This window comes from Undibacterium sp. Tian12W, from assembly GCF_049339405.1.
Taxonomy (GTDB): domain Bacteria; phylum Pseudomonadota; class Gammaproteobacteria; order Burkholderiales; family Burkholderiaceae_D; genus Undibacterium.
This window is the reverse complement of the sequence record NZ_JBMPPK010000015.1, coordinates 1-115,343: the sequence shown is the minus strand read 5'-3', so window position 1 is coordinate 115,343 and position 115,343 is coordinate 1. Positions and strand designations below refer to the sequence as shown.

100 protein-coding genes and 1 riboswitch (1 of these 101 running past the window's edge) are annotated in these 115,343 nt (G+C 51.4%); of the genes, 49 read left to right on the top strand and 51 right to left on the bottom strand.

Annotation, left to right across the window (positions count from 1 at the left end; all coding sequences use genetic code 11):
* Positions 1-64: the final stretch of a LysR family transcriptional regulator gene (locus ACO0LI_RS19560; protein ID WP_423034652.1), read on the top strand. 803 nt of this gene lie to the left of the window's left edge; only the last 64 of its 867 coding nucleotides appear in the window; its start codon lies beyond the left edge, outside the window; it ends in the stop codon at positions 62-64.
* A 6-nt stretch (positions 65-70) separates the two neighbouring features.
* On the opposite strand, the gene ACO0LI_RS19555 is transcribed toward ACO0LI_RS19560, so the two are convergent.
* Together ACO0LI_RS19555 and ACO0LI_RS19550 are read right to left on the bottom strand one after the other, a co-directional pair.
* Positions 71-460, bottom strand: coding sequence for a nuclear transport factor 2 family protein (locus tag ACO0LI_RS19555; protein WP_423034650.1), 390 nt, complete (start codon positions 458-460; stop codon positions 71-73).
* An 84-nt stretch (positions 461-544) separates the two neighbouring features.
* Complete coding sequence (locus ACO0LI_RS19550; protein ID WP_423034648.1) at positions 545-1,408, bottom strand: MBL fold metallo-hydrolase; 864 nt, start codon at positions 1,406-1,408, stop codon at positions 545-547.
* A gap of 134 nt (positions 1,409-1,542) precedes the next feature.
* Here ACO0LI_RS19550 and ACO0LI_RS19545 point away from each other — a divergent pair, with 134 nt between their 5' ends.
* The gene (locus ACO0LI_RS19545) at positions 1,543-2,445 is read left to right on the top strand and encodes a LysR family transcriptional regulator (RefSeq protein ID WP_423034646.1); all 903 of its coding nucleotides are present in this window, start codon (positions 1,543-1,545) and stop codon (positions 2,443-2,445) included.
* A gap of 90 nt (positions 2,446-2,535) precedes the next feature.
* Here the strand turns inward: ACO0LI_RS19545 and ACO0LI_RS19540 are convergent, their stop codons facing one another.
* Positions 2,536-3,717, bottom strand: a complete 1,182-nt coding sequence (locus ACO0LI_RS19540) for an agmatine deiminase family protein (protein WP_423034644.1) — start codon at positions 3,715-3,717, stop codon at positions 2,536-2,538.
* 162 nt (positions 3,718-3,879) lie between these two features.
* On the opposite strand from ACO0LI_RS19540, the gene ACO0LI_RS19535 reads away from it, so the two are divergent.
* The gene (locus ACO0LI_RS19535; protein WP_423034642.1) at positions 3,880-4,767 is read left to right on the top strand and encodes a LysR family transcriptional regulator; all 888 of its coding nucleotides are present in this window, start codon (positions 3,880-3,882) and stop codon (positions 4,765-4,767) included.
* A gap of 36 nt (positions 4,768-4,803) precedes the next feature.
* Here the strand turns inward: ACO0LI_RS19535 and ACO0LI_RS19530 are convergent, their stop codons facing one another.
* The 3 genes from ACO0LI_RS19530 to ACO0LI_RS19520 form a co-directional block, all read right to left on the bottom strand.
* Positions 4,804-5,508, bottom strand: coding sequence for a glutamine amidotransferase (locus ACO0LI_RS19530; RefSeq protein ID WP_423034640.1), 705 nt, complete (start codon positions 5,506-5,508; stop codon positions 4,804-4,806).
* Between the two features lie 332 nt (positions 5,509-5,840).
* Positions 5,841-6,053, bottom strand: coding sequence for a tautomerase family protein (locus ACO0LI_RS19525; protein ID WP_423034638.1), 213 nt, complete (start codon positions 6,051-6,053; stop codon positions 5,841-5,843).
* A gap of 21 nt (positions 6,054-6,074) precedes the next feature.
* Positions 6,075-6,815 carry an SDR family oxidoreductase gene (locus tag ACO0LI_RS19520; RefSeq protein ID WP_423034636.1) on the bottom strand — a complete coding sequence of 247 codons (741 nt, stop codon included), beginning with the start codon at positions 6,813-6,815 and terminating at the stop codon, positions 6,075-6,077.
* A gap of 121 nt (positions 6,816-6,936) precedes the next feature.
* Here ACO0LI_RS19520 and ACO0LI_RS19515 point away from each other — a divergent pair, with 121 nt between their 5' ends.
* Positions 6,937-7,863 (top strand): LysR family transcriptional regulator, encoded by a 927-nt coding sequence (locus tag ACO0LI_RS19515; RefSeq protein WP_423034634.1) that lies wholly within the window; start codon positions 6,937-6,939, stop codon positions 7,861-7,863.
* Positions 7,864-8,321: 458 nt separating this feature from the next.
* On the opposite strand, the gene ACO0LI_RS19510 is transcribed toward ACO0LI_RS19515, so the two are convergent.
* Positions 8,322-8,675 (bottom strand): DUF1428 domain-containing protein, encoded by a 354-nt coding sequence (locus ACO0LI_RS19510; RefSeq protein ID WP_422952232.1) that lies wholly within the window; start codon positions 8,673-8,675, stop codon positions 8,322-8,324.
* A 540-nt stretch (positions 8,676-9,215) separates the two neighbouring features.
* Here ACO0LI_RS19510 and ACO0LI_RS19505 point away from each other — a divergent pair.
* The 3 genes from ACO0LI_RS19505 to ACO0LI_RS19495 all read left to right on the top strand — a co-directional run bounded on the left by ACO0LI_RS19505 (position 9,216) and on the right by ACO0LI_RS19495 (position 11,719).
* Entirely contained in the window at positions 9,216-9,977 is a 762-nt protein-coding gene (locus ACO0LI_RS19505) for a creatininase family protein (protein WP_423034632.1), read from the top strand.
* A 257-nt stretch (positions 9,978-10,234) separates the two neighbouring features.
* Positions 10,235-10,705: a cache domain-containing protein gene (locus ACO0LI_RS19500; protein ID WP_423034630.1), complete on the top strand. Its 471-nt coding sequence runs from the start codon at positions 10,235-10,237 to the stop codon at positions 10,703-10,705.
* Positions 10,706-10,969: 264 nt separating this feature from the next.
* The gene (locus tag ACO0LI_RS19495) at positions 10,970-11,719 is read left to right on the top strand and encodes a tetratricopeptide repeat protein (RefSeq protein ID WP_423034628.1); all 750 of its coding nucleotides are present in this window, start codon (positions 10,970-10,972) and stop codon (positions 11,717-11,719) included.
* 274 nt (positions 11,720-11,993) lie between these two features.
* Here ACO0LI_RS19495 and ACO0LI_RS19490 read toward each other — a convergent pair whose 3' ends face one another.
* The 3 genes from ACO0LI_RS19490 to ACO0LI_RS19480 form a co-directional block, all read right to left on the bottom strand.
* Complete coding sequence (locus tag ACO0LI_RS19490) at positions 11,994-13,940, bottom strand: reverse transcriptase family protein (protein WP_423034626.1); 1,947 nt, start codon at positions 13,938-13,940, stop codon at positions 11,994-11,996.
* A 384-nt stretch (positions 13,941-14,324) separates the two neighbouring features.
* The gene (locus ACO0LI_RS19485) at positions 14,325-15,980 is read right to left on the bottom strand and encodes an SWIM zinc finger family protein (protein WP_423034624.1); all 1,656 of its coding nucleotides are present in this window, start codon (positions 15,978-15,980) and stop codon (positions 14,325-14,327) included.
* Positions 15,977-19,303 (bottom strand): hypothetical protein, encoded by a 3,327-nt coding sequence (locus ACO0LI_RS19480; protein WP_423034622.1) that lies wholly within the window; start codon positions 19,301-19,303, stop codon positions 15,977-15,979. The genes ACO0LI_RS19485 and ACO0LI_RS19480 overlap by 4 nt, the downstream gene beginning before the upstream one ends.
* Before the next feature lie 217 nt (positions 19,304-19,520).
* On the opposite strand from ACO0LI_RS19480, the gene ACO0LI_RS19475 reads away from it, so the two are divergent.
* Both ACO0LI_RS19475 and ACO0LI_RS19470 read left to right on the top strand, forming a co-directional pair.
* Entirely contained in the window at positions 19,521-19,718 is a 198-nt protein-coding gene (locus tag ACO0LI_RS19475) for a hypothetical protein (protein ID WP_162039663.1), read from the top strand.
* A gap of 14 nt (positions 19,719-19,732) precedes the next feature.
* Positions 19,733-20,839, top strand: coding sequence for a patatin-like phospholipase family protein (locus tag ACO0LI_RS19470; protein WP_422952223.1), 1,107 nt, complete (start codon positions 19,733-19,735; stop codon positions 20,837-20,839).
* A 108-nt stretch (positions 20,840-20,947) separates the two neighbouring features.
* Here the strand turns inward: ACO0LI_RS19470 and ACO0LI_RS19465 are convergent, their stop codons facing one another.
* The 4 genes from ACO0LI_RS19465 to ACO0LI_RS19450 form a co-directional block, all read right to left on the bottom strand.
* Positions 20,948-21,874: a pseudouridine-5'-phosphate glycosidase gene (locus ACO0LI_RS19465; RefSeq protein WP_162039659.1), complete on the bottom strand. Its 927-nt coding sequence runs from the start codon at positions 21,872-21,874 to the stop codon at positions 20,948-20,950.
* A gap of 48 nt (positions 21,875-21,922) precedes the next feature.
* A complete protein-coding gene (locus ACO0LI_RS19460) occupies positions 21,923-23,014 on the bottom strand; it encodes a carbohydrate kinase (protein WP_423034620.1) in 1,092 nt (363 codons plus the stop codon).
* 67 nt (positions 23,015-23,081) lie between these two features.
* Positions 23,082-25,856, bottom strand: coding sequence for a tetratricopeptide repeat protein (locus ACO0LI_RS19455; RefSeq protein WP_423034618.1), 2,775 nt, complete (start codon positions 25,854-25,856; stop codon positions 23,082-23,084).
* Positions 25,856-27,088 (bottom strand): ATP-binding protein, encoded by a 1,233-nt coding sequence (locus ACO0LI_RS19450; RefSeq protein WP_423034616.1) that lies wholly within the window; start codon positions 27,086-27,088, stop codon positions 25,856-25,858. The genes ACO0LI_RS19455 and ACO0LI_RS19450 overlap by 1 nt, the downstream gene beginning before the upstream one ends.
* Positions 27,089-27,468: 380 nt before the next feature.
* Here ACO0LI_RS19450 and ACO0LI_RS19445 point away from each other — a divergent pair, with 380 nt between their 5' ends.
* The 5 genes from ACO0LI_RS19445 (at position 27,469) to ACO0LI_RS19425 (ending at position 34,005) form a co-directional block, all read left to right on the top strand.
* Complete coding sequence (locus ACO0LI_RS19445) at positions 27,469-29,355, top strand: hypothetical protein (protein WP_423034614.1); 1,887 nt, start codon at positions 27,469-27,471, stop codon at positions 29,353-29,355.
* Positions 29,356-29,670: 315 nt separating this feature from the next.
* The gene (locus ACO0LI_RS19440) at positions 29,671-29,967 is read left to right on the top strand and encodes a collagen-like protein (protein WP_422952220.1); all 297 of its coding nucleotides are present in this window, start codon (positions 29,671-29,673) and stop codon (positions 29,965-29,967) included.
* Positions 29,968-30,067: 100 nt separating this feature from the next.
* Entirely contained in the window at positions 30,068-30,259 is a 192-nt protein-coding gene (locus ACO0LI_RS19435; RefSeq protein WP_422952219.1) for a Thivi_2564 family membrane protein, read from the top strand.
* Positions 30,260-30,587: 328 nt separating this feature from the next.
* Positions 30,588-32,672 (top strand): hypothetical protein, encoded by a 2,085-nt coding sequence (locus tag ACO0LI_RS19430; protein ID WP_423034612.1) that lies wholly within the window; start codon positions 30,588-30,590, stop codon positions 32,670-32,672.
* A 52-nt stretch (positions 32,673-32,724) separates the two neighbouring features.
* Positions 32,725-34,005, top strand: coding sequence for a hypothetical protein (locus ACO0LI_RS19425; RefSeq protein ID WP_423034610.1), 1,281 nt, complete (start codon positions 32,725-32,727; stop codon positions 34,003-34,005).
* A 29-nt stretch (positions 34,006-34,034) separates the two neighbouring features.
* Here ACO0LI_RS19425 and ACO0LI_RS19420 read toward each other — a convergent pair whose 3' ends face one another.
* Positions 34,035-34,262 (bottom strand): hypothetical protein, encoded by a 228-nt coding sequence (locus ACO0LI_RS19420; RefSeq protein WP_423034608.1) that lies wholly within the window; start codon positions 34,260-34,262, stop codon positions 34,035-34,037.
* 254 nt (positions 34,263-34,516) lie between these two features.
* Between ACO0LI_RS19420 and ACO0LI_RS19415 the strand changes: the two genes are divergently transcribed.
* The 3 genes from ACO0LI_RS19415 to rbsK all read left to right on the top strand — a co-directional run bounded on the left by ACO0LI_RS19415 (position 34,517) and on the right by rbsK (position 36,280).
* Positions 34,517-34,894 carry a hypothetical protein gene (locus ACO0LI_RS19415; RefSeq protein ID WP_423034606.1) on the top strand — a complete coding sequence of 126 codons (378 nt, stop codon included), beginning with the start codon at positions 34,517-34,519 and terminating at the stop codon, positions 34,892-34,894.
* Between the two features lie 191 nt (positions 34,895-35,085).
* On the top strand, positions 35,086-35,220 hold the full coding sequence (locus ACO0LI_RS19410; RefSeq protein WP_422952214.1) for a hypothetical protein: 135 nt from the start codon (positions 35,086-35,088) through the stop codon (positions 35,218-35,220).
* A 130-nt stretch (positions 35,221-35,350) separates the two neighbouring features.
* Positions 35,351-36,280: a ribokinase gene (gene rbsK / locus ACO0LI_RS19405; RefSeq protein WP_423034604.1), complete on the top strand. Its 930-nt coding sequence runs from the start codon at positions 35,351-35,353 to the stop codon at positions 36,278-36,280.
* Positions 36,281-36,316: 36 nt separating this feature from the next.
* Here rbsK and ACO0LI_RS19400 read toward each other — a convergent pair whose 3' ends face one another.
* Positions 36,317-36,571 (bottom strand): hypothetical protein, encoded by a 255-nt coding sequence (locus tag ACO0LI_RS19400; RefSeq protein ID WP_423034602.1) that lies wholly within the window; start codon positions 36,569-36,571, stop codon positions 36,317-36,319.
* On the opposite strand from ACO0LI_RS19400, the gene ACO0LI_RS19395 reads away from it, so the two are divergent.
* The 6 genes from ACO0LI_RS19395 to ACO0LI_RS19370 all read left to right on the top strand — a co-directional run bounded on the left by ACO0LI_RS19395 (position 36,570) and on the right by ACO0LI_RS19370 (position 43,661).
* A complete protein-coding gene (locus ACO0LI_RS19395) occupies positions 36,570-37,574 on the top strand; it encodes a BMP family lipoprotein (protein WP_423034600.1) in 1,005 nt (334 codons plus the stop codon). The two genes, ACO0LI_RS19400 and ACO0LI_RS19395, sit on opposite strands and share 2 nt — an antisense overlap.
* 146 nt (positions 37,575-37,720) lie before the next feature.
* Positions 37,721-39,250, top strand: a complete 1,530-nt coding sequence (locus tag ACO0LI_RS19390) for an ABC transporter ATP-binding protein (RefSeq protein WP_422952211.1) — start codon at positions 37,721-37,723, stop codon at positions 39,248-39,250.
* Between the two features lie 123 nt (positions 39,251-39,373).
* Complete coding sequence (locus ACO0LI_RS19385) at positions 39,374-40,456, top strand: ABC transporter permease (RefSeq protein WP_422952210.1); 1,083 nt, start codon at positions 39,374-39,376, stop codon at positions 40,454-40,456.
* Complete coding sequence (locus tag ACO0LI_RS19380; protein ID WP_422976335.1) at positions 40,453-41,424, top strand: ABC transporter permease; 972 nt, start codon at positions 40,453-40,455, stop codon at positions 41,422-41,424. Before ACO0LI_RS19385 ends, ACO0LI_RS19380 begins: the two co-directional genes overlap by 4 nt.
* Before the next feature lie 385 nt (positions 41,425-41,809).
* Positions 41,810-42,808 carry a nucleoside hydrolase gene (locus tag ACO0LI_RS19375; protein WP_423034598.1) on the top strand — a complete coding sequence of 333 codons (999 nt, stop codon included), beginning with the start codon at positions 41,810-41,812 and terminating at the stop codon, positions 42,806-42,808.
* Between the two features lie 10 nt (positions 42,809-42,818).
* Positions 42,819-43,661 carry an isopenicillin N synthase family dioxygenase gene (locus ACO0LI_RS19370; protein WP_422952207.1) on the top strand — a complete coding sequence of 281 codons (843 nt, stop codon included), beginning with the start codon at positions 42,819-42,821 and terminating at the stop codon, positions 43,659-43,661.
* 68 nt (positions 43,662-43,729) lie between these two features.
* On the opposite strand, the gene ACO0LI_RS19365 is transcribed toward ACO0LI_RS19370, so the two are convergent.
* The 3 genes from ACO0LI_RS19365 to ACO0LI_RS19355 all read right to left on the bottom strand — a co-directional run bounded on the left by ACO0LI_RS19365 (position 43,730) and on the right by ACO0LI_RS19355 (position 45,602).
* On the bottom strand, positions 43,730-44,167 hold the full coding sequence (locus ACO0LI_RS19365; RefSeq protein WP_423034596.1) for a hypothetical protein: 438 nt from the start codon (positions 44,165-44,167) through the stop codon (positions 43,730-43,732).
* Positions 44,164-44,601: a hypothetical protein gene (locus ACO0LI_RS19360; RefSeq protein ID WP_423034594.1), complete on the bottom strand. Its 438-nt coding sequence runs from the start codon at positions 44,599-44,601 to the stop codon at positions 44,164-44,166. Before ACO0LI_RS19360 ends, ACO0LI_RS19365 begins: the two co-directional genes overlap by 4 nt.
* A 104-nt stretch (positions 44,602-44,705) precedes the next feature.
* The gene (locus ACO0LI_RS19355; RefSeq protein ID WP_423034592.1) at positions 44,706-45,602 is read right to left on the bottom strand and encodes a LysR family transcriptional regulator; all 897 of its coding nucleotides are present in this window, start codon (positions 45,600-45,602) and stop codon (positions 44,706-44,708) included.
* A 91-nt stretch (positions 45,603-45,693) separates the two neighbouring features.
* Here ACO0LI_RS19355 and ACO0LI_RS19350 point away from each other — a divergent pair, with 91 nt between their 5' ends.
* Complete coding sequence (locus ACO0LI_RS19350; protein WP_423034590.1) at positions 45,694-46,686, top strand: MBL fold metallo-hydrolase; 993 nt, start codon at positions 45,694-45,696, stop codon at positions 46,684-46,686.
* 249 nt (positions 46,687-46,935) lie between these two features.
* Here the strand turns inward: ACO0LI_RS19350 and ACO0LI_RS19345 are convergent, their stop codons facing one another.
* Both ACO0LI_RS19345 and ACO0LI_RS19340 read right to left on the bottom strand, forming a co-directional pair.
* Entirely contained in the window at positions 46,936-47,577 is a 642-nt protein-coding gene (locus tag ACO0LI_RS19345; RefSeq protein ID WP_423034588.1) for a DUF5610 domain-containing protein, read from the bottom strand.
* Between the two features lie 139 nt (positions 47,578-47,716).
* Positions 47,717-49,198 (bottom strand): diguanylate cyclase, encoded by a 1,482-nt coding sequence (locus ACO0LI_RS19340; RefSeq protein ID WP_423034586.1) that lies wholly within the window; start codon positions 49,196-49,198, stop codon positions 47,717-47,719.
* A gap of 42 nt (positions 49,199-49,240) precedes the next feature.
* Here ACO0LI_RS19340 and cdd point away from each other — a divergent pair, with 42 nt between their 5' ends.
* The 4 genes from cdd (at position 49,241) to creD (ending at position 53,550) form a co-directional block, all read left to right on the top strand.
* Positions 49,241-49,642 carry a cytidine deaminase gene (gene cdd, locus ACO0LI_RS19335; RefSeq protein WP_110257702.1) on the top strand — a complete coding sequence of 134 codons (402 nt, stop codon included), beginning with the start codon at positions 49,241-49,243 and terminating at the stop codon, positions 49,640-49,642.
* A 61-nt stretch (positions 49,643-49,703) separates the two neighbouring features.
* Positions 49,704-50,426, top strand: coding sequence for a two-component system response regulator CreB (creB, locus tag ACO0LI_RS19330; RefSeq protein ID WP_423034584.1), 723 nt, complete (start codon positions 49,704-49,706; stop codon positions 50,424-50,426).
* Positions 50,423-51,862 (top strand): two-component system sensor histidine kinase CreC, encoded by a 1,440-nt coding sequence (creC, locus tag ACO0LI_RS19325; protein ID WP_423034582.1) that lies wholly within the window; start codon positions 50,423-50,425, stop codon positions 51,860-51,862. The genes creB and creC overlap by 4 nt, the downstream gene beginning before the upstream one ends.
* Before the next feature lie 260 nt (positions 51,863-52,122).
* The gene (creD, locus tag ACO0LI_RS19320; protein ID WP_423034580.1) at positions 52,123-53,550 is read left to right on the top strand and encodes a cell envelope integrity protein CreD; all 1,428 of its coding nucleotides are present in this window, start codon (positions 52,123-52,125) and stop codon (positions 53,548-53,550) included.
* 113 nt (positions 53,551-53,663) lie between these two features.
* Here creD and ACO0LI_RS19315 read toward each other — a convergent pair whose 3' ends face one another.
* From ACO0LI_RS19315 to ACO0LI_RS19305, 3 genes are all read right to left on the bottom strand, one after another.
* Positions 53,664-54,131, bottom strand: coding sequence for a hypothetical protein (locus ACO0LI_RS19315; protein ID WP_422976317.1), 468 nt, complete (start codon positions 54,129-54,131; stop codon positions 53,664-53,666).
* Positions 54,132-54,277: 146 nt separating this feature from the next.
* On the bottom strand, positions 54,278-54,820 hold the full coding sequence (locus ACO0LI_RS19310; RefSeq protein ID WP_423034578.1) for a cysteine hydrolase family protein: 543 nt from the start codon (positions 54,818-54,820) through the stop codon (positions 54,278-54,280).
* 266 nt (positions 54,821-55,086) lie between these two features.
* Positions 55,087-55,647, bottom strand: a complete 561-nt coding sequence (locus tag ACO0LI_RS19305) for an HD domain-containing protein (protein ID WP_423034576.1) — start codon at positions 55,645-55,647, stop codon at positions 55,087-55,089.
* 637 nt (positions 55,648-56,284) lie between these two features.
* Between ACO0LI_RS19305 and ACO0LI_RS19300 the strand changes: the two genes are divergently transcribed.
* Together ACO0LI_RS19300 and ACO0LI_RS19295 are read left to right on the top strand one after the other, a co-directional pair.
* A complete protein-coding gene (locus ACO0LI_RS19300; protein WP_422952198.1) occupies positions 56,285-56,971 on the top strand; it encodes a tetratricopeptide repeat protein in 687 nt (228 codons plus the stop codon).
* A 373-nt stretch (positions 56,972-57,344) separates the two neighbouring features.
* Positions 57,345-58,031 (top strand): tetratricopeptide repeat protein, encoded by a 687-nt coding sequence (locus tag ACO0LI_RS19295; RefSeq protein WP_422952197.1) that lies wholly within the window; start codon positions 57,345-57,347, stop codon positions 58,029-58,031.
* A gap of 31 nt (positions 58,032-58,062) precedes the next feature.
* Here the strand turns inward: ACO0LI_RS19295 and ACO0LI_RS19290 are convergent, their stop codons facing one another.
* From ACO0LI_RS19290 to ACO0LI_RS19235, 12 genes are all read right to left on the bottom strand, one after another.
* Positions 58,063-59,208, bottom strand: coding sequence for a YbdK family carboxylate-amine ligase (locus ACO0LI_RS19290; RefSeq protein ID WP_422952196.1), 1,146 nt, complete (start codon positions 59,206-59,208; stop codon positions 58,063-58,065).
* Between the two features lies 1 nt (position 59,209).
* Positions 59,210-60,406, bottom strand: coding sequence for a cation:proton antiporter (locus ACO0LI_RS19285; RefSeq protein ID WP_423034574.1), 1,197 nt, complete (start codon positions 60,404-60,406; stop codon positions 59,210-59,212).
* Between the two features lie 39 nt (positions 60,407-60,445).
* Positions 60,446-61,534, bottom strand: coding sequence for a gamma-glutamyl-gamma-aminobutyrate hydrolase family protein (locus tag ACO0LI_RS19280; protein WP_423034572.1), 1,089 nt, complete (start codon positions 61,532-61,534; stop codon positions 60,446-60,448).
* Positions 61,535-61,824: 290 nt separating this feature from the next.
* On the bottom strand, positions 61,825-63,072 hold the full coding sequence (locus ACO0LI_RS19275; protein WP_423034742.1) for a putative Na+/H+ antiporter: 1,248 nt from the start codon (positions 63,070-63,072) through the stop codon (positions 61,825-61,827).
* Between the two features lie 177 nt (positions 63,073-63,249).
* Positions 63,250-63,660, bottom strand: coding sequence for a hypothetical protein (locus tag ACO0LI_RS19270; protein ID WP_423034570.1), 411 nt, complete (start codon positions 63,658-63,660; stop codon positions 63,250-63,252).
* A gap of 105 nt (positions 63,661-63,765) precedes the next feature.
* A complete protein-coding gene (locus ACO0LI_RS19265) occupies positions 63,766-65,883 on the bottom strand; it encodes a peptidase domain-containing ABC transporter (protein WP_423034568.1) in 2,118 nt (705 codons plus the stop codon).
* Positions 65,884-66,167: 284 nt separating this feature from the next.
* Complete coding sequence (locus ACO0LI_RS19260; protein ID WP_423034566.1) at positions 66,168-67,562, bottom strand: M16 family metallopeptidase; 1,395 nt, start codon at positions 67,560-67,562, stop codon at positions 66,168-66,170.
* 83 nt (positions 67,563-67,645) lie between these two features.
* Complete coding sequence (locus ACO0LI_RS19255; RefSeq protein WP_422952190.1) at positions 67,646-67,816, bottom strand: hypothetical protein; 171 nt, start codon at positions 67,814-67,816, stop codon at positions 67,646-67,648.
* A gap of 160 nt (positions 67,817-67,976) precedes the next feature.
* Positions 67,977-69,305 carry an HlyD family secretion protein gene (locus tag ACO0LI_RS19250; RefSeq protein ID WP_423034564.1) on the bottom strand — a complete coding sequence of 443 codons (1,329 nt, stop codon included), beginning with the start codon at positions 69,303-69,305 and terminating at the stop codon, positions 67,977-67,979.
* A 365-nt stretch (positions 69,306-69,670) separates the two neighbouring features.
* A complete protein-coding gene (locus ACO0LI_RS19245) occupies positions 69,671-70,165 on the bottom strand; it encodes a hypothetical protein (protein ID WP_423034562.1) in 495 nt (164 codons plus the stop codon).
* 101 nt (positions 70,166-70,266) lie between these two features.
* On the bottom strand, positions 70,267-71,679 hold the full coding sequence (locus ACO0LI_RS19240; protein WP_423034560.1) for a hypothetical protein: 1,413 nt from the start codon (positions 71,677-71,679) through the stop codon (positions 70,267-70,269).
* A gap of 2 nt (positions 71,680-71,681) precedes the next feature.
* Positions 71,682-72,986, bottom strand: coding sequence for an SPFH domain-containing protein (locus ACO0LI_RS19235; protein WP_423034558.1), 1,305 nt, complete (start codon positions 72,984-72,986; stop codon positions 71,682-71,684).
* Positions 72,987-73,243: 257 nt separating this feature from the next.
* Between ACO0LI_RS19235 and ACO0LI_RS19230 the strand changes: the two genes are divergently transcribed.
* The 3 genes from ACO0LI_RS19230 to ACO0LI_RS19220 all read left to right on the top strand — a co-directional run bounded on the left by ACO0LI_RS19230 (position 73,244) and on the right by ACO0LI_RS19220 (position 78,535).
* Positions 73,244-73,981, top strand: a complete 738-nt coding sequence (locus tag ACO0LI_RS19230) for a response regulator transcription factor (protein ID WP_423034556.1) — start codon at positions 73,244-73,246, stop codon at positions 73,979-73,981.
* A gap of 1 nt (position 73,982) precedes the next feature.
* A complete protein-coding gene (locus ACO0LI_RS19225; RefSeq protein WP_423034554.1) occupies positions 73,983-76,061 on the top strand; it encodes a sensor histidine kinase in 2,079 nt (692 codons plus the stop codon).
* Between the two features lie 362 nt (positions 76,062-76,423).
* Entirely contained in the window at positions 76,424-78,535 is a 2,112-nt protein-coding gene (locus ACO0LI_RS19220; RefSeq protein ID WP_423034552.1) for a prolyl oligopeptidase family serine peptidase, read from the top strand.
* A 99-nt stretch (positions 78,536-78,634) separates the two neighbouring features.
* Here the strand turns inward: ACO0LI_RS19220 and ACO0LI_RS19215 are convergent, their stop codons facing one another.
* Both ACO0LI_RS19215 and ACO0LI_RS19210 read right to left on the bottom strand, forming a co-directional pair.
* Positions 78,635-79,477 carry an amino acid ABC transporter substrate-binding protein gene (locus tag ACO0LI_RS19215; protein ID WP_423034550.1) on the bottom strand — a complete coding sequence of 281 codons (843 nt, stop codon included), beginning with the start codon at positions 79,475-79,477 and terminating at the stop codon, positions 78,635-78,637.
* Positions 79,478-79,896: 419 nt separating this feature from the next.
* Entirely contained in the window at positions 79,897-80,784 is an 888-nt protein-coding gene (locus ACO0LI_RS19210) for an amino acid ABC transporter substrate-binding protein (protein WP_423034548.1), read from the bottom strand.
* A 528-nt stretch (positions 80,785-81,312) separates the two neighbouring features.
* Here ACO0LI_RS19210 and ACO0LI_RS19205 point away from each other — a divergent pair.
* The 4 genes from ACO0LI_RS19205 to ACO0LI_RS19190 all read left to right on the top strand — a co-directional run bounded on the left by ACO0LI_RS19205 (position 81,313) and on the right by ACO0LI_RS19190 (position 87,920).
* Positions 81,313-83,064, top strand: coding sequence for an ABC transporter ATP-binding protein (locus tag ACO0LI_RS19205; protein WP_423034546.1), 1,752 nt, complete (start codon positions 81,313-81,315; stop codon positions 83,062-83,064).
* The gene (locus ACO0LI_RS19200) at positions 83,012-84,820 is read left to right on the top strand and encodes an ABC transporter ATP-binding protein (RefSeq protein ID WP_423034740.1); all 1,809 of its coding nucleotides are present in this window, start codon (positions 83,012-83,014) and stop codon (positions 84,818-84,820) included. The genes ACO0LI_RS19205 and ACO0LI_RS19200 overlap by 53 nt, the downstream gene beginning before the upstream one ends.
* Before the next feature lie 8 nt (positions 84,821-84,828).
* Positions 84,829-87,087, top strand: a complete 2,259-nt coding sequence (locus ACO0LI_RS19195) for a penicillin-binding protein 1A (protein ID WP_423034544.1) — start codon at positions 84,829-84,831, stop codon at positions 87,085-87,087.
* A gap of 329 nt (positions 87,088-87,416) precedes the next feature.
* Positions 87,417-87,920 (top strand): hypothetical protein, encoded by a 504-nt coding sequence (locus tag ACO0LI_RS19190; RefSeq protein ID WP_422948880.1) that lies wholly within the window; start codon positions 87,417-87,419, stop codon positions 87,918-87,920.
* A gap of 45 nt (positions 87,921-87,965) precedes the next feature.
* Here ACO0LI_RS19190 and metC read toward each other — a convergent pair whose 3' ends face one another.
* Positions 87,966-89,327, bottom strand: coding sequence for a cystathionine beta-lyase (gene metC / locus ACO0LI_RS19185; RefSeq protein WP_423034542.1), 1,362 nt, complete (start codon positions 89,325-89,327; stop codon positions 87,966-87,968).
* Between the two features lie 44 nt (positions 89,328-89,371).
* On the opposite strand from metC, the gene ACO0LI_RS19180 reads away from it, so the two are divergent.
* Positions 89,372-89,851 (top strand): Lrp/AsnC family transcriptional regulator, encoded by a 480-nt coding sequence (locus tag ACO0LI_RS19180; RefSeq protein WP_422948882.1) that lies wholly within the window; start codon positions 89,372-89,374, stop codon positions 89,849-89,851.
* A gap of 101 nt (positions 89,852-89,952) precedes the next feature.
* Here the strand turns inward: ACO0LI_RS19180 and ACO0LI_RS19175 are convergent, their stop codons facing one another.
* Positions 89,953-90,735, bottom strand: coding sequence for an MBL fold metallo-hydrolase (locus tag ACO0LI_RS19175; protein WP_423034540.1), 783 nt, complete (start codon positions 90,733-90,735; stop codon positions 89,953-89,955).
* A gap of 202 nt (positions 90,736-90,937) precedes the next feature.
* On the opposite strand from ACO0LI_RS19175, the gene ACO0LI_RS19170 reads away from it, so the two are divergent.
* Positions 90,938-91,840: an AEC family transporter gene (locus ACO0LI_RS19170; RefSeq protein ID WP_422948884.1), complete on the top strand. Its 903-nt coding sequence runs from the start codon at positions 90,938-90,940 to the stop codon at positions 91,838-91,840.
* On the opposite strand, the gene ACO0LI_RS19165 is transcribed toward ACO0LI_RS19170, so the two are convergent.
* The 7 genes from ACO0LI_RS19165 to ACO0LI_RS19135 form a co-directional block, all read right to left on the bottom strand.
* Positions 91,837-92,289 carry a DUF3592 domain-containing protein gene (locus tag ACO0LI_RS19165; protein ID WP_422948885.1) on the bottom strand — a complete coding sequence of 151 codons (453 nt, stop codon included), beginning with the start codon at positions 92,287-92,289 and terminating at the stop codon, positions 91,837-91,839. The genes ACO0LI_RS19170 and ACO0LI_RS19165 overlap by 4 nt on opposite strands.
* A 77-nt stretch (positions 92,290-92,366) precedes the next feature.
* The gene (gene metF, locus ACO0LI_RS19160) at positions 92,367-93,194 is read right to left on the bottom strand and encodes a methylenetetrahydrofolate reductase [NAD(P)H] (protein WP_423034538.1); all 828 of its coding nucleotides are present in this window, start codon (positions 93,192-93,194) and stop codon (positions 92,367-92,369) included.
* The gene (locus ACO0LI_RS19155; RefSeq protein ID WP_162039606.1) at positions 93,181-93,540 is read right to left on the bottom strand and encodes a phage holin family protein; all 360 of its coding nucleotides are present in this window, start codon (positions 93,538-93,540) and stop codon (positions 93,181-93,183) included. Before ACO0LI_RS19155 ends, metF begins: the two co-directional genes overlap by 14 nt.
* 131 nt (positions 93,541-93,671) lie before the next feature.
* A complete protein-coding gene (gene ahcY / locus ACO0LI_RS19150; RefSeq protein ID WP_423034536.1) occupies positions 93,672-95,099 on the bottom strand; it encodes an adenosylhomocysteinase in 1,428 nt (475 codons plus the stop codon).
* Between the two features lie 25 nt (positions 95,100-95,124).
* A riboswitch (S-adenosyl-L-homocysteine riboswitch) is annotated at positions 95,125-95,199 on the bottom strand.
* A gap of 102 nt (positions 95,200-95,301) precedes the next feature.
* The gene (locus tag ACO0LI_RS19145; RefSeq protein ID WP_422948888.1) at positions 95,302-95,760 is read right to left on the bottom strand and encodes a GNAT family N-acetyltransferase; all 459 of its coding nucleotides are present in this window, start codon (positions 95,758-95,760) and stop codon (positions 95,302-95,304) included.
* 23 nt (positions 95,761-95,783) lie between these two features.
* Complete coding sequence (locus ACO0LI_RS19140; protein WP_423034534.1) at positions 95,784-96,326, bottom strand: adenine phosphoribosyltransferase; 543 nt, start codon at positions 96,324-96,326, stop codon at positions 95,784-95,786.
* Positions 96,327-96,358: 32 nt separating this feature from the next.
* Positions 96,359-98,341 carry a monovalent cation:proton antiporter-2 (CPA2) family protein gene (locus ACO0LI_RS19135; RefSeq protein WP_423034532.1) on the bottom strand — a complete coding sequence of 661 codons (1,983 nt, stop codon included), beginning with the start codon at positions 98,339-98,341 and terminating at the stop codon, positions 96,359-96,361.
* Between the two features lie 113 nt (positions 98,342-98,454).
* Between ACO0LI_RS19135 and ACO0LI_RS19130 the strand changes: the two genes are divergently transcribed.
* From ACO0LI_RS19130 to ACO0LI_RS19090, 9 genes are all read left to right on the top strand, one after another.
* Entirely contained in the window at positions 98,455-99,495 is a 1,041-nt protein-coding gene (locus tag ACO0LI_RS19130) for a KpsF/GutQ family sugar-phosphate isomerase (RefSeq protein ID WP_423034530.1), read from the top strand.
* Positions 99,495-100,028 carry a KdsC family phosphatase gene (locus ACO0LI_RS19125; protein WP_423034528.1) on the top strand — a complete coding sequence of 178 codons (534 nt, stop codon included), beginning with the start codon at positions 99,495-99,497 and terminating at the stop codon, positions 100,026-100,028. The genes ACO0LI_RS19130 and ACO0LI_RS19125 overlap by 1 nt, the downstream gene beginning before the upstream one ends.
* The gene (gene lptC / locus ACO0LI_RS19120) at positions 100,025-100,669 is read left to right on the top strand and encodes an LPS export ABC transporter periplasmic protein LptC (RefSeq protein ID WP_422948893.1); all 645 of its coding nucleotides are present in this window, start codon (positions 100,025-100,027) and stop codon (positions 100,667-100,669) included. The genes ACO0LI_RS19125 and lptC overlap by 4 nt, the downstream gene beginning before the upstream one ends.
* 20 nt (positions 100,670-100,689) lie before the next feature.
* Complete coding sequence (locus ACO0LI_RS19115) at positions 100,690-101,253, top strand: LptA/OstA family protein (protein WP_162057449.1); 564 nt, start codon at positions 100,690-100,692, stop codon at positions 101,251-101,253.
* A gap of 1 nt (position 101,254) precedes the next feature.
* Positions 101,255-102,010: an LPS export ABC transporter ATP-binding protein gene (lptB, locus tag ACO0LI_RS19110; protein WP_162039597.1), complete on the top strand. Its 756-nt coding sequence runs from the start codon at positions 101,255-101,257 to the stop codon at positions 102,008-102,010.
* 11 nt (positions 102,011-102,021) lie between these two features.
* A complete protein-coding gene (locus ACO0LI_RS19105; RefSeq protein WP_423034526.1) occupies positions 102,022-103,512 on the top strand; it encodes an RNA polymerase factor sigma-54 in 1,491 nt (496 codons plus the stop codon).
* Positions 103,513-103,619: 107 nt separating this feature from the next.
* Positions 103,620-103,967 carry a ribosome hibernation-promoting factor, HPF/YfiA family gene (hpf, locus tag ACO0LI_RS19100; RefSeq protein WP_422948895.1) on the top strand — a complete coding sequence of 116 codons (348 nt, stop codon included), beginning with the start codon at positions 103,620-103,622 and terminating at the stop codon, positions 103,965-103,967.
* 428 nt (positions 103,968-104,395) lie between these two features.
* Positions 104,396-108,016 (top strand): SIR2 family protein, encoded by a 3,621-nt coding sequence (locus tag ACO0LI_RS19095; RefSeq protein ID WP_423034524.1) that lies wholly within the window; start codon positions 104,396-104,398, stop codon positions 108,014-108,016.
* Positions 108,017-108,270: 254 nt separating this feature from the next.
* Positions 108,271-109,365, top strand: coding sequence for an enoyl-CoA hydratase/isomerase family protein (locus ACO0LI_RS19090; RefSeq protein WP_423034522.1), 1,095 nt, complete (start codon positions 108,271-108,273; stop codon positions 109,363-109,365).
* Between the two features lie 533 nt (positions 109,366-109,898).
* Here the strand turns inward: ACO0LI_RS19090 and ACO0LI_RS19085 are convergent.
* From ACO0LI_RS19085 to ACO0LI_RS19070, 4 genes are all read right to left on the bottom strand, one after another.
* The gene (locus tag ACO0LI_RS19085) at positions 109,899-110,627 is read right to left on the bottom strand and encodes an ABC transporter ATP-binding protein (protein ID WP_423009006.1); all 729 of its coding nucleotides are present in this window, start codon (positions 110,625-110,627) and stop codon (positions 109,899-109,901) included.
* Positions 110,628-110,637: 10 nt separating this feature from the next.
* Complete coding sequence (locus tag ACO0LI_RS19080; RefSeq protein ID WP_423034520.1) at positions 110,638-112,587, bottom strand: ABC transporter permease subunit; 1,950 nt, start codon at positions 112,585-112,587, stop codon at positions 110,638-110,640.
* A 9-nt stretch (positions 112,588-112,596) separates the two neighbouring features.
* Positions 112,597-113,487, bottom strand: a complete 891-nt coding sequence (locus ACO0LI_RS19075; RefSeq protein ID WP_110256242.1) for a branched-chain amino acid ABC transporter permease — start codon at positions 113,485-113,487, stop codon at positions 112,597-112,599.
* A gap of 155 nt (positions 113,488-113,642) precedes the next feature.
* Positions 113,643-114,800 carry an ABC transporter substrate-binding protein gene (locus ACO0LI_RS19070; protein ID WP_423034518.1) on the bottom strand — a complete coding sequence of 386 codons (1,158 nt, stop codon included), beginning with the start codon at positions 114,798-114,800 and terminating at the stop codon, positions 113,643-113,645.
* Positions 114,801-115,013: 213 nt separating this feature from the next.
* On the opposite strand from ACO0LI_RS19070, the gene ACO0LI_RS19065 reads away from it, so the two are divergent.
* Positions 115,014-115,328, top strand: coding sequence for a hypothetical protein (locus ACO0LI_RS19065; RefSeq protein ID WP_423034516.1), 315 nt, complete (start codon positions 115,014-115,016; stop codon positions 115,326-115,328).
* The last annotated feature ends 15 nt before the right edge of the window (positions 115,329-115,343 follow it).

The following is a 115,343-nucleotide window of genomic DNA, read 5'->3' as shown; positions in this document are numbered from 1 at the left end:
GCCTGCGGCGGAGTGTCTGGCGAATGAGATTATGCAGGGGTTGAGTGAGCGGCGTGGGGTGTAGCGCGACCTAGGTCATTGCAACAATAACGCTGTAGCTATCAACAAACTGCTCAAAACGGAAGATCTTGTCGTCCTTCAATTGCCATAGATGGGCGACTCTAGCTGTGAAATATTTTTGGCTCGTCTTATGCGTACCGCTATAAGTGCCATAAGCCACGACCTTGTCGTCGCTGGCGACGTAATCTTCTACGGTGAATTTGTAGTCTAGCCATTCTGTGGCGAGACGGTAGAAGACATTCTTTTGTATGTCGGCGAAGCCAATATAAGTACCGGCATAGGGGAAACCTTTCGCCTCGGTCCAGCTGGCGTCTGTCGCCAGATAGCGCTGGAGGTTCTTGCCGTTTTCTTCCGAGGTCTTACCTTCGTATGTGCTTTTGATGATATCGAGGTTGCTCATATTTTTTACGCTCCGCAGGTAGCAACATGGCAAACCATCGTTCGCCATGTTTGGTAACGTTCTAGTGAATTAACTGAACCAGACTCACCACTTCATCTCACCCTTATTCACCTTGGCACCAATATCCAGAGACAAACCTGGTGGCGCATCAGGATAGGCCTTTTTCATCGCGTCAATCAGCTCGGCACCTGTTTTGGTCGCCGCTGCATTCTTCTCAAACGACAGCAGATAGGCCTTGGTATAAGTGATGGCGCTGATGTCAATAGCGGTGCCAGATTTCATGTGGCCGGGCACGACGATTTTAGGTTGCAGGGCTGCCATTTCATCGAGTTGTGCGACCCAGGCGGCACGTTCTGCCGTGGTTTGGGTGTCTGCTGTCCATACATGCAAATTACCGAACACGCCTATGTTGCCGACGATGGCTTTGATGGAAGGTATCCAGAAGTAAGGGCGGTGTGCCAGCAAACCCTGGTTGCCGCGCAGCTCGACCACTTGGCCATCGACGGTCAGGCTATTGCCGCTCAGGGCTTTTGGCAGGATGGGTGTACGTGGTGCATTGGCACCCATTTTTGGGCCCCAGAAGGCGACTTTGCCTGCGACTTTGGCTGTCAGTTTTTCCAGCACGGCGGGTGTGGCGACAACATCGGCTTGCGGGAAGATTTCCTTGAGGGTTTCTACACCGAAGTAATAATCAGGATCAGCCTGGCTGACCAGGATGGTTTTCAGTTGCTTGCCGCTGTCGAGCACATTGGCTGCGATGCGCAAGGCATCTGCTCGGGTGAAACCGGCATCGATGACCATGGCTTCTTTTTCACCAAAGACCAGGGTGGAATTGACATTAAAGCTATTGCCGTCAGCGTTATAGACTTTGACTTGCAAGGGTGTAGCTGCCTCGGCAGAGGCGAAAGTGACAGCGAGGGTAGTGGCCAGGATGGTAGTGCGCAGCATGGTGGGCTCCAGATTTTAAGGGGTTTTGAATCTGTATTGATTCAGTGTTTGTAGTTTAATTTCATTTATTAGCCAGATAAACGAGCTAAAATGCACATAACTGTTTCAATATTCGAGCAAATGGCAGATATATCATGGACAGACTGACAGCAATGCGGGTGTTTTGTGAGGTGGCTAGCAGTGGCAGCTTTAGTGCCACGGCAGACAAGCTGGACATGTCGCGCGCCATGGTGACGCGTTATGTGAGTGAGCTGGAAAGCTGGCTGAATGCCCGCCTGCTGCAAAGAACCACACGCAGCGTGACGCTGACGGATGCGGGTGAACAATGCCTGCGCCGCAGCCAGCAAATGCTGGCGCTGATGGAGAATATAGAAGAAGAAACCCGCAGCGATGATGCAGAATTGCGCGGGCAATTGCGCCTGACTTGCAGTACCTCGTTTGCCTTTGGTCATCTGGCGCGTGTCATCAGCAAGTTCCTCGCGCAACATCCCTTGCTGAAAATAGACCTGCATGTCGGTGATGGCACAGTCAACCTGGTTGAGGCGCGCATAGACCTGGCGATACGCATCAGCAGCGAGCCTGACCCTTTGTTGATCGCGCGGCCACTGGCTATATGTGACTCTGTGCTGGTCGCCTCGCCTTCTTATGTGCAGCAGGCGGGTGTACCACAACACCCGCAGGATTTGCCTGCCCATCGCTGTTTAAGCCATGCCAATTATGGCCGCAACACCTGGCGCTTTGTGCGTGGGAATGTGCATGAAGATGAGAGCGTGCAGGTCGATATCGCCAGCCATTTCAGTGCCAATGATGCGACGGTATTGTTGCAGGCAGTGCTGGCTGGTGCGGGCATTACCCTGCTGCCGACTTATTTGATTGATGATCATCTGGACAAGGGTGCTCTGCAAATCATCTTGCCGGAATGGACGGCACCGCCCATGACTATCTATGCCCTCTTCCCTTCACGCCGTCACTTGTCGCCCGCGGTGCGGGCCTTGCTGGATTTTCTGGTGGAAGAATTTGCCAGCCAGCCCTGGTGATTTGATTGCCTGTAGGAGCGGCTTCAGCCGCGAATCGTCAATGTTGCAAATGCCCATTTCGCGGCTAAAGCCGCTCCTACGGCCACCAGATCATGCCAGCGGTTCTTGCTGCGTCGTGCAATGTATGCCACCACCACCTGCGGCAATCGGGTCTATATTCAACTGCACGATGCGTCTGCCCGGATACAGGTCGGCCAGTTGTTTTTTTGCGTAGCTGTCCGCTTCTGCATCACCAAATTCTGGCAGGATGACGGCACCATTGCAGACATAAAAATTGATATAGCCTGCTGCAAAATTCTTGTTTTCAAATTCCGACCGCACTGACCTTGGCACAGGGATAGGAAAAACCTGCAAGGCCTGGCCCTGTGCATCACGGCTATTGCGCAAAATGTCGAGGTGGCGTTTGGTGACCTGGTATTCTGGCGATGAAGTATCATCATCGAGATTGGCCACCACCACACCGGGCCGCACAAAGCGCGCATAAAAATCGGTGTGGCCATCGGTGATATCCGCCCCGGCGACGCCCGGCAGCCAGATGACTTTTTTGATGCCGAGTACGCGCACGAGTTCTTTTTCACATGCTGCTTTTGTCACACCGGGATTACGGTTGGCATTGAGCACGCAACTCTCGGTGATGATGGCCGTGCCTTTGCCATCGACTTCTATGCCGCCACCTTCCAGCGTAAGGCTGCTTTGGATGAAGCTGCTGGAAGTCTGCCTGGCCATGGCTGCGGCCACCTGGCGATCCTGCGCATAAGCCTGCTTCTTGCCCCAGCCATTGAAATTGAAACCCACCCCGGCTTTGCTGCGGTTGCTGCCCAGTACAAATACGGCGCCAGTATCGCGCAACCACAGGTCATCGATTTCTTGCACGATGAGTTTGATGCGCGGGTCACACTTTTGTTTTGCCAGGGCCAGGTCTTGCTGGCGCACCAGCATGTTCACAGGTTCAAAGGCGACAATCGCATTAGCGATGCCTGCCAGGCTGTCACGCACAGGATTAAGCAGGCGACGGCCCCAGATCGCTTCTGAGGCGCCAAAGGCCATCCAGGTTGCTGCGTGTGGCTCTGCTTCATCCGGCATGCGCCAGGTTTCAGCCGCTTGGCTTGGTGCGCTATTGTTGCCACCTGCCAGGTTCGGTGGCTGACTTGCTGGCGGACTGGCAACTTCTGAACTGGCATCGCCACCACAGGCATACAGCAGGCCGGGAGCAAGCACGATGGCTGTGCTGTGCAAGGTTTTGCTCAAAAAGTTTCTGCGTTTGGTATTCATCATTTTCTCAGGCTTGTTCATGTGGGTGTTTCAATACCGCTCCATATATAAACAACAAGATATTTGAGCGGTGTGGGTATGAACAGGATTGTGCTTGAATTTAAATATGAGAAAAAGCGATATTATTTGCCTTTATTAATCAAATTTTCTCATATCTTATTCATGCCAAAAAAGAAACTTCCTTCCCTGACTTTATTGTCTGGTTTTGAGGCCGCCGCCCGGCATGGCAATTTTTCCAGAGCGGCGGATGAATTACACCTTAGCCAATCGGCTATCAGCCATCAAGTACAACAACTGGAAGAGCAACTGAAACAACCGCTGTTCCGCCGTGTAGGCCGTGGGGTGGAACTGAATGTGGCCGGAGAAACCCTGCTAAGCAGCGTACAGCGTGCGATGACGGTGTTACAGGCGGGACTGGGGCAGATTGCCACTTATCTGGACCCTGGCCTGGTAGTAGTAAACTGCCCTGAACATATCGCGCATGGCTGGTTGCAAGCCCGGCTTGCCAGACTCCAGGAGCGCTTGCCTGACTTATGCATGATGTTATCCACCGATATGACGGCGCGCTTTGTCGATGAAGTGGATGTCGATATCAGTATCAGTGACCGGCCCTTGCTGCAGGAAGGCCTGACTGAGCTGCCGTGGCTGCAGGATAGCTGGGTGGTGCTTGCCAGCAAATCGCTGGCCGGGCACATCAATGCACTGCCCGCCAGCGAGCATCACTTGCATGCGGGTTTGCTCTGTCTGGAGCAGAGTCTGACAGATGAAACAACTGCATCGCTATTTTTGCAGGAGCTGGCGCATTTCCGCAAACTGGCATTGTTTGATGATGTGCGTCTCTTGCTCGATGCCGTACAACGGGGGCGTGGTATCGCCTGCCTGCCGCGCCTGCTGGCAGAAGAAAGCTTGCAGAATAGCAGCTTGTGCATGCTGGATGGCTATCAACAAATCGCGGGGCAGACCTGGTACTTGTCTGGCATGGTCACAGAGCCCAGGACCGACATCGTCAAACAAGTGTTCGACTGGCTGCAGGCTGAAGCAAAAAAATAACTCAGATATGGATGCAGAGGCAGAAATAATCCTGCATCACACCCCACACACACTCAACCATTCAGTAAAAAACAAACGCGCCTGATGTGCGAGGTCCAGCGTATTGCTGGCCGCCTGCTGGCGCGTCTGTGGTATCGATAATTTCTCATGTGCCATTTCATAGGCATTGCCTACAAACCAGGCCTCCAAACCTGCGGCAGTCACTTCTGGATGACACTGAAATGCCAGTCCATGCTTGCCCCAGCCATATGCCTGGTTGTGGCAAGCCTCGCTCGACGCCAGCAATTGCGCACCCTGCGGCAAATCGAAGGTATCGCCATGCCAGTGGAACATATTGCAATGCCGTGCATCAAAATGCCGCACTGGCGTGTCCTTGCCTTCGTTTGTCACCTTCAGCGGAAACCAGCCTATCTCTTTGGCAGCCGCCGGATAAACGCTGGCACCCAGCGCCCGCGCCATGATTTGCGCGCCCAGGCAAATACCCAGTGTGGGCAAATCTGCATGCAGGCGCTGCTGCAAGAAATATACCTCTCGCAACAAGAAGGGATAATTGTCATCTTCGTAGGCCCCGATAGGGCCGCCCAGCACGATGCACACATCGGCCGCCAACGGGTCTAGCGCAGCCCAGCCCTGGGTACAGGCGTTAACTTCCTGAATGTTGAAATCCTGCTCTTTCAGCAGGGCAAGAAAACTGCCTGCATCTTCAAAAGCGACGTGGTGGATGATCAGGGCGGTTTTCATCGGGGCTCCTCAATATGGCTTTGCTTGCATGGTCCAGAGTGTGTTGCAACTTGCACTGTGGACATTAGCACGGACAAGTCAACGCGAGTCCAATAAACAATATAGTCTTGAATTTGCGAAATTCAAAACGCGCCGTGTCATATTGATGAGGTTGATGAGTGGAAATTTGTAGGTTGGGCCGGGCCTTGCTAGCATTGTAGGTTGGGCCGGGCCTCGCAAGGCTACGGTTTACCAGCCCAACACTGGGCGTTTAAATGACGTATACGTTGGTTGAGGCCCAGTGTTGGGCTGGTAAACCGCAGCCCAACCTACGCATTTAACCCGCCCAAGGTTCACTTCCCCTTCATCCCCATCTTCTCCAGCGTCAGGGTCTCGTCCGCTCTGCCCCAGCCACCGTCGGCAACCTCCTCCACCAACACCATGGTATAAGGCCGCACGCCTTCACCGAAATATTCGACAAACATGGCGGTGGTGCGGTGGATGATTTCTTCTTTGCGGACAGCATCGACGATGCCTTCAGGGAATTTGAAATTGGCAAATGGCATGATTATTTCCTTTTAAATAAATTAGGCGAAGCCGCCGTTGACACGTAACACTTGTGAATTGACCCACACACCATCAGGGCCAGCCAGGAAGGCAACCGCTGATGCAATTTCTGCTGGCGTGCCTATGCGCTCCATAGGATTCATCCTGGCGATGTTGCTGACCTGTTCTTCCGTTTTGCCGTGAAAAAACATCTCAGTGCCTACCGGCCCTGGGGCAATCGCATTGACGGTGATATCGCGTCCACGCAACTCATTGGCCAGCACATGTACCAGGCCTTCTACCCCTGCCTTGCTGGCGATGTAGGGGCCATAGGCAGGAAAGGATTTGGCAATCACGCTGGTCGATAGTGCGATGATGCGTCCGCCCTTTTCTACATGCTGCGCCGCCTGTGCCAGCACCAGAAAAGTGCCACGCAGATTGATGGCGATGAGCTTGTCAAAGGCATCAATATTGCTGGTGTTGATGGTGGTCATCGTCATGCTGCCAGCACTGTTGACGACCACATCGATGCGACCAAACACTTCTTTGGCGGTGGTAAACAATTGCGCCACATCCTCAGGCTTGCTGACATCACCCTGCACGGCGATAGCCTTACCCCCTGCCGCCTGTATGGCGCTGACAGTTTCCTGCGCCTTGCTCACATTGCCTGCGTAATTGACGACGACGGCAAAACCATCTGCCGCCAGGCGCAGGGAGATGGCCTGTCCTATGCCGCGTGAACCACCGGTGACGATGGCGGTTTTTGTTATTTCATTGTTCATGTTTTTTCCTTAATCCAGATTGCACAGACTGATGCGTCTGTCTGGTTCACACTTTAAGCATTCAACCCAGCAAGATAAATACTGATAAACTCAGAACATAATTCAACACAGCTCAACAATCATGGACAAACTGGATACCTTGCAGCTATTCACCCGCATCGTTGAAACTGGCAGCTTCAGCCGGGCGGCGGATATGCTGGACATCCCCAGAGCCAGCGCGACCCATGCCATCAAGCAACTGGAAACTCGTCTGGGCACCCGCCTGCTCGAGCGCACCACGCGCCAGGTGCGTACCACGCTGGATGGCCAGGCCTTTTACGAACGTTGTGTGCATATCATCAGTGAACTCGATGATGCCGAGGCATCAATGCGCCATGTGGCCGCCAATCCGCGTGGAGTCTTGCGGGTGGATATGCATGGCACCCATGCGACGCAAGTGGTGCTGCCACGGATACATGAATTTCGTGACCGTTATCCCGGCATAGACCTGGTGATCAGCAGTGGTGACCGTCTGGTCGATCTGGTGCGTGAAGGTGTCGATTGCGTAGTACGCGGCGGCAACCCGCGTGATTCAACTCTGGTAGCGCGCCGCCTGGCGCTGATGCCGCAAGTACTATGCGCCAGCCCTGCATATCTGGCGAAATTTGGCACACCACATCACCCGGATGATTTGATGTTGCACCAGGCAGTCAGGTTTTTTTCCAGCACGACCGCGATAGACTATCCCATCGTGCTCAATATCGACGGCGAAGTGAAGGAATTTGACGTCGGCGGCTGGATGACAGTCAATGATGCTGAGAACTACGTGACCTGCGCCCTTGCTGGCTGCGGCCTGATACAGCTGCCGCGCTTCCACATCGCCGACGCCTTGCGCGATGGCCGCCTGGTAGAAGTGCTGGCAGACTGGCAAAGCCCGCCCCTACCGGTTACTGCGCTTTACCCCTACCGCCGCCAGCTATCGCCACGCGTGCGGGTGTTTGTGGATTGGCTGGTGGGTTTGTATGAGGAGAAGTTTGGGGTCTTGGCGCTTGAAGGCAAGATGGGGTGAGGATGATAAGAGGACGAGTATTTTTTTGGAGTGCTGACAGTTATCGATTCTCGTAGGTTGGGCTACGGGGTATCAGCCCAACACTGGGCATTTAAAGACGTATACGTTGGTTCAGTTTGAGTGTTGGGCTGGTAAATCGTAGCCCAACCTACGACGCTACGCTTCACCAGCCTAGCGAGGCTCGGCCCAACACTGACCGTTTGAATGACGTATACATTTTTTAAGGCCGAGTGTTGGGCTGATGAAGCGTAGCCCAACCTACGCCACTGAAGGATAGCTTTGGTAATTACTTGCTTATTGATGTGTAGTCTCGTAGGTTAGGCTACGAGGTATCAGCCCAACACTGAGCGTTTAAATAACGCATACGTTTTTTGAGGCCGAGTGTTGGGCTGATGAAGCGTAGCCCAACCTACGCCCCCTACGCCCGACAATTTTCTCATCCGGCATCCGTCAACAAATCACAACTCCACCATCACCTCAAAACCACCATAAATCATGCGCTTGCCGTCGCAAGGCATGGGATTGGCTTCCTGGCTCAGGCGTGGGTCTTGCATGGCTTTTTCCCATCCGGTATTGCGTGCTTCTTTTGATGGCCAGGTCATCCATGAAAACACCACAGTTTCATCTTCCTTGCATTGCACGGCCAGGGGGAAAGAAGTCAGCTTGCCGGGTGGCACATCATCGCCCCAGCATTCGACGATGCTGAGCACGCCGTATTCCTTGAACACTGGTGAAGTTTTTTCCGAATACAGGCGATAGGCTTCACGGTTGGCATTGGGCACTGCGAGTACAAATCCATCAACGTAGCTCATGCTGAAACTCCTGGTCTGGCAAAGATAATGAAGGATGAAGCTGATGGATTTTTGAACGATCCAAAGCATCAAAAAAAGCAACCGTATTTGTCGCTGTGCTTGAATTCTAGTGCAAAGATTTGGTCTGATGTTAAGTATTTTTTGTCATCAGGCTGTGCGCATGCCCTGTTTGATTTTTCTTGAACATGCCTCAATTTCATCCAGGATTAGTTCTGGATATAAATCGATTTAATCCAGGATTGATTTTGAATGTACATCAATTTAATCCAGTTCTAGCCTCAGTCTAGTCTGAGGCTAGTTCAGGGTTCAACCCTATACTAGCCCGGCTGATTCCTGATTCCCTTAACTTGATTCCCTTAACCTGATTCCTGATTCCCTCTCCCCTTCATCCATCGCAATCCATGCGATGACGTGTGAGATAAAAAAATTTGGCGATTTTCAAAATTTGCGGCAAGATGATGGCTGCGAATTTTGTCGTCCGTACCAGCCCACAGCGGACGAATCAGCTGCATCTGCCAACCCCGATTTGAAAGTAACCCCATGCGTCTCGCCTACTCCACCTGGCCCGAAATCACGGCTTTTTTGAACACGTCCAAAACCGTCATCATCCCCATAGGCTCGAATGAGCAACACGGCCCGATGGGTTTGCTGGGTACGGACTGGATGTGCCCGGAGATCATCGCCACCGCTGCTGAAAAAGTCGCGCAAGGCAGTGAAGCGCTGATGCTGGCACCGACTTTCAACATCGGCATGGCGCAGCATCACCTGGGTTTTGCCGGGACGATTTCGCTGCGCCCTTCAACCTTCATGGCGGCGATTGAAGACTGGGTCTTGTCGCTGGCACGCCATGGCTTTGACCACATATATTTTTTGAACGGCCACGGTGGCAATATCGCCACCATAGAGGCGGCTTTTTCGCAAATTTATTCGCATTATTCGTACAATAACAAGACCTGCCCGCTGACGCTGCGGTTGAAAAACTGGTGGGATTTGCCTGGCGTTGCAAGCTTGTGCCATGGGATGTTCCCGGTCGGCCATGGTTCGCATGCCACACCGTCAGAAATCGCGGTCACCTATGCGGCTTATCCCGATCAGGTGCGCGAGGTAGAACTGACACCAAAAATCCCGCCGACTGGCCCCATCCTTGATGCCCTCGATTACCGAGCCCGTTTCCCGGATGGCCGCATCGGTGCCGACTCCAGCCTGGCGACGATAGAACTGGGGCAGCAGATCATCGATACTGCGGTAGCTGGCTTGTTGAGTGATATCAAGCTGTTTAGTGCTGAACAAAAACCTGCATGATAGTCACTGACAGCCACTGAGCCACTGATAGCCATTGATAACCGCCGATAGCCGTCACATTGATTCACAAAGCTGCTGAAAAAATCATCAACATTTCCACATGGAAATCTGGTATTGTTTTCCTGGTAGCCCGATGCTGAAAGAAAAAGTGCGGTCTTTGCATTGCAAAACCTGCCTGCAAAGCCTACTCTGGATTCGCCGTTGTTCGTTACGGTCAGGCATTTGGCCACGCCATAAAAACACATACCGGAGACATCATGAGACAATTTTTCAAAAGCATCCTTGTCGCTTTATCCCTGTCATTGCTTGCCCAGAGTAGCGCATTTGCCGCCGAACATGCGACGGCGCAAGAAGCAATCGACATGATCAAAAAGGTCGTCACGTACTACAAAGCGAATGGCCCTGAAAAAACCTATGCCGCGGTAAATGACCCCAAAGGGCAGTTCATTTACAAGGATTTGTATGTGTTTGCCGGAACCGTCAAACCAGGTGGCGTCACCCTCGCCCATGGCGGCAACCCAAAATTGCTAGGCAAACCCCTGGGCGAATTGCGTGATGGCGATGGTGTTTTCTTCGTCAAAAAAATCAATGAAGTAGCGGCCAGCAAAGAAGGCAAGGGCTGGGTAGATTACAAATGGCCAAATCCCGTAACCAAGGCGCTGGAGCAAAAAAGTACTTATGTAGAACGGGTAGATGAGATTTATTTTGCCTGCGGCATCTATAAATAAATTTGACCCGAACTTACTCAAACCAGGCTGTATTTCTTGCCAAATCTCTATGCTGACTGGCCGTGATCGTTTGAACACGGCCACCAGCAATCAAGCTCCCCTCTTTCGTCTGATGGTAAAATGATAGCTAGCAGCCTTGCTATGCTATTTTTTAGGCTTTTTAGACTATTTTTATCCCCCTGTTGCATCCTGATTTGCACACATTAGCTGGATACTTCCAGATGTACAGGATGCATTTGCCCTCTATTTTTACCACTTATTTTTATGCCATATATCGGAGCAGGTTTTCATTTTCTCATCGCCATATTTTTTGCTGTGCACGCAATGCGCAACAAACGCGAAATGTACTGGCTGATGATTTTATTCATGTTCCCCTTGCTGGGTAGCGCGGTGTATTTCTTTGCAGTATTCTTGCCAGAATCACGCCTGGAGCGCGGCATGCGCAAGACAGTGATTGCCGCCGCCAAAAGCCTTAACCCTGGCCGTGAACTGCGCGAAGCACAGCAGGCCTTTGACCTGGTACCAACAGCACAAAACCAGATGCGTCTGGCAAATGCCTATCTGGATGCAGGTGATACTGCCAAGGCAGTGCAACAATATGATATCTGCCTGCAAGGGCCTTTTGCCAGCGACGCGGTCATTCGCATGAATGCCGCTGAAGCAAAGATCTTGCATGGCCAGGCTGATGAAGCCATCACCTTGCTACTGGCAGTAAGCAAAGACCAGCCAAATCACAGGCCAGAACAACAAGCCCTGTTGCTTGGCAGAGCCTATGTAGCAGCCAGCCGCCAGCAAGAGGCAGGCACCACCTTTGCCGATGCTGTATCCCGTTTTGGCAGCATGGAGACTCGCGTTGAATATGCAATCTGGGCATTGCAGGCCGGTGAGCAAGGCATCGCCGATGCACAATACGCAGAAATCCAGCAAAACATGCGGCACTGGAATAGCGATACCAAAGCCATGAACCGCGATTTGGTCAAGCGCCTCAACAGCGCTTTTGCTGGTCGCAAGTGATGGGTCTATGTTGGGTGCGCACCGCTTTGCAAATGATGATGCCGTCCATCGAAGACAGTGCCCGCAACACACCCAACATAGCAGCAAATTCATGGACGTAGGGCGCATTGTAATGCGCCGTATGTAAGCGCCGAGCACGGCAATGATTTCTTCCTACGGAATGCGGCATTCCCATGCGGCGCATTGCAATGCGCCCTACATCACGGAAATTGCCTGTTCTATTAATGATGACCAGGCAGCTGAACACAACGCACCATATCTGACGGCTGCTTACTCAACCCAAAAAAACCACACTCAAAGCCAGCATCACCATAACCCACACCAGACTGCTACGGCGGGTGATCAGGCCGAGAGAAATTAGCGCGATGCCAAATGTCAGCGGATAAAGGCTGTGCAGACTGGCTGAAAATATAGCGCACAAAAGAACCTGAAAGACGCGGCCTAGCGTGCCATAGAGGCGCTTGTTGAGTTTGTTTTTTTCTGCTGCAGTATAGTTTTCCGGGTTTACAGCGCTGGCAGCATTAGTAGCCTGGTTGCCATTATTTTTTGCACCATCAAATTGCCCGGCTTTGGGTGCTGCCGCAGCTTTCTTTTCTTCTTTCGCAGCTTGTTTTACAGCCTTCTTCTCTTCCGCCACTTGCTGTGCAGTTTGCTCCAGCACGGGTGCGGCGGCTTCCTGTACTTGCCACCAATCCTGGCCGTTTGCTCTTTGCGGTGTCTTGCCGCTGGCGACTTGTTGCCGTAATGTTGGCCTTGTCACGCGTGTCGTTGACTGCGTTGTTGCATATTGCGCTCGCAATGCCTTGATGCGTTGCAGCCATGGTTTGCCTTTTGCCGGGTTGACCATGCAGACATAGCGGGCATAGCCTTCCAATGCCCCTAACACATCGGTATTGCCATTCCAGTGATAACCAGCCGGACCATTTTTTTCTACCTGATGCAGCGTGGCGCGGAAGCGGTGCAGAGTCTTGGCATCTATCGTCGGGCTATGATTGACGACGATGCCGGTGACCTCCTGCTTCTGGCTATGACGCATGATGTGCTGTTTGTCAGGATGCAGGGTAAAGCCTTCATCAGCGATGATCTGTTTGACGCGCCACAGAAGTTTGCCAACAGGTGGGCGTTCTTTTTGCTTGCTAGAAAACGTCAGGTCATCGGCATAACGGGTGTATACAAAACCCAGCTTGGTCGCTGCGGCATGCAGGCGCTTGTCCAAGGTATGGCACAAGATATTCGTGATCATCGGGCTCGATGGCGCGCCTTGTGGCAGACTGCGCTTTTTGCCAGCGACAAAATATTTTTGCGTATCAACACGTACTTCTTCCGTCGCCTGTTCAGTACACAGTAAACCCAGCAAGGTGGCGATCTGATCGCCATAACCCAGGGATTTGAACACGCCTTTGACGCGTGGATATTCTATGCTGGGGAAGAAATCCTTCAAATCCAGATTGATGACCACGGCCTGTCCTACATGCGGCAGGGCATTGCTGAGTATGGAATGCTGCGGCAAGAAACCATGCGCCGCCGGATGGCATGGCACTTTGGCGAGGATATGATCCAGCACCCAATACTGGCAACGCTTGAGACGTGGCATGGGGGCAGAAATAAAGCGCTGACCGCCGGTCTTTTTGGGGATGGCGAAACGCTGATAGTGGCTGACCTGACTGACCTTGCGCTGGAAGCTCATGAAGCGCAATTCGGCCAGCGGTATGCCTATGGCCGTTGCCAGGTCCAGGGATTTTTGCAGTGCTGGCAATTGATAGCGCGCCAGCTTGTCGGCATTGGTGCTGGTGTAATTCAAGCCTGTGGAAACACCCTCACCCAGATAGCCAATATCGCTCTTGCGTTTTTCTTGCCAGGCCAGTGCCTTGGCATGCCGCAATTGCGCATGTTTCTGTTTGGTCAGTTCGCGCTTTTCTTTTGCTGCTGCCATGCGTTGCTTGCGCATGTCGCGCAGGGCTGCCTTGGGGTCTTGCACGCGGCGCAACTGGGCCGTCAAGTCATTTAATTCTTTACTGAGTACAGCTTCGCGCGTGATGAGTTCGTCAGTCACCGATGGCTTGCCACTATCGGCAGGCCAGAAGCCAAGGCGGCGCATCTCTTGCAAGACCACGGCATCTTTGGTGGTCGTGCGCAGGTGGGCATACAATTCATCGCGTGTCATCTGTGACAGGGGTTTGTCAGATGCGTTTTGTACAGATGCTTGCTGTTGTTGTGTCATGACGCTGGTCTCTGTTTTCTTTTTGGCGCGCTGACATCAGCATCAGCATGCAACAAAAAGAATTCACGTTTTCCAAATAAAACAAAAACGGTGAGCCAGACAAAAGAAGGGAAAGCGGCAGGAAGCTCATCGAAGAGCCTTCAGACTGAGAGGCTCCACTCGACGCCGGAAACGACTACCGGCGTAATGGGGTTCACGGAATCCACATCGTCATTGCGCCGGTAGTCGTTTCCGGCACAGTGAAGAGAAACTCAGTGATGCATAGCTAAGCAAAATACATGGATGGCGATACACCATCCGGATTGCAAGAGCCTTCCTGCCAAAATCTATTCTAATGTCCGGCTCACCTCCTGTAAATAACTACGATGTAAAAACTTGTAATGCTCACTTCGAATTCGCGACCTGCCTGATCGCCAGCATGTGTTCACAAGGCCCACGGAACATGCGGTTGCGCACGTAGTAATCGCAACTGCAATTGCCTTCGACCAGTCTGTCATCGTTGTCCAGCCTGATCATGGTCTTGCTGAGTTTCTTGGTGTTCGTGATACTCGCGCTGACGCTGGCCTTCCATTCAATACCGCCAGCGGCAACGCGGGCAGACTGCAAATCAAGCAAGAGGTTTTTATGCACGAGTTGTGCGGCCAGCGCTTCACGTTCACTGGCAAAGCGCAGGCTGGCCACATTGATGGGTTCGCGCACCAGATCACGCCAGCGGGCTACCTGATCCACCGCGTCATACACGACGCGGCCTGCCTGCATGAGGCCGGTCAGCGCTGATGCCACCAGTTTGCTGTCGAGCTGCAATTGCTGCGACAGGCTGGCAGTGCTGGCTGACCATTGCGACGACAAGGCATTCGCCACAGCTTGCACTGTCGTGTCATCGACATCAAGACGCGGTGCCAGCAAATCAAATTGCCCGGCGCGTGACCAGTCATTGGCTGTCCAGCCGGACAAACCCATGGTGTAATCCATGTCAGGCAGATGGGCGATCCAGAAGCTAGGCAAGCCTGTGCCCATGAGCATGACGCTGAACTTGTCGGCAACGGCGATCAGCCTCTCCAGCGTCAGCAAGCGGCGGCGACCCCATATCCTGACCTCTGCCGCCTCTTTGCCGGTGAAGACAGAACGCTGGCATATCAGCTTGATGCCCCAAGGTTCAAACAACATGGTGATGGGCTGGCCTGGCTCAAGGATGAAGCGTATCGAACGCGGCCCTACCCGCTCAGTCTTGCGGCGCAGGATGTGGCAGATGCTGTGCACGTCCATGGGGTGCAAATCCAGTTTGTGGGCGGGCATGGACATGGCGGTGCTGACTTGCAAAAAACCGCGCATCCAGCTGTCTGGCAAATCGATCTTGGCTTCGTGGTATTGCTCGTCATGGCCGGTTTGCACCTGGAAGCCGTCTGCCTGAATTTCAAAACGGGTTTCTTTGTAGGCGCGTATCTTTTGAAATTCATCATACAGCGCTGAAGAATAATCAATATTTGTAGTACCACAGGAAAATTCACCCAGATGTTTGAAGACACTGTGGCGGCAACTCAGGCTGACATAAGTTGATTCATCACGGCTGAAGCATTCAAAGAAAACTTTGTCAGGGTGCACCGTGATGACAGGGTCAAGCACGATCCACATGTCCCGGTTTTCTTTGTACAGATAATCAAAGTATTCACGCTGCGCCTTGTAGAAAGGCTGCATGAGGCCATACTTTTGATTTTGCACCTTGGTCAGCTCTGCACGCAAGGGCGTTATTTTCTCGCGTAACTCTTTTTCCTGCGCCATGAAATCTGCCAGCAGGCTGGGCTCATTTTCTGCCAGCCAGGCAAAGTAAGCTGTCCTGTCCTTGGGCTGGGTGCGCAGGTCAGACACCACCACATCATGCATGGCACTGATGGCTTCGCGGTAAGCCAGCGCCAGCGTGGGTTGCAGGGTGGCGGCAAAATATGTGGGCGTGCGCAAAGTGTCAGGTGCGAACTGCATGCTGGTGGCAGTGGCGCTGTCATTCACCTGGCTATTGCCAAAATAGCGGTATTCAAACTTCATACAGACTCCGCAGAAATGGTGACTGCATCCTTGTGCAATCGTGGGGCAATGAGCTGCATGGGCCAATCGGCTGCATCAGCCAGCGCCGGATACGCAGCCTGCAATTGCGTCAATCCCAGGATGTATTGCGCCTTGTCCTGTATCGCCACGGTCAATACCTGACGCGTGAAAATCTGTGCGACAAATTGTGCATGCGCTTCAGACAGCAAACCCTGATCCTGCAGGAAACGGATCACGCGGTTTTTAACCGTGCGGGCTTTGTTCACATGTGACAAGACGCTGAGAAAGTAAGGACGCAGTTGCTGAAGGTGTTGTAGTGCCAATTGCTGATCAAATTGCTGATCAACATACGCTTGCACACTTTGCTCCAGCCACTGGCTGACAAATAATTGCATGTTGGCCGATGGATGCTGGGCAAGGCTCAATACATATTCGGCCGCGTCCTCCATCCTGAAATGGCGGGTGATCAATTGCCTGCCCAGTCTTTGTATGGCAGCCTGCTGATGGTCGCACAAGGCCAGCAACTGACTCAGCGACCATTCGTCAGCACTGATATTGCGGGCAAAATAATCTGCTGCAAAAGAACGGGTTTCTGGCCAGCGGGTATCGAGTATGCGCAGGGCATCGTTGAGGCTGGCGCGTACTTCAGGCACATGCTGGTTGAAGTAATGTTGCGCACGTAGCCGCACTTGCAAGACAGCGTGCTTGCCCAGCAAAGCCCATTGCAGGATGGTGAGGCTGGCGGCTAATGTACCTCTAGCCTGTATCAATAACATGGCACCCAGTTCCTGTGCGCCCTTGCTGCGGGCCTGCAACAGACGCCATTGCATATCCTCAGGCTGGTCCATTATTGCTGTCAGCAAAGGGCCGCTGCACCAGTGGATGATGTCGGCATGCACGCTCTCTTCACCATCAGTATTATCGCTACGGAAAATCACATCGATAAAGTGTGCCAGCAGTTTCCCAGAAAAAGTCACATCAGTAGCGAGCTGGGTAATCACCGGTGTCATGGCCGCCCGCACACGCGCATCCAGCGCTGTTGCGAGAGTCGCGACCAGATCAGGCTGCTGGCGTAATACATCGGCGGGCAAAGCCGCAAATAAACGGCTACCCAGGCTTTGCCTGCCAGGGTCTGTATCCTGCAATAAGTCACGCAATGTCAGTGGTGAGACATGGGCGATGCCTGCCGGGTGGGCCAGCAAGATATCTGTCGCCAGTGCCTGCTGCCAGAAGTTCGTTGACTGCAGCAGATCGCACCAGACGGCAATATCCTGGTCTGGCAATTGTGCGACTTGTTCTACCAGTACATTCTGGATCAGCCATTGCAGGTCATCTCGCAAAGTGTCGATCTGGTTTGCCGCCATGGTGGTTTGCCTTGCCCAGATGGACAAGCGACTCAAGATTATTTGCCTTGTCGTAGCAGTCGTAGCATGCGCCAGCAAACGGCAAGTTTCGCGTACGCCTTGCGACGGGCTGGTAATCATCGCCACGATCAGGCCAGCGTCTTGCGCATACAGCTCTGGTGTCTTGCGGATAAAAACCAGTGCAAAATCTGCGGCAGGCTGATAATCCGTTGCCAGCAAAATCATCAACCAGTTGAGGTCTGGCGTTTGCTGTGCAAAGCGTTGTTTGACGATGGCAAAAGCAAATTCTTTGGTCGGCAGATAGGCGCTTTGCAGCAAGCCCTGCAATTGCTCCAAGCTTAGCTGCTCGCAATAAGCCTGATTGTCCACCAGGGCGCGTGCAGCAAAGACGTGCACGCCATGGCACAGACTGTGTTGCATCAGGTAGAGCAATTTTTCTGGTGCGGCATCCCACAGTTTTGGGAAAGCTTCCTGCCGTTTCGTGCGCGGCGGATAATCGAGATTATCTGTCGTCGCGGGTATCCACCATTTGAGTGCGGTACGGCTGGTCTTGACCTCACTGTCATGCTGGTGCACAAGCTGGTTGAATACCATCCAGCTGGCATAGGGGGACAAAAAACGCAGTTCTGTCGTGTAAGAACGGCTTTGGTAATTCCAGTTAACCAGTCTTTGTATATGTGCCTTGTCTGCATGCACATCGTCGCAGGCCAGCAATACTCCTGTCGCCATGCTGGAGAAATCCGCACTTTCCAGCTCACCCAGACGGCGCAGTGTACGCCAGGTGCGGCGGCGCAGGTAATCGCGGGTCAGGCTGGAATACGCGACTCTGGTTTGCGGTTTTTTGACTTCATCGGCATAGCTGACATAACGTCTTTCCAGATACACGTAGCTGGTATTGGAACTGAGCAAAAACAGCGGCCAGGCTTTTTCAAAGCGCTGGTGCAGGATGCCGAACAGTTCGGCATCTGCACGTAACTCTGCACTCTTGTACAAATGGCGGAAGGCGCGAAACACCAGCAAATTCACCGGCAGGTTGCGCAACTGCTGCAACAGCAAAGGTCGCGCCAGTGAAGAAATGTCTGCCTGGTCTATCATGTCCAGTTGTTCAAGCCAGTCGTCATGACGCCATGCGCCCCATGACTTGGCAGACAGCAGGGCGAGTAATACCTCATCCATCCCTTTTTCCAAATCCGCGGCCTGCTGCGCTTTTTGCCAGGCGGCTTGCAAATCAGTGGGCCATTGCGCGATCAAGCCACGCGCATATTGCTGCGCCTCTTCGGATGTTGCCAATGCCAGCCAGGCTTGCCGCGCCATGTGTTTGACATGCGCCTCTTTGGAACGCTGGCTCAGCTCATGCATGGCCTGCCTGGCACCAATATCACCGCAACGGCCTATGGCATAGGCGATGCAGTAATCGAGCATGGCATCGGCGCTGCCCAATAACTCTACCAGGCGTGGTACGGCGGCAGGCAGGCGGCGTTCACCTATGCGCCAAACTGTGCGGGTACGCTCTGCCCTTGACAGGCCAGACCATGCACGTGGCGGCAGGCGGTCAAGCAGAATTTTTTCTTGTCCGGATACAGAGGATGGCTTGCTGATTTTTTGCACCAGGGTTTGCGACGAGTGGCCCCATTGCATGGCATCAGACTTGACTTGGTCCTGAGCTGCTGGCGTAACTGGAGCGGCTGGAATAGCTGGAGGTGCAGATGTATCTACGAAACCCTGTTCGAGCTTGCTGGCCAAAACTTGGTCATACAAAACTTCTGCCTGACTCAGGGTGACAGGGAAAGGCGTTCTGGTGCTTTCCTGCCATTCGGCATCGGGATGGCCTTCACGCACATTGACCAAATATAAGGGGACAGCCCCTTCGTTCTGCGGTGCCAGTGACAACTCGATTTCGCAATGCCGCTCTGTGGGCTGCATGCGTACCAGCTTCACCAATTTAATCACGCCTTGCATAAGCATGCTCCGGAAAGTGTCGCAAGCCGGAACAGTAATGTCAGTATTCCGGCATCATAAAGCGAAGCATTATGACATCGATTATTTTGTCAGCAATACATACTTACGTTTAGCTACAAAGATGATTTCCTCGCTATTACACTGTGAAATATGCATACAAAATGCACATGTTAGAATGCCTGCATCAATATCACAATAACATTTCCCCGGGGAACTTATGCACTATCGTCTGATCAGCCGTAATGAACAAAATGAAGTCGTCAAATCTACAGAAGCGGGCGATGATTTCATGGCCGCCGTCAGCCAGGGCGCACATCTGCGTCATGAACTCAATGCCGCATATCAAGTCGATCTGATCTCGGTCACCCATGATGGTGAAGAGCACAAGCTGGCACAACTCGGCGGTTTCGCCTGAAGAAGCAGGCATCCATGGCCAACCAGGATACCGTATTGATTTTGCAGGGCGGCGGCGCCCTGGGTGCCTATCAGGCGGGTGTTTATCAGCAATTGCATGAGGCAGAAACCCCGCTGGACTGGATTATAGGCACCTCTATCGGTGCCATCAACACTGCGCTGATCGCGGGCAACCCGCCAGAGACGCGCATTGCGCAAATGCGGGCATTCTGGGATAGCCTGGCACCTGATGCGATCAGCCGCAACAGTTTTTGGCCTAGCTTTTCGCCATGGATGAACCTCACTAATAATCTCAATACCCTGACTGCAATTACGCAAGGTGTGAATGGGTTTTTCAAACCACGCATTGGTGCTGCCTGGGACATCAACGCCAAGGTGCCGATAGAAGAAGCAGGGTTTTACGATACATCGCCCCTCAAAGCCACACTGGAAAAATATGTGGACTTTGACTATCTCAATGACGGCCCTATACGTGTCAGCATTTGCGCCGTGGATATCGACAGTGGCCAGGGTGTGGTGTTTGACAGCAAGCGCGGACGCATAGATGTTGAACACATCATGGCCAGCGGCGCATTGCCACCCGGCTTCGCACCAGTAAAGATAGGTAACCGCGCATATTGGGATGGTGGGGTATATTCCAACACACCGCTCGATGTCTTTCTGGATGAAGAAAGGAAAGCAGATGCGCTGTGCTTCATGATTGATCTATGGGACCCGTCAGAAACGCGTCCACAGTCGATCGCCGGCGCGATGACGCGCTATAAAAGCATACAGTATGCAAGCCGCTCGGCAGAGCAGTTGCTGATCTACCAGCGCATGCAAGACATGCAGCGCGCGATACGCACGCTGACCGAACACCTGCCCGCAGCAGTACGAAAGAAAGAAGAGTTGAAACCGCTGATGGAGATGGGTTGCGACCACACGATTAATGTCGTCCACCTCATCATGAAGGCGCTGCCGGACGACAATTATTTCAAGGATGTCGATTTCAGCATGGCGACCATGGAAGCCCGCTGGGCCGCCGGCATCCACGACTGCAAACGCGCCTTGCGCCACAAGTCATGGCAAAAACCCTTGCCACCGCATGCAGGGCTGGTGATTCATGAATTGCCGCAGGAGTGAGCTGCATGATAGCTGCGGGATGATGGACAGGGTGCGCTGTGCGCACCTTTGAATAACAGCAATAGTATTTTTCAGAGAGCGGGTGCGCACGGCGCACCCTACAAAATTTTACACTGTGCGCTTGCGCAAATGATGCAGAGCCAGTGCCAATTGCGTACCGACGACAGCATTGTTTTTGACCAGCGCGATATTGGTTTCCAGGCTACGGCCTTCCGTCATTTGTTTGATGCGGTTCAGCAAGAAAGGTGTGATGGCCTTGCCCGTGATGTCCATCTCGTCTGCCAGTTGCAGTGCTTTTTGCGTGATGGATTCTATCTCTTCCTTGGGCATGGCTGATTCTACCGGCACCGGGTTGGCGATGACGATGCCGCCGTTTAATCCCAGTGTCCATTTGGCGTGGATAAATTCTGCCTGTTGCTCTGCCGTGTCAAGCTGGAAATCTGCCTTGTAGCCGCTGTCGGCGGTAAAGAAAGCCGGGAAGGCTGGCTGGCCTACGCTGACGACTGGCACGCCATGGGTCTCGAGATATTCCAGCGTCAGGCCTATGTCGAGTATGGATTTGGCACCAGCACAAACCACGGCAACCGAGGTGCGGGCCAGCTCTTGCAAATCAGCAGAAATATCGAAGCTGGTTTCAGCACCGCGATGTACGCCACCTATGCCGCCGGTGACAAACACTTCTATGCCTGCCAGGGCGGCGCAGATCATGGTGGCGGCCACTGTCGTTGCACCGAGTTTGTTATTGGTCAGTGCATAAGCCAGGTCACGGCGACTGACTTTCATGGCGTCTGGCGAATTGCCCAGCAACTCCAGTTCTTCGTCATTCAAGCCTATGTGGATTTTACCATTCATGATGGCGATGGTGGCAGGTACGGCGCCGCCATCACGGATGATTTGCTCCAGTTCACGCGCAGTCTGCACATTTTGTGGATAAGGCATGCCATGTGAAATGATGGTGGATTCGAGTGCCACCACAGGCTTGGCCGCCAGACGGGCAGCGCGGACTTCGTCGGATAAGACCAGATAAGATTGCATGATGTTTCCTTTTTTTGGAATACGGGCATAGTCCGTATGATTCAGATACTAAGCTTCTTCAAAAATCGTCGGGCTGATCGTCGCTGCCACTGTCGCATCGCTTTCCAGCGTCAGCTTTGCCAGCTTCAAGCCATATTCACAGGCCAGGCGCAGATCATCTTGCTGGCGACACAAAGACCAGGCTACGCCAGCGGCAAAGGCATCGCCCGCACCTGTGGCATCGCGCACGCTGGCTGGTGGCGCAGGCATGTGCTGCATACCGTTACCATTGGTAAAAGTCACGCCTGCCACACCCTTGGTGACGATGATGTCCTGCACACCCCGTTGCTGTAATTGTTTGCAGGCTGCTTCAAGTTCCGCCTGGTTTTGTATGCCATGTCCAACAGCGGCTGCGAGTTCACCCTGGTTCAATAATAACAGGCGCAAGCCAAGCAAATCCTGCGGCAGGCGCGCCATCTTCGGTTCAGACACAGCAACCGCCATTAGCGGCATGGCTTGCTGATGCGCGTCTTGCAATAACAAGCCTATGCTATCTGTCGGTAAATTCAAGTCGATGATGGTGAAGGCAGCATGGCCCCGCTGGGTCTGGCGGCTATGCAGATAATCTGGCGTCAGGGCATCGCAGCATTCCATATGCGCCAATGCCAGCACCATGTCGCCCTCATCATTGAGCAAGGCGGTATAGCTGCCGCTGTGCATGCCAGCCGCTTGCAGACAGGCTTTGACATCAATGCCAACGGATTGCGCATGGTCAAGCATGCTGCGCCCGGCAGCATCGTCACCCACCGCGCACAACAGACGTGTGGGCATGCCCAGGCGTGCCAGGTTCTCGGCAATATTGCGGGCAACACCACCAAAGGCTTCATGCTGGCTGACCGGGTTGGAAGTTCCCATCTGCACCGGCCCCAAAGTGCGCAATTTGCGATCGATATTCGCCCCGCCTATGCATACGATAGGACGCTGATCAGGCAAAACATAGGCCCGGCCAAGCAGACGCTTGTCACGTATCAGCGCGGCAATATGCCCGGCCACGGCTGAGCGCGACAAGCCTGACTGATCTGCCAGCTCTTGCTGCGAGATAAAAGGCTGGGCAGCGATGAGCTGGTAAAGCTGTTCTTTTTTCGAGGATGGGGTGATCATAAACAAATGTACGCCACTAAAAACAATTGTTTAAAATGGTAAACATTTGTTTTTTATTCGTCAATGTCTATTTCTTCGCAACTGCATCATCCTCTTTTACCTTATCCGCCTTTTTTATCCGCTTCTTTCTCGGTTTACCAATCAGTCTCTCGTACATATGCATGGTCGCACCCTGCAACTCGGGTTCGATTTCAGTCAGCATATCCGCACGATTTTCGACGGCTGCCTCAAAGGCAAGCATTAATGGGCGAGCATGCTTTTCATAAGCCAGATTGCGCATCGCAGTTAATACCATTATTGCGGATTTTGAATCACTCAATAATTTTCCGAGGAAACCTTCGATAAATTGCTCGCTGACCAAAGCAACTACAATATCCGGCGAATTTATGAGTAGGCGTTCAAGTGCATCGTGCAATGCAACTGGATTTACCAATTCAATAGCTTTTTTTGCTAATTGTGAACAAATCTCAATAAGAAGGTAATTTTGTCGAATCAACAGATCATCTCTCATATCTGGCGGTAAAGTTGATTCAGGCAACAGGCACTGAGTAAATGCTTCATAAGCTTCATCTATTCGATTTAATTCACGAAGCACGCTAGCTAAAAACACCCATCCCATCCAATCATGAGGTTCAATATCTACTACTTTCCGAAATATCAGTTCTGCCTCCGCATAACGCTTAGGATTCTTAAAAACCAACAAACCCATTGCTATCATTGCCGAAATATTTTTAGGGTCTAAATCTATTGCTTTTCGATAGCTATCCTCAGCCTCGGTGTACTGATCAAAGTGATTAGACTGTAATTTGCCAAGGCTAAGCCATACTCGTGAATTACGAGGTTCAATTTGAGCCGACTTCCGTAGCGCCTCCATTGCCTCATCATAGCGTTGCATATTGTCGGCAAGCAGATCGCCAAGTTGATTCCAAGCTGAAGCATAATCGGGAGCAATCTCAATTGCTTTTCTATATGCAGCTTCCGCTTTATCATAGCGGAGAAATTTTTGCGCGTATAAGCGACCAAGCTTTTTCCAAGCCAGCGAATTTTTCGAATCTAGCTCAATTGCTTTGCAAAGACTTATTTCGGCCTCTTCATGATGAGTAGTAACATCCGCCAAAATACCACCTAAAATAGTCCAAGAAATTGCCAAATTTTGATCAAGTTCGACTGCCCTTCGGCTCGCAGCCTCTGCCTCATCATATCTATTTGATGATTTAACTAAACTCATAGCATACAACAGCCACCCAATAGGGTCGCTTGAATCAAGTTGAGTTAATTTCCTACAGGCATTCTCCTCTGCTATCCAATCGTCCTTTGAAACAGCAAGATCAACTTGAGCAAGAAGTTCGTCGATCATTTCCTCTTTAGTCTTCTCATAGGCCTCAATCCGACCTTTGTTGACAATTTCCTCATTGCTTCCTAAATATTCATTTATATCTTCGCCTTTCTCCCGGGCGTGCTGACGCAATCGATCAACACCATAAGCCTCGATCTCTTGTTTTTGTATATCGGAGGTTAACCTCGTACCCGCCACAGCAAACGCATACTTCGCTTCAGACAAAGCACTCGCCCCACAATCCTCCCTTAACTTAGCTTGCAATTCTTCAATGTCATACATAGCCTCAAAAAATTTTGCCAGCGAAATGACGTTCTGACGTATGCGGCGGGTAGCTCGCATTTGCAACCAGAGCCGGAACAATTGCTCCGCGATGCGATACTGGGTACGGCCATGGGCAGATGATTTCTCCACCAAGCCTTCCGCTTCCAATATACTGAATTGTGCTGAAATACTGCTGGTTGGTAAGTCTGTGAAATTGCCTATCTCTGCTGCGGTGTGTCCAAATTGCAAACCAAGGTCCGCGTCACGTACAGCCAATGCATGCATGACGACTTGCGCCTGCTCAGACAAATCTTCTATGCGGGCTTTGTAATAGGGTGTAGTGATATCCATCAATCGCTCAAAGTCTTCAACAGCACGACTGCTAGGACCGCTACGCAACAATTCAAAAATAAGGCTAAGCGCACGTGGGTTACCGCCTGTCAGTTCGAAGAGTGCTTGTATTCGGGCGGGATGTGTATGCAAACGCTCCTTCACTTCTGGCAAGTTTTGAGTTTCCGCCAGATGCTCGAGTACTCCACGTACCTCGTCCAGGCTTAATTTACCAAGGCGTTTGGGTAAAAAGAAATCATAGAAAGCTTTATCGTAACCAGTAAATGCCTCTGATAGACGAACAGAGCCACCTATGACGATAGGTGAATGGATGGTAGAGAGTGCTTCGCGTAACTTCCAATAAGCTGGTGAGTGTGGGTCTTTTAATTTGCGGCCAGACTTATCTATACGCTCAAACACCATGTCAAGGTTGTCAACCAACAACACTGGTCTGCGCTGCAAATGAATGCATGTTTCCTGTAGAAGCTTGAATGCGGCATCTGTCGAAGCACTCATCTTCTTAGCTTCGCAACGGTTTTTTTCAATAGCCTGTATTAACGCATCGGCTTCTTTGTCTTGCTTAAGATAAGCTAACTCGTCCACCAAGGCATCACAGGCAGCTAACCAGAAATCGGAGAGATTTTTTACCTGATATAACTCTTCAGGAAATGACAAGGCGATCAAATGCTCACTTAAATCTGCGTCTCGACGTATCGCAATGGCAATACGTTTGAGTAAAGTCGTTTTACCTGCACCACGAACACCAACCAGCAGATAGTGTTGAACATTACCAACCAGAGGTGCATGCGCCAATTCAGCGCGCAGAAAGCTGAAGTCATTTTGGCGTGCTACAAAGTTGGCAAGCAAGGCATCATCGCTGAGCCAATCGGGATTATAGTGATGTGTGCTCATTATAGAGTCCCCCGCCTTACCCACCAGCGACGCAATGGTTCCAGGCGAAAGCGATAACGCCTGTTACCTGAGCTTTCATCTGGCCACCAATAAGCGTCCCTTTGCAAGATATCCCTCAAGTTGATGAATATCTCTGTATGCCTTTCGGAGACATCATTCGGTAAGCGAAGTGCCAGCACTTCAAGCAGGATTTCAGGACGCACACCAGCAGGATCTGTCGCAGCCTTACTTAATAGCGCCAATGCGTGTGCAGCTTGCGTATCATCCAACTGTTGTTTCAGCCTCTGCTCCCAGTGATGGAAGTCATTATCTGCCCCCGGCTGTACCATGTCATTGACAGATTCTTCGATCAGATCTGCGAGATCTGCTTCAGCATTCTCGCGTCGCCGCTGGCGTAAATGATGAAATGCTTTTTGCAAATAATATGGCTGCGCCCACTGCACGGCTTTGACGATTACTTCTGCTATTTCATCATCCAATTGCATTTCATATTTTGCAGACAGTTTGAGTAGCATGGCGATAGCCACTTCGTCAGTGTAGGCCGCCAGATTTTGATGACTCAAGCTATTGATGGTGTCGGCCATTCCATGCTGCTGCACCAAAGTATCCAGGCCAACTGAACCAGAGATGAGCCAGTGCACAACATTGGAACCTGGCAAAGCCCGCACATCGTTACGGAACCAGTCAAGGAATCGGCGAACTCTTTTGACGCCATTTTCTGGGTCATTGCGGATGATATTAAAAAGCATGATTGGCAATTCATCGACATAGATCAGCCATCGTTGATCTATTTTACCGATCAGCGCAAGCAACTCTGAGCCAACCTTGGTCCAGTCATCAATTTCCTCGGCACCCAGATCTACCCCCAAAGTGCCGGCCCCAGGAATGGGTACCTTCACAGAACGAATACGGCCTGTAACTGCAGAAAAAGCACTACCTAGCGTACTCGCAATCTTTGCGCCTAATGAATCAAGTTCTGGCCGAAGTGCACTGTCCAGTTTTTCCAGAAAACCACGCTCGTCTATACATGCAGCAACATTAATCTCAATTGCGCGCCAGTCCTGCGAGCGCAAACTGGCAATAACAGCCCTGCATAACGATGTCTTACCAATACGCCTTGCACCAAGCAATAACACATCATCATTCTGCAAAGTATCAACAAGATGAGTGACTTCAGCATCACGCCCAAAAAAATTGTCGCCCTCAACTGGCGTGCCTGCGATGTTATCCATTCATTTGACCCCGATGAAAGTTCACTAAGAAAACTTATTGATAAATAATCTTAGTACTAAATTTTCTTAGTGTAAAGGTTTATTTTATGGCTTTCCCTTAAACAATCCTTTGCATCAGTTTTTACTGCGGCCAACACACATTCGACTTAAACAAGTACGTCAAAGACGATTCTAAGATTAAAAACAAGTTAACTTAAATTAACATTTAATGTGATGTATTTTACAACTTTAGATAAATAAATGTTAATCTTATTCGGCAGATTTGCCTCAGGGCCGGGATACATCTTCAACGCAATAATCTTCAAAACTTATTGCTTTTCTGCATACACATTCAAGCTGATACATCAGCACATCAAAACTAAACCACCGAGAGGGAAACCATGAACACGTCTGACCGCAAGCAGCGCCAGCCTGCTCACGCAGTGAAACTGACTACCTGCATTTCTTTACTGGCTACGGCTTGTATGTGCCCGCTGGCACAAGCGCAAATCCTGCCGCCCGATGCCAAACCGACCTGTACTACCTCTACCCCGGCTAATCCCGGTGGGCCAGCGCCAATTCCATTCGCGCAATGGTTTGAGCCAGCCGGCGTCACCAACGGTGGCCTGGTCAAGGCTGCCGACAGCGTGAATTTCCCTGATGCGTCGGCCTGCAGTTTTTATCAATGGTCGCACCAGATGTTCTTGTGGCTGACTTCACCCACGCCGAAGGGGCTTCCCGGTGGTGATCATATCTTCTCTTCTTCTGCCTTCTATGGCGTATCACCAACTGTTAACGGAGCGCGAAACTTCATACCGCAGTTGACCAGGCAGGCAATGAACTTCAGCCCTTTGCTGCGGCAACTGGGGCCGAATAATCTGCCTGTGGCATTTGACAAGTCAGGCAAATTGTTTGAAGTCTTGCCACCCAAGCTGGCGCCTAGTGGCAAGGCCACCACGATAGACAAGACCGGCAAAACGGTAGAAATAGACCATGTTGAAGTGGGTGCGGCTGGCAAGGTCAGCCTGTTGGCCAAGGGTGGCAAGCAGATAGAAACTGATCTGGCGGCCAACCTGCGTGCGCGCCAGCCCAAAAAGCAAACTGCCTTGCTGACCGCGGCAAGTACCGACAGCAATATCGTGCAAAGCTTCAAGAAGGATGCCAAGGGTGGCCTGATTTATCTGGATGCAGCTGGCAATGAAGTCGATATGACCATAGGCCAGGCAGGTGGCAGCAATGTGCTGGTGGCACAAAACGGTTCGCTGGTGTATTACTCGATTGCTGCGAATGATTTGTTTGCCTACTTCCTGACGCAAAGAAAACCAAATGCACCGGCAAACCTGATGTATCCAACCACTGCGCAAGAATTGGCCGACGTGGTTGCTTATGCCAAGAAAGCCGGACTGCGTGACCTGGCAGCTCCAGAAGCGCTGGCTGTTGAAGTCAAGCTGGCATGGATAGAAACCACTGGTTTTGATGAAGCGACCAAAAAGAAATTCATCATCATCGATGCTGAAATACCGGATGTCAGCATCAACCAGCCAGCAACGCTGAAACAGGGCGCGGTAAAGAACAAAAAAACCAAACTGGCACTGGTAGGCGTGCACGTGGTCGGCAGTGCAAAAGGTAATCCTGAGTTGATCTGGGCGACTTTTGAGCATATGGACAATACCCCAAATGCCGAATATAAATATATAGACGTGAATGGCGCAGAGAAACTGGTGCCACAAAATACCAAGGGCAAATGGCTGTTCAGCCAGGATGGCGCAACAGGCCCTTTCAACCAGACCCTGTACAAGGCTGCTGGCAATACCATCACCTGCACGGACACTACCAAGCCTTGCGTAGTCAAACCGAATGACACCATACGCTGGAAACCCTGGGGCGCTGCTGCCGACCAGAACCCACGCCAGGCTGACCCTACCCATGCTGGCCCTGTCATCACCCCGCCTGAATCCAATACTGACTTGTTGTCGATCAACAATAGCGTCATTTCACAACTGGCACCAGGCGATGTACGCAAAAATTACCTGATGATAGGTTCTACCTGGACCACCGGTGGTCGCGCACCTGACTCAGACAAAGCACCAGCCACGGCAATCAACCAGGTCGGTACCAGCAGGCTGGCCAATACCACGATGGAAACCGTGCATCAGGGCTCAAATATCAACTGGGCAGGCGGCACCAATTGCTTTAGCTGCCACAAGAGTAATACTGTGACTGTCAGCCATATCTGGCCAGAGCTGAATCCTTTGCCAAAAAACTTGTTGAAGGCAAAAACCAAGTAAAGCGAAATAAGCCGATCTAAGCCCATATCGGCACTGTACACAGCCCAATGTAGCCAATAAAAAACCGCAGACTTTACAGGTCTGCGGTTTTTCTCTTCTTTGATCTATTTCATCCCCGCCAGCCACACCCATTGCTTTTAAAGCGCAGATAGCCAGGGTTTTGTACTTCACTTTGTATTACCGGTATCGCCAATATAGGTCAAAAAAAATTCACGGTATGTTCGTCAGCGCACGGATGCAAAACTTTATTGCGCGCATCCTGTGATGGCATTGTTATTGAACTATTTTGAAATTTAATTTACCGAGGCTAATCCCATGAAAATCTCTATCCTTGCTTTGACACTCGCTGCTGTAATGGCAACCACCGCTTGCGACCGTAAGCCTACAGAAGTCGCTGTTCCAGTGCCTGTAGCCGTACCAGTCGCTGTGCCAGTTGCAGTACCTGGCCCTGCCGGTGCACCAGGTGCACCGGGAGCGCCCGGCGCAACTGGCGCCCAGGGTGAACCAGGAGCCGCAGCCTCAGTCGGTGCCACTGGCCCGGCAGGTGCAGATGGCAAGCCAGGTGAGCCAGGCAAACCAGGCGACACCATCGTCGTCGTGCCACAGAAGTAAGCCTGCTGGCAAGCATGTGCCTGTCGTTGTTTCCTTGATCCACGGTTTCACGACGCACGCATGCTTGCCACTTCATCGTCTTTTTTTAAATAGGTGAATCATGGTTCAGCTCGTCAATCTCATTATCTATCTTGTTGTGTTCGGCCTGATCTGGTGGCTGGTTGGTTTCTTGCCTCTGCCTGCTCCAGTGGCACAGGTTGTACGCGTGTTGTTCATCGTCTTGCTGATCATCATCGTGCTGTCTGCTTTTGGTATTGTGCCTGGCATACACATGCCGCAGTTGCGCTGGTAGATTGCAGTCAATTTAGGGCTCGCTACTTTTGCGGGCATGTGAATTTTATTGCATGCCTGCTCCACTCCTTGCACTTCCTGTCTCCTTCTTCTATCCTCCCACACCTCTCACCTTCCACGCCTTTTCTAATACATAAGCCGTAACATGCGGTAACAATAAATACCCCGCGTATTCAAACACCACTGATTTTCGCTTTACGGCACATTGTAAAATAGTTCACTTTTTATTACTTCCGGCAAACATGTTCATGCTTCACTTGTCAGCAAGAGCGTTTGATTTTTTACGCTTTTTTTTTGCCGCAGCTTATCGCTATTTTTACAGGGCTATTATGCAGGGATATGTCACCTCAATTTCACGCGGGGCAAGCGGGTTTTGCCTGTTGACCCTGACTCTGGTTTTATCCAGCCTGACCTCGCCAGGCTTTGCGCAGTCGCAGACATCACAACAAGGCACGCTGCGTTTGCTGGCCGGTTCTGGCGATGCGCCTTCTGGCATTGCAGACGGGCCTGCATCGGTGGCGAGGTTCAATACCAATTTCTTGAAATTTGATGCCTTCATTGGTACAGCGATGAATGACGAGGGCAAGCTGTTTGTGACCGATCCAGGCAATCACACGATACGCAAGATAGAAGCAGATGGCGCAGTCAGCACTCTGGCAGGCAAGGCAGAACAGCCGGGCAGCACAGACGGTGCGATTACCCAGGCACGCTTCCGTTTGCCCAGCGGCATGGTCTTTGACAAGGCAGGCAATTTATATGTCGCTGATTCAGGCAATCACAGCATACGCAAGATCAGCCCGGATGGCATGGTCAGCACAGTCGCTGGCAAGGCGGGCGCGCCCGGCACCGCCGATGGCCCAGCAGCAAAAGCACGTTTCAATACGCCCACCGATGTGAAGATCGATGCTGCTGGCAACCTGTATGTAGCCGACTATGAAAACCACAGCATACGCAAGATCACTCCCGACGGCATGGTCAGCACCTGGGCTGGTGTATCAGGCAAGGAAGGTAATGCAGAAGGCGCAGGCAGGCAGGCCCGCTTCCTCAGACCCAAGGCACTGGTATTTGACGCAGCAGGTAATCTGATCGTCAACGATGCCGGTGAAATGATCATACGCCGCATCACGCCAGCGGGCATTGTATCGACCTTGTCGGTAGGGCCAGAAAAATTTGATAAAAACAAGAATGATCAGGAAATAGAATATGGTGAGATTGATGGCATGGTTGCCGATGCTGACGGGAGTGTTTACCTTGCGGACCGCAGCAGCGGCAAAATCCGTCGAATTAAGCCATCTGGCGATGTTGAATCTTTCGGCCTTAAAGAGAAAGGACAGACTTTTGATAAACCCAGTGGGTTGATCTTCAGTCGCAGTGGCGAAATATTCATCTGCCAACAAGATGGCAACATCATTAAAATCAATGACAAAGGTGCCCTCATGCCGCTGTCCGGGCCGACTTATGGCAATGGAACAGTGGATGGCCCAGCACTTGAAGCACGGTTCTGGTTACCGATTGCAATCACCGCAGATGCTTCTGGCAACCTTTACCTGACAGATTACAGTCATAGCATACGCAAGATCAGCAATACAGGCATGGTTAGCACCGTTGCTGGCATGGCTGACCAAACGGGTAGTGCCGATGGTACTGGCAATGAAGCCAGATTCAATACTCCGTCAGCCATACAGTTAGACAGTAAGGGAAATCTATTCGTCAGTGACCAAAAAAATCATACTATCCGTAAAATCAATACTGCCGGTGTAGTAACAACATTTGCTGGCAAGGCAGGTGAAGCTGGTGGTGTTGATGGCAGAGGAACATCCGCCCGTTTCAACCTGCCAATGGGACTGGCTATAGATAAACATGACAATCTTTATGTTGCCGACAACGGCAACACCCAGATACGCAAGATAAATCAGGATGGTGTAGTGACCACTCTGATGGGCAAGAAAGAAACCAGTTATAAGCCTCGCGATGGCGATATAAACAGTGGTCGCCTCGTCGATCCCATCGCATTAGCCATTGATGCGGGCGGAAATCTTTATGTCACAGACCGCACATTTATTCGAAAAATCACACCTGGCGGCAAGCTTACTACCATTGCTGGCAATAAAGCCCGGGGTGGATTTGTTGGGCCTCATAGTACTCAGGATATCTACGGAGTATCCTGGGGTATCACCCTGGACCATGCAGGCAATCTGCTGCTCAGTGACTACGACAATGACGTCATACGCAAGATCAACCCAAAAGGCAAGATGACCACAGTCGCTGGCATAGATGGCTACCGGCGCATACTGACCGGCAGTTTGCCAGGTCGCGTATATCACCCAACTGGCATCACCATGATAGACAAAGACAATTTCGCCATCATCAGTGGTGACAATGTGCTGATGATGACATTGCCTGAAAATCCCTGATTCCATCCGCAAAAATATACAGATCAAACAAAACGGAATACAGATTACAGATATGACTGACAACATCAAAGACGGCAAAGTTGAAGCAAGCAGCGGAAATAGCAAAGTCACGGGTGACATTAAAGAAAAATCCGTAGAGGCAAGCTATAAAGGCGTCAAAGCCACCGTCGACAAAGAGCATCTGACCGTGCAGGCAGGCCCTGGCACGATCAGCAGGGACCGTGAAACAGGTGTGACATCAGCTGAAGTAAAAGCAGCGGGAGCCAGTGTAAAGGGTGATACTGCGGGAAATCAGGACGCGAATATAGGCAAAGCCCGCTACCACAAGGATGGAGAGACTGGCGAGCGCACTTCGAGCATTTCCATCAATCGCGGCATTGTTAATGCAGGTGTAGATGCCACAGTGGATGAGCATGGACAGGCCCGCATCAACAAGGCTGACATAGGTGCAGGCAAAATACTGGGCAAGGGCAGCAAATATGAAACCGGAGCAGAAGCAAAGGCAAGTATAGAACCTGCGCTGACCGAACGTGGTGCCACTTTTCGCTATAGTGTAGAAGCCAAGGCAAAGATCGCAGGACACCATGTGACTGACTTGCTGGATAAAGCGGGAATACATGTAACACCACCGAAAGCACTCAACTCGGAGGGTACAGTCGATTTATCCAATGCTGAAAAATTTGCAAAAGCAACCGGTACTCCAGGTTATGAGTCACTTCAAAAAGCGTATACCCGTACCAATGACTTGGACAGGATGATCAACGGAGAAACGACCAACAAGACTGTCCAGGCGGCAATGACGCCAGAAGTTGCGGAGAAAAAAGAAAACAAAAATAAATCCTCCCCTGCAACGATGAATCACACAGGAGCAGAAAGTGTAGAAGGAGGGTTAATCGCTCTCGCCCAGAGACAAGGCTATACCAAAGTCAAATCTGAAGCCTTCGTAGACGAGCAAACTCACCAACAGAAATATAAAATCACAGGTGTAGCACCAAATACTGGCAGTGTAGAAGAAATCTACATTACAACTAATGCCAAAGCCGTGAAAGGTAGTCCGCCCAAACTCCCCGTTACTAAAGAGAGCGAACCAGACAAGTCATTGGATGGTGAAAGCAAGCCCGCATCTCCCATGCATATCATCCGAGATAAATTATCGGATGCAAGCCCCAACAAGGATGCGGGCGAGGCACTAGACTCACCTCAGCTTGCGGCAGCCAAACCAGCACTAATCAATAAAGAAGACAGTGGCGGCTTACTGATGGGCGACAACACCCGCTCCAGCCGCATTGTCGCACTGGCAGAACCAGCATTGCGCCGCCCTGTAGCAACCTGAGCCTTACCCCTTAGCTCAGCGACTGCCAACTATTTCTTGCCAAAGAATTTTTCCCGCTGCCATTCAATCAGCACTGCTACCAGAAAAAATCCCACGCTCACCAGCAGCAGCTTGAGCATGATATCCACATCAAACTGCTTGCTGCGGTAGGAAGCCGCAGCAGCGATCAGGCCAGCCGCACAAAGTATGCGCATACCCTGGCGTTTGTAGGCAGCACGGCATAAGGATAAGAATTTGTTGTCTGTTTTGCTGCTCATGGAATCGTTGATGCAAATCACTAATGGACAAAGGACACTAAAGGAACGATTCTAACAGCGTATAGCTTGAAGGCGTATAGCTTGGAGATTAATGGGTTTATGGGCGGAAGTACAAAGTGGCCAATGAGAATCTGGATTGTTTTTAATGCTTCTGCACAGATTAGCAAAATGGCTTCCAGGGGTTTTCTATCAATGCTTAATTTGCATTTGCTATACTCAATACCATCATCAAGGACTTTAAAAGAGAGCTCTGCATGTTTTTACCTTGGGAAAAATTGCCTGGGTGGCTGTTGGGTCCACTGATGACATGCTTGGGTGGATACCTATTTTTGCATGCAGAGCCCTATTCATGGCGTCAATGGGAAGCTCTGGGTTTCGTGGTGATCGGAATTGTTATTTTTATATTCGGCGTGAAGAAACTATACGCCGGGACAGACGAATATCACATCAATGAAACTTCGACTTCAGCACGGAAAAAAGCCAAAGAAGAACGAGAGAAATTATCCGCACTCAATTTTGCCAATTACGATGCAATGCAACTAAAGCGAATTCTTGGCCGCATTGACGCAGATCGTTATCCTGAACGGGTAAAGGAAATACAAGCCAGATTGGATGCACTTGAGCAAAAGTGAGCCACTTATCGCAATTGCTGATATGTCCAATTAGCTGAATCGATTTATTTGGCAAATGAAAGGCTTCTGGTTTTTGAGATCAGGCTTGAGCACAAGCCCGGATTTGCACCTCACGCCCCCTCCCTCCACTGCTCGCCAAATTTGACATCCACCCGCGACAGCCCCACAATCAGCCCGCGCTGGCAAATTAGATGGAATTCTCTAGTAATAATGATATTTTTTCATTACGCGATGGTCTGATGCAATCTGATGCAATGCAGCAAATTCCCGCTCTGACAATGCCAGCAAAACAGACTGAAAACAATATTTCTACTATGGTTGTCTGACTGCCGCGATTTTGCACAATTTTTGACCAAAAAATCAGATTGCGCTTGACGTTAAACAGGCTCCATAGTTAAATACGAAATCGATTGCGCAAACGATTGCGCGACAACTTTTTACCGAGAAAAAAGCATCATGAAGCCACGCATCACTGTAGTCGGCAGCGTCAATATGGATCTGGTTTTTCGCACGCCGCGCATGCCGGCCCTGGGCGAGACCCTGCATGGCCATGAATTTTGTCAGATTCCCGGTGGCAAAGGGGCCAACCAGGCCGTAGCCGCTGCCCGCCAAGGCGCGCAGGTCAGCTTTATCGGTGCGGTGGGTGATGATGGTTTTGGCAGTTTTTCGCATGATTGCCTGGCAGCCGAGGGCATGGACCTGACACATCTTGCGCGCGTAGCCGGTGTTGCCACAGGTGTGGCTGGCATTTTGGTAGAAGATGGCGGCGACAATAGCATCGTGCTGGCAGCAGGAGCCAATGCAACTCTGACCCCGGCCCAGGTTGAGGCAGCTACTGCCACCATCGCAGGTGCACAGTTGCTGGTTTGCCAACTTGAAACGCCGCTCGCTACCGTTACCCGCGCGATAGAAATCGCCCGCGCCAAAGGTGTCAAAGTAATTTTGAACCCGGCCCCGGCACAAGACCTGACAGATGCCTTGCTGGCCCAGGTTGATTACCTGATCCTGAATGAAACCGAAGCTTCGCAACTGAGTGGCGTGACGGTCGTTGATCAGGCCAGTGCCAAAGCAGCCTCGGAACAAATCTTGCAACGCGGTACAGGCACGGTCTTGCTGACCATGGGTGAGCATGGTGCCCTGATCACTGAGAGCACAGGCAGCCAGTTCATCCCGGCTGTCAAGGTCGATGTGGTCGATACCACTGCTGCTGGCGACACCTTTGTCGGTGCCTTTGCGGTTGGCCTGGCAAACGGCCTGAGCGTGATGGATGCCAGCCGTGAAGCGCAATACACTGCCGCACTGACTGTCACCAAACTGGGTGCACAGACATCCATACCGCAACGCCAGCAGGTGCTGGACTTCATGGCGGTTGGCAAGGCTGCCTGATCAGGCAATAAATTGAGAATAACGACCAGGCTGCCGTCAAAAAATGGCACCAAAATTGGGCGTGGGCACTAAATCATGCCCCGCCACCAGCACCAACACTGTTTTTGATAAAATTTCGCCCGCGTGGCTGAAACGAAATGTCTGCACCATGTTAGGCTTGCACAGGCTTTCAAGACTGGCTTGATTTTTTACAAAGCCCAGACTGTGGCAGCAGAAAACATGGTTTTTAATTTGGGCGCTGCATGCTCTTTGTGAGCACAGCACAACGACATCTGATGAAGGAAATTTCATGAAACTCAAGCAAATCTGCCTGTCCCTGGCGACCCTGATGGCTGTCGGCGGCGCGGCCAGTGCTTATGCTGCAGACCTTAAATTTGCAGTGATCTATGACGCAGGCGGCAAGTTTGACAAGTCCTTCAACCAGTCAGCATCTGAAGGCGCAGAGCGTTTCAAGAAAGAAACCAAAATCCCTTATCTGGAAGTACAAGTCGCCAGCGACACCCAGACTGAACAGGTTTTGCGCAATCTGGCCCGCAAGAATGTCGATTTGATCGCTGCCATCGGCTTTGGCCAGGCACAGGCGGTACAAAACATCGCCAAGGAATTCCCAAAAACCAAATTCGTTCTCATCGACGGTATTGCTACGGGTGACAATGTCAGCTCAGTGCTGTTTAAGGAACAGGAAGGTTCTTACCTGGTGGGCGTGGCAGCAGCGATTGCCAGCAAATCCAAAAAAGTAGGCTTTGTAGGTGGCATGGATATCCCGCTGATACGCAACTTTGCCTGCGGCTATGCACAGGGTGCAAAAGCCACTGAACCCAAGATTGATGTCGTACAAAACATGGTCGGCACCACCACCGCAGCCTGGAATGATCCGGCCAAAGGCGGCGAGCTGGCACGCGCCCAGTTTGAACGCGGCGTCGATGTGATTTTTGCAGCAGCCGGTGGTAGCGGCATGGGCACTTTGCAAGCGGTAAAAGAAAAAGGCAAGCTGGGCATAGGCGTCGATTCCAACCAGAACTACATGCACCCAGGCAGCATGCTGACATCGATGGTCAAACGCGTAGATCAAGCCATTTATGACAGCTTCATGCAGTTGAAAAATGGCAACTGGAAAAGCGGTACCCAGTTCAAGGGTCTGAAAGAAGGCGGCGTGGATTGGGCGCTGGACAAGGATAACCGCAGCGTCGTCAGTGCTGACATGGAAAAACGTGTCAACGCAGCCAAGCAAGACATTATCAATGGCAAGGTTAAGGTCGCTGATTTCCGCGATGGCAATAAGTGTCCGGTCTGATCGTTTTTACAAAGCAGTAGCTATAAGTAGTCGCAATAAGCAGTAGCAATGTATGAAGGGCGCAGTATCTTTTCAGGTACTTTGCGCCCTGATTGATGTTTAGAGCCCAATCTGTCGCACATCGTATTTTAAAGAAACGCTAAAGTATGCAGCCAGCAGTCGAATTTCAACAGATCTCCAAACGTTTTGGCGCGGTACAGGCCAATCGTGATGTGAGCTTTTCCATCGCGCCGGGTTCCATCCATGGCGTGATTGGTGAAAACGGCGCAGGCAAGTCCACGCTAATGAGCATACTGTATGGCTATTACCGCGCCGACAGCGGCAAGCTGCTCATCAATGGCGCAGAACAGCATATCCGCAACAGCCAGGAAGCGATCAACCTGGGCATAGGCATGGTGCATCAGCATTTCATGCTGGTCGAGAACATGACAGTGCTCGACAATGTCATGCTCGGCACAGAAGGCGGCTTTCGCCTGAAACCCAAGCGCCACGAAGTTGAAGCAAAATTGCGCGAAATTTGCCAGCGCTATTCTCTGGAAGTAGATCCGCTGGCGACGATACAGGATTTGTCTGTCGGTGTGCAGCAAAGGGTGGAAATCCTCAAGCAGATTTACCGCAGCGCCAATATCCTGATTCTTGACGAGCCTACTGCCGTATTGACGGTGCAAGAGACGGCCTCATTATTTGAAGTGCTGCGCTTGTTTAAAGAGCAGGGCAAGACCATCATCCTGATTACCCACAAACTGCAAGAAATACAGGAAATCACTGACCAGGTCACCGTCATGCGCGGCGGTACTGTCATCGGTTCGGTCGCAACCAAGGACACCACCACGGCACAAATGGCCGAGATGATGGTAGGCCGCCCTATAGTCACCCACCTGCCACGTGCTGCCTATGCGCCGGGCGAGACGGTGCTGGAGGTCAAGGACCTGAACCTGGTGAACTCGCAAAAAGTCAGCCTGTTGAAGAACGTCAGTTTCAATATCCGCGCGGGTGAAATCGTGGCGATTGCCGGTGTCTCTGGCAATGGCCAGAGTGAATTGCTGGAAATTTTAAGCGGCATGCGCCTGCCCACCAGTGGCAAGCTGCAAATGCAAGGCAAGGACCTGCCCTTTGCTGGCCGCAAGGATGCCGATGGCTTGCCAGCGACTTTCCGCGACCTGGGCATAGCCCATGTGCCAGAAGACCGCTTGCGCGATGCCGTCGTCAAAAATTTCCCGGTGATGATGAACAGCTTTCTGGGTTACCAGAAAAAACTGGGCAAGTCATTTGGCTTGCTCGATTACAAAAGCATTTTAAAAAATTGCACAGACTTGCTGGCCAAATTTGATGTGCGCCCGGCAGACCCGCATTTGCGTATCGCCCTGCTGTCTGGCGGTAACCAGCAAAAAGTGGTGATGGCGCGCGAGATTGCGGCCAATCCAAAACTGATGCTGGTAGGCCAGCCTACCCGTGGTGTGGATATAGGCACGATAGAAAGCCTGCATACCCGCCTGCTGGCAATGCGTGATGCCGGCATTGCGATTTTGCTGGTATCGGTAGAACTGGAAGAAGTACGCGCCCTGGCTGACCGCATCCTGGTGATTTCAAGTGGTGCGATCACCGGTGAATTGAAGGCAGAAGAATTTGATGCAACCGAGATAGGTTGCCTCATGGGTGGTATCCATACGCACTAAGCGCAGTAAATACTAAGCACTAAGTACAAAGCACTAAGCGAGTGCCAAGGATAATCCAGCCCTGGTAAGAATATTGCAAGAACAAGCAAATACAGACAAGCACAGACAAGCGACCAAACAAAGATGAATCAAGCCGACCTCCCACGCTGGGCCACCGCATTTGCCCTGCCGTTGTTAAACCTGTTCTCCGCCTTACTGGTCGCGGCGGGTGTGATTTATCTGCTCGGTGAAAGCCCGGTAGAATGCCTGGGCATCCTCATCAATGCAGCGGTACTGAACCCTGAAGGCCTGGGTTACACCCTGTTTTATGCAGCGACTTTTATCTTCACTGGTTTGTCCGTGTCGGTGGCCATGCAGGCCGGCTTGTTCAATATCGGCAGTGAAGGCCAGATGTATCTCGGTGGCCTGGGCCTGACCCTGGTCTTGCTGTGGCTGGACTCTTCCGTGCCGGGCTGGTTATTGATACCGCTGGCCATGCTGGGCAGTGCCGCCTTTGGCGCAGCCTGGGCTTTTTTGCCGGGTTATCTGCAAGCCAAACGCGGCAGCCATGTGGTGGTGACGACCATCATGTTCAACTTCATCGCTGCCTGCCTGATGAATTTTGTGATCATCAGCATCCTGGTACCCATGGGTGGGCAAAACACATCGAGCCGCATGTTTGCTGATGCATCGTGGTTGCCCAAGCTCAATAGTATTTTGCCGGTGTTGGGTGAAACACCGTTGAACATCAGTTTCGTGCTGGCGCTGGTGGCGCTGGTGATTTATGGCGTCGTGGTCTGGCGTACGACCTGGGGTTATCAATTGCGCGCTACTGGCCTGAACCAGCATGCAGCGCACTATGCCGGTATTTCCATCAGCAAAACCATTATCATCACGATGATGGTCTCTGGTGCACTGGCGGGCCTGGCTGCGGTGAATTCCATTATGGGTTCTACCCATTACCTGCCGCTGAACTTCCCTGCCGGTGCGGGTTTTATCGGTATCGCGATTGCCCTGATGGGGCGCCAGCATCCGGTGGGTATCCTGCTGTCATCCATATTATTTGGCGCGCTGATACAGGGTGGTTTTGATCTGTCGCTGGAAAAAGCCAATATCCCGCCAGAGACGTTTATCTTTATCCAGGGTTTGATCATCCTGTTCTGCGGTGCCATGGAAAACCTGTATGCACCTGCCCTGTCTGCCCTGCTCAAGCGTAAGGAAAAATGATGTTTGATGATTTTCAATTTTCCAGCATCCTGGTATCGACCATACGCAATGCGCCGGTATTGATGTTTGCTGCGATGGCTGGCCTGTTTGCAGAACGCAGCGGCGTGGTTGATCTGGCGCTGGAAGGCAAGATGCTGGCCGCCGCCTTTGTTTCTGCTGCTGTGGCTTTTGTGACCAAGAACCCCTGGCTGGGCATCATGGCTGGCGTGGGTATTTCTGCCGCCATCGCCCTGTTGCAAGGCTTTGTCAGCATCACGCAAAAAGGTAACCAGCTGGTCGCCGGTATTGCCCTCAATATTGCCCTCAGTGGTTTAACCTTTGTGGTTGCCCAGTATTTTTTCCAGCAAGGTGGCCGCACGCCTGACCTGGGTGATGCGCGTTTGTTTGATATCGTGCTGCCAGGTTCAGCCGCTGTTGCCAACATCCCTTTCCTGGGCTGGTTTTATACCAGGCTTATCGGTGGGCATAGTGTGCTGGTGTATCTGGCGTTTGCCCTGATCCCTGTCGTGCACTGGGTCTTGTACCACACTCGTTTTGGTCTGCGCCTGCGTGCCGTCGGTGAAAACCCGCATGCGGCAGATGCGGCGGGCATTAATGTGGAACGTACCCGCTTCATGGCCATGCTGTGCGCTGGGGTGCTGTGCTCCTTTTCTGGTGCGTATCTGTCCATCGTACAAAGCGGCTTCTTCCTGCGCGACATGTCAGCCGGTAATGGCTACCTGGCCTTGACAGCGCTGGTGTTTGGTAACTGGCGGCCTTTATACACGGCACTTGGTTGCCTGATGTTCGGTTTCTTCGCCGCCCTGCAAGTCCAGATAGAAGGCGTGGTCTTCCCTGGCATAGGCAAGGTACCGGGCTCTTTGATACAAATGATACCTTACGTCGTGACCGTGATCGTGTTGGCAGGCTTGATGGCAAAGTCCGTCGCCCCAAAAGCGATTGGTCAGCCGTTTGTGAAGTCACGTTGATTTATTGAATTAAGACCTTTCAACACAGAGACACAGAGGGGCACAGAGAAAGGCGAGTGAAGAGCAACGAGGGTTGGGCTAATTGTAGGTTGGGCCGGGCCACGCTGGCTACGCTTCATCAGCCCAACACTTAGCCTACAATCGACGAATACGTTATTGAAACGCCGAGTGTTGGGCTGGTAAACCGTAGCCCAACCTACGCAATTACAACCTACACGGCTTTTCTCATGCCTTTCTCTGTGTCTCCGTGTCTCTGTGGTGAGCCTTTCGGTCTGGCACTACACAACATAATTTCGACCTCCTTGAACCGGGTCAACTGCAACAATTCACATCGCGACTGGGTTCTGCCCAATGGCCAGCCGGTGTAATTTTGGAGAGCATACACATGTCAACAACAGCAAAACATAAAGTCATTTTTGATACGGATCCAGGCGTCGATGATGCAATGGCCTTGTATTTCGCGCTGGCACATCCTGATATCGATGTGGTTGGTATCACGACTACGTTTGGTAATGTCCATGTTGAGCAAGCCACCATCAATGCGCTGTACCTGACGCGCATCGCTGGCCGCGATATCCCTGTCGCTCAAGGCGTACCGGTACCTTTCGCCAAAGCACCTGGCATGCCGCCAGATTTCATCCACGGTGCTGATGGTTTGGGTAACCTGAACAGCCGTATTGAAGTCGGTGGCAAGGCAGAAGTAGAAAGCGCGGCTGAATTCATCGTCAAGATGGCACGCCAGCATCCGGGTGAAATCACCCTGGTCGCGGTTGGCCCACTGGGTAACCTGGGTCTGGCACTGAAGATGGAACCACAACTGCCAAAACTGCTGAAGCAAGTCGTGCTGATGGCAGGTACCGTTGATGAACCAGGTAATGTATCGCCAGTGGCAGAAGCGAATGTCTGGAATGACCCTGACGCGGCTGACCTGGTCTTTACAGCAGGCTGGGATTTGACCATGGTGGGTCTGGACGTGACGCACCGCGTGGTCTTGCCTTCGACCTTCTTTGCTGCCCTGGCAGAAAAACACAAGCACGTGGCGATGGATACTCTGTCGCACGCAGTCAACTTCTACGCCAACTTCTACCAAAGCATACGCCCGGACCTGGGTCATGCCTGCTATGGTCATGACGTACTGGCATTTGTCTGGCTGGTGGCACCGCAGATTTTCGAAACCAACTCTGGCCGCGTACGCGTTGCCAAAGAAGGCATAGGCAATGGCCAGACCATGATGGCAAAACTGCCTATCCCTTATCCACAGGCAGGTTGGGAAGCCAGTAAACCAGAAACACGTGTTTGCATGAAGGTCGATGCAGAAGCATGTAAACAATTGATCGATACCACCCTGGCATCCAGCTGGCTGCAAGCTCCATTGTCGAAATAAGGAGGCCATCATGTTTATCGAACCAGTTGATTATCGCGCACCCGATGCCGCGAAAAAATTCACAGAAAGCCTGCACCGCACCGGCTTTGGTGTATTGACCAATCATCCCTTGTCGCAAAGCACGCTTGAAACCATCTACAAGGAATGGTATGAGTTTTTCCAGACAGATGCGAAAAACAAGTATGACTTTGATGCCGAGAAAATGGATGGCTATTTTTCGCCAAAAATTTCCGAGACAGCCAAGGGCCAGACCAAGCGTGACCTGAAAGAGTTTTATCACATCTACCCGACAGGCCGTTATCCGTCTGAAGTGTCGGATGCTGCTCGCAAGTATTATGACGATGGTGCCAAGCTGGCAGCAGAGTTGTTGCAATGGGTAGAAGATCATTCTCCTGCTGACGTCAAGGCCAAGTATTCCATGCCCCTGTCAGACATGATCACCGACAGCGACCTGACCCTGCTGCGCGTTCTGCATTACCCACCTCTGCGTGGCGATGAAGAACCGGATGCAGTACGCGCCGCTGCCCATGGCGACATCAACCTGCTGACCTTGCTGCCTGCAGCAACCCAGGCCGGTTTGCAAGTGCAAGGCAAGGACGATGCATGGCATGACGTGCCCTGCGACTTTGGCATGCTGATCGTGAACATTGGCGACATGCTGGATGAAGCCTCGGCAGGTTACTATCCATCGACTATCCACCGCGTGTTGAACCCTACCGGTGAAGAAGCGAAAAAATCCCGCATCTCGCTGCCATTGTTCCTGCATCCACGTGCAGATGTGGTGTTGTCCGAGCGTCATACTTCGGGCAGTTATCTGCAAGAACGTTTGCGTGAGCTGGGTGTGAAGAAGTAAGCTGGCGAAGCCTGTCTCACAATGAATAAAAAAACTGGCTTCAGATATTGAAGCCAGTTTTTTTCAGTTCAGGGTTTGCAGCTATATTCTGTCATATTGGGCTCCAGACTGATGCCCCGATCTTTGCTCCCATCGATTCTTACTATTTCAGCAAAGCATTTGTTCCCATGGACACCATTATTCATCACATAAGACTGATTCTCCATCGGCCTGAAATCAAATCCGGGCATACAACTGCTGGATCTTTTATATTCTATTTCGTATTTAAACACTGCCAGACCTATAACATCACCTGTAGGCACCTGAATAGACATTTCATCTCCTGCTCCCCATTTCAAAGGTAGCCTATAGCGCTTACCTTTCTGGCATATCTCGTACTGTCCGAAATTCATAACCCTAATGTTGGTCATCTTTGTCTTTGGATCTGGGGAAAACATGGGAATGTTGCTGCAACCAACCAGCGTCGCCATAGTTACCAGGCAGAAGATAAGTTGTTTGCCTCTCATTTTGCACCTCCCTTTCCAAGATTGGCAAAATTAGGATGAACTATGCTATGCAGTTCCGCCAATACCGTAGAAGTTTTTAATGCTCCCGGCTGTGACTCGTCCAGATACAGTGCAAATACAGAAGCCGTAGGTTTCATACCCATCCAGCCGACTATAGACGAGGAAGCCGGGAGGCCGAGCGCGGCATCTGACAGCGTTCGGTACATCAAAAAATAAGGTTTGTTCTTAGATTTGGCAATTTCAGCAACGCGATAATTCACGTTGGCCAGCACACGGCCTGGCTCAATATAAACTATGCCAGAAAATGTCACTTGCTCCAGTTTACCTGGGCCTGGGGCCTCAATGTAACCTCCGTTCATTCCAGAATTTTGGAGAGGAATTGCACAGCCAGTGACGAATACACTACTTAAAAGTAGCAAGTAAATCTTTTGCAAACGAGACTCCAGAATCAAAGGTGATGGACAAGCAAGTTCGTCTTGCCAGATATGAAGAAAGCCTGAATTTTAACAAACTACGATGACAAGAAGATGCATATTGGCTAGATAACAGAGGCCCCCACTGATGCCATCGCCCTGCCCAGCTCCTCATGCAAAAGCTGGAACACCGCCTTGACGCGATTAGTCTCGCGCAAATCGGGATGGATAAGCAACCACAGTGCTGCGGCGCATTCAGGTATAGGTTCACCCACCCGCTGCAAGGCATCTGAGCTGTCGCCCAGTATGCAAGGCAAGATCGCCAAGCCCATGCCGTGCATGCAGGCTTGCTGAACCAGGCCAAAGCTGCTGCTGCGATAACCTATTTCATCCAGCGACAGGATATTGCTGAGCCAGCGCAGGCTGCGGTGACCGCTGTGGGCGTCATCAAGCGCTATCCATTCATGCTGATCCAGTGGCAAGTCTGCATGCAAAGCAAGATAAGACGACGCTGCATAAATGCAAAATTCCAGAGGGGCGATGTGCTTGCCTATCAGGTAGTCTGGCGGCGTAATTGTCGGGCGCACGGCAATGTCGGCATCGCGCTTCGACAGGTTTGCAGACTTGTTATCAACTTCCAGCGTCAGCCTGATTTGCGGGTAGAGCTGGCGGCACAAGGCAAGTACCGGTGGCAACAGTGTTAAAGCCAGGCTGTCGGTCGTGGAGATGCGTACCAGGCCGCTGGGTCGCAAGTCTGCCCCCGCCACTCGCAGCATGGCGCTGGTGGCAATCGCATCCAGTTCTGCGCCGGCGCGCATGAGTTCTTCACCTGCTGCTGTCGCATGGTAGCGGCCTGCTATGCGTTCAAACAGGCGCACGCCTGTCTCTGCCTCCAGCTGGTTCAGGCGACGGAATACGGTTGCATGATTCAAGCCCAGGCGGCGCGCAGCACCTGCCAGCGAACCAGTCTCAGCTATCCAGGCAACCAGCCGCAAATCATTGAGATTTTCTACGCTTTGCATTTTCGCAAATTAATTAGTCATCGATAGCTAATTGTATTGCATAAATGTAGCAACTACACTGGCTACATCAACCAATTTAGAGGAGAACAATATGAAACGCACAGTCTTGGCAGTCATGACAGGTTTGCTGTTTGCCACAGTGACACAAGCGTCACAAGCGTCACAAGCGTCACAATCAGCAGAACCTATCTGGGATGGCAACAAGGTCGAGATGGTCAGTGAAAAACTGGGAGATGGTGTGTATGCCTACTACGCCAATAACGCCAAAGAGCTCAATGCCAAGGGCGGCGCAGCAGCCACCAGTGGCGGCCTGATCGTTGGCAGCAAGGGTACCCTGTTGATAGAGACCATGCTCAACAAGCGTTTGAATTCACAGGTGATGGCACTGAGCTGGAAGCTGGGCCACAAGCCTATATTGTATGCAGTCAACACCAGTTCACACGGTGACCATGCCTACGGCAATATGTATATGCCCGCCAGCACCAAGATCATCCAGCATGCGCAGACCAGCACTTATATCCATGCGCATCTGGACGATGACAAGGCTTTCATGATCAAGAACTTTGGCACTGGCCGCGGCATAGAAGAAATCAAGGCACGCACTGGTGATGTGCTGGTCGCTCCAGGTGGCAGCCTGAAACTGGACCTCGGCGGCAAAGTGGTGGAGATCATGGACTTTGGCTTTGCCCAGACTGGTGGTGACTTATGGGTGTGGGAGCCGCAAAGCAAGGTCATGTGGAGTGGCAACCCGGTCATCGCTGGCAAACCCGCCCTGCCCTGGTTGCTGGACGGTCATTTGATCGCCACGCTGGAGACCCTGCGCCGCGTTGATGTCTTCTTGCCAGCAGATGCCCGCATCGTGCCTGGGCACGGCGTAGCCATAGGCAAGGAAGACTTGAAATGGCAGATTGCTTATCTGGAAACTGTACGTAGCCAAGTGCAGGCTGCGATCACGCAGGGTTTGAATCTGGAGCAAACCGTGAAACAGGTCAGCATGCCTGATTATGCGGGTTATGCCTTGTTTGGCTGGGTGCACCCGGTCTTGAATGTGCCTGCTGCTTATAAGGATTTGGGTGGGAAGTAGACAAGAGACTTGCAGATGCCGCTGCGATGGCAGTATCTGCAAGGCAGCGCAGGGGGCGCCTGGCGCAACGCTCTCTGGCTGAGCAAACATATGAGGTAGATGCTGCATTTAATATGCTTAGGGTTGCAGTATTTTGTAGGGTGCGCCGTGCGCACCAGCTAGTTACTGCCGTTACTGGTTTCCTGATTTCCTGATGTGTTCTTCAAACGGTGCGCACGGCGCACCCTACAAAAAATACTTCGGCTTAACTCAGGCTGCTTTCGCTGTCGCTGGTTTTGCCAGCGTCACCGTATCGCCTGAGGGTATGCCATCCGATTTCCAGCGAGCAAATTCTGTACGTATGGCTTCCAGGGTTTGTTTGCTGATGTCTGGCAAAGTGCCGCCCAGTATGTCTGATGCTTCTTTAAAACCCTGCTCAACCGCTTTAGTAATTTTATCGAGCTTGGCCGGATCATCGCCAATAGCTGCCTTGGCAAAGCTGAGTATGCGTTCAGCAGTTTTTTGTACGCTGAACTCGCCACCATCAGCCACGGCTGCCTGCGCTGCCTTGATGGCTTCCGGACTGGCCGAGATTTTTTGCTGGCCACTGACCACCTTGGACAATTCCAGCCCCTGTTGCTCTACCAGTGGTTTGATCAGGTTAATGATGTCCTGCGCCTTGCGGTTGGATTCTTCCAGCAGGGCTTGCAGGTCAGGTGCGGCTGTTTTATTCAGGCGCGGGTCAGAATACACCACCGTATCATTCTTGCTGGCATCCAGATTAACGCTGGTGCTGTCAGATGTGGTGGTGGCATTCGTGTCTGCCGTTTGCTCGTCCGTCTTGGGCGCTTTGGTTTGCGCAGTCTGGTAAGTGCGCACGTAAAGATCTTGTCTGGATATGCCTATACTCATCGTATTGCTCCATGATAATAGTGATAGATGTTTAGCCCTGTACTATCGTTATGGAGCATGGAAGGTGAAATTGCAATGGCAAAATCAGATGATTATTACCGCCATTAAATATTTTGCATAATAATTATGCATTGAAATATCATGCCGCTTCGTCGGTCACGGCATCAAACATGATGCGGTTTCTGCCTGCATGTTTTGCTGCATAAAGTAGCTGATCAGCACGGGTGCGCACCATGTCCGGGGTCACATCTCCACCCTGATATTCTGTAATACCTATACTGGCAGTGACATAAATATCAATACCGGCCACGGTGACCGGGCTTTTTTCGAGGCGCAGGCGCAATCTTTCCATGGCGGCAGCGGCATCCATGGCATCAGACTCGGGGAAGAGTACGGCAAACTCATCCCCACCAAGGCGGGCGGCCTTGTCTATGCCACGGGTATTGGCTTGCATCAGACTGGCAAAGTGAGCGATTACTTCATCGCCGGCCTGGTGCCCGTATATGTCATTGACCTTTTTAAAGTGATCAATATCCAGCAAGGCCAGGGCATAAGGTCGTTTTATGCGCTTGGCGCGTTGATGTTCTTCTGCCAGCATGGGTAAAAAGGTGGCGCGATTAATCAGTTTGGTCAGCTCATCCACTTCTGCGGCTTTTTGCCATTCTTGCCTGGCAGCCTCTATTGTCAGCAATTGACGGTTATGCAAGGCGACCGCCAGTATCGTAAAAGTGGTCGTGCACACAAAGCACACCAGCATGAAATTCGCCTCGACCAGATTGCTGCTTTGGAAAGGGCCTAACTGTTGTCCGGTAATAGCGATAATGGCAACCATGCTGGCAGTCAACGCCAGCGTCATGAGCTTGAGGCTGACATAAAAAGCCAGCAGCAAAAGCACGGGCAAAACGAAATAGATAAACCCCGGGTGCCCGCGAAACGCCAGGTATAGCAGCACCCCTACACCAAGTCCGGTCAGTACCAGCCGCTGCACTTCATTACTGTGCAACTGATGATCGTCACGCCAGGCCTGGTAGAGTGGATAAATCAGCAAGATACCCAGGCTATCGGCCAGCACCAGCATGCGAAAGAAGTTACCCGCCTCATCCCAATGAATGTAGCCGCCCACAGACAAATTCAGGCTCAGGATGAGGCTGCTGAGCATGGTCGGTATCAGACAGACTTTGATGCCGAAATGCAACAAATCAGTAGATTGACGCAAACCTTGCGGCAAGGACAAACGCATCATGAGCATGGCAACAATGCCCGCCAGACCGTCAGCCATGGCAGAGATCAGTGTATATAGCGCAGGAGAATTCTTGTGCGCCTCGACCATGCCGGGATAATTTGCCAAGAAGCTGGCCATCAGAATGAAAGGGAAAGCCAGCAAACCATGGCGCATGCCCATCACCATGCCTATGCCAGACGCCAGCCACAGCAAGGTGATATTGCTGGGTTTGAGGGCAAACAATTGCATGCCCGTGCGTGCTGCCAGATAGTAGAGGCTGGCTGCACAGATCAGGAAGACGATTTCCTGCAGTTTTTTTCTAAAGGGAGAATGCGTTTGTCCATGCTGCCCGACCTGGCCGGGAGCGGAGGATTTAAGCGGATTCACCATATTTGACATGGTTTGATAATACAATGTCGCCTATACCAACGAAAGACGAACATGTTTAACAAAAGTGAACTATTGCAAGCTGCCAATACGGCCCGTGAATCCGCTTATGCGCCCTACTCCAAATTCAAGGTCGGCGCTGCTGTTCTGACCAAGGATGGCAAGACTTTCCATGGCTGCAATGTAGAAAACGCCTCTTATGGTTTGTGCAATTGTGCTGAGCGCACTGCCCTGTTTTCTGCCATTGCTGCCGGCTACCGTCCTGGCGACTTTGCTGCCATCGCCGTGACTGGTGATACCGAAGGCCCGATCGCCCCTTGCGGCGCGTGCCGCCAGGTCATCATCGAACTGGGTGGGCCAGAATTGCCTGTGCTGCTGACGAATCTCAAAGGTGATCTCAAGACCACGACCGCAGGTGATCAGTTGCCGGATGCGTTTTACCTGAAGCCGGAATAATCTTCCAACGTCCCGCACAAATCAATTGTGCGGGATTATCCACATCTCTATCATCTCCTGCATGAGCAAATCCATACTGATCATCGAAGATGAAGTCAGCATCGCCGACACCCTGGCCTACGCCCTGAAGACTGACGGCTTTATCCCGCAACACCTGAGCCTGGGCCAGCAAGCGCTGGAACTCTTGCGCACAACGACCACGCCACCCGCACTGATCGTACTCGACATCGGTTTGCCCGACATCAGCGGCTTTGATGTCTGCCGCCAGTTGCGCCAGTTCTCTGATACACCCGTGCTGTTTTTGACCGCACGCAATGATGAGATAGACCGCATCGTTGGCCTCGAAATCGGGGCTGACGATTATGTCAGCAAACCCTTTTCACCACGCGAAGTGGTGGCCCGCATACGTGCGATTTTGCGGCGCCAGCAAGGCAAGGTGCAAACTGTGGCAGATACTGCAGCACCCCGTTTTGAATTAAAACCGCAAGAAGCGCGCATCATCGCTTACGGCCAGACACTGAGCCTGACGCGTTATGAATACCTGTTGCTCAAGACGCTGATGGAAAGCCCTGGCCACTTATTCTCACGCGCACAGCTCATGGAAATCGTCTGGACCAACGCGCCCGATACGCTGGACCGCACCGTCGATGCCCACGTCAAATGCCTGCGGGCCAAACTGCGTCAGGCAAGGTTCAACAATACAGGTGCTGCAGATGATGGTGAAGCAAATGATGAAGGTATCATCACCCACCGCGGCATGGGCTATAGCTGGTCGCCTGCATGAAGATAGGCCTGCGCATACTGCTGGGTTATTTTCTGATACTGGGCCTGAGTGCCTGGCTGATACTGAATGTCGTAGTTGAAGAAATCAAACCCGGTGTGCGTGCGACGCTGGAAGACACCCTTATCGACACCGCACAAATGCTGGCCACCCTGGTGGCCGACGATGTGGCAGCAGGCAAAGTCGCCGATAGTGATTTGATGAAGCGCCTGCAAAACTATGCGCAACGCAGCATTGATGCCAACATCAGCGGCATACGCAAGACCAGTCTTGATTACCGCATCTACATCACCGACATCCAAGGCATCGTTATCTTCGACAGCGATGGCAAGGACGTGGGTCAGGATTACTCACGCTGGAATGATGTCAACCGCACCCTGCAGGGTAAATACGGTGCCCGCAGCACCCGTAGCAAATCGGAAGATGAAGGCAGCAGCGTCATGCATGTGGCAGCGCCCATCCTCGACCATGGCCGCATCATAGGTTCACTGACGGTCGCCAAACCGATCTCCACCATCAACCCGTTTATCTGGCGCAGCCAGCGCAAGATACTGCAGCGCAGTGCGTGGCTGTGGCTGGGCTCTCTGTTGATAGGTTTAGGTTTTTCATGGTGGCTGAACCGCACTTTGCGCAAGCTGCAAACCTATGCCAGCAGCGTAGAAAACGGCGAGAAAACCAGCCTGCCTGAACTGGGCAATAATGAAATCGGTAGCCTGGGCCGCGCCCTTGAAGCCATGCGCGACAAGCTCGAAGGCAAGCAATATGTAGAACAACTCATGCACACCATGGCGCATGAGTTGAAGAGCCCCATCGCTTCTATCCAAGGCTCAGCCGAACTTATGCGTGAAGACATGCCCGCCGCTGACAGGCAGCATTTCCTCAACAACATCCTCGAACAAAATTCCCGCCAGCGTCAGCTTATCGATAAATTGCTGGCCCTGGTCAAGCTGGAAAAACAGCAAAGCCTGGACCACGTACAAGTCGTCAACATCCCGCGCCTTTCGGCACTGGTGACTGAAGATGCGCAACCCGGATTGTTAGCCAAGTCCCTGCAACTGCAGCAAGACATGGACTCCGCCATCACCAGCATCAATGGTGATGAATTATTGTTGCGCCAGGCGCTGGGCAATCTGCTCGACAATGCGATTGCCTTTGCCGCTGCAGGCAGCAGTATCAGCCTGCAAACCCGTCTCATCAATAACCCCGATGGCACATCATCACTGCAAATCAGTATCAGCGACCAGGGGCCAGGCATACCAGATTACGCCCTCGATAAAATCTTTGACCGCTTCTACTCCCTGCCCCGGCCACATGCGGCGAAAAGTACGGGGCTGGGTTTGCCGTTTGTGCGGGAAGTAGCGTTGCTGCATGGGGGGAGTATTAGCGTGGTAAATGAGGCTAGCGGTGGAGTGCGGGCTATGCTGTGTTTGGGGGTTTAAATATCGTAGGTTGGGCCGGGCCTCGCTAGGCTACGGTTCATCAGCCCAACACTCGGCCTAAACAAACGTATGCGTTATTTAAACGCCGAGTGTTGGGCTGGTAAATCGTAGCCCAACCTACGATACGCGGTCAATCTACGAGACCCGGCCCAACATACGCCAACCCACAAGAACAAAGAAACATCCCACTTCACACAAACCACATCATCCCCGCACATTCCTTTTTTACATTACAAGCTTCGCCATTACCGGAGCCTGTCATGCAAAGAAGTCTGTTATTCAAAATCGCCATTGTCGGCCTGCTGGCCATCTTGCTGTATGTACCGCTGGGCATGATACAAGCCACGATCTGGGAGCGTATGCATTACCGCGAAGAGGCCGTGCGCAGTATCACAGCGGATTCTGTCAGTGAGCAGGTCATCGTTGGCCCCGTGCTGGTCGTGCCTTATACCGAAACCTGGGAAGATGAGAGCTTTGATGCAACGCTCAATAAAACCGTGCGCCGCCAGTTGTCGGCCAATAGAAAACACTATATCTATCCGAATGAAATGCAGGTCATAGGCAATATCGATACTGACCAGCGCTATCGCGGCATCCATAAAGTGCTGGTATATACCGGGCACCATAAAATAACGGGTGACTTCATGCTGCCTGAACTATCGAACATGGTACAAAAGGATAATCCCAAAGCTGCCATCACGCTGGCAGAAAAACCTTATATATCCATGGGCCTCAGTGATACCCGTGGTCTGCAAAATTTCCCTACGCTCAAATGGGGTGAGCAGGCGATAGAATTCAAACAGGGTAGCGGCCTTAGCGCTTTCCAGCGCGGCATTCATGCGGGCCTGGATGATGTTGATCTGGCGAGCGCAAAACAAGTCAAATTCAAGATAGACCTGGATGTGGATGGCATAGAAAAACTGAGCTTTGCACCACTGGCAAAAAATAACCAGGTGACACTGACTTCGAACTGGCCACATGTGCAGTATGGTGGTCGCTTCTTGCCATCACCAAAAGGCAGGATTAATACAGACAAGAATGTCAGTGCCAACTGGAATATCTCTTCCTTGTCCAGCAATGCACAGCAACAAATGACGCGTCTCGAAAACGCCGGGAACGCAGTCAAAGTAGCAAGTGGTACAAATCTGAATGAAGATGGCAGCCCCACTTCATCTGCATCGCCTATCGATATCTTCAGTGTCTCTTACATCGAACCTGTTAACATCTATACGCAGGCTGACCGCGCCGTCAAATATGGCCTGATGTTCGTCGCCCTGACCTTTGCCGCCTTCTTTTTGTTCGAGGTCTTGAAGCAACTGCCTATCCACCCTGTGCAATACACCCTGGTGGGCCTGGCGCTGGTGATTTTCTTCTTGCTGCTGGTCAGCCTGTCAGAAAAAATCAGCTTCGTGCTGGCCTATCTGACGGCCAGTGCAGCCTGTATTTTGCTCATCGGTATTTACCTTGCCAATGTGCTGCATAACTGGAAGCGCGGCCTGGGATTTGGCGTGGCATTGACAATCTTGTACGGCATCCTGTTTGGTCTGCTGAGTTCAGAAAACAATGCCATGATGATGGGTAGCCTGCTGCTGTTTGCTGTCCTGTCAGGCATCATGCTGGCGACCCGCAAGGTCGATTGGTACAATCTCGGCAAGCCTGCTACAGACAGAGCGTTTGATCATGCCTGATCAGTAAATCAGCTGGGTAAGTATACTATCCAGAAATAGTCAGAAATAACCCGAATAACCCGAGAAAATCAGAACCTTGTCAGTTGCAAATTTGCAGGCAAGGTTCTGGTTTTTCATGCGTGGTCTATCGTCAGCCCCGCATTGATCTCGGTCAGATTGCGCACCAGGGTTTCTGAATAATGCAGGCCTGCGCCTGAAGTGGCATAAACAAGCCTGAGCAAGATGAAGTACTCGCCATCGCAATAGTCGGCAACAGCAGGTAATTTGTATTTGACCTGCTCCAGAAAATCCAGCAGTTGCGCTTCTTCTGCCAGCCATGCAGGCAAATTTGTTTCTGATTCGCTGGCACATTCCAGCAGGCCGGTACACCATTGCCTGGCCCCGCTATTGCTGTCTGGCTGCGCTGGCCCTGCCAGATGAATCGTCACCTGCGCATCTTCACCCCAGCGCTTGAGTGTCTTGCTGTTGTTACTGATGCGCGAGACTGCACCATCAAGCCCCTTGTTATCCGCCGCCAGGGCAAAGCTGTCGGCATCAAATTCTTCTCCTCCTACTTCAACATAAAAGCGCAGTAATTTCATTCTTGCCTCCGTGTTCAGGATTTGAAATGCAGTTCAACCGTATTCACCAGGCCTGGCACAAGCAGCCAGACCATAGCATTCTAGTCCGAATTGAAATTTTTGCAATTTCAATCCGCACTGGCTGGCGGCCTTCTTGCCTGGCAGGATTAAAAACGCAGATCTTCAGTCTTGATCAGACTGGCAAACAGACCATTCAGGGTCGCATTATGGTGGGCGATGATGGTGCTGGCAGGTAGCAACTCAGTGTCATTGCAGCTATGCGCATCTTCTACCAGTATCACCTTGAAACCCAGTTCACTGGCAGCACGGCAATTGCTGTCTATGCAGTACTGGGTTTTAAGTCCGCAAATGATCAGTTCCTGTATGCGCTTTGCGCGCAATTGTTGCAATAGATCCGTCCCTGCAAAGCAACTGGGCCGGGTCTTTTCAAATACGGTATCGCCTTCCAAATCGATGCCCAGCTCAGGCATGAATTGCCAGTTGGCACTGCCAGCTTCTATCGGCGAGCCCTGCGGACCAGTGTGGCGTACGGCAAATACCGGCACACTGGCGGCATGTGCCTTGACCAGCACGCGCTTGACATTGTCCAGCACCTGCTCTGTTGCATGGATAATGCGCCCGCCATGGAACAGGCCTACCTGCATATCAATGACCAGCACGGCCGGGTTTGCATATGATTGTTGCACCATCTTTCAGACTCCTTTGCGCATTTCTGCATGGATAAATTGCCCGCGTACAGGCAAGAAAAAACCCCGCTCATCGCTGGCGGGGTTTGCTATTTCAGGCAGTTTTCACTACCTGTGATGACGCTATCAAGCCGGACGCCAGCCTACCCCGCTACTACCGATGGTAGTCGCAGTAGTCGTGGTAAAGGTAGAACCTGTCGTGGTGGTCAATTGAAATGTCATGCGAACGAGTGTAGTTTTTGCAAAAGCAATAGTCAAGTACAGCAAAATCATTTCTTCAGGAACTGCGGATAGGCATTGATCTTCGCCTGCAGGCGCTGCGCCAGGCCAAAATCGGCAGTCAGCAATTCATCATGGATGAGCTGTGCTTCATCGCGATATGCGAGTATCTTTTCATTGCTCCAGTAATGCGGCGGGTGATACAGATTGGTGATGCGGTCAGCCATCTTGACCATCCATATCTCTGCCGGTTGCTGGCGTATGCGGTCCAGGCTGTCGCGCATTTGCTCTGCCTTGGTTGGCAATGCGGTGTTCTTTGACAGAGCTTGCACACCGTCCGCCACGGCCTGGCCAAATTCCTGCTGCAATAATTCATAGCTGGCGCTGGTGTCTTCTATGGTGTCATGCAACAAGGCACATTGCACGGCAAGCGCACCATCGGCATTGGTATTAGTTTGCAAAGCCCAGATCACTTCCATCGCCACGCTGGCGATGTGGTTGATGTATTCAATACGTTCACCTTCGACCTTGCCACCATAGGTTTGCCCGCTATGCTGGCGCGAAGAAAACGACCAGGCTTTTTCGTAGATATCGGGGGTCCAGTTATTCATTTTCCGTCCTTTCATGAATCAATCTGCGGAACAGGATATTGCTGCAAACTGCATGGGAAGTAGATTGAGCTACACAGTTTCAGGAAATTCTCACCTGACACCAGCTCTGCATTCAAGCCACGGAATGGGCTAAGGAAGAGTTAAACCAGCCCGATAGTACTCCGCGCTGTCAGACGTATTTTACTACGATACTGAGGGTGAAAAATTACAGGATGACAAATTCCCACATAAAAAATACCCCCCTGTGGCAAAGATGCCGCTTGCTGCAAATTTAATCAGAAACTGGGCTAGGCAAGCAAGCAAACGCTCACTAGAATGGCCGACCTTTCCAGTTAAGCCAGGAAATTGAATCAACGCAAAGGAGATTCCATCAATGGAAGACTATAGTGGCAGCTATCTCAAGTGTAGCGGGTGTTTTTACATGGTTGGCTTTCAAGATTTCAATTGCTCTCACACATACACTCGCAACACGACCAATCAGCAAGCATTTTCACAGGCAAACTATCCTAGATGTGACATCACAGGTCTGCCCCACTATTGCGATCCAAGCACAATGGTGATGCTCACCTCACCTTGCTGGTGCCTGCACTGCAACAGACCAACTTTAATTGAACGCATACCGGACATAAGCCAATACATGAAAGCTGCCGCCTTGCGCAGATTACCGGAGCAAGAGAGACATAACGCTGCAAGTGACTACCTGCTTTATCTTGAGGATGAAAATTTCCTTGAGCACTATCAATGGCGCATGACACGCACAGCACCATCAAAATGTCTGCGTTGCGGTAATAGTGCCTATATATTAATTGATGAAAACCAACGCGATACAGGCATAACACATGAGTACTGCTGGAATAGTCCCATTGAATGCATGTATCCACCAATCGGATCTGCAATGTATCGGGCACAAATCAGTTGTTATCACGCTTTAAATGGCGAACTGAACTGGCTGCACTTGTCTGAAAGAGCAGTCATTTCCTGCATGACTGATGACCCGTGCAAAACTGATTTGCGTGCAGCAGCATACGCTATCGTACGCTATAAGGAAAAAGAGTCCTTTGACATTCTTGAGGTACTCACAAAAGAAAAAAGAACCCCTGCCATGACCGCGCTGGGTACTCTTTACCTGTTCGGCATTGGGGTTGAGGCTGATGGTGAGCTGGCTATCCATTATCTCAGCAAGGCACTTGAGGCGGGAGATGGTCTGGCCGCGATGAACCTGAGCAGGATGTACTGGGCAGGCATGGCGGGTATCAAGGCTGATGATGAAAAGATGAAATCTTACCTGCATACGGCGAGGGAAATGGGAATATATATCCGTTAGCTGCTGCCCATCTTGTATAGCTTCATGGGAATTGGAGGGCAATGACACTGCAGGGTAAAAAAGTGTCAACACCAAGATCAATCCACAAATATTGAAGGAGCATCTGTCTATGGAAGACTATTTTTATAGTTACTTAACGTGCACTGGATGCGGTAAGAACTTTCACTTTGACGCTCCAAGGCATAGCCATGTGTACACTCGCAATACGACTAATCAAAGTGCTTTTGCAAAGGAAAATATTCCCATCTGTGAATACATCGGTCTCCCGCGCTATAGCGATTCGAACGCCTTGGCCTTGCTTGTATCCCCCTGCTGGTGCCTGCATTGCAATACCGCGAGCTTTGTTGAGCGTGTTCCCAGCATAGAGCAGTACATGAAAGCCGCAGCCTTACGCAAACTACCGGAAGAACTCAGACCCAGAGACATCCATGACAGACTGCTCAATTTATACGACGAAGGTTTTGCCGCCCATTATCAATGGCGCATGTCCCGTACAGCGCCGCCAAAGTGCCTCAATTGCGGCCATAGCGCTTATATACTCATTGACGAAAACAAGCGTGAAACTGGCATTACACATGAAGACTGCTGGAATAGCCCGATTGAACTCCAGTACCCACCTATTGGTTCAGGGCTATATGGTCGTGAAATAACTTGCTATCACGCCTTATCAGGTGAAGTGAACTGGATACACATATATGAAAGCGCAGCTTTTTCCTGCATGATCGATCACCCATGCCAGGCCGATTTACGTGAAGCCGCCTATGCGATCATCAGGAAAAATTTTGCGACCGCTCTGGACATCTTGCAGACTCTTGCCAGGGATGGTATCAGCGCGGCCACAACCGGCTTGGGGGCACTTTACCAAACTGGCATGGGTATCGAGCCAGATGGCAGCACGGCTCTCCATTACCTGAGCAAAGCACTGGAAGCAGGAGATGGAGTTGCCGCAGCCAATCTGGCCATGCTATATCGTTTTGGTTCGGCTGGCATCGATAAGGACGAACAAACGTCATGGTCATATGCCCGCACCGCCAGAAAAATGGGGATATTCTTATGTTAGTTTTTGGCAGCCGATAAGCAACTCCATACGCTCACATCGCCACCCACCTGGTACGGCGCCTGCGGTCGCGGAACATGTGTATCGCGGAATGTACCATGCCTTCGGGGCTGCCGCTTTCCTGATATTGCTGGCGCAGGTATTGGGCATCGTTGCCGGTGCGGGCCACTTCACTCAGGTGTGTCAGTGCGGCTTGTGCATCGAGGGTTTCTGCTTGGGGTTTGAGCCTGTTCAAGGTGGCGAGTATGTCTTCGCGCAAGATGCTGTTTTGATAGGTCTTGGGATGCACGGTGACACCCTCAAAGCCAAAACGGCAGGCCTGGAAGCGGTTGTAGTTATAGACGAGATAGTCGTCTTCTTCTGGCGCAGCTTCGCGCCTTTCCAGCAGATAAGAACACAGGACTTGCAGATAGGCGGCCAGGGCGGCGGCTCTTTCCACATTCAGAGGGGTATCGCAGACGCGCAGTTCTATGGTGCCGTACTCTGGCTTGGGGCGTATGTCCCAGTAAAAATCCTTCATGCTTTTGACGACGCCGGTTTTTTCCATCTTGCTGAAATAGCCGTTGGCAAATTCATCCCAATTAAGCAGGAAAGGAGCGCGGCCTGACAAGGGGAAAGCGTACACAGAATTGAGACGGGCAGAATTGAACAGCGTATCACCGCCCTGCACATAAGGTGAAGAAGCAGACAGCGCAATGAAATGCGGCACATAACGGTTCAGCGCATGCAGCAGGAACAGGGCATCATCACCGGAGGTGCAGCCTATGTGTACATGCTGACCAAAGATGGTGAACTGCTTGGCCAGGTAACCATACAGTGCCGACACTTCGGCAAAGCGTGGCTTGGAAAATATTTTGCGGTCTGTCCATTTCTGGAAAGGATGGGTGCCACCACCACATATACCGATGTTGAGGATATCGGCAGCGCGCACGAGGGTGTCGCGGATCTCGGTCAGTTGGCCCAATACACCGGTATATCTGGTTTGCACGTCGGTGCAGATTTCTATCATGCTCTGGGTGATCTCTGGAGTGACGTTGCCGGGAAAAGGCTTCTTCGCCAGCAGGTGCAAGAGATCGGGGCTGGCAGCAGTCAGATCAAAGTCAGACAGGTTCACCAGTTGCAACTCAAGTTCTACGCCCATGGAGAGAGCGTCAGACTGCATGAATTCTCCGAGTGGCATCTTATTGCTCCATTTCTTCTGGTGTTTCTTTTGCGGCAAACAGGGCCAGGTGGGTCAGGATGGGGCCTGCAATTTCCAGTATCAGGGTCATGGCGACCAGCGCATACCATTCATTCGTCATGGCCATGCCCAGTTTGTTGGGCTGCTCAAGATTAAGGATCAGAAAGACAGACACCGGTGCCAGCCCCAGGCCGCTGAGCATGCCCTTGCGCATGGAGATGCCGCTGACTGGTGCCAGCAAAGTAGTCACAATGATCTTGCTGCCCAGGCGCATGACCAGCAACAGGCTGCCCAGCATGACACCAGCCAGTACCTGTGAAAACGCCAGCGTGGATGCGGCAAACACAAACAGCACTACCGCCAGCAATTCACCAAGGACACCAAAGTTTCTTTGTGTACGGCCCAGGCTGATGCGCCTGTGCCTGGCTACCAGGCCAAAACTCAAGGTCGCCAGTATCGGTGACAAGCCGGTCGCATGGGTCAGCGCCACCAGCACGATGACAGCAAAGGCAAAACCGAGAGTGCTGTCCTGCGTCTGCCTGCCGCGCCAGCGCAATATAGTGGGCAGCAAGATACCGAATACCGTTCCCGCCAGCACGGATGCACAAGCCACCAGCATCACTTGCAAACTCTGGGCCGAGGCTTTGAGGATATCGGCTGGTGCCTGCATGACCCCATATACCAGTATGAGTTTGAACGCAAAAACTGCCAGCACAGAATTGATCGCAGTCAGGTGCAAGATGCGTTCACTGACCTGGCCAGAACTGCGTTGCTCGTTTATCACGCGCAGTACGGCAGCGGGTGAAGACGACATCGCCAGTGCCGCCAGTAACAGCGACATCAGTTGTGTGCTGCCATACCATAGGGCGACACAATACACGGTAGCAAAGGTGGCTGCGGCTTCCAGCAAACCTGTCACGGCCACCCAGGGATTAAGGCGCAGCCAGCGCAGGTTGATGCGGTAGGCAAACTCAAACAGCATCAAGCCAAAGGCGATATTGGCGAGCAACACCAGACTATGGTTATCGAGTGGGGACAGGTAATCCGGGAACAGGTTCACCAGCACAAAACCCGTCAAGGCATAGACACTGATGCGTGGCAGATGCAGGACACGATTGAGGATGTCCCCCAGCAACCAGGCCAGCGCAAGCACGCAGGGCCAGGCCATCTGGCTGATATTGATGGAAAACTCGGTCATGCTGTCTCCTCCGCCAGGCCAGGCTATTATTTTCTACATTCAGAATCGGGTTTCCCGGGCAGCGCGCAAAAAGCTGTCCAGTATGGGTGTGCAATCAAGCAGGCCACTCTGCCCTGTCAAATGAAATTCAGGATGCCATTGCAGGCCAACGACAAATTTTGCTTTTTGGTAGCGTATGGCTTCAACGATGTTGTCTGCAGGTGAAATGGCCTCTACCTTGATATCCCTGCCCAGATTCTTGATCGATTGATGGTGGATGGAATTAACTTTAGCAACAACACCAGGCGGGAACAGCTGTGCCAGTGAAGATTGCGGCGTAAACTGCAATTCATGGCCATGCTGGTCATACAGGTCATTGACGTGGGCAAGAGCGCCCGGCACTTCAGTGACGATGTCCTGATACAGGCTGCCACCAAAAGCCACATTCAATAACTGGCAACCGCGGCAGATACCGAGCAGCGGCTTGTCGGCCTCGATAAATTCATGCAACAACTCGAGTTCATACATATCGCGCGTGCGGTCGCCATTCCACTCAGGACGGGTCGATTGTTGTGAATAACTTTCAGGTGCGACGTCTGCACCACCTTGCAAGACCAGGCCATCAAGATGCCTGGCGTAGTCACGCAGGCGTATATTGCTGGGCCGTATCAGGCCATTGGTATTGACTGAGGGGATCATGAACACCATCACATCGCGCGCCATGACCCATTGGGCAATGGATTCTTCCAGATACTGCAGGGTCTTGCTCGACAAGCCCTTTGCACCGGTCTGCGGATGAAAGATGCGGGCAGACACGCCTATCTTCAGGGTACGCTGGGTAATGCCCTTGGCTGTACGCATGGAAGTAGCCCGCAGGCGCGCGGTAATGACACGTATCATCGTGCGCCACGGAGATTCATCAGCGAGGTAAGGGGCTTGCCCTTCAATTGTTTCTTTGCCCGCAGTTACAGTCTGTGTCACTGGGATGGCAGACGGGGATAGATTGGCCTGCTCTGTCAGATTGCCTGATACCGTGCCTGATACCGTATTGGCAGGCAGATTTGCAGGCGGGTGAGTTACAGCAACAGGCGCTACTATTCCTGAGTGCGGGGTATTTTGTTGTGCTTGATCATTTTTCTCATCCGGCATGGCATATATCCATCGCTGATAAAGGTGAACACCAAGGCATACCTGTCTGCATATTCATGAAGAAAACATCATGCTGTGACAGTAAAGATACTACACGCTTGAGCGGTCTTAGTCTGTCAGACTATGCCTATCCAGGCTTGATCCTATCAGGGCAAGGCAAGCCAGTTCATGTAGTAGCGCTTGATTCAGTATAGTTCAAATCTGTTTTTTTGAAATGTGCCAACATCAGCAATATCAGCAGACCCTGATCCGCATCACATCCCGCATCAAATCCTGCTTAATATTCCGCATCAAAGCAAGAACATCAATGCCGCTACCAGCGTGGGCGGCAAGGCGCCCAGCAATAAACCAACTGCGCCTATCGATTCATCATTGAAGCCACGCTTCAATAAAGCCACGCCTGCAGGATTGGGGGCGTTGGCGATGACGGTCAGCCCGCCGCCAGCGACCGCACCAGCGACCAGCAGGTACTTTGCCTGTTCACTGAGGCCAGCAATCAAGGAACCCAGATAAGTCAGTGCCGCATTATCGGTAATCGCCGTCAGGCCCAAGGCTGCGAAAAACAGGGTATGCGGTTGCAGGCTGGAAACGATGGGTTGCAACCACCATTGCTGCATGCCGCCCAGCACCACCAGGCCGGCGAGAAAGAAACCGACCAACAAACCCTCTTTCAAAATCAAGGGGCTTTGATGGCGTTCATACGCCTGGGTATAGCCCATGAAGAACAGGAACAGGCCGAGGAAAAATACAGGATGATGGGCAAACAAAACCACACCCGCCAGAAAGGCCAGATGTATCAGGCTGACGACCAGTGGCACGGTCTGTACTTGGGTGCTGTCTGCTGCATTCTGCGCAGGTATGTGCGTGCGCAAAAGCAGTGTAATCACACTGGCATTGAACAACACGGCCACAGCCGCCTTCCAGCCAAAAGTGGCCAGCATGAAAGCGCTATCCCATTGCCACGCAGATGCCACCATCAGCACCGGTGGCGCGGCATAGGAAGTCAACGTACCGCCTACGGAGACATTGACGAACAGCACACCCAGCGCAGCATACTTGAGCCACTCAGGCATACCCTGTCTAAAAATTCTTGGTGCCAGCATCAGGGCAGCCAGGGTCATCGCCGCTGGCTCGGTAATCAATGAACCCAGCAAGGGCACGACTGCCAGGCCAAACCACACCATCGCCAGCGCATCAGGTACAGGCGTGAAACGCGCCAGCACCTTGAGCACACGGCCAACGATCTCCAGCACAGGGCGCGATGCAGCGACCACCATGACGACAAAGACAAACAGGGGTTCGGTATATTGACGCGACTCGGCATAGGCCACGGCGGCATCACCACCAGACACCAGCGCCATGACGACGATGAGCACAAAAGCCCAGAAGCCAAACACAACTTCGACTTCACCCAGCAAGTGAAACAGGCCCGCATGCCTGACATGCCGGTGCGCCAGCACTTCAAAAAACTTGGCGCTGAAAGTATGCAACAGGGCCAGGCCAAAAATCACTGCACCCAGGGTTTCCATCATGTTCATCATGCTCGTTCCTGCATCAATACAGAGACATATCTTACACGAGCGTGAGCCTGCTTACGAGCTAAACCGGCGTGGCAGAGACCGATAAAAGTCTTGCCATTTTGTATTGGGCAGAGTTCAAAATCGCTGTATTTTTCTACTCACCAATACCTTAGAGTACGGCAGTCAGCCAAGCCATCATGTGCCGGAAAAGCCGGAAAATCTATGCATTGCCATGGCCTGCAAAATACTATCCTTGATGCAGCCAGCCAGGGCACACAAGATAAATGCATCAGCCATACTCAATTTATATTCAGCCCAGTTCCTGGTCATGATCAAGAACAGCGCCAGGAAAAAGAATACTATGCCAGTCCACTGTGCCCTGAGGTTAATCCTCATCGTCATTGCATTTGTTTTTTTGTATTCTTCAAAGACGGTATAGGCTTCGAGCATGATAAAGGCCGCGAGCGGCACCCAGAAACTCCACATTGGTGCACCATCGCGGATACCATGCATCATAAAAAATAAAAACACTGAGACATTGGCTAATAGCGCAACATACACAGCCATTTTGCTGGATTCGAAAATGCTCTTTTTTTCTGTAGTCATTTGCTTGTTCCTTACAGTATTCAATCACCCAAATTTGTTATCACAGACAACGAGCATATCTGGAACACCAATTGTGTCCGCCAGATGTCTATAAAAATTGACTGTTCAAGCCAGCTTCAAACCCGCTCCATCTTCTTTCGCAACAGCTGCCCGCACCTCCACTACAGCCCCCTCCTGGATAGATACTACTCGTTCCGCCGCATTGATGGTCTCAGGTCTGTGCGCCACCATGATGCGCGTCAGTTGCAAATTGCCGAGTGCCTGATTGACCTTGTTTTCATTGTTTACATCCAGATGACTGGTCGCTTCATCCAATGCCAATACCTTGGGTTGTTTGTACAAGGCACGCGCCAGCAGCACACGCTGCTTTTGTCCGCCAGACAGGCTGCTGCCCATATCACCAACCAGGGTTTGATAACCCATGGGCATCTTGCTGATTTCTTCATGAATGGCAGCGAGTTTGGCGCATTCTTCTACCCTCTGTTGGTCACAATGGCTATCGAAGAAAGCAATATTGTCCATGATGGACCCGGCCAGCAAGACATCTTCCTGCATGACCGTACCCACCAACTGGCGGTAAGTCTTGACGCCTAGCTGGGTGATGGGGATATCATCGATCAGCACTTCACCTTCTGTTGGTTTCAACAAACCCAGAATGATCTTGCACAAGGTAGTTTTACCACAACCACTGGGTCCAACCAGGGCGATGCTTTGCCCGGCAGGTATGGTCAGGTTCACATCACTCAACACCCAGGGTTCACCTTCGGCATAACGGAACTTGATGTTCTTGAGGGTAATAACCGCCTTGATACGCGAGATATCGGTTTCGACGGCAGTTTCTGCCTCGGCTTCTTCCAGCACGATGTCTGCCAGCCTTTCACTATGCAGGCTGAGCATGCGGTAACTGATGAACACATCAATGAGGCTGGAAATGCGGCCAGTAAAAGTACCCGCATAGCTGGAGAAGGCCATCAGCATACCCACCGTCAAGGTATTTTGCATGACCTGGCCAGCACCGATATAAAACAGCGCCAGGCCTTGTATGCCAAAGATCAGGGTATTGCTGACCTTGAAAATGATCGACAGCTTTTGCGTCTTGATATCGCGGTTCTGTACATCGATCTTCAGGTTTTGCCAGCGCGACAGTCGTTCAGTTTCACGGCCAAACAGCTTCAAGGGGGTGACTGCGCGCATGGTTTCCAGGAAATGGGAACTCTCTTTGGAAGACAGAATCAGCCGCTCTTGTGATGCTTCACGGAAAGGTTGGTAGAAAGCCCAGCGCAAACCTGCGTAAAGAACCACTGCACCCAAGACGAGCATGCTCAGTTTGAGGCTATACACCAGCATCATGACCAGCGCCAGCACGGCCATCAGGCCATCGAGTGCGCTCTCAACAAACATGGACGTCAGGGTGCTCTGTATAGACCCGATGGAACCAAAGCGCGACACCACATCACCGAGATGGCGCTTTTCAAAATAAGAGACTGGCAAACGCACCAGATGGGCAAACACGCGTGCCGACCACTGCAGGCTGATATCCATGCTCCAGCGCATCAAAAACCAGCTACGGGCAAGGCCTATGGCATTCTGGGTGATCATCAACAGTGCAAAACCAAACACCAGCACGACCAGTAATTCTTTGTCACCGCTGACGATGACTTCATCAATGACAAATTGGTTGAACAGCGGTGCGCAGATGGCAAATATCTCCAGCGCCAAAGCCAGTGCCAATACCTTGACGATGGCAGAACGCAGGCCGACGATATGGCCTGTCAAGTCACGCAGGGCAACTTGCTTTTTTTCTTCCTTGGGTTTGAATGAAGGGCTGGGTGCCAGCTCCAGTGCCACACCGGTGAAATGCGCAGAAGCTTCTTCCACAGGCATGCGCCTTTCACCGACAGCGGGATCTAGTAAGGCCAGAGTAGCTTTGCCCCGCCAGTCTTTGCGCACAGCTTTGAGCACGACAAAGTGATTCAAATTCCAGTGCAGGATGCAGGGTAAGGCCAGTTGATCGAGCTCATCGAGTTCCAGCCGCAAGGGGCGGCTGTTCAATTGCATGGAAGACGCATGCCGCATCAACTGCGCGAGAGTCGCACCCTTGAGGCTGATCGAGAACTGACGGCGTAAATCAGCCAGGTCAGTGTGATAACCAAAATGGCTGGCGACCATGGCGAGACAGGCAAGACCGCATTCGCTGGATTCGGTTTGGAGAAGGGGTTTCATTCTTAAAAAGCGTCTAACCGGAATATTTTCTAAAGGTGCAAACGAAATTAAAGTGCAGGAAAAGTAATTCTGTTTACATCCGAATAGTGCATTCAACATCTTTCACGTAGTGCCCACCAATGGCTTCTTACCGACTTCAAGCCAATATCTCTGTCGCTCATAATTTTTCAAAAATAATTTGAGACCGGATAATTTTCTTTCAAATCATTTGTGTTTTTCAAACAGAAATCCTGAAGCGATTTTGGTTGTGCAGAAAATTAGCTTTCAAATTTAATCGAGAACTGTCATTTCACATTTTTGTCTTCAATAAAAATTCCAGTAGTTCGATTATTTGGGACTAACCAAGCATTTGAGATTTCTTGCAAACGACCTAATGTCATTTTTTGTATGCGATCACGCACTGAGAAATATAGTTGCCAGTTACCTGCAGCGACATAACGGGACAAATTTTCTGAAAACTTCTTAATGTCTTTACGTTCATTAATCGATTTCTCTTTGTATTGCTTTTTAATTTCATCCAATTCGATTTGACTGAATTTTTTCTTCCCCAAATTCGATTCTTGCAGCAAAAAGAACGCTTTTGTTTGAGGGATTTTTTCTGCGTCGCCGAAATCTAGTTCGGCGTAAAAAATCAATGCGTTTGCATCTGAGAATTGCAAAATAGCGCTATCGAAATTGCTTGATTTTTTTGAATTTAAGAAATTTTTTTTCCAGCTAGTTGCACCATCATCACTATTGAGCAATTCGCCCACTAAAGCTGTCGCAGCGTAATCAGGATGATCAATTCCTACTGTATGATATGCAAGAAAAACTGCTGATCGGTCTTTGGGGCGACGAATAACAAATTCTCTTTCTCCCAACTGCGGATACCTATCTATGCCAATGTTTGGTATAGATAACTGAGATTTTTGAATGACAGCGAAGGCGCTCGCAGCAGAATTCAAGGCTCTTTCAACATCAAAATTACCTGCGATAATTAATGTTGCATTGCTTGGGTGGTAATATTTTTCCCAGAATTTTTTTACTTCATTCAATTGAATGTTTTCCAAATCAAGGCGACTCCCCAAAACATCAATGCCATAGGGATGTTGCTGAAAAACACTTGCAAGCGTTTGCCTATATTGAAATCCTCTAGTGCTCGATTCATTTCCTTTGATTTCGTCAAATACTTCAGCTAAAGCTACTTGCAAACTTTCTTTTGAATAAGAGAAGTTCTGCATACGATCTGCTTCCACACTTAAAATCCAGTCAAGATAATTATCTTTAGCTTCGAAATTGGAGCGATAGTATGTGTAATCCGCGCTTGTAATCCCTACACGCTTGAATTTTCGTTCTTTCATTTCCTGCTGCAAATCTGGATATTGTGCAGATCCACGCATAACAGCAAAATGTTCAAAAAGATGGGCAATACCTTTTTCTTCAGGTGCTTCGTTCTTTGAGCCAACGCGATAAACCAAATTCACAACAGTATTTTTTACTGATGAATCTGGTATAAGAAGTATCTGTAAACCATTACTTAATTTATATTCACTTATTCCCTCAAACTCACGAATAAAAGTACCTGTTTCTTGACTATGATTAGTTTGCAGTGATAGCGGTTGTTTTGCGCTAACTGCGGCTGTGGCAAACAGGACAAGTAAAGCAGCAATTGCGTTTATCATCTTCACTGTTGAGTCCATTTTTATGTTTAGAAAATCAAAATTAAGAAAAGCAAGCAGCGCAAAATTACACCGCTTGCTTTTACAAAAGCTACATGCTCACATTAGCCTGTTGTGCCACGAGTTTCGCGGCGAATAGTATCAGCGGCTTCTCTTGCTTGTTGCTGATCATATTCGTCTTTTTCTTCAGGAGTCATTCTTTGGCCTGTGACTGTCACAGTGTCAATTCCGCCGCCAATTTGATCCAACAATTCTTCGTTTGAAATAATACGCATTTTGTGTTACTCCTATACATGGTTAAGTGAACCATACCTCATGGCATGGTTTTACTGCTCCGTTCAGGGTCTTGACCACCTTGAACGGTATTTCGGGCTGAGTCTGTTGGGTTTTCCTGACAGGCTCAGCATCGAATTCTGAAATTCTTTGTTACTGCTGCTAAGCACGCGGGTTCATCGCCAGCACTGGCTCCAGCACCCACTCCCAAATTTTTCTGCTGTCCTGCAAAACATCTGCTTCGAGTGTCATGCCGGGCTTGAGCATTTGTGCTTGCCCGTAAGCATTGATGCTTTGTTCATGCAGCCTGACCTTGATGCGGTATAGCGCTTCATTACTGTTGAAACCATTAATGGCTTGCTGGGCATTACTCAGGATCGTTGTTGCCAGATTCTGTGGCAGCTCAGACGGGGCAAATGGCGTGCGGCTGACATCCACTACCGTTGCCTTGTGCAGGCCGAACTTTTGATAAGGAAAAGCGGCGTAGCGTATCAACACTTCCTGCCCTGGCTGGATAAAACCCGCTGTCCGGCTGGGTGCATACAGATGCGCTTCCAGCGATCCTGTTTCTGCCTCGCCTGCATGAGCGGTCTTGGCATCAAATGGAATCAGGCTAGCCAGTACTTGCCCGGTATTGATGGCTTGCCCTGGCTGGTTCGTTAATGCTGTCACCGTCCCCGCCTGGGTTGCAGTAATTTGCACTGCCTGGCGGTTGGCGTTTTCTGCTGCTTCTTGCTTGAGGCTGGCCTTGGCTCTTTCTATTTGCGTCAGGTCAGTGGCCAGGCTATTCGATAAAGTATCGAGTTCTGATTGCAGGGCAATCTGGTTGGCCTGCAACTGGGTTTTGCTACGTTGCAGCGTGCTTAAGCGGGTGCTGATGTCGAGCAGGTCTTCCTGCTTTTGCTGGGTCTGGGCAGCGGAGACATAGCCATTGCCTTGCAGGGTTTCATACTTGGCGACGCTTTGCTGTGCCAGTTGCTGGCGACGCTGGGCAAGTAGCAATTCTTGCTCAAGCTGGGTATGCTCCTGAGCCAGGTTCGCCAGCCTTTGTTGCAGGGCCTGCTTTTTTTCCTGGTACTGGCTTTGGCGCAATCTTTGTTCTGCAGCCATGCTGTCAGCACGGCTGGCAAGTTGCTGGGCGACAAGGGCAGTAATTTCACCCTGGCTGTTCTGGCGCTCTGTACTCAGTGTGAACAGGATTTGCCCGGCTTTGACTTGCTCGCCTTCCTTGACGTGGGTAGTCAGCAAGATACCAGCATTGGGTGCAGCCACGCTGAGCTGGCCGCCGACAGGCACGGTAATACCAGTGACACGGGCTTTTTTGGTGATGCTGCCGAAAGTGATGTAAGCAATCAACACCGCGGCAATGATCAGGGCAACAATCGCAATTAAAGAAGCGGACAGCGGCTGTGCCAGGCGGATGGAACCCATCCATTGGCTACCTAATGCTGCTGTCACTTCAGGGCGAAACAGGGGGCTGGACTTACTCATCACCCACCTTATTGACTTCAAATTGTTGCGATTCCAATGGCATCTTCGTTTATCTGCGGCAATATTTCAAAAAAGCACTTAGCTCCCGTGCATTGATTACCAGCATAAATGAAAACCTTCAGTAAATGTCAAACAAAGTTAAAAATATATTTTAAGCATGCTTAAAGACTATTTAATATTTTTCTGCTAGGATCGCGCGCCGCGTGTGCGGGCACTTGAAATTGCTTATCCTGAAATACGCTGATCGCTCCTTGCTCATGTAAAGTGACCAGGACATCAAAGAGGTGTCATTCAGCGTCTGGACATCGTTCTGATGTCCAGACATCTGCTTTAAATCCAGTCCCATTCACGCCCATGTGCAAAAATCAGTCGCCTTGCTGCTGCCAGACTGCTTTACCTGACTTCAAATAAATCAAGCCGCTGGCGGAGCCTTCTTTCGCAACAACGATGCCATCGTTTTGCAATTTGACAGACTTGGCATGATAGCTATGCGGCTGTGAACCTTTATCTTCGACATACCAAAGTTCCAGCCAGGAAAAGTCATCACCACCATTGCCTGTCGCATGCCCTGCACCAACGATGACAGGCTTGGCTTTGCCGTGCGACAAAAAGACGATGCCCTCTTTATTACTCTTGCTATCTTTGACCAGGACCGCCAGGTCACCCTTGCCAGCACCCAGAAAATTGCCACGCCAAACAAAGGGATTGATGCGGCTGTTGATCGCTATGGATTCTTGCTTGGACAAGCTATCAAGCTGCTTGTTTGCCCAGTCAGGCAATTGCATCCTGGGTGACACATCCTGCGCAAAAGCGATACTGTTGGCAAATAACAAGGCGACGGACGCTAATTTGAAATTCATGGCAAAACTCCTGGATATGTAAGACTTAATAGAATGAAAATCTGCACTATTGCTACTTATTACTGAGAACGGTAATTACATCTGCGGTCACTACAAACATCTCACCTCAAACTGATCGTCTGCCTCTTCCATGCCGGGTCTTGCCACTTGTAGAACACACTCAAAGAACCTGGCTTGTCGGCAAAATTTTCTACTTGCAGGCTCTCCATGCTGACGACTTCAAAGCTCTTCTTGAAACGGCCTTCGACTTTGGCTTCGCGTGCTACCAGCATTTTGCTGGTGCCAGGCACCCAGCCTGCGAATTCTGCATAGCCAAGAACGGGGTCACTATTCGCTGGTGGCAGGATGTCGATAATCCAGCCCTGGCTGGTCTGGTGGAATAACCAGAGTTCACGCCAGTTTTCCATAGGCTGTACGGCCAGGGTCAGCGCAGTGTTTTGTGCGTTGGCGCGGGCAGATGCGGCCCATACCACGCTATAGGTGCAGCGCTTTGCCAGCGGGGTTTTGATGTCATGTTTGGCGTCAGTCAATATGACGCAGGTTTCACCCGGCTGGCCTGGAGCGGTGATGATGTTCAGGCCAGGTTTGGGGATGATGGCGGGTTCAGCCGCCCAACGCGTCGTGCCTACCCGTACACCAGCGTCGGCATAGGTATAGACATCTTCATCAGCGAATTCTTCTTTATTGACAGCGGCCAGTTCGGTCAATGCGCGATTAGCGGCGTCATCCACCTTTTCGCCTTTGCGGGCGCGCTGGAAGGCGATGCTGGACCAGACGCTGGCCTTGCGCATGCGCATACGGTTTTTCAGATACTCGGGCAGGCTGGTGGTGTTGACCTTGTCGAGTACATCGGCACGCCACTGGTCGAGTGCATAGCGCTCGGTGGGACGCATGGTGGGGTCTATACAATCCTGTCTGGTTACTGCCAGGGCAGCACGGGCTTTTTGGTCGGGTGTGGCATTCATGGCCAGTACACGGCGGAAGGCTTCGCCGTCGTAGCAGAGTTGCATACGGCCTTCGCGTTCATAGCCTTTGATGTTGATGCCGTAATTGGCAACCACTTCGAGGTGGGCGGCAATGGTGGCTTCATTTTGCTTGGGCTGTTTGCTCGATGCGCGCTTCGCCAGGCGCTCTGCCATGCTGCCAAGTGCATCAAAGGCTTCTGCACCTATGGCGCTGGCGGGAGCAGCTTTGAGGTAAGCAGCGGTATAACTGATGCCCAGGGATTCTGCACCCGGCGTATCACGCAGGAAGCGGATGACGGCGAAGGCATCGGGTGCATCATCGGGCTGCATGGAGACCAGGCGCACTTGTGATGTCTTGATATAGCCTGCACGTTCTCGTCTGTGGTCATACACTTGCAGGTAGTCGAGTTTTTCACCACGAATTTCCAGGCTGTCGCCCTGCCACAGTATGGCCTGTTGTTGTGCACCGTCCTTGGGGGCAGCACGCAATTGTGCCTGGTCCTGTGTGACAACAGCGAGCACGGCGACAGCAGCTAAGGTAGCAAACATGATTATTGGCTCTCTTTGTTTTCGTTAGTGGTTTCTGTTTCAGCTTCGGTAGCTGCTTTTTGCATGCCTTGCCTGTTGTTCTTGCCGCTGGCCAGCAATGTCGCACCAATGAAACTGCCATCTGTTGGTGGTGGCGCGATGATGACCGAGATCTTGTCTGATAATTTGTCGGCCATGGTTTTCTGTATCAACAAGGGGTGCTTGCTCAGCAAAGCACCTTCTCTTTCCATCTGCACGCTGGCGACCTTGCCGACCAGGTCTTGCCTGTAGGCTTCGGCATCGGCCAGTTTGCGACGGGAATCAGCCTCACCCTGTGCTTCGATGACGCGGGCCTGTGCCGTACCTTCTGACGTTTTGATGCGGGCCATTTTTTCTGCTTCGGCTTCAAACTTGCGTTGCTCTATCTGTTTTTCCTTGAAAGGCAGAACGTGCTTCATGGCTTCTTCCTGCGCTTTGGCGGCGATGATTTGTTCATTGCCTGCTGCCTCAGCGGCCTTCTCGCGCTTGATCTTGTCAGCGTCAGCTTCCAGCGCGGTTTGCTTGACCTGCTTGTCTTTGAGTTCCAGCGTATAGCGCATTTTTTCGCTTTCCAGTTCTTCGGCCAGCAGTTTCTCCATGCCGCGTTTATAGTCGGCAGGCAAATCAACCTTGCCCATCATCACACTGCGCAGGATGATGCCGTCAGCGGCGAGACGGGGTTTTAATTCAGCTTCTATCTGTTTCTGGATTTCTGCACGTTTGCTGGAAAATATCTCGCGTACTGTATACAAGGTGAATGCCTTGTAGATCACTCCCTGCACTGCAGGTTCAACGATGTCGGTATTGATGTTCTCTGGCAGGCTGGTGGACATATTGGTCAGCTTGGTCGGGTCAACTGCATAACGTATGCTCAGGTCTACACCGAGTGACAAACCTTCTACCGACTGGAACGGTGCTTCACCATCGGCGCGGCTGCTGCGGGTGGGTTTGTATAACTGGTCTTGCAGGCTGAACAGGCGCAACTCATGCAGGCCGGGTACGACGATCAGGGCACCGTCACGCACCTGGTCGGCATGACCGGTTAACTGGTTGATACGCACACCCACGTCACCACGCGGGATATGTTTGACCGGTGGATGAGTGCTGATCGCATACACAGCACCACCTACCAGGCTGAGCATTACCAGGCGTTTGAAAGTGACTTTGCTGAACATGCCTGATTCTGTCGTGACCCTGGCGCCGGCTTTGATTCCCGTTGCGCTTTTGCTGAAAACGGAAGACAGAGTGGATCTTACGGCTTGTACCAGGGATTTGATACGGTCAGACATGATGGCTCTCCAATGATGGTGTTTTTTTCAGGGTTTCTTGCAGTGGCGTTTGCCCTGCTTTCCTGAGACACATCATGCGCCGCAGCCCGCGGAACATACAATGCTGCTGCGGGGGCAGAAATATCACTGTGGCAAGCTATTTATTCCGCGCCTGGAATAAGCCTTGCCGCGTGTGAAGAAAAACTCACAGCGGCTTTATGACATTTACTGCGAAAGCGTGGATACTGCGGTTATTGAATACATCGCAGGAGAAAACCGTGGTCAAAGTAGCTGTCATCGAAGACGATCTGCCCACCAGCAATCAGCTAAAAACCTGGATAGAAGCAGCAAAGCCGGGCATACAGATAGACCAGTGGTTCAGCCGTGATGATGCCGAAGCCGCCATCGCACGCGAAAACTATGACCTGGTGGTGCTCGATATTGAACTGGGGCGCGAGCGCCATGCCGGGGTTGCCATCATCAATGCCATCAACAAGCAGCATGCCACACCGGTGCTGGTGGTGTCTGCCATGCCGGCCACCATCTACCGCAGCATCATGAAAGCCCTGGATGCCTGGGATTACCTGCAAAAAGCCACTTTTGAAGAAGCTGATTTCATCGAAACCTTTCTGGAAATGCTGCGCTCAGTCAAGGAACGCAAGCTGCATAAAGAGAGCCAGACCGCCTCTTATAAAGAAGCCGCAAAAAGCCCCGCTGCCGACCAGCTCAGCATGGATCCCTTGCGTCAGCGCACCCCCATCTGGCGCGGCCAGCGCATCAACCTGCCACTGACTGCACAACGCATACTGGCCGCCCTGTTTGCCCGCCGTGGTCAGGTGGTGTCGTATGAAGACCTGTATGAAGTCGTCAAGAGCGGGCGCAACCGCGACAATATACGCAAGCATGTATCGACGATACGCGATGCATTTCGCGAGATTGATGCTGACTTTGAATGCATAGAAAACGTCCCCATGCGCGGTTTCAGATGGGTGGATGACGACGCGGGCAGAAGCTGAGATGAGCAAGTTTTTGTTGGCGACTTACCGGCTGCGGATTTTATTCCGTGGCGTTTTCTTATTGCTGGCGCTGGCAACCGTGGGGTTGGCGCTATCCGTCCTGCAACAGGAAAAACAGCTCAGCTATAACAATTACCAAAGCAATTTCAATAAAACCCGTTTGCAGATATCCGCCACGCTGCGCCACCCTGCCGGGCAACTGGCCTTGTTGAATCCCCCAGCTGACACCAAGCGCGCATCCCTGCGCCCGCTGTTGCTGCCGTATTCTGCGATTGATTTTGATGACCAGAACAAGGTACAGCAAGCCATCGCCATGTCTGGTTGCCTGGTGCAATATGGTAATGAAGGCGCACTCTGCAGCGGCATAGGCAATAACCCCTGGGCGGGTGGCTTTATTTATATAGCGGGTAATTTCAATAGCAGCCAACTGGTGTCACACAAGCGCGGCAATGAAAGTCTGACCCAGGCACACAGGCTGAAAGTCAGCGTCAGCTTGCGCGGCCAGACGTATCGATGGATAGCCCCGTTTGAAGAAGAGATAGCACCAGCGAGACAAAACCAGGGCGTGCGCGGGCGCTGGACAGGATTCAACGAAAGCGAAGCCAACAAACCGAATGCCCGCCCAGTAAAAGACTTCCGTGGCTGGGCCTGGCAACAGGCAATTTGCAACCAGGCAGACCAGGACGACAAGGATGCTGACTGCCAGAAAAATACTTTCTTCTCGCTGCGCCTGCCGATACCTGTCTTGCAGGAAGCCCTGTTTGAAAAGAAACGCCCGGTCTGGCCGCCACAAGACCTGGATCAGATGGAAGTCAGCATCGCTGTGCTGCCACCTGACTCTGACACCGCGCTGCTCGACAGCAAGAGTACGCCGACTGCAACCCCATTCTCCCTCAAGGATTTACAAGACAATCTCTTGCCTGGCGAAACTCTGCGCATACGCAAACGCGATGCTCAAGACAGTAAAGACAGCAAGGATGACCTGATCAACCTGACCGGTATCGTTGAACAAAGTGATGAATCCTGGAATATCATCACCCGCCTGATACGCCGCCTGCCTGTCGATGAATACGATGTGCCGCTAGAAAGCCGCGAAACCATCAGCACGCCACTGGCAAATTATGAAGTCTTGCTGAAGGGCGATGTGCGCAGCGTCAGCAAGAGCCTGAGCGTGGTTGCCAGCCGCGTGTCCTGGTTCGTCAGTGCGATGTTGCTGGCGCTGACGCTGGCCTGGCTATTGATCGAGGTCAGCATCATACGGCGCATCACCCTGCTCACTAAACGCGCTGTATCGCTGTCGAAGACCATGAAGGGTGCAGGCGAGCTTGAGCAGTTTGATGTCAGCGATTTGCGCAGCCCGGATGAACTCGGCGTACTGGCCAGTTGCCTGCATGATTTGCTACGCCGCGTAAAGGAAGACGTGGAACGCGAAACCATACGCACTGAACAAGAGAAAGAGATGTGGCATGCAGTCGGCCATGAAATCATGTCACCGCTGCAGTCTTTGATGGCTCTGCATGGCGCGGCAGATGACCAGAGCAACCGCTACATCAGCCGCATGCAGCAAGCCATACGAGTGCTGTATGGCAGTGCTTCGCCTAGCGAAGCATTTCAGTCTACTGTCTTGCAGGTCAGTGAAATTGACATCACTCTGTTCCTGAAAAACGTCGCCGACAATGCGCCCATGGTGGACATACCGCATGTCGTCTATCAGGGGCCGGATGAAGTCATCATGGTCAAGGCCGATGAATATTCACTTGAAGATGTCGTCACCCATGTCTTGCGCAATGCCCAGCGCTATCGCAAGACTGACAGTTCTATTAGTATCAGGTTACAAGATAGTGAAACTGCCGTGACTATTACTATCCACAATGATGGCCCGCATATTGCCGAAGATTTGATCGATAAGATTTTTGAGTACGGCGTATCGGACCAGCATGACTCGGGCGCAAATGGCAACCGTGGCCAGGGTCTGTTTGTGGCGAAGACGTATATGGCGAAGATGGGCGGCACTATCAATGTGCAGAATGTTGATCAGGGTGTGAGTTTTGTCCTCACTTTGCAACGAGGAAATCCGTAAACCTCTGGAGAGACAAAAATAGGACACTGGATTCCGGCCAGGAGCATGGCGGAATGACGTAGCTGGTGCATGGCAAATCAAGCGATGCATCAGTCTATATTATTTTCAATAAATTATTAAAAAAACATCAATCCGACGACTTCAACAGTTTTTATCCAAAAAGCAAAACTTAGTTTTGTATCATCACACAAATCACATCGCACTATCGGAAAGCATGGCTTTAGAATTCTTGACGGGCGCGCTGAACCGAACGCCTGCTCGCGGGGTCAATTATTGGCTAATTACTAGCTATCAATATAGTTCATGGTTATCCCGTGAAAAAATACCAGGCTGAGACCGCCTGTCCAACAATAAGGAAAGCAATGAAACCACAATTAAAACTAATTGCCGTGCTGTGCATGGCAGGCGCGAGCAGCCTGGCGCTGGCCCAGACAGAAGACAAACACCAGTGGCTGGAAGATATCACCGGTGACAAGGCCCTGAGCTGGGTCAAAGACCAGAACAAGGTGACCCGCAGCAAGCTCGACAATGATGCAGGCTTCAATAAACTGAAAGCTGATTTGCAGGTTGTGCTCAATTCCAAAGACCGCATCCCCTCCATACGCAAAATGGGTGACGCCGTGTATAACTACTGGATGGACGCAGAACACCCGCGCGGTGTGTGGCGTAAAACCACGCTGGAAGAATACAAGAAAGCCCAACCCAAATGGGAAGTGGTGCTCGACGTTGATGCACTGGCCAAGGCAGAAAATGAGAGCTGGGTATATAAAGCCAGCGTATGCCGTGAACCAGTCTATGACCGTTGCCTGATTGAGCTCTCACGCGGCGGTTCAGATGCGGTGGTCACCCGTGAATTTGATCTTGCCAGCAAGTCTTTCGTCAAAGGTGGCTTCAGCCTGCCAGAAGCAAAAATGAGCCTGGACTGGGTCAATAAAGACACCCTGTTTGTCGCTACCGACTTTGGTGCCGGAACGCTGACAGATTCTGGCTATGCACGCGTCGTCAAGGAATGGAAACGCGGCACGGAATTATCTGCAGCCAAGACCCTATTTGAAGGCCAGAAAACCGATATGGCCGTAGGTGCCAATTCCAGTGACCATAAAGGCATACATAGGGAACTGGTGGGTCGCCAGGTCACCTTCTACACATCAGAACAATATCTGAAAGAAGGCGACAAGCTGAGCAAGCTGGATATCCCGGCCAAGAGCAATCTGTATTTCTTTGACAAACAGGCGGTGATCACCTCACGTGAAGCATGGACAGTTGGTGGCAAGACTTATGCGTCAGGCAGTGTACTGGCCATCGACTTTGATGCCTTCATGAAAGGCAATCGTGAATTCACCGTATTATTTGAACCCAGCGATACCACGTCATACACTGGTGCTGCCATTACGAAAAATCATCTGTTGTTGCAAACCCTGGATAACGTCAAGAGCAGCCTGAAAGAATGGAAATTCAGTGGCGGTAAATGGTCAGCGCGTCAGGTCACTCTGCCTACTCTGGGTGCCATTAGTGTGACTGCAGTGGATGCTGAAAATTCTGATGATTACCTGCTCGGCTATTCTGATTACCTGACACCGAGTGTTTACATGATGGCCCATGCGGGCAATGACAAGCGTGAATTGCTGAAGTCGGCACCAAGCTTCTTCGATGCAAGTGCCTATGAAACCACGCAAAAATTCACGACATCCAAAGATGGTACCAAGGTGCCTTACTTTATCGTGCGTCGCAAGGATGTGAAATTCGACAGCAATAATCCTACCCTACTGTATGGTTACGGCGGCTTCGAGATTCCCATGACGCCTTCGTATTCCGGTGGTCTGGGCAAGAGCTGGCTGGAAAAAGGCGGCGTCTACGTCGTTGCCAATATCCGTGGCGGCGGTGAGTTTGGCCCGCGCTGGCATCAACTGGCCTTGAAAGAAAACCGTCAACGCGCCTATGATGACTTTGCTGCAGTAGCAGAAGATCTGATTGCCAGCAAAATCACCAGCCCTAAACACCTGGGTGCCATGGGTGGCAGTAACGGCGGCTTGCTGGCTGGTGTCGCTTTGACCCAGCGCCCTGACTTGTTCAATGCGATTGTCAGCCGCGTGCCTTTGCTCGACATGCGCCGCTTTAACCAGTTGCTGGCCGGTGCTTCATGGATGGGTGAATATGGCAACCCGGACGTGCCTGTCGAGTGGGATTACATCTCCAAATATTCGCCCTACCAGAACGTCAAGGCAGGTGTGACTTATCCTAATGTGCTGTTTATTACCTCCACCAAGGATGACCGCGTACACCCAGGTCATGCGCGCAAAATGGCAGCCAGAATGATGGAGCAGGGTCACAAGAATGTCTGGTATTACGAAAATATAGAAGGCGGCCACGGTGGTGCGGCCAACAATGCACAACGTGCCGACATGGACGCCATTGTTTATACTTTCTTGTGGAATATGCTCAAGCGTGACAATGATGCGGTGCAGGTGCATTAAGTAATCAATTAATTAATCAATTAACCAATCAATTAACCAATCAATTAATTGAGTCAGGTACGATGAAAAAAGCAGCCAGTGCGGCTGCTTTTTTTTCGCTTAATCGACTTTATCCGACGGGAAGCGTATGGTTTCACGCAACAGGACGCTCATGGGCAAGGTCATGTTCACGCCATTCGGCTGTACCGGTTTTGTAAACCATTTCTCATAGAGTCTGGTCAGCTCACCATCTGTCATCATGCGCACCATCTCCATATCAATTAGCTTCTTGAAAGCGGCATCGCCCTTGGGCAGCATCATTGCATAGGCTTCTGAAGACAGTGGGTCACCAACGATGACCAGTTTATCGCGAAGCTTGGACCTGGCCTTGAAACCAGCCAGGATTGCATCATGCTGGGCAAATGCATCGACCTGCTTGTTTTCCAGCATGCTGACAGATTCAATATGATCTTTGCTCTCGACCATCTTCATATTCAGGGAGCGCACTTTATCCCTTTCCAGCAGATATTTATCTGTAGAAGTTCCCTTGGTCACGACCACTTTTTTATCTTTCAGATCCTGCCAGTTCTTGATGCCGGAATCAGCAAAGACCATCATGCGTATCGTGGCGAAAAAATGAGGCAGCGTGTAATTGACTTTGGTACGGCGCTCTGCATTATTGGCGGTAGAACCACACTCAATATCTGCCTTGCCTGAGGTCATCGCCTCCATGCGCGTGTCTGAAGTAACAGGGATGTAGTTGATCTTCAACTGCGGCAGTTTTAACTCTTTTTTGATCACATCCACAAATTTGGCGCAAATATCAATCGAGTAACCGATAGGTGTTTTATTCTCTGACAGATAAGAGAATGGGAGGGAGGTTTCCCTGAATGCGATGTTGATCGTATTGGTTTTTTTGATATGCTCAAGTGTATCGGCTGCAGAGGATAACTGTGCCAGCATACAACTTGAAAAAATTAAACTTGCTTTGATAAAGCGATGAAATTTCATGCGACTTCCTTGACCCGGTTGGAGTAGTGGGGATGATAAAGAACTGATTTAGACGGAGAAATCAGGGCAAGGAAATGAGGAGCGATGCTACGTCAATAGCATCGTCAGATGCTGTCGCGCTGAAGGATAAATACTGCGCGATACTTGCCAGACCAAAGTGAACCCGATATCAGTTGCGACAAAAACACCGCAGGCCGGGATTATAGGAATATTTCTACGCAACAACAATCAAAAATTCATGCATTTTGCTTAATGTCATGATTCAACGCCTTATTAAGCTTACGCATTTGAGCAATATCAAAAAAAACCCGGGCAAATATCCCGGGTTAATGAACATACATAGATACGCAGCTGAATAAGTTGCAAAGAACTTAATTCACTTTATCAGAAGGAAAGCGTATGGTTTCCTTCAACAGTGCACCCATGGGCCAGGCCAGGTTCATATTGTTAGGCTGTATCGGTTTGGTGAACCATTTTTCATGCAGCTTGGTGATTTCACCGTCAGTCATCTGGCGTGCCATTTCAGCATCGATGATTTTCTTGAATGCGGCGTCACCTTTGGGCAGCATGATGGCATAGGCTTCAGAAGCCAATGGGTCACCAACGATGGTCAGTTTGGACGGGTCTTTGGCCTTGGCTTTCAGGCCAAACAAAAGAGCTTCATCCTGGGCAAAGGCATCGACCTGGTTGGTTTCCAGCATGTTAAAAGAATCGCTGTGGTCTTTGCCTTCTACCAGTTTCATGTTCAGGGCGCGTACCTTGTCACGCTCGAGTATGAATTTGTCAGTAGATGTACCTTTGGTGAAGACGACCTTCTTGCCCTTCAAGTCTGTCCAGTTCTTGATGCCGGAACTGGTATTGACCATCATGCGCAAAGTGGAAAAGAAATGCGGTATCGTAAAATCAACTACTTTCCTGCGGTCTGCAGTATTGCTGGTTGAACCACATTCCATATCTGCCTTGCCGGATGTCATGGCCTCTAAGCGATTATCTGCGGTGACAGGCAAAAAATTGATTTTCAGTTGCGGCAATTTCAATTCTTTTTTTAGCGCATCGACCATTTTTTTGCAGATGTCGATGGTGTAGCCGACTGGTGCCTTGCTGTCTGACAAATAAGAGAAAGGCAGGGCAGACTCGCGATACGCGATATTGACGGTCTGGCTTTTTTTGATACGGTCCAGTGTGTCAGCAGAGGACAGCTGGGAAAGAATAGCGGCAGACGCAAAAACGCCAGCCTGAAGAATACAGCGCAATTTCATATGGTTTCCTTATGCTCTTAAAAAAGACAAAATTTATCGAGACATGTCAGTGGAAGCTGTTGCAAAGATGTTCAGGCAGCGCATAACTACAATGATGAGCAGCTATTGCCTGAGTATAGGTAATACAGAGGGGCTATGCAATTAAGCCCGGGATATTTTGCAACAAGCGTGGGGGTTTCAACAGTGAGGGGGCGGATTATATAGCGGACTGAGCGCCTTGAGGGAGAAGTAAACCTCTAGTGCGCGATAGGAGAAAAAGGAGATAAAAAATGAGATAGAAATATAGACAAGCAACATCCACTCATGGAAGACAAAAACTTTATGTTTTTACTTTTCATAAAAACAAAACCATGTGTGGTGAACAAAAATGCAGAGCCATTCAACAAACAAATGGAAAATGAATACTGGCATAAGGTAAATCACAGAGAATGAAATCAGAATTTGAGGATACTGTATCATTTCCTGCTTTGCCATCCACACGCCCCAGATGCATGCAACCATTTTCTGTCTTTCTGGTCTGAACCATCTATGAGTCTGTACCAGCTTTTAGCACAATTTATCCGCCAGCACTGGCGCCAGTACATCAGCGCCGGCCTGATGCTGTTTGCCGTTGCCGTCATGACGGTCTTGATACCACGCCGTGTCGGCATGATTATCGATGGCATGGTGGCAGGCCGTTTTGACAACACAGCCCTGATGTGGGAACTGTCCTGGTTGCTGGGCATGGGCCTGGCAATTTACTTCCTGCGCGTAGGCTGGCGCACGCAATTGTTTACTGCTTCTTATCAACTGGGCATGCAATTGCGTACCCGTTTGTATGAGCGTCTGAGTGTGCAGGGCTCGCGCTTTTTCCAGCAGCAAAGAACTGGCGACCTGATGGCGCTGGGCACCAATGATGCCGACGCCATAGAACTGGCCGCAGGTGAAGCTGCGCTAGCCGGTTTTGATGGCAGCATGACCTTTGCCCTGGTGATAGGCATGATGCTGCTGGGTGTAGATTGGCGGCTGGCACTGGCGGCCCTGCTGCCCTTCCCCTTCATGGCCTGGGCCTTCAAGCATATTACCCATCATATCCAGGATGCTTCACGCGATTCTCTCGACCGTTTCAGCAAACTCAATGATCAGGTGCAAGAGACTTTATCCGGCGTGCGCACTCTGCGCGCCCTGGGTCTGGAACAGCGCAGCGCCGCGCAGTTTGCCGAACTGGCAGAAAACGCTGCAGGAGCCAGCCTGAATGCGCAACGCTGGGAGGCAGCTTATGAGCCGGCAGTGGGCCTGTCCCTGACTGCGGCTGGTGCGCTGACGCTGGGTGTCGGTGGTTACCTGGTCTGGCATGGTGAAATGAGTATCGGTGCCTTGACGAGCTTTTCCATGTATCTGGGCCAGTTGATCTGGCCCATGTTTGCTGCTGGCTGGGTCTTGTCGCTGCTGGAACGCGGCAAGGCAGCCTGGGCGCGGCTGGAGCCGGTATTGACGCAGGAACTCAGCGTCAATGACGAGGGCAAGCTGGATACGCCACCTGCCGGTGATCTGGTCGTGGACAAGGTCAGCTTTGCTTATCCTGGACAAATCAGGCCAGCCCTGCAAGACATCAGCCTGCGTATCGCGCCTGGACAAACCCTGGGCATAGTTGGTCCTACCGGCTCTGGCAAATCCAGCGTGGTGCGCCTGCTGCTGCGCCAGATCGAGGCTGAACAAGGCCTGGTGCAATGGGGTGGGCATGCGCTGGCAGACTACAAACTGCAAGCCCTGCGCCTGTCCATCAACTGGGTGGCGCAGGAACCGTTTTTGTTCTCGGCCTCGATTGCTGACAATATCTCGCTCAGCAATCCTGCCGCCAGCCGTGCTGAGGTCATTAAGGCGGCACAACTGGCATCAGTGGATGATGATATACAACGCTTCCCGCATGGCTATGACACGCTGGTGGGTGAGCGTGGCGTCACCCTGTCTGGCGGCCAGAAACAGCGCGTGGCCATTGCCCGTGCCTTGCTGACGGCCAGTCCTTTATTATTGCTTGACGATGCCCTGTCAGCAGTCGATACGCAAACCGAAACGCATATCCTGCAACATCTGGCAGAGCTGCGACAAGAACATCCTGAACGCAGTGCCGTCATCGTCAGCCACCGCCTGAGTGCGGTACTCGAAGCCAATCACATCCTGGTTTTGCGCGAAGGCAAAATCATAGAGCAAGGCAATCACCAGGCTTTGCTGGACTTGAATGGCTGGTATGCAACGCAGTGGCGTTATCAACAATTGGAAGCAAGCCTGGATGCAGCCTGATACCAAACAATTACCCGCTGCCATGTCAGAAAAAAAACAGGCAGTGCATTTGCTGCTGCACGCAGCCCGCGATGAAAAACGTCATGTCTGGCTGGGCATCTTCTTTTTAATGATCGCCGCCGCACTGGAAGCTGTTGGCCCGTTTCTGGGCAAGGCTTTCATAGACCGTTACCTATTGCCGCACCAGATGGACATGGGCATGGTCATAGGTTTGCTGGCAGCTTATGTGCTGACGGGCTGGGGCGCGACCTGGCTGCGCTACCTGCAACTGACGCGGCTGGCTGGCGTGGCCATGCGCTCTGTGCGGCGCTTGCGTGAACAGGTGTATGGACATGTACTGCGCCTGCCCATGGCTTTCTTTGACAAGGCGATTACCGGGCAACTGGTGAGCCGCGTGACAAATGACACTGAGTCTGTCAAGAACCTGTATGTGCAGGTGCTGTTCGTCATGCTCGACAGTTCCATCGTCGTACTTGGTGCTCTGACTGCGATGGCCTTGCTGGAATGGCGCTTGATGCTGATTGTGCTCATGCTGATACCGGCCGTCATCATCATCGTCTGGTTTTACCAACGCTGGAGTGCGCCAGCCGTCAGCAAGGCACGCCAGTTGCGCAGCGAAATCAATGCCCAGGTGGCAGAGAGCATCAATGGCATGAGTACGCTGCAAGCCAGCAATGCCGAGCGCCGCTTTGGTGAGCGTTTTGCCAAAACCAATCAATTGCATTACGCCGCCAGGCTGGATGAATTGCGCGCCAATGCCTGGCTGTTGCGTCCTGCGCTGGACCTGATGAATTCGCTGTTGCTGGTGGTAGTGATTTTCACTTTCAGCCAGCGCAGTTTTTCTGGTGTGGAGATAGGTGTGCTGTATGCCTTTGTCAGCTATATCGCTCGCGTGGTGGAACCGCTGATACAGATCACCCTGCAATTTGGTCAGATACAGCAAGCCGTGGTTTCTGCTGCGCGTGTCAACACGCTGCTCAATGAACACCAGCATGTACAGGCCAGCAGCGATGCGCGTATCACTGACGGCCACCTGACGCTGGACAAAGTGAATTTTGGTTATGACCCGACGCGGCCAGTCTTGCATGACTTTAGCCTGGATATCCCGGCGGGCAGTTTTTATGGCATCGTCGGCCATACTGGCAGTGGCAAATCTACCCTGCTGAGTCTCTTGCTACGTTTTTATACGCCGCAGTCTGGCCGCATGGAAGTCGATGCTCAGCCGCTGGCCAGCATCACGGATGCGCACTTTCGCGAAAAGGTAGGGCTGGTGCCGCAAGAACCGTTTTTGCTGGCCGCCAATGCCCGCGAAAATATCGCCATGGGACGTGACATCAGCGAGGCAGATATCATCGCTGCGGCCAAGGCTGCACATGTCCATGATTTTATTTTGCAACTGGAAAATGGCTACGACACACCACTGGGTGAAGGTGGTGCGCGCCTGTCCACCGGGCAAAAACAATTGCTGGCAATTGCCCGTGCACTGGCTGGCAAGCCGCGCATCCTGTTCCTCGATGAAGCAACATCGCATATCGACAGTGAAACCGAGCAGGTAGTACAAACCGCGCTGACAGAATTGCGCGGCAAGGTCAGTATCATCGCGATTGCCCACAGGCTCTCTACCATACGTGACGCCGACAGCATCATCGTGCTGAACCACGGCAAGCTGGCCGAGCAAGGTAATCATCAAGAATTAATGCAGGTGGATCAGGGCATATACCAGCGCCTGTATTTGCTGCAAACCCTGGAAGAATAAGGAATAGCATGAAGAAATGGATCGTGTTCGGCATCAGTGTTGCCGTGACTCTGGCGCTGGCAAGCCTGGCCTTTATATTTTTTGTGGTGGCCCCGGGTTTGCCTACTCTGGAAGCAGTGACCGATTACCGCCCAAAAATCCCGCTGCGCATCTACACGGCTGACAATGCCCTGATCGGTGAATTTGGCGAAGAACACCGCGACTTTGTACCGATCAAGCAAATACCGGCGGTCATGAAAAATGCGCTGCTGTCGATAGAAGATGCGCGTTTTTATGAGCATGGCGGCATCTCCTTCATCGGTGCCGGGCGCGCCATTTTGGCGGACTTGCGCGGTGGTTTTCATCAGGGTGCATCCACCATCACCATGCAGGTTGCACGCAACTTCTTCCTGACCAATGAAAAATCGGTAGAACGCAAAATGAAAGAAATTTTGCTGACTTACCGCATCGAAGACGCACTGACTAAAGACCAGATCCTGGAACTCTACATGAACCAGATTTTCCTGGGCAAACGCAGCCATGGTTTTTCCAGTGCCGCAAAGACCTACTTTGGCAAATCGCTCGATCAACTGACGCTGGCAGAAGCCGCCATGCTGGCAGGTGTACCGCAAAACCCGGTGCGACATAACCCCGCCGTGAATTTTGAAAAGACCAAGCAAAGACAGTTGCTGGTCTTGAAGAGCATGGTCAGGAATGGTTTCATCACCGAAGCCCAGATGGAAGCCGCCGCCAAGGAAGACATCAAGGTCATCAAAGGCCAGCAATTTGATGCCCATGCTGACTATGTAGCCGAGATGGTACGCCAGAGTATCTATGCGCAATACAAGGAAGATACCTATACCAAGGGTATCAGGGTCTATACCACCATCAACAAGGCCGAGCAGGATGCCGCTTATGAAGCCGTGCGCCGCAACATCATGGCCTACGACCAGCGCCATGGTTATGACGGCCCCGAGGCCCATATAGACTTGCCAGCAGATGAAGATGAACGCGACGATGCGATAGACCAGATCTTGCGCAAGCATCCTGACAATGACAAGGTATTGGCAGCTGTGGTGACCCAGTCGTCCGGCAAAATCGTCAAGGCCGAACTGCAATCCGGTGACAGTATAGAAATCACTGGTGATGGCTTGCGCTTTGCCGCAGCAGCGCTGACAGAAAAAGCCAAGGCGGGCATCAAGATACGCCCAGGCTCCGTCATACGCGTGATGCAGGATGCAAAAAAACGCTGGGCAATTACGCAGATACCTGAAGTCGAGGGTTCATTCGTGGCGCTGAATGCGGACGATGGTTCTTTCCGCGCGATGGTCGGTGGTTTTGATTACAACCGCAAGAAATTCAACCATGTGACCAGTGCATGGCGTCAGCCAGGGTCAAGCATCAAGCCCTTCATTTATTCAGCCGCACTGGAAAAGGGTTTTTACCCCGGCACCCTGATCAATGACGTACAACTGTCAGAGACATCGGACAGTAATCTGCGCTGGGACCCGCGTAATGATGATGGCAAATATGACGGCCCTATCAGCATGCGCACGGCACTGGCGCAATCCAAGAACGTGGTGTCGGTACGCATCTTGAAAGCCATAGGCGTCGACCATGCCAAGACATGGTTGCCACGCTTTGGCTTTGACAAGGACAAGCACCCTGCCAACCTGACCATGGCACTGGGTACCGGTTCGGTCACACCGCTGCAACTGGCATCGGCTTATGCGGTATTTGCCAATGGCGGTTATGCGGTCAACCCCTGGCTGATCAGCAAGGTGGTGGATGGCAAGGGCGTTGTGCTGTTTGAAAACAAGCCACCTGCCAAAGCGCAGGAAGAGTCACGTGTCATCGATGCCCGCAATGCCTACATCACTGACCAGATGTTGCGTGAAGTGGTACGTAGCGGCACTGGTGCCAGCGCCACCGCAAAACTGGGACGCCGCGACCTAGCAGGCAAGACAGGCACCACCAGCGACGCGGTTGATGGCTGGTTTGCCGGTTATGCGGCAAACGTGGTGGCCGTGGCCTGGATGGGTTATGACGATCCCAAGACCCTCGGTGGCCGCGAGTTTGGTTCTACCCTTGCCTTGCCTATCTGGATAGACACCATGCGCGTGGCACTGGCTGGCAAGCCTGAAGTCGTGCGTGCCGTGCCTGAAGGCATCAGCAATGCCGAGGGTGACTGGATGTTTAATGAATTCTTGAATGGTGCCGGTGTGCGCACGCTGGATATGGGGAATGCACCAGTGGCTGATCCGGCTGCAAGCTCGGCCACGCAGTAGCCTACATAGAAAAAACCCGCAGATCGCTCTGCGGGTAAGTATCCCGACCTTTGGAGGTAAAACATTTCAGGATGGGCGCATGGTAGTGGCTGGACATGACAAGCGCATGACAAATCATGCTCGCCATAAAAAAAGCCCGCTGGCATAGGCCAACGGGCTGAAATCCTGTGCGGGAAGCAAAACAGGATGGTGGTAAATCTCACAAATTCTTGTCAATCAAACTTCTATTCATCAAACAGAGCGCAAAGCACCCTCTTATTCCGCGCCTGAAACACCTTGCACATTTTGTAGACTCTTCTGCATCGCTTTACACAATGTCAGGTTAAGAGATGACTACTACCTACCGCCCACAAAGGTCTTTGCCACGCGAACCACAATTCATGCATGGCACGCCAGGTACTATCTACATTTTGCAAAACGATGGACTGCGCCAGGGTCTGTACAAGATCGGTGCTACCCGCCGCTCTGGCGTTTCCAAGGCCATGGAACTCAACCGTGACCAGCAACAACTGATACCCGGCCAGTATGAATGCGCATTTGAACTGCATACCAAGGATTGCGGCCAGGCCCTTGATGAAATCCTGAAACTGTTCCAGCATGAGCGCCGTGGCAAACGTGGGGATGAATTCTATGAATTCGATCTCGACATCGCCGCCGGTAAAATCGCCAACATCATTGCCACCATCAACCGCCAGGGCCTGATACGCCAGCAACACACGCTCTCGATGATGCGCCACCTCGAACCAGACGAACCCAGCACCAGCAATGCTGAGGCCTTTACTCCACCGCCTTCCGGCATATTCAAAAAGGCGATAGCCTGGGTGAATAGCTGAACTGGTGGCTTGTTTTCAACTCTGCATTTCAACTCTGTATTTCAACTAAACAACCGCCTTCAGATAATTGCGCTCACGCCCAGTCTCCTGGCCCTTGCGCAAGGCGGTAAAGCCTTGATCGAGATCAGCCAGTAGATCCTGTACTGCTTCCAGCCCCACATGCAGGCGCAACATCGGTGCCTGCCATTTGGCTGCATTGACGCTGCGGTAAGAGGCAGGGCTGGTCGGCAAGATCAGGCTCTCGAAGCCGCCCCAGCTAAAGCCAATGCCGAACAGGCGGGTGCGGTCTATCAAGGCAGCGACTTGCTGTTCTGTGATGTCGGCACGGAATACTGCGCCCATCAGGCCGCAGGCATATTCTTCTTTGAAATCACGCTTCCACAATTCATGGCCAGGGCTGCCTGGCATGGGCGGGTACAAGACCTCGGCCACTTCTGGCTGCTCTTTCAACCAGCGTGCGACTACGTGAGCGCTTTCCCTGTGCGCTGCCAGACGTGCTGCCAGCGTGCGCAAACCCCGCAAGGCCAGCGCGGCATCATCTGCACCTATGGTCAGGCCTAGCTGGCGATAAGTATTGCGGATACGCTCTTCCAGCGCTGCCGTCGTCAAAATTGCCCCCATCAGCGCATCAGAATGGCCGACGATGTATTTAGTGGCGGCATGGATGGAGACATCAATACCCAGCTCAAAAGAATCCCAGCCTATAGGCGTGGCCCAGGTAGAGTCAGACACGACGACAGCACCACGCGCATGGGCGGCAGCGGCAATGCCGGGGATGTCCTGTATTTCAAACGTCAGGGAGCCTGGCGACTCAACAAAGATCACCTTGGTATTGAATTGCATGAGATCAGCAATACCACGGCCTACCAGCGGGTCATAATAAGTCGTGGTGACACCCATCTGCTTCAACATGCCATCGCAAAACAGACGGGTTGGGTCATATACGGTATCGACCATCAGCAAATGGTCACCAGGCTGCAGCAAGGCTAACAAGGTGGTCGTGACTGCGGACAAGCCAGAGGGAGTCAGCATGCAGGCAGCAGCGCCCTCAGCCGCGCACAGGGCCTGTTCCAGCGCTTGCGTGGTTTCATTGCCATGGCGACCATAGGCACGGCGTGTGCCACAGGCGTTCTTAAGGGAGGCGACATCAGGAAACAGCATGGTCGAAGCGCGTACTATGGAAGGGTTCACAAACGCTGCATGGTCCTTGCCCTTGCGACCGGCATGGGTCAGGCGGGTGGCGGTTTGTAATACTGGCTCGACGATAATCATGGTGATTCCTTTGTTATTTCTATGCATTAACTGATTGCTACCCTGATATGTATCGATAAAGACCATGATCACGTCAGGGTGGTACCAGACATATCCTAGCAACAGCACATAAGAATTTTTTACCAAATTATTCAAGGATTTGTGCTATTTTTAGAAAAATTTCCTACAAATTAGAATATATGGACAAAATTGATCTAGAAATACTGAATATCTTGCAGAAAGATGCCTCCATTGCACTGGCCGATCTGGCCCAGGCCGTGCATTTGTCCGTGACGCCGTGCTGGCGCCGTGTGCAAAAGTTGCAGGAAGATGGTGTCATCAGGCAGCAAGTCACACTCTGTGATCCGGTCAAGCTGAACCTCGGTTTGACGGTGATGGTGGCGCTGAAGGCAGCCCAGCATAATGAAAAATGGATGCAGCGTTTTATTGCTGGCGTGGGCGCGATACCAGAGATCGTCGAAATCCTGCGCATGAGTGGCGACATCGACTATCTGCTAAAAGTCTATGTGCCCGACATGGCGGGCTTTGATCAGGTCTATAAAAAGCTGGTAAAGGTAGCTGACCTGCAGGATGTCAGCTCCAGCTTTGTGATGGAAGTCATCAAGAACACCACGGCCTTGCCATTGAATTATGCGGTGCTGAAAAGTGGTAAAGCCTAGGCAAGCGTTAATTTCTTCGTAGGAGCGGCTTCAGCCGCGAACATTTTTACCGTGTCGCGCATTCGCGGCTAAAGCCACTCCTACAAAAACAGTGGGCCTGTTTATCCCCTGAAGCGGTAATGCTCTTGCGTGAACAAGTCGATACCGCATTGCAGGTTTTCTATCCAGTCCAGAAAAGCCGTGATTGCTTCACGCCCCTGGAAATAGCGGCCATGCTGTGGCACCAGCATATCCACATCCATTTTCCTGACCATGTTCGCCCACAGACGGCAGACCTTGTTCGACACCATATAGCGCTTGTGAAAGCCACTCATGCTATGCACATGATCAAGAAATTGTGACTTGGTGGTGATGGCTGTTTCTATGTCGTGCGCATCGACCATGGAAGCACCGACGTCACCAGAAAACAGGATTTTTGATTTGCTGTCATAGAACTGAAAATTACCTTCGGCATGCAGGAAATGCGCAGGCACGGCATGGATGATGGTATCGCGCAAACGCACCGGCATGCCTTCATCGGGGATACCGACGATGCGGCCTTCTGCACGGTTCAGGTTACAAAAATGCGGCACAAAGCGTGACCATAATTTGGAGACATACAGATCGCAATTCGTACCCATGAGCCACTTGTCGAGTGCGCCTATGATGTCAGGGTCCTGATGCGATGCAAACAGATACTTGAGGTCCTTTTTTGGCAGGTATTTGTGCAGGCTGACCAGCAATGCATTATAGGTCAGATTACCGGAAGGATCGATCAAGGCTCCCTCACCTTCTGATACGACAAGGAACTGGTTGGCCTGGACGGCGTGGTCTGCAGTATCGTCCAGCAGATCATTGAACATCACGCAGATGTGTTTGCCGTCATTAAAAAGTTCTATCGCCAATTGAGCCCCGCATACCATAGTGTGAAATGCTATTGTAGAAAAACTGGCTAAACCGTTCTTGACATGGATCAAGCCATGGCTAATCCAGCTCACATGAAATCTTGTCATCTGTGCTTTCTGCCACAGCGAAAAGACGGCAAAGCGGCTAGACTCTTGTGAACAGAAGTAAACCTGTCTCTCCTTTTTCCAGGCAAACGCACGCATGATAGAACGCATACTATCCATCATCCTTCCTGTGTTCATCATCATCGGCCTTGGCTATGCCTATGCACGGCGCAAGGGCCCGGCTGCTGCGGCGGATATGGTCTCGGTCAACCGCATCAGCATGGATGTGCTGTGCCCCTTGCTAATTTTCACTGCGCTGGCGGGCAAGGACTTTGATGTTGCCCACAACCTGTGGCTGATACTGGCAGGCGCCTTGATTGCGCTGGGCTCAGGTTTGCTGGCATGGCCGGTGGCGCGCCTGCTGGGTTATGACGTGCGCAGTTTTGTGCCACCGATGATGTATAACAATTGCGGCAATATGGGTTTGCCGCTGGCAGCACTGGCCTTTGGCACCAGCGGCCTGTCGGCTGCGGTGGCGCTGTTCATGGCTTGCAACCTGGTGTATTTCACGGTGGGCATACGCATCATCCAGCATGGTCATCCTGATCATCAGGATAACCCCTGGCGCTTTTTGCTGAGCCCGATGATGCTGGCAATGGCAGCGGGCATGCTGTTTGCGGTCTTGCATATCCCATTACAGCCCACACTTTTCCTGGCCTTGAAAATGACGGGAGATGCCTGCATCCCCATCATGCTGTTTGCACTCGGGGTGCGTATGCTGGACATCAATTTTGCCAGCTGGCGCATAGGCATGGCAGGTGCCATCGTCTGCCCATTGGCAGGCCTGCTGGTGGCCGGCATACTGGAATTTATCTTGCCTCTCACAGCCACCCAGCGCGGCCAGATGTATTTGTTTGCGGCGCTGCCGCCCGCTGTATTTTGCTTCATGGTGGCGGAGCAATATAAACAGGAACCTGACAAGGTCGCGTCTATCGTTTTGCTCGGCAATGCCGCAGCGGTGCTATTTGTACCTTTAGGACTGTGGCTGGGTTTGCGTTAGAACATTCGCCAGGCAACATAGGCCGGCACCAGCGCCATGGGGCCTGGCAGCAAGACTAGCCAGGCAAAGCGGTTAAGCCCGGGGATCAGCGCGCTCACACCCGGCTTACCTGGATGGTAAGTAATGCTGACGGTACTACCCTCGGGATATTTGGCGACGATATTCCTTGCGACCCGCTTGCCCGGCCAGCCACAAAAAAATGCTTTGTTTCCCTGATAAACCTGACCATTGACAGTGTAGTCATACTGTAACTGGAAACTCCATTCTTGTATGGCACTGTCTTTATATCCCGTCGTGTTATGGAAGTACCTTCGTACTCTGCATACCCTGACTTTTGCCTGCACCGTAGGCCAGTGCACGCTTTGACTGGCTCTGAAAAGTTCCACTACAGACCAGAACATCCAGGCAACGGCAATGAAGAGGAACAGAATAGCGAAGTAGATTCCCATGGCTGCAAAAAACCTGACATAAAAAATCCCCGGCAGATCATCTCTGGCGGGGATAGTGTTGAGATGAGCAAGCTATATTAAACCAGCCTTTGCCAGATAGCTGTCGTCGCAGCCGCCTGGTTCAAAGAATAGAAATGCAGACCCGGAGCACCACCTGCGAGCAGGCGTTCACACATGGCAGTTACTACATCCAAACCAAAGGCTTTGATAGACGCAGTATCGTCACCATAACTGGCCAGCTTCAAACGTATCCAGCGCGGGATTTCTGCGCCGCACATTTCAGAGAAACGCTGTAGCTGTGTGCTATTCGTGATAGGCATGATGCCTGCCACGATAGGCGCTGTCACGCCTGCCTTACGCGCTTCTTCAACAAAACGGAAGTAGGCATCAGCATTGTAAAAATACTGGGTGATGGCGGCATTCGCACCAGCATTCATCTTGCGCACGAAGCTGTTCAGATCATCTTGCGGTGAACGGGCCTGTGGGTGCATTTCAGGATAGGCTGCCACTTCGATATGGAACCAGTCACCAGTCTCGGCACGGATAAATTCGACCAGTTCATTGGCATAGCGAAATTCACCACCCATGCCATAACCACTGGGCAAGTCGCCACGCAGGGCGACCAGGCGGCGGATGTCATTGGCTTTGAATTCATTGAGAATAGTACGGATGGATTCATGGGTACCACCCACGCAGGACAGATGCGGTGCGGCATCGTGGCCTTCGCGGCGTATCTCGGTCACGGTATCAAGCGTACCCTGCTGGGTAGTGCCGCCAGCACCAAAAGTGACAGAGAAATATTTAGGATTAAGTTCGGCCAGCTTGGCCCTTGTGACACGCAGCTTTTCCGTGCCTTCCGCCGTCTTGGGCGGAAAAAATTCTATGCTGAAATTAGGCGTCTTCATCTTTTTTATTTTGCAACAATAAGGTCGAGAGTGCCCAGGAGATCACGCTGTACAACAATGCGCCACCTACCGCCGCCCAGAAGCCGGTAACGTGGAAACCATCTACCATATTTGCCACGCCCCAGAACATCAGACCATTAATGATGAAGATGAACAGGCCCAGACTCAATACCGTTGCCGGTAATGTCAGTATCAATACGATAGGGCGGATGATGGTGTTGACCAGGCCCAGCACGACTGCCACGACCAGTGCCGTACCAAAAGTGTCGATTTGCACCGACGAAATGAGATAAGGAATCGCCAGCAAAGCCAGCGCATTGACCAACCAGGTTGCCAGTAAACGCATACATGCTCCTGTTGTAGAGGGATGAAGCTGTAGCCACAAGATACAGCTTCATTGCACACCTGCCCAGGTCTGCAAACTTCAAACTACAAGTTGCAAACCCGGACAGGCGCTGTCGTGGATTAATTCGTGGATTAATAACGGTAGTGATCTGGCTTGTAAGGGCCGTTTTGGCTCACGCCGATATAGGTAGCCTGTTCTTCTGTCAGCACGCTCAGTTGTGCATTGAGTTTTTTCAATTGCAGACGGGCGACTTTTTCATCCAGATGTTTAGGCAAAGTGTAGACGCCGACTGGATATTTCGCTGTATTGGCAAACAATTCGATTTGCGCAATAGTCTGGTTAGCAAAAGAAGAACTCATGACATACGATGGGTGACCTGTACCGCAACCCAGGTTCACTAGGCGGCCTTCTGCCAGCAGGATGATGCGTTTACCGTCAGGGAAAATCACGTGGTCAACTTGTGGCTTGATGTTTTCCCAGGTGTATTGCTTCAATGCGGCAACGTCGATTTCATTATCGAAGTGACCGATGTTGCAGACGATGGCCTGGTCTTTCATCTTCAGCATATGTGCATGGCTGATGACGTGGTAGTTGCCTGTCGTTGTCACAAAAATGTCGCCATGTTCAGCAGCATATTCCATGGTCACGACGCGGTAGCCTTCCATCGCTGCCTGCAATGCGCAGATAGGATCGATTTCAGTTACCCATACCTGGGCAGACAAAGCACGCATGGCTTGCGCAGAGCCCTTGCCTACATCACCGTAACCGGCGATAACAGCAACCTTGCCAGCGATCATGACGTCAGTTGCACGCTTGATGCCATCGACCAGGGATTCACGGCAGCCATACAGGTTGTCGAACTTGGACTTGGTGACGGAATCATTGACGTTGATAGCAGGGAAAGCCAGCTTGCCATCTTTGTGCATCTGGTACAGGCGATGTACGCCAGTGGTTGTTTCTTCTGTCACGCCCTTGATTTCTGCCAGGCGTTTGGAGTACCAGGTGCCATCGATAGCCAGGTGTTTTTTGATCGCATTGAACAGGCAGATTTCTTCTTCTGAACCTGGGTTGGCCAGCACAGAAATATCTGTTTCAGCACGTGTACCCAGATGCAGCAACAAGGTAGCATCGCCGCCATCATCAAGAATCATGTTGGAATAACCGCCGTCTTTCCATTCGAAAATACGGTGGGTGAAATCCCAGTATTCATCCAGGTTTTCGCCTTTGAAAGCGAACACTGGCGTGCCGCCAGCAGCAATCGCTGCAGCTGCGTGATCTTGTGTGGAGTAGATATTGCAAGATGCCCAGCGCACTTCTGCACCCAGGGCCAGCAGTGTTTCGATCAACACGGCAGTCTGGATAGTCATGTGCAGGGAACCGGTTATACGGGCACCCTTCAATGGTTGAGTAGCCGCGAATTCTTCACGGATAGCCATCAGGCCCGGCATTTCTGTTTCAGCAATGCGGATTTCTTTACGGCCCCAGTCAGCGAGACTGAGATCAGCAACGAAAAAATCTTGGGAAGCAGTATTGGATGTGTTTGCTACGACGGCGTTCATCACGCCCTCCTTTCTAATGAAAAAAGTAACGTGAGCGCGGTTATGGATATCCCAAGCCTGGCAAAAACTCGTAGTTTTCGTCGCAACGCTCCTTGGAAGATTTGAAGTATAGCGCAGCTCAGGCATTTTTGCTGATTTCTTGCGTTATCAAAGAAACCATAAAAGTGCTGCTCCATAGAGGTTTTGAGACTACTTTTTCTGTTTAATGCTTTTTTATTTCTTTTTCAAAGCAGACCGCCTCTGCCTTGCCCACATACTTGCCAAAATTGGGAATGCGGTAATAACCATGTTTTTCATAAAAGGCAACAGCACGCTGATTGATCAGGCGGGTTTCCAGCCGCAGCTTCAGGTAGCCATATTCTTTGGCCGCAGCCTCAAGATGTGTCAATACGGCCAGGCCTGCACCCGCTACCTGCGCATACATGCGCTTGACTTCTGCGACGCCTTCGCCCATGGGGCGAAAAGCACCACAGCCTACTGCCTTGCCATCGGCACTGCGTGCCAGCACAAACAGCGCACCGGGTACGCGTACATCCTCTGCATCAAAGGATGAACGCCCACTGCTACCGGTGATCGCAGCCAGGCGGTCGGAAAGCTCATCCAGCAAAACAGCGGCCTCGGGCAAGGCCGGGTCTGATGCCGCGACGTGAAACTCATGCATGCGAGTAAGTACCTGCCAGCCTGTCAATGTCCGTCGAAATTACAAACGGTGAACAAAGGCAAGCCACTATCCTTGATAATCTTCGAGCCACCAAGCTCAGGCAAATCGACGATGACAGCACCTTCGACTACCGTTGCGCCCAGACGCTCCAGCAATTTTTTGCCTGCCATCATGGTGCCGCCAGTGGCAATCAAGTCGTCGATGAGGACGACACGGTCGCCTTTTTTGCAGGCATCGGAATGCAGTTCCACTGTCGCGCTGCCATATTCAAGCTCATATTGCTCGGACACAGTATGGAAAGGCAGCTTGCCTTTCTTGCGGATAGGTACGAAACCCAGGTTCAGCTCATAGGCGACCACTGAGCCTATGATAAAGCCGCGTGCATCCAGGCCAGCCACGACGTCGAGCTTTTCATCCATGTAGCGATGTACGAACATATCGATGAGTACGCGGAATACTTTAGGATTTTGCAACAAGGGGGTAATGTCGCGGAACATCACGCCTGCTTGTGGCCAGTTTTCCACCGTGCGTATATGTTCTTTAATGTACTCTGATGGATTTAACATCAAGCATGTCCTTCAAATTTTAAAATAACCCGCTATTTTAACAGCCGCTGCTCTGCTCTAGCGACTGCTTCGGAAGTTCCCCTGACAACGACCACGTCGCCATTCTGTAAAACGATGTCCCCGAGCTCTGCCAGCCTGGCTTTACCACGGCGCACGGCATGGATATCGACCTCCAGCTCTTCGAGCTTCAAATCTGGCAAATGCTGGCCTATCGCATTGGCACGCTCGGTCAGGATGACGGTATGAAGGCGTATTTGCATGCTCTCAGGGCTGTCTGCCGCATCGCTGGCGCCATGGAAGAAGCCGCGCAGGGATTCATAGCGCGCCTCACGCGCGACCTGCACCCTGTGTACCACGCGGCGCAAGGGCACACCGAGCATCACCAGCGCATGCGAAGCCAGCATCAGGCTGCCCTCCATGAGTTCTGGCACCACCTCAGTAGCACCGGCAGCCCTGAGTTTATCCAGATCAACATCATCATGGCTGCGCACGATAACAGGCAGACTGGGGTTCATCTCATTGACGAAATGCAAAACCTTGAGCGCAGATGCGGTGCTGGTATAAGTCACCACGAGGGCCGAGGCGCGGTTAACGCCAGCCGCCAGCAGGCTTTCACGTCTTGCCGCATCGCCATACGAGACATTGGCACCGGCAGTCTGCGCTTCCCGCACGCGGTCAGGATCAAGATCGAGTGCGTGATAATCAATATTTTCTTCTGCCAGGATACGTGCCAGGCTCTGTCCACTACGGCCAAAGCCGGCAATGATCACATGCTTCTTGGTGGTCATGGTGCGGGCCGCAATCTGGGTCAGTGCCAGCGATTGCATCATCCATTCGTTGGCAGAGAATTTCATGACGATGGCATCAGACTTGGACAAAATGAAGGGTGAGATCAGCATGGAAATCACCATTGACGCCAAAATCAATTGCACCAGCATAGGATCAACCAGTTGCAAGCCCCCTGCCTGGTTCAACAAAACGAAGCCGAATTCACCGGCCTGTGCCAGACCCAGACCAGTACGCAAGGCAACACTGGTGGAATTGCCAAATGCTCTTGCCAGCGCCGCGATCAGTACAAACTTCAGCAAGACAGGCCCGGTCAGCAGCAACAGCACCAGCCAGAATTGCTCATATACCAGCCGCACATTGAGCAACATGCCGACGGTAATAAAGAACAGCCCGAGCAAGACATCGCGGAATGGCTTGATATCTTCTTCCACCTGATGGCGGTATTCAGTTTCAGAAATCAGCATGCCAGCGACGAAGGCACCCAGCGCCATCGACAAACCGGCTTTCTCGGTCAGCCAGGCAGCGCCCAGGGTAATGAACAAGAGATTCAACATGAACAACTCTTGCGAGCGCCGCTTGACCACGATGTGGAACCAGGCGCGCATGAGTTTTTGCCCCACCACCAGCAGCAAGACCAGCACCACCACCGCCTTGCCACTCGCCAGCGCCAGGGTTTTACCAAGATCAGGGGATTTTGATGCCAGCGCAGGCACGAGGATCAGCAGCGGCACCACGGCCAGATCCTGGAACAGCAGCACGCTGATAATCTGCCTGCCATGCAGGCTTTCCAGCTCCAGCCTTTCCGTCAGCATTTTCGAGACGATGGCGGTTGAGGACATCGCCAATGCGCCGCCAAGGGCGAATGAGGCTTCCCAACTGATCTGGAACATGCCTGGTAAAAAGCGGCTGGCTACCCAGCCAAATACCATGCTGGTCAGTATAGTGACCAGTACCTGCGCCATCCCGAGGCCAAATACCGCCTTGCGCATGGCCATGAGTTTGGACAGCGAGAACTCCAGTCCTATCGAAAACATCAGGAAGACCACGCCAAATTCGGCCAGTTCATGGGTCACGGCACTGTCTTCTGCCATGCCAAAACCGTGCGGGCCTATGAAGATGCCAACCACCAGATAACCCAGCATGGGCGGTAGTTGCAGCATACGGAATGCGACCACGCCCAATACGGCAGCAGCCAGCAATAAAAGTGTGGTGTCCAGTCCTGTCATGTCGCCTATTATTGCCGATTTATCGCCTTGCTATCCTGCTTTTGGGCAAACATAATTCATTACGTTACAACTGGCAAAGTTTTTGCTTTGAGGATTTCGTTTATACTTCTGGCATGAATGAACTGAATGCACCTTTAACTTTTAAACAACAAGCACCGACAGACCCGGCTGTCGCAGCGCAACGCGCCCTGAAACTGGCTCGCGAGACCCTGCAAATCGAGGCTGACGCCCTGCTTGCCCTGCAAAAACGCCTGGGCAATGGCGATGCTGCCGGATTCGCACAGGCAGTCAGCATGTTGTTGGCATGCCACGGTAGGGTCGTGGTTTCTGGCATAGGCAAGTCTGGTCATATTGCGCGCAAGATTGCGTCGACCTTTGCCTCCACCGGCACCCCATCGTTTTTTGTCCATCCGGCTGAGGCTGCCCATGGGGACCTGGGCATGGTGACACCGCAGGATGTGTTTATCGCCATCTCTTATTCTGGCGAAGCATCTGAGTTGATGTCTATCCTGCCTATCATCAAGCGTCTGGGTGTAAAACTGATTGCCATGACCGGCAACCCGGAATCCAGTCTGGGCAAACTGGCTGATATTCATTTGAACCTGCATGTAGACAAAGAAGCCTGCCCGCTGAACCTGGCACCAACGGCCAGCACCACAGTCACGCTGGCACTCGGTGATGCCCTGGCGGTGGCGGTGCTGGATGCACGAGGTTTTCGCGAAGAAGACTTTGCCCGCTCCCACCCTGGTGGATCACTCGGTCGCCGTCTGCTGACGCACGTCAGGGATGTCATGCGCACCAATGGAGACATCCCGCAGGTGGGGCCAGAAACCAGCCTGAAAACTGCGCTGCTGGAAATTACCAAAAAAGGTATGGCGATGACTGCCGTAGTGGATGAACAGCAGCAGGTGCTGGGCATCTTCACCGATGGTGACTTGCGCCGCCTGATGGATGGCACGCGTGATTTCACCCAGTTGCGCATTGCCGATGTCATGAACCACGCGCCGCGCCGCATACGCCCGGAACAATTGGCTGTCGAAGCCGTCGAAGTCATGGAAACTTACCGCATCAACCAGTTGCTGGTCGCTGACGACAGCGGCAAGCTGGTGGGTGCCTTGCATATCCATGACCTGACCAGGGCCAAGGTGATCTGATGAATAATCCTGTAGATTCTGTAGAAAGAGCCAGCAAAGTCCGGCTCATGATTTTTGATGTCGATGGCATACTGACTGATGGCAGCCTGTACTTTGGGCCAGACGGCGAAATGATGAAATGCTTTAATGTGCTGGATGGGCAAGGTATCAAGCTCTTGCAACAGGCAGGCATTATCACGGCCATCATCAGTGCGCGGCAATCGGCCATCGTCAGCAAGCGAGCGGCTGATCTTGGCATCAGCCATGTCAGCCAGGGTATCCATGACAAGAAGAGTGCATTTCTTGACCTGCTGGCGAAGCTGGATATCCCTGCTGAACACTGCGGCTTTATCGGTGACGACGTGATTGATTTACCGATACTGACCAGGGTTGGCTTTGCAGCCAGCGTACCGAATGCCCATGCTGAAGTACAACAACGTGTTCAGTACATCACCAGAGCCAGTGGCGGCCAGGGTGCTGCGCGCGAAGTCTGCGACTTCATCCTGCGTGCCCAGGGCAAATATGAACAGGCTTTACAAGCATATCTGACATGAAACCCCAAATGACCATAGACCGCTTCCGCATCTGGCTGGCCGTGATCCTGCTGGGCGTGATCACCATGGGCACGATCTGGGTCATGGAAGTCATACGCCGGCATGCCGACGATGAGCAAAACCGCACTTCCGCCAGATCAGCGCCTGATTACTATGTCGAGAAATTCAATTTCATCCGGTTATCGAACAATGGCAAGGCCAATTACCATATCACTGGTGACAGCCTGGTGCATTTGCCGCGGACTGACAATATAGAAATCAAGCACCCGCAGATCAACAGCTTTGACAAGGACAGACCACCGCTGCATCTGCGTGCTGAACTCGCCGTGGTATCGCAAAAATCATCGCTGACCACGCCCAAGCGCGAGCATGACATGGTTCATCTGTATGACAATGTCAGCATGGAAAGGCCCGAGGGCCTGAGTTCACAATTCGTGCGTGTGGAGTCTGATTATCTTTTGCTCCTGCCGGATGACGATATCGTTAAAACCGACAAACCGGTTTCAATTACGACCGGCAAACTGCACTCAACTGCAACTGGCATGATTGCCAATAATTCAACCCAAGGCCTGGAATTGCTGAGCAAGGTTTACATTCAACTCAAGAAACGTGAACCCGCCCCCAAAACCGGGAATAAATAAGCAAGAAAGCGAATATGCACATGATCAAAACATCATTTAGCGTCACACGCTTGATCAGCCTGGCCTGCCTGGGCCTGGCCTGTGTTTCTGCGAATGCAGAAAAAGCCGATAGTAATAAAGAAACCATCATCAAAGCAGGTTATGGCATCAGTGATGGCAAAGCCAGCGTCAGCAGATTATCCAAGGGCGTGTCCCTGGTGCGCGGCACCCTGACCGTCACTTCTGAGAGTGCCGTCGTGACCGAAGCCCCGAATGGCGATCAGTTTGTTGTTCTGACAGGTGGCAGTGGCCGCAAAGTCACCTTCCGCCAGAAACGCGATGGTGGCCCTGATCTGTGGGTAGATGGCGAAGCTGACCGTGCTGAATACAACCAGAGTACAGAAATCGTCAAATTCATTTCCAAGGCCAAGGTACGCTACCTCGAAGGCAAACGCGTCACCCAGGAACAGGAAGGTGAATACCTGTCTTATGACAGCAAGAATGATGTTTTTGTTGGCACGAATTCGACCAGTGGCCAGCATGTAGATGGTTCAGGCAATATCACCATCACCTTGCAACCAAAACCAGAAAAACAGGCTAAATAAGATGACTGCACAGTCAAGCAGCACCTTGCTTGTCAAGGGCTTGCAAAAGCGCTATGGCGCGCGCCAGGTCGTGCGCGATGTCTCACTGCTATTGAAAAGTGGCGAAGTCGTGGGTTTGCTGGGCCCGAATGGCGCAGGCAAAACCACTTCGTTTTACATGATCGTCGGCCTGGTACCTTCCGACGCAGGGGATATCACGATCGATGACGTGAATATTTCTCAACTGCCTATCCATGAACGCGCCGTACTGGGTTTGTCTTACCTGCCGCAAGAAGCTTCGGTATTTCGCAAGCTGACGGTAGAGGACAATATCCGTGCCGTACTCGAATTGCAAAAAGACAGCGAAGGCAAATATCTCGGTGCCAAGAAAATTGAGCAAAGGCTCAATGCCCTGCTGGCAGATTTGCAGATAGAAAAAATACGTGAAAGCCAGGCCTTGTCACTGTCAGGTGGTGAACGCCGCCGCGTCGAAATTGCCCGCGCACTCGCGACCAACCCACGCTTTGTCTTGCTCGATGAGCCCTTTGCCGGTGTTGATCCTATCGCCGTCATCGAAATTCAACGCATCGTGCGCTTCCTCAAGGAACGCGGCATAGGTGTCTTGATCACCGATCATAATGTACGCGAAACCCTGGGCATCTGCGATCACGCCTATATCATCAACCAGGGCGCGGTACTTGCCAGCGGCAAGCCTGACGACATCATACAAAATGAATCTGTACGTCGCGTTTATCTCGGAGAACACTTCCGGATGTGACGGGAATCATCATGAAACAAAGCCTGCAACTACGTACCTCACAACATCTGGCCTTAACGCCGCAATTGCAGCAATCAATACGATTATTGCAGTTATCCACTTTGGAATTGCATCAGGAGCTGGAGACGCTGCTGACCGATAACCCCATGCTGGAACGTGTCGATGATCCCCTCGATCACGCCGTACGCCTGCTGGCCGATGGTGCCATCAATACCAGCAGTACTTCTGCAGATGCCGGCATGGAAGCACCGGCAGCAAGAGAAGACAGTGACAGGTCAGCAGAACCGACTGCCGCAGATGCAGAAACCGTCATCAGCAATGACAGCACCACTTCCAGCGAAGAAGACTGGGGCTTTGATGATGTACAGCATGGCAGCAAATCTGGCGATGATGAAGATGGCCGCCCGCAGCTCGGTGCAGCCCATATCACCCTGCGTGAGCACTTGCAGGAACAGATGCGTCTTAACCTGCGCGAACCGCGTGACCGTGCCCTGGTCGAGTTGATGATCGATGCGCTCGACAATAACGGTTACCTGACCGAAACATTAGATGAAATACATGCCAGTTTACCACTGGAACTGTGCGTAGAACCAGAAGAGCTGGCGTTTGCGCTGAACATGCTGCAAAGCTTTGATCCGGCAGGTGTCGGTGCGCGCAGCCCGTCTGAATGCCTGGCCTTGCAAATCAGGCGTCTGCCAAAAGTTGCTTTCGTCACACGCAGGCTGGCATTGCAAATTGTTGAAACACAACTGGCTTTATTTGCACAAAGAGATTTCACCAAACTCAAGAAAATCTTCGATTGCGACGACGAAGATTTGCGCGATGCACAAACCATTATCCGCCTGTGCAAACCACGACCTGGCCTGGCCTTTGCTGCCGATGAATCGGACTATGTCGTACCAGATGTGATCGTCAGAAAATCCGGCAACGGCTGGCAAGTCATGCTGAATCAGGATGTCATGCCCAGGCTGCGGGTAAGCAGCATGTATGCCAACATCATGAAGCAAAACCGTGGCGAGGCTGGCATGGGCGCGCAATTGCAGGAAGCCCGCTGGCTCATCAAGAATATGCGGCAACGTTTTGAGACTATATTGCGCGTTGCACAAGCCATAGTCGAAAGGCAACGCAATTTTTTCACGCACGGTGCTGTTGCAATGCGCCCCCTTGTTTTGCGCGAAATTGCTGATACACTAGGATTACACGAGAGCACTATCTCACGTGTAACAACCCAAAAATACATGTTGACCCCACATGGCATGTTTGAGTTGAAGTACTTTTTCGGCAGCCATGTCGCGACGGAAACAGGGGGTGAAGCATCTTCCACCGCGATACGTGCACTCATCAAGCAGTTGATAGGAGCAGAAGACCAGAAAAGCCCACTCTCTGATAGCAAAATTGCAGACATGCTGGGTGAACAGGGCATGGTAATTGCCCGACGGACAGTTGCCAAATACCGTGAAGCCCTCAAAATCCCCCCAGTCAGTTTGCGTAAATCTTTGTAAGCAGTCCTTGTAATCACGGTTTGAATTGCTATATATGATTTAGCTCAAGGCAAATAAATGCTGAGAGCGTATCGTTATAGCAAGCAACATCACTATAGGAGCACAGTATGAATCTCACCATCAGTGGACATCACGTCGAAGTAACTCCTGCAATTCGTGAATATGTACATACCAAACTAGAACGTATCAGGCGGCATTTCGACCAGGTCATTGATATCGCCGTCATCCTGACGGTGGACAAGCTCCGGGAAAAGGAAAAACGACACAAAGCCGACATCAATTTGCATATCAGCGGTAAAGATATTCACGTTGAAAGCCTGGCGCATGATCTGTATGCAGCAATCGATGCACTGGTAGATAAACTTGATCGCCAGGTCATCAAGCATAAAGATAAAATGCAAGACCATCAGCACGACGCCATCAAGCACATACCTGATCCGGCATCGGCTTCATAAGACCCCAGTCCTTACCCTGACAGGGTTGTGGACATCCAAAACAAGGACGCTAGAAGGCGTCCTTTTTGTTGGGTGAATGGTTTTGAGGTTAACAATTTACATCAATCAGTAACTGAATTACTCTGAGACAATCCGCATACATATTAACGTCATTCCAGCGTGCTATTAGCTGGAATCCAGTGGCGTTCGCGGCATGCCATGTCGCTCGTTAAATGACGTACTTTGACTAAAACGTTTGTCCCCTGTCGATACAAGCCGGGGCAAAAAGCTTCAAGTAATGTGCGCACGTATTATGTCTGTGATTAGTTGCTTCAACAATCGTGGTACTTAGCTGCACTTTCCGAGTATTGAAGATAGTATTCATTCACTGTATTGTAAGGTTAACTGTTCAAATTCAGTAAATGTTCAATCACAAAATGGAAAGTTTTATGGATAAGCTGAAACAAATTCTCACTCAAGAAGATACAGTCTTATTCATTGGGTCTGGAATATCATTATGGTCAGGGCTTCCATCTTGGTCAGGACTAATTGAAGAACTTGCGAAATTTGTCGAATCAGTAGGTGCCAACGCCGAGCTTGTTCGTGCGGAGGTTGGCCGTGGTGACCTATTACAAGCTGCAAGCTACGGGTTTGATAAATTAACGAAGCAGCAGATTGGCGACTTTATTCGGGCCACATGTCGATATGGCGTCGCTAGACCGCATGATATTCACAGAAAAATTGTAGCTTTGAGAACCCGCTGCTTTGTCACAACGAACTACGATAATCTCATTGAAGAAGCTCTCCGGCAATGGCAACCAGATCGATTTTTCCGTCCACCAATAACGAATCGACATCTGACTGAAACCGCCGAAATTATCCACGCTCGCGCCATTGACTTTGTCTTTAAGCCTCACGGTGATGCGGCAGACAGTGACAGCATAATTCTGACGCGCGAGCAGTATCGACAATTACTTCCTCAAGGAGAACGACAGAATGCATTAGAATCTTTGAAAATACTGCTAGCAAGTCGACCAGTTGTTTACCTTGGGTTTGGTTTGCGAGATCCAGATTTTCTTTACGTCCGGGATCTACTTGCGAATACTTACAAAGGTGGCACTCGTGACCACTATGCCATTATGGCCGACTTGACTGAGGCGGAAACTGACTACTGGAGACGTAACTATGGCATCCACCTCGTTAATTACACAACAACAATTAATCAGAACGGGACGAAAGAGCATACCCGTCTGCTCGATCTTCTTGACTCGCTTTCTAGGCCTGAATCAACGGCCTCAGCTCCAAGCCTAAATGATACATGCAATGACGCGTGCTCCCCAGACCAAGTTCTTTCATTGGCACGTCACGCAGCGCGATTGTCACGTGCACCAAAGGTAATTCCTGAGTTCGAAATCCGAGTGCATACAGAGCTTAGTACTAAGAGACACAGCAATTTTTACCAGCAATCGAACAAATTTGACCACTACGCAGTTGACAAATTTTTAGCTGAGGGGCCAGAACGCGCCATTCTTGTTGGATTACCAGGCGCAGGAAAATCATATGCGCTTCAGCAAGCCGCAGCGAGATTGGCGGACAAGCTTCATGAAATCTGTCTTTCAGAACCGTTCGACGAATCGTCTGTAGTTATTCCAGTTCTAGTTGATCTTAAGCTATATCGTGGAGATCTTGCCAAGCTAGTGAGTCAAACACTACCTGTTAGTTTGCCGTTCTATGAGATGAATCAGAGATTTCGGTTTAAGGTGTTATTAGATTCATTTAATGAAATGCCCAGAGAATATTGGGAAACTGGCACCTATGAAGCCGATTTTTCTAGATTTGCTGACGGTGTTGGGTGGTCATCTCTGATAATTGGCTCAAGAACGAACGATGGTCTCGACAAATTGGAATTCCCGGCTTATTACCTCGACCAAATAGATGACAAAGTTGTGTCAGCAGAAATCAGTCAGAGAAAAATCAATATCTCTGGTCGTTTTGAACAGGAAATCCGGCAATTGTTACAAAAGCCCTTCTATTTTCAATTCATCATAAGCGGTGCGGTTCTCCTGCCACCTCAGGCGCATCCGAGAGACTTCTACGATTCGTTTTTTATCAATATAGACAACGCATTTGTTGAACGATTCGGTAAAGCATTCGAAATAGAAAAAGCATTGTCTCTTGCCGCATATGACGCAATCAATCGCGGCGAAGAGGCATATCCTTTGTCGGATCTTCTCCGCGTTTTGAGGGCGAATATCGAAGCAACTGGATTTTCGAATATTAATGCGCAAGATATAGCTAATTGGCTTGTTTCAATTTCTGTTTTGATTCCTCACATTGGAGGACGGATTGCGTTCGTACATCAGTCGATCACTGAATATTTAGCAGCCAAAGAACTTGCCCGCCGGTATCTAATAACTCCACAAATTCTCAAAGAGAAACTAACGCTAACAAGATGGGATCAGGCACTGTTTCTCTCCCTTAGTCTTTTACCCGACTCACAAGCTGAAGCATTTTTCAACGACATAGTCAATGCTGACTTCGCCCTTGCATTGAATGCAGTGAGATATCTTGAGGTGGGGCGCGATGATGTCGTGACAAAGCTGCTTACCAAGGTTCCTGATCGCATAGAGGGATTTGATCAATTTGAGACGCGGATTGGATGGTATATCGAATCTTTACTGCCAATTTCGGAAATCCACGAGCCGCAATTGCGATCACTATTAAAAATTGGAAGCACTGTTGCAAGCGCCGCGGTGAAGCGCCTTATTGATTTGAAAGGTGCCGAAATCAAAGACGAAATGCTTCGCGAGATGGTAGAGGCTCGGTCAGATTACAATTATTGTGTCAACGGTATCGCAAGGCCCCTCAAACCTTTTGCCATCTGTGAGGACATCAGAAAAATTGCCTTATTGGCAAACTCCATTTCGGACGAAGTAACGCCTGATTCTAATGATGACACTGCTCTTGGGTTCATCTCAGGGGCGGCAGAGTTTCTGACCAATATTAACATTTCCTCCATAAAAGAAGAATTTGTGCCTATTGCCAAGTCAACGCCTATATCGGAGATACATGCGCGTATATTGTGCGACATTCTCTGGGGGCAACATTCAACGGAAGCATTAGAGCTTGCTGGAGACCTCTTGCTTCGCGGCATTAATAAAGCCGCTACAGCGATCTGTTTCATCGTTGGTTTCGGTAAAAAAGAGCGGCAGCTTTCTTGGACTTCTTTCACACTTGAACATCTAAATCGACTGATCACAATGATGGACGATCCCAAAGAAGACTCCTGGGCACTCAAAGCGCTTAAAGGTCTTTGTTCGGGACGGCAAGACATTGCAGAGATCGTTAAGACAATGGCAATGGAAAGATCGGGGATAGCAAAGGCATCACTACTTTACTGCGCAATACAAACAGAAGTCTCTCACGTAATCAATGCTTTATGTGAACTCGTCAACATGTCACCCGAGCAGCGAAGACAAGAACCTACACATCTTCTTCAACAGATTGACATTAACTGGGCCGGAAATGAAGTGCTTTTTGTGCAGCTTTTGAAGTTGCGTGAATATGATCTCGCTTTGGCTATTATCGACCAAGTTTACACTCCAGGAGATTGTCCTCTCGGACGTATAGAAATAGGGCCAATCGAATGGTGGTTGGATTGGCTTAAAACGGAAAGTGACCCAAGGTCATTCTCTATGCTTCAGGATCGAATATCTTGGTTGTTCACCAGATGCTTAACTAAGGAGGTGCGCCATGCTTTCGTCGTAGAATTCAATAACTCTGCCTCGAAATATCGAGATGTGCTTTCTCGCTCGATTCTACTTGACCAAAGCGACCTAACGACCGACGACTTCAGCGAAGATGCGGTTTCTTTTTTGTTAGCCGATTTAAGTAGAGGAGATTTGCCTCCATGGCGCGGCCACCTTCTTGGCAAAACATCGACAGAGCAATTCATTGTTGAACGTTTGCTACCCTTAGTGCCAAATGCAAAAGAACCACTTTTGAAAAACATTCGGGCTGTTCTTCGACAGGCCGGGTCACGCCATGGCCGTCGCTATCCTGGCGAATGAGTAAATAGGATATCTGCCGTGGTAGCATAGCTTGAAGCATTTCCCGCAAGAGTAAGAGTTCAGCATGCCCATCATCGCTGCATAAGATAGGACGCTTAGCCACGCAGAACTCTTCGCTGATGCTAGCGGGTCAGAGCTATTTTTTGTAATTAATCATGAGAATTTAAGATTTCGCTTGTGATACACCCCGTGACGCCCACGCCCGACAAAGTTAAAATAGCAGCTTCATCCCCTACCCTGCATAGTCAACCACCATGAGCGAATTTGTACTTACCTCCGTCAAGAACAATATAGGCTACATCACCCTCGACAGACCCAAAGCGCTGAACTCGCTGTCACTCGATATGGTAAGAGCGCTGACGACGACCTTGCTGGCCTGGCAGGATGATCAGAATGTGCGCGCGGTGTTTATCCATAGCAGCAGCGAGAAAGCATTTTGCGCCGGTGGTGATATCCGTTTTTTCTATGACGTCGGAACGGCCACACCCAAAGGTGACTCGGCCCTGCTGGAAGATTTTTTCACCGAAGAATATGCTTTAAATCATTTAATCCATTTCTACCCGAAACCCTATATCGCGCTAATGAATGGCGTGGTCATGGGTGGCGGCATGGGTATCGCCCAGGCGGGTGAAGATTGCCGTTTGCGCATCGTCACTGAGCGTACCAAGATGGCGATGCCGGAAGTGAATATCGGTCTTTTCCCTGACGTAGGTGGTGGCTATTTCCTGTCACGTACTGAAGGCGAAATTGGTACTTACCTGGGACTGACTGGTGAAATCATCACCGCCGCTGATGCCATCTATGCTGGTCTGGCAGATGTCTATACACCTACTGCAGAAATACCTGCGCTGATGAATTTGCTCAGTGAAAGCACAGCTACAGACCTGCGTGTAGCGACACGCGATTTCGCAGCAACTTTTGCAGACCAGGCAAAACCAGATACCAGCAAACTGGCTGCACAACACGCCGCCATCAATCGCATCTTCGCGGGCAATAGTGTTATTGCCATCTGTGAAAAACTACAGCAAGACAACAGCGAATTCGCTCAGCAAACACTGGCCACCATGCAAAAGCGTTCGCCATTGCTGATGTCAGTCACGCTGGAACAACTACGCCGCAGCAAAGACATGACAGTATCCGCCTGTCTGCGCATGGAAAGAAACATGGTACGCCATTGCTTCAAACATGGTGAAGTGCTGGAAGGTGTGCGAGCGTTGGTGGTAGATAAAGACAATACACCACGCTGGTCACCTGCGACATTGACTGAAGTGACGACAGAGCAAGTGACAGAATTTTTTGCAGAAGCCTGGCCTGCTCATGCGCATCCTTTGCGGCATTTGGACGGGTGAGTTGAAAGATTGATTGATCAAAATTTTTTGATCAATCGCAAATCAAGATATTTGCATAACGGTTGTATTGACGTTGTTTTTGTTTTTCCGCAGTTCCCATGTGTCGACGCCGTTTGTGCGGTACAGAAAATGGATCAAGAAGAGTCGCTGTCTGAGCCGCAGGCGAGTTTCGGATCTTCCCATTTTTTGTACTGCACAAACGGGAACCCCGCAGGGGCGACGATGCTGGGTCGCCTTTCTTTGAATTCTTTCTTTGGCGACGCAAAGAAAGAATTTCGGCCGCCGGGCCGAGACCCGGCTTGCATCCACGGAGAGCAATCGTTTTAATCAAAGCAAGACATATAACAAACGACACGGCATACCGCGAACGCTGCTGGATTCCAGCCAAGAGCATGCTGGAATGACGTTAATAAGATTATTCTGAGATTGAAGACAACGCAGCTTGTATGTACCACAATCACTCAAACACTACGACAGAAAAATAAAAATGAGGAGCAAGCTCCCCATTCCTTAAACTTGCGCGCACGATGCCATTAATGCTGCGCACCACCACCCAGATAAGCCGCCTTCACCGCCGGATCATTCTGCAAACTGGCCGCCGGACCATGTACCGATATCCTGCCATTTTCCAGCACATAACCATAGTCAGCCACGGCTAAAGCAGCCGCTGCAAACTGCTCCACCAGCAGCATGGTAGTACCCTGCTCTTTCAGGCGAACGATGATACGGAAGACTTCATCGACCAGGATAGGTGCCAGGCCCATTGATGGTTCATCCAGCAAGACCACGTCAGGATTGAGCATGACTGCTCTCGCCATCGCCAGCATCTGCTGTTCACCGCCAGACAAGGTACCAGCCAGCTGGTTCTTGCGTTCTTTTAAACGCGGGAACAGTTCCATGGCTTTTTGCAGATCACTTTCTATATCACCACGCGGGCGACTGCGGGTGAAACGCGGGAAAGCGCCGAGCAAGAGATTGTCTGTCACCGACATGGTGGCAAACACACGCCGCCCTTCTGGTGAATGCGCGAGACCTGCCCTGGCGATCTTGTGTGAGTCGAGGCCAGTGACATCTTTACCGGCCAGTGTCACTGTACCTTCTTTGGGTTTCAACATGCCGGAGATAGCGCGCATGGTGGTGGTCTTGCCGGCGCCGTTGGAACCAATCAGCGTGACGACCTTACCCTTGGGCACTTCCATGGAAATACCATGCAAGACTTCGACCTTGCCATAGGCTGCATGCAGATTTGAAATGCTTAACATTACTCTCTCCTCAGGCTGCAGTAGTTTCGGCGGTTTCAGCAACGCTGCCACCGAGATAGGCTTCAATCACTTTAGGGTCGGCCTGCACTGCTGCGGGTTTGCCCTCTGCAATTTTCTGGCCAAAATCCAGCACAGTCACGGTATCGCAAATCGACATGACCACATCCATATGATGTTCAATGAGGATGATGGTAATACCGTGTTCACGTATCTTGCGGATGATGGCGATCAGGTCCTTGATGTCGGGCGCTGTCAAACCAGCGGCAGGTTCATCGAGCAACAGCAGTTGCGGATTGAGACCCAGTGCACGGCCAATTTCAAGCAGGCGTTGTTTGCCATAAGGCAGATTGCGCGCCTCTTCATTAGCCAGGTCAGCCAGACCGACGAATTGCAGGATGCTGGCAGCACGTGCTCTTGCCAATCGTTCTTCACGCAGATAGCGGGGCGTATGCAACATGGCATCGCCGACATTACTACGGAAGGTACTGTGCAAGCCCACCAGGATGTTTTCTGTTGCCGTCATCTCCCCAAACAATTGCACGTTCTGGAAAGTACGTGCCACGCCACCTAAAGCAATTGCGGATGGCGTGCTGCCTGAGATGACTTTACCACCAAACTCCACCACACCATCGGTAGGCTGGTAGATGCCAGTCAGCACATTCATCATGGTACTTTTACCGGAACCGTTAGGGCCGATCAAACCATGTACCGTGCCTTTGTTGATTTGCAGATCAACCTGGTTCAGCGCTTTCAGGCCACCGAATTGCATGAGAATTTTCCGGCCTGTCAGCAGCACACCGACGCGGGTATCGCTGGCGTTGACGATAGCGTTGCTGGCATTGGTCTCTGCGCTTTCTACATTGACGACCAGATGTTGCTGCCCTTTGCCCAGCAAGCTGTTGACGAAACCGACGATGCCGTCTTGCAGGTAGTACACGACAAACAAGGTCATCAGACCAAAGATGGTCAGACGCCAGTCAGTGATGTTTTCCAGTTTGTAAGAGAACAAGGCCATGGCGACAGTCGCGCCCACAGGAACGATGAGTTCCCTGACGGTTTTGCGCTGCTTGGCGATGGCAGCACCACCGGCAATCACGGCAATGACTGCAGCGACGGTAGCAATCTTGCGGAACAGTTCTATATCAGCCAGCAGCGATGGCAACATCACGACAATCAAAGCACCCAGCAATGAACCAGTACGGGTCTTGCGCCCGCCCATGATGACTGCCAGCAGGAACATGATGGTCAGTTCAAAGTTGTAGGTATTCGGTGAAATATATTCTTCCGAATACGCATACAGGCTGCCTGCCAGACCAGCCAGTGCCGCACTGATGACAAAGGCGATGACTTTGTATTTGTAAACTGACACGCCCATGCAGTCAGACGCGATCGGGCTGTCACGCAAGGCCTGGAAAGCACGGCCATAGTGAGAGCGTAAAACACGGTGCACCACGACCAGCGCCAGCACCAGCATGATGGCAACCAGATAAAAGAAACCAACCTCACCGAGTTTTTGCCCAAAGATTACAGGCTTGGTGAGTTTGATGCCCATTGGCCCTTCAGTCAGGAAACTCATTTCATTGATGAGAATCTGGATGATGGTACCAAAGGCCAGTGTCACCATGGCCAGGTAAGGCCCGGTCACACGCAGTGCAGGCAGGGCCAGCAAGGCACCAAATACGGCTGTGACGGCAATACTGCAAGGGATGGCGACAAACACCGACATGCCCAGTTTGAACACCAGCACGCCCGTTGTATACGAGCCTATGCCAAACAAACCGGCATGACCGAGTGACACCTGACCAGTGTAACCGACCACGATGTCCAGACCAAACAGCAGGATGGCGTAGATCAGTATGGTCTCAGCCAGGTGCAGGTAGTAAGGGTTATGCATTATTATGGGTGTCAGCGCCAGTGCGCCTATACCCAGGACGGAAAGAGCGAGAGTCTGCTTATTCATACTTGTGCCTCACACTTTCTTGATGGCGGCTTTGCCAAACAAACCGGCAGGTTTGACGGCCAGCACCAGCAGCAACAGGACCAGGCCCGGCACCTCTTTGTAGCCTGTGGAGATGTAAAAGCCAGTCAGGGTTTCAGCAATGCCCAAAATCAGGCCGCCGACAATGGCGCCTACGCCAGAAGTCAGGCCACCGATAATTGCCACGGCAAAGGCTTTTAAACCCAGTGCCGAGCCCATCGTGGCGCCTGTCAGTGTCAGTGGTGCCACCAGTACGCCTGCGAAGGCTGCAGTGGCGGAGGACAGCGCATATGAGAAAGTAATGACCATGCTGGTATTGATACCCATGAGGCCAGCCGCATCCCTGTCATTCGATGTGGCGACAACGGCTTTGCCGTAAATGGATTTGCGGTTGAAAAACTCGACCGCCAGCATCATCGCCAGCGCGCCGATAACGACCACGACCTGCATGGCCTGCACGTTGGCGCCAAACACCTGGAAAGGTGCTGCAGACAAGGGAGACGGGAAAGTCAGATCATCCTTGCCCCAGATATTTTCTGCGACGTTTTTAAAGATGATGGCAAGTGCGATGGTGGACATGATCCAGCCAAATTCTGATTTGATCTTGATAGCCGGGCGCACGCCTATCCATTCAACGACCATGCCTTGCAGGCCGCCGAAGATCAGGACTATCGGTATCATCAGCCAATAATTCATATACGGGCCGCCATGCACATTGCCGACTACGCTGAGACCCACCAGGGCGCCCAGCATCAGGGCTTCACCCTGGCCAAAGTTCAAGGTGCCTGAAGTCGCAAATGTGAGCTGATAGCCAAATGCGATGACAGCATAAATCATCCCCAGGGCTATGCCGCTGAAGACGAGCTGAAGTAAAATTTCCATGTTGTTCACCCAAGGAGTGCAGCCTGCCAGGACCATCCACCCGATGTTGGATCGCCTTGAAGCTGTCTGTCTGAATAACAGCCCAGTCATCTTGCACTACGGTAGCAGGTGACCGGGCTGAGGGCTATTCCAGGCGCTGAGGCAGCGCCCTGTCTTTATTTACCCTGGACGATGTGGCCGCCTTTGGCTTCGCCCATGACAGGCATACCAGGCTTGATGGCTTCATGATCGTCATGCGAATAAGGCTTGTTGTAGGTGGTGATCACGCCTTCCACTTTTTCGCTCAGGTTTTCCAGCGCTTCACGTACTTTGACGCCGTCTGTACCACCAGCTTGCTTGATCGCTGCAGCCAGCAGGTAGATGGAGTCATATCCTTGCGCGGCAGATACGGCGGAAGGCATGCGATCTACCTTGTAAGCCTTTTGATAGGCTTCGATAAAGGCTTTGCGTTTTGGAGTGTTTGGATCCTGGATGAAGGTTTGTGGCATGGTTGCGCCATCGCCGTTTTTGCCAGCGTTGTCGAGGAAGTTACCCATGGACAAAGTCCAGCTGCCGATGATAGGTACTTTCCAGCCCAGTTTTTCCATACCGTTGGCGATTTGTGCCAGCTCAGGGCCGATGCCATAAGTCAGCACGGCTTGTGCGCCGCCCTGCTTGGCTTTCAACAACTGGGCTGTCATGTCGACATCCTTGATATTGAATTTTTCTACAGCGACTGGCTTGATGCCTTTGGCACCCAGGGTTTTTTCCAGATCTTCACGACCCAGTTGACCATAGTTGGTTGAGTCAGCCAGGATGGCGACCTTGGTAAATTTGTTCTTGACCACCGCTTCATCCACGATCATGGCAGACTGGATGACGTCATTTGCTGCCGTGCGGAAGATGTAATTATCTTTGTGTTCAGGACCAACGAACTGCTTGGTGATCACGCTGCCTGTTGCCACATTGTTGATGACAGGGATTTTGGCTTCCTGATAAAAACGCTGGGATGCCAGTGCCACGCCGGTATTGATATAACCGACGGTAGCAACCACTTTTTCTTTGTTGATGAGCTCTTGCGCGACCTGCACACCGCGTTCATTTTTGGCTTCATCATCACGTTCTACCAGTTGCAACTGTCTGCCCAGCACGCCGCCTTTGGCATTGATCTCGCTGACGGCGAGTTTGACGCCATCACGCATGGATACACCCATAGGGGCTGAACCACCGGTGAAAGGGCCGGCAACACCGATTTTGATAGGTTCTGCTGCATTGCTTGCAGCAGCCAGACCCAGAACAATAGACGCGACTAGGGCTTTGACTTTGTATGACATGTTTGTCTCCTGATTTTTTATGTAAGTACTTCAAAAATGAATTTATGAATTACCACGATAAATTAACAGGAAATCGAAAAAATCTCAGGCTCCATTCTACTTAAGTAAAACTACGCAAAAATGCGGGGCGAAGAATAATGCGGGACGCTCGGAGGGGGCAAAGCCTTATGCAGCAAGGCTTTAGCCAGGGAATTGTGTGCCAGATGCAGCAAAATGGTGCAGAAGTTTGTTACAGAAAGAAACTCTTTCAAGCTTTCGATGAAAGATTTTCATGTCACTGGCATTAAAAAATTTATTGATGAGAATGGAGTGCTGCAAAAAAGCCGCAAAATTTTCATCAGAAAAGAATACCGTACGCATCAGGCACCCGGTTTCAGGTGCGCGGACAAGACAGTTTTGCTGCCCTGTCGTGCTGCAATTAAATTACCTCCGGCAAAGCCGGAGGTTTATTGCTGGGGCGCCTCAAAGGCGCTGGTAACCCTTGAGCCGCCTAAAGGCGGCTACAGTCCCAATTTCATTTGGTCGTAACGCTCATCTTCCTGC

Coding starts and splice junctions, on each gene's coding strand:
- ACO0LI_RS19135 (WP_423034532.1), bottom strand. CDS start 98,341: ATGACAGGACTGGACACCACACTTTTATTGCTGGCTGCTGCCGTATTG.
- ACO0LI_RS19300 (WP_422952198.1), top strand. CDS start 56,285: ATGAAAGCTGCCGCCTTGCGCAGATTACCGGAGCAAGAGAGACATAAC.
- ACO0LI_RS19465 (WP_162039659.1), bottom strand. CDS start 21,874: ATGCAATCTTATCTGGTCTTATCCGACGAAGTCCGCGCTGCCCGTCTG.
- ACO0LI_RS19415 (WP_423034606.1), top strand. CDS start 34,517: ATGTTTTTACCTTGGGAAAAATTGCCTGGGTGGCTGTTGGGTCCACTG.
- ACO0LI_RS19220 (WP_423034552.1), top strand. CDS start 76,424: ATGAAACCACAATTAAAACTAATTGCCGTGCTGTGCATGGCAGGCGCG.
- ACO0LI_RS19285 (WP_423034574.1), bottom strand. CDS start 60,406: ATGACCGAGTTTTCCATCAATATCAGCCAGATGGCCTGGCCCTGCGTG.
- ACO0LI_RS19155 (WP_162039606.1), bottom strand. CDS start 93,540: ATGCGTTTACTGGCAACCTGGTTGGTCAATGCGCTGGCTTTGCTGGCG.
- ACO0LI_RS19165 (WP_422948885.1), bottom strand. CDS start 92,289: ATGGGAATCTACTTCGCTATTCTGTTCCTCTTCATTGCCGTTGCCTGG.
- ACO0LI_RS19525 (WP_423034638.1), bottom strand. CDS start 6,053: ATGCCATTTGCCAATTTCAAATTCCCTGAAGGCATCGTCGATGCTGTC.
- ACO0LI_RS19420 (WP_423034608.1), bottom strand. CDS start 34,262: ATGAGCAGCAAAACAGACAACAAATTCTTATCCTTATGCCGTGCTGCC.
- ACO0LI_RS19385 (WP_422952210.1), top strand. CDS start 39,374: ATGAATCAAGCCGACCTCCCACGCTGGGCCACCGCATTTGCCCTGCCG.
- ACO0LI_RS19105 (WP_423034526.1), top strand. CDS start 102,022: ATGAAACAAAGCCTGCAACTACGTACCTCACAACATCTGGCCTTAACG.
- ACO0LI_RS19280 (WP_423034572.1), bottom strand. CDS start 61,534: ATGCCGGATGAGAAAAATGATCAAGCACAACAAAATACCCCGCACTCA.
- ACO0LI_RS19195 (WP_423034544.1), top strand. CDS start 84,829: ATGAAGAAATGGATCGTGTTCGGCATCAGTGTTGCCGTGACTCTGGCG.
- ACO0LI_RS19245 (WP_423034562.1), bottom strand. CDS start 70,165: ATGAATTTCAAATTAGCGTCCGTCGCCTTGTTATTTGCCAACAGTATC.
- ACO0LI_RS19190 (WP_422948880.1), top strand. CDS start 87,417: ATGACTACTACCTACCGCCCACAAAGGTCTTTGCCACGCGAACCACAA.
- ACO0LI_RS19380 (WP_422976335.1), top strand. CDS start 40,453: ATGATGTTTGATGATTTTCAATTTTCCAGCATCCTGGTATCGACCATA.
- hpf (WP_422948895.1), top strand. CDS start 103,620: ATGAATCTCACCATCAGTGGACATCACGTCGAAGTAACTCCTGCAATT.
- ACO0LI_RS19260 (WP_423034566.1), bottom strand. CDS start 67,562: ATGGACTCAACAGTGAAGATGATAAACGCAATTGCTGCTTTACTTGTC.
- ACO0LI_RS19550 (WP_423034648.1), bottom strand. CDS start 1,408: ATGCTGCGCACTACCATCCTGGCCACTACCCTCGCTGTCACTTTCGCC.
- ACO0LI_RS19530 (WP_423034640.1), bottom strand. CDS start 5,508: ATGAAAACCGCCCTGATCATCCACCACGTCGCTTTTGAAGATGCAGGC.
- ACO0LI_RS19125 (WP_423034528.1), top strand. CDS start 99,495: ATGAATAATCCTGTAGATTCTGTAGAAAGAGCCAGCAAAGTCCGGCTC.
- ACO0LI_RS19170 (WP_422948884.1), top strand. CDS start 90,938: ATGATAGAACGCATACTATCCATCATCCTTCCTGTGTTCATCATCATC.
- ACO0LI_RS19480 (WP_423034622.1), bottom strand. CDS start 19,303: ATGCAAGGCGTGATTAAATTGGTGAAGCTGGTACGCATGCAGCCCACA.
- ACO0LI_RS19450 (WP_423034616.1), bottom strand. CDS start 27,088: ATGGATAACATCGCAGGCACGCCAGTTGAGGGCGACAATTTTTTTGGG.
- lptC (WP_422948893.1), top strand. CDS start 100,025: ATGAAACCCCAAATGACCATAGACCGCTTCCGCATCTGGCTGGCCGTG.
- ACO0LI_RS19115 (WP_162057449.1), top strand. CDS start 100,690: ATGATCAAAACATCATTTAGCGTCACACGCTTGATCAGCCTGGCCTGC.
- ACO0LI_RS19265 (WP_423034568.1), bottom strand. CDS start 65,883: ATGAAACCCCTTCTCCAAACCGAATCCAGCGAATGCGGTCTTGCCTGT.
- ACO0LI_RS19225 (WP_423034554.1), top strand. CDS start 73,983: ATGAGCAAGTTTTTGTTGGCGACTTACCGGCTGCGGATTTTATTCCGT.
- ACO0LI_RS19140 (WP_423034534.1), bottom strand. CDS start 96,326: ATGTTAAATCCATCAGAGTACATTAAAGAACATATACGCACGGTGGAA.
- ACO0LI_RS19520 (WP_423034636.1), bottom strand. CDS start 6,815: ATGAACAATGAAATAACAAAAACCGCCATCGTCACCGGTGGTTCACGC.
- ACO0LI_RS19490 (WP_423034626.1), bottom strand. CDS start 13,940: ATGACACAACAACAGCAAGCATCTGTACAAAACGCATCTGACAAACCC.
- ACO0LI_RS19500 (WP_423034630.1), top strand. CDS start 10,235: ATGAGACAATTTTTCAAAAGCATCCTTGTCGCTTTATCCCTGTCATTG.
- ACO0LI_RS19130 (WP_423034530.1), top strand. CDS start 98,455: ATGAATGAACTGAATGCACCTTTAACTTTTAAACAACAAGCACCGACA.
- ACO0LI_RS19145 (WP_422948888.1), bottom strand. CDS start 95,760: ATGCATGAGTTTCACGTCGCGGCATCAGACCCGGCCTTGCCCGAGGCC.
- creC (WP_423034582.1), top strand. CDS start 50,423: ATGAAGATAGGCCTGCGCATACTGCTGGGTTATTTTCTGATACTGGGC.
- ACO0LI_RS19290 (WP_422952196.1), bottom strand. CDS start 59,208: ATGCCACTCGGAGAATTCATGCAGTCTGACGCTCTCTCCATGGGCGTA.
- ACO0LI_RS19370 (WP_422952207.1), top strand. CDS start 42,819: ATGTTTATCGAACCAGTTGATTATCGCGCACCCGATGCCGCGAAAAAA.
- ACO0LI_RS19345 (WP_423034588.1), bottom strand. CDS start 47,577: ATGAGTATAGGCATATCCAGACAAGATCTTTACGTGCGCACTTACCAG.
- ACO0LI_RS19340 (WP_423034586.1), bottom strand. CDS start 49,198: ATGTCAAATATGGTGAATCCGCTTAAATCCTCCGCTCCCGGCCAGGTC.
- ACO0LI_RS19080 (WP_423034520.1), bottom strand. CDS start 112,587: ATGAATAAGCAGACTCTCGCTCTTTCCGTCCTGGGTATAGGCGCACTG.
- ACO0LI_RS19395 (WP_423034600.1), top strand. CDS start 36,570: ATGAAACTCAAGCAAATCTGCCTGTCCCTGGCGACCCTGATGGCTGTC.
- ACO0LI_RS19545 (WP_423034646.1), top strand. CDS start 1,543: ATGGACAGACTGACAGCAATGCGGGTGTTTTGTGAGGTGGCTAGCAGT.
- ACO0LI_RS19430 (WP_423034612.1), top strand. CDS start 30,588: ATGCAGGGATATGTCACCTCAATTTCACGCGGGGCAAGCGGGTTTTGC.
- ACO0LI_RS19455 (WP_423034618.1), bottom strand. CDS start 25,856: ATGAGCACACATCACTATAATCCCGATTGGCTCAGCGATGATGCCTTG.
- ACO0LI_RS19470 (WP_422952223.1), top strand. CDS start 19,733: ATGGCCAACCAGGATACCGTATTGATTTTGCAGGGCGGCGGCGCCCTG.
- ACO0LI_RS19440 (WP_422952220.1), top strand. CDS start 29,671: ATGAAAATCTCTATCCTTGCTTTGACACTCGCTGCTGTAATGGCAACC.
- ahcY (WP_423034536.1), bottom strand. CDS start 95,099: ATGAACGCCGTCGTAGCAAACACATCCAATACTGCTTCCCAAGATTTT.
- creB (WP_423034584.1), top strand. CDS start 49,704: ATGAGCAAATCCATACTGATCATCGAAGATGAAGTCAGCATCGCCGAC.
- lptB (WP_162039597.1), top strand. CDS start 101,255: ATGACTGCACAGTCAAGCAGCACCTTGCTTGTCAAGGGCTTGCAAAAG.
- ACO0LI_RS19205 (WP_423034546.1), top strand. CDS start 81,313: ATGAGTCTGTACCAGCTTTTAGCACAATTTATCCGCCAGCACTGGCGC.
- ACO0LI_RS19085 (WP_423009006.1), bottom strand. CDS start 110,627: ATGTTAAGCATTTCAAATCTGCATGCAGCCTATGGCAAGGTCGAAGTC.
- ACO0LI_RS19460 (WP_423034620.1), bottom strand. CDS start 23,014: ATGATCACCCCATCCTCGAAAAAAGAACAGCTTTACCAGCTCATCGCT.
- ACO0LI_RS19535 (WP_423034642.1), top strand. CDS start 3,880: ATGCCAAAAAAGAAACTTCCTTCCCTGACTTTATTGTCTGGTTTTGAG.
- rbsK (WP_423034604.1), top strand. CDS start 35,351: ATGAAGCCACGCATCACTGTAGTCGGCAGCGTCAATATGGATCTGGTT.
- ACO0LI_RS19095 (WP_423034524.1), top strand. CDS start 104,396: ATGGATAAGCTGAAACAAATTCTCACTCAAGAAGATACAGTCTTATTC.
- ACO0LI_RS19200 (WP_423034740.1), top strand. CDS start 83,012: ATGCAACGCAGTGGCGTTATCAACAATTGGAAGCAAGCCTGGATGCAG.
- ACO0LI_RS19495 (WP_423034628.1), top strand. CDS start 10,970: ATGCCATATATCGGAGCAGGTTTTCATTTTCTCATCGCCATATTTTTT.
- ACO0LI_RS19310 (WP_423034578.1), bottom strand. CDS start 54,820: ATGGTGCAACAATCATATGCAAACCCGGCCGTGCTGGTCATTGATATG.
- ACO0LI_RS19400 (WP_423034602.1), bottom strand. CDS start 36,571: ATGAAATTTCCTTCATCAGATGTCGTTGTGCTGTGCTCACAAAGAGCA.
- ACO0LI_RS19445 (WP_423034614.1), top strand. CDS start 27,469: ATGAACACGTCTGACCGCAAGCAGCGCCAGCCTGCTCACGCAGTGAAA.
- ACO0LI_RS19505 (WP_423034632.1), top strand. CDS start 9,216: ATGCGTCTCGCCTACTCCACCTGGCCCGAAATCACGGCTTTTTTGAAC.
- ACO0LI_RS19270 (WP_423034570.1), bottom strand. CDS start 63,660: ATGACTACAGAAAAAAAGAGCATTTTCGAATCCAGCAAAATGGCTGTG.
- ACO0LI_RS19515 (WP_423034634.1), top strand. CDS start 6,937: ATGGACAAACTGGATACCTTGCAGCTATTCACCCGCATCGTTGAAACT.
- ACO0LI_RS19435 (WP_422952219.1), top strand. CDS start 30,068: ATGGTTCAGCTCGTCAATCTCATTATCTATCTTGTTGTGTTCGGCCTG.
- ACO0LI_RS19215 (WP_423034550.1), bottom strand. CDS start 79,477: ATGCTGGCACAGTTATCCTCTGCAGCCGATACACTTGAGCATATCAAA.
- ACO0LI_RS19410 (WP_422952214.1), top strand. CDS start 35,086: ATGGAATTCTCTAGTAATAATGATATTTTTTCATTACGCGATGGTCTG.
- ACO0LI_RS19070 (WP_423034518.1), bottom strand. CDS start 114,800: ATGTCATACAAAGTCAAAGCCCTAGTCGCGTCTATTGTTCTGGGTCTG.
- ACO0LI_RS19240 (WP_423034560.1), bottom strand. CDS start 71,679: ATGTTTGCTACCTTAGCTGCTGTCGCCGTGCTCGCTGTTGTCACACAG.
- ACO0LI_RS19295 (WP_422952197.1), top strand. CDS start 57,345: ATGAAAGCCGCAGCCTTACGCAAACTACCGGAAGAACTCAGACCCAGA.
- ACO0LI_RS19180 (WP_422948882.1), top strand. CDS start 89,372: ATGGACAAAATTGATCTAGAAATACTGAATATCTTGCAGAAAGATGCC.
- ACO0LI_RS19355 (WP_423034592.1), bottom strand. CDS start 45,602: ATGCAAAGCGTAGAAAATCTCAATGATTTGCGGCTGGTTGCCTGGATA.
- ACO0LI_RS19250 (WP_423034564.1), bottom strand. CDS start 69,305: ATGAGTAAGTCCAGCCCCCTGTTTCGCCCTGAAGTGACAGCAGCATTA.
- ACO0LI_RS19075 (WP_110256242.1), bottom strand. CDS start 113,487: ATGGAAATTTTACTTCAGCTCGTCTTCAGCGGCATAGCCCTGGGGATG.
- metF (WP_423034538.1), bottom strand. CDS start 93,194: ATGAAGACGCCTAATTTCAGCATAGAATTTTTTCCGCCCAAGACGGCG.
- ACO0LI_RS19065 (WP_423034516.1), top strand. CDS start 115,014: ATGGTGCAGAAGTTTGTTACAGAAAGAAACTCTTTCAAGCTTTCGATG.
- ACO0LI_RS19425 (WP_423034610.1), top strand. CDS start 32,725: ATGACTGACAACATCAAAGACGGCAAAGTTGAAGCAAGCAGCGGAAAT.
- ACO0LI_RS19255 (WP_422952190.1), bottom strand. CDS start 67,816: ATGCGTATTATTTCAAACGAAGAATTGTTGGATCAAATTGGCGGCGGA.
- cdd (WP_110257702.1), top strand. CDS start 49,241: ATGTTTAACAAAAGTGAACTATTGCAAGCTGCCAATACGGCCCGTGAA.
- ACO0LI_RS19275 (WP_423034742.1), bottom strand. CDS start 63,072: ATGAACATGATGGAAACCCTGGGTGCAGTGATTTTTGGCCTGGCCCTG.
- ACO0LI_RS19235 (WP_423034558.1), bottom strand. CDS start 72,986: ATGTCTGACCGTATCAAATCCCTGGTACAAGCCGTAAGATCCACTCTG.
- ACO0LI_RS19475 (WP_162039663.1), top strand. CDS start 19,521: ATGCACTATCGTCTGATCAGCCGTAATGAACAAAATGAAGTCGTCAAA.
- ACO0LI_RS19350 (WP_423034590.1), top strand. CDS start 45,694: ATGAAACGCACAGTCTTGGCAGTCATGACAGGTTTGCTGTTTGCCACA.
- ACO0LI_RS19090 (WP_423034522.1), top strand. CDS start 108,271: ATGAGCGAATTTGTACTTACCTCCGTCAAGAACAATATAGGCTACATC.
- ACO0LI_RS19485 (WP_423034624.1), bottom strand. CDS start 15,980: ATGAAGTTTGAATACCGCTATTTTGGCAATAGCCAGGTGAATGACAGC.
- ACO0LI_RS19210 (WP_423034548.1), bottom strand. CDS start 80,784: ATGAAATTGCGCTGTATTCTTCAGGCTGGCGTTTTTGCGTCTGCCGCT.
- ACO0LI_RS19390 (WP_422952211.1), top strand. CDS start 37,721: ATGCAGCCAGCAGTCGAATTTCAACAGATCTCCAAACGTTTTGGCGCG.
- ACO0LI_RS19540 (WP_423034644.1), bottom strand. CDS start 3,717: ATGAATACCAAACGCAGAAACTTTTTGAGCAAAACCTTGCACAGCACA.
- ACO0LI_RS19315 (WP_422976317.1), bottom strand. CDS start 54,131: ATGAAATTACTGCGCTTTTATGTTGAAGTAGGAGGAGAAGAATTTGAT.
- ACO0LI_RS19510 (WP_422952232.1), bottom strand. CDS start 8,675: ATGAGCTACGTTGATGGATTTGTACTCGCAGTGCCCAATGCCAACCGT.
- ACO0LI_RS19375 (WP_423034598.1), top strand. CDS start 41,810: ATGTCAACAACAGCAAAACATAAAGTCATTTTTGATACGGATCCAGGC.
- ACO0LI_RS19555 (WP_423034650.1), bottom strand. CDS start 460: ATGAGCAACCTCGATATCATCAAAAGCACATACGAAGGTAAGACCTCG.
- ACO0LI_RS19365 (WP_423034596.1), bottom strand. CDS start 44,167: ATGAGAGGCAAACAACTTATCTTCTGCCTGGTAACTATGGCGACGCTG.
- ACO0LI_RS19305 (WP_423034576.1), bottom strand. CDS start 55,647: ATGAATAACTGGACCCCCGATATCTACGAAAAAGCCTGGTCGTTTTCT.
- creD (WP_423034580.1), top strand. CDS start 52,123: ATGCAAAGAAGTCTGTTATTCAAAATCGCCATTGTCGGCCTGCTGGCC.